The sequence below is a fragment of the Bacteroides sp. An322 genome (genome assembly GCF_002161765.1).
GTDB lineage: Bacteria > Bacteroidota > Bacteroidia > Bacteroidales > Bacteroidaceae > Phocaeicola > Phocaeicola merdavium.
Map to the genome: position 1 here is coordinate 1 of NZ_NFIN01000003.1, position 115,343 is coordinate 115,343.

At 43.9% G+C, this 115,343-nt stretch carries 115 protein-coding genes, 1 tRNA gene and 1 pseudogene; 45 read left to right on the top strand and 72 right to left on the bottom strand.

Going from position 1 to position 115,343, the window contains the following annotated elements; all coding sequences use genetic code 11:
* Positions 1 to 197 (top strand): PepSY-like domain-containing protein (locus tag B5F91_RS01995; RefSeq protein WP_204244654.1); only part of this gene is annotated, 197 nt, incomplete at its 5' end.
* Positions 198 to 306: 109 nt separating this feature from the next.
* Here the strand turns inward: B5F91_RS01995 and rfbC are convergent.
* Together rfbC and rfbA are read right to left on the bottom strand one after the other, a co-directional pair.
* Positions 307 to 879 carry a dTDP-4-dehydrorhamnose 3,5-epimerase gene (rfbC, locus tag B5F91_RS02000; RefSeq protein ID WP_087427447.1) on the bottom strand — a complete coding sequence of 191 codons (573 nt, stop codon included), beginning with the start codon at positions 877 to 879 and terminating at the stop codon, positions 307 to 309.
* 36 nt (positions 880 to 915) lie between these two features.
* Complete coding sequence (rfbA, locus tag B5F91_RS02005) at positions 916 to 1,821, bottom strand: glucose-1-phosphate thymidylyltransferase RfbA (protein WP_087427448.1); 906 nt, start codon at positions 1,819 to 1,821, stop codon at positions 916 to 918.
* A 117-nt stretch (positions 1,822 to 1,938) separates the two neighbouring features.
* On the opposite strand from rfbA, the gene B5F91_RS02010 reads away from it, so the two are divergent.
* On the top strand, positions 1,939 to 2,289 hold the full coding sequence (locus B5F91_RS02010; protein ID WP_087427639.1) for a hypothetical protein: 351 nt from the start codon (positions 1,939 to 1,941) through the stop codon (positions 2,287 to 2,289).
* An 81-nt stretch (positions 2,290 to 2,370) separates the two neighbouring features.
* The gene (locus tag B5F91_RS02015; RefSeq protein WP_087427449.1) at positions 2,371 to 3,495 is read left to right on the top strand and encodes a glutathionylspermidine synthase family protein; all 1,125 of its coding nucleotides are present in this window, start codon (positions 2,371 to 2,373) and stop codon (positions 3,493 to 3,495) included.
* A gap of 89 nt (positions 3,496 to 3,584) precedes the next feature.
* Here B5F91_RS02015 and B5F91_RS02020 read toward each other — a convergent pair whose 3' ends face one another.
* The 3 genes from B5F91_RS02020 to B5F91_RS02030 all read right to left on the bottom strand — a co-directional run bounded on the left by B5F91_RS02020 (position 3,585) and on the right by B5F91_RS02030 (position 6,768).
* Positions 3,585 to 4,364, bottom strand: coding sequence for a DnaJ domain-containing protein (locus tag B5F91_RS02020; protein ID WP_087427450.1), 780 nt, complete (start codon positions 4,362 to 4,364; stop codon positions 3,585 to 3,587).
* 97 nt (positions 4,365 to 4,461) lie between these two features.
* Positions 4,462 to 5,916 (bottom strand): DUF4270 domain-containing protein, encoded by a 1,455-nt coding sequence (locus B5F91_RS02025; protein WP_087427451.1) that lies wholly within the window; start codon positions 5,914 to 5,916, stop codon positions 4,462 to 4,464.
* A 30-nt stretch (positions 5,917 to 5,946) separates the two neighbouring features.
* Complete coding sequence (locus B5F91_RS02030; RefSeq protein WP_087427452.1) at positions 5,947 to 6,768, bottom strand: glycogen/starch synthase; 822 nt, start codon at positions 6,766 to 6,768, stop codon at positions 5,947 to 5,949.
* 202 nt (positions 6,769 to 6,970) lie between these two features.
* Between B5F91_RS02030 and panC the strand changes: the two genes are divergently transcribed.
* Complete coding sequence (panC, locus tag B5F91_RS02035; RefSeq protein ID WP_087427453.1) at positions 6,971 to 7,816, top strand: pantoate--beta-alanine ligase; 846 nt, start codon at positions 6,971 to 6,973, stop codon at positions 7,814 to 7,816.
* Between the two features lie 7 nt (positions 7,817 to 7,823).
* The gene (gene panD / locus B5F91_RS02040; protein WP_087427454.1) at positions 7,824 to 8,174 is read left to right on the top strand and encodes an aspartate 1-decarboxylase; all 351 of its coding nucleotides are present in this window, start codon (positions 7,824 to 7,826) and stop codon (positions 8,172 to 8,174) included.
* Positions 8,175 to 8,314: 140 nt separating this feature from the next.
* Here the strand turns inward: panD and B5F91_RS02045 are convergent, their stop codons facing one another.
* From B5F91_RS02045 to bla, 8 genes are all read right to left on the bottom strand, one after another.
* Positions 8,315 to 10,312: a fructose-1,6-bisphosphatase gene (locus B5F91_RS02045; RefSeq protein WP_087427640.1), complete on the bottom strand. Its 1,998-nt coding sequence runs from the start codon at positions 10,310 to 10,312 to the stop codon at positions 8,315 to 8,317.
* Between the two features lie 24 nt (positions 10,313 to 10,336).
* Complete coding sequence (locus tag B5F91_RS02050; RefSeq protein ID WP_087427455.1) at positions 10,337 to 11,998, bottom strand: putative transporter; 1,662 nt, start codon at positions 11,996 to 11,998, stop codon at positions 10,337 to 10,339.
* A gap of 103 nt (positions 11,999 to 12,101) precedes the next feature.
* On the bottom strand, positions 12,102 to 14,291 hold the full coding sequence (locus B5F91_RS02055; RefSeq protein ID WP_087427456.1) for a glutamine synthetase III: 2,190 nt from the start codon (positions 14,289 to 14,291) through the stop codon (positions 12,102 to 12,104).
* Positions 14,292 to 14,340: 49 nt separating this feature from the next.
* On the bottom strand, positions 14,341 to 15,570 hold the full coding sequence (locus B5F91_RS02060; RefSeq protein WP_087427457.1) for an LL-diaminopimelate aminotransferase: 1,230 nt from the start codon (positions 15,568 to 15,570) through the stop codon (positions 14,341 to 14,343).
* 199 nt (positions 15,571 to 15,769) lie between these two features.
* Positions 15,770 to 17,365 carry a hypothetical protein gene (locus tag B5F91_RS02065; protein WP_087427458.1) on the bottom strand — a complete coding sequence of 532 codons (1,596 nt, stop codon included), beginning with the start codon at positions 17,363 to 17,365 and terminating at the stop codon, positions 15,770 to 15,772.
* A 1-nt stretch (position 17,366) separates the two neighbouring features.
* Positions 17,367 to 18,401: an HlyD family secretion protein gene (locus B5F91_RS02070; protein WP_087427459.1), complete on the bottom strand. Its 1,035-nt coding sequence runs from the start codon at positions 18,399 to 18,401 to the stop codon at positions 17,367 to 17,369.
* 13 nt (positions 18,402 to 18,414) lie between these two features.
* Positions 18,415 to 19,728, bottom strand: coding sequence for a TolC family protein (locus B5F91_RS02075; RefSeq protein ID WP_087427460.1), 1,314 nt, complete (start codon positions 19,726 to 19,728; stop codon positions 18,415 to 18,417).
* Between the two features lie 261 nt (positions 19,729 to 19,989).
* Positions 19,990 to 20,937 carry a class A beta-lactamase, subclass A2 gene (gene bla / locus B5F91_RS02080; protein WP_087427641.1) on the bottom strand — a complete coding sequence of 316 codons (948 nt, stop codon included), beginning with the start codon at positions 20,935 to 20,937 and terminating at the stop codon, positions 19,990 to 19,992.
* A gap of 332 nt (positions 20,938 to 21,269) precedes the next feature.
* Here bla and B5F91_RS02085 point away from each other — a divergent pair, with 332 nt between their 5' ends.
* The 9 genes from B5F91_RS02085 to B5F91_RS02125 all read left to right on the top strand — a co-directional run bounded on the left by B5F91_RS02085 (position 21,270) and on the right by B5F91_RS02125 (position 31,791).
* Positions 21,270 to 22,154, top strand: a complete 885-nt coding sequence (locus tag B5F91_RS02085) for a YitT family protein (protein ID WP_087427461.1) — start codon at positions 21,270 to 21,272, stop codon at positions 22,152 to 22,154.
* Between the two features lie 29 nt (positions 22,155 to 22,183).
* Positions 22,184 to 22,774: a Crp/Fnr family transcriptional regulator gene (locus B5F91_RS02090; RefSeq protein ID WP_087427462.1), complete on the top strand. Its 591-nt coding sequence runs from the start codon at positions 22,184 to 22,186 to the stop codon at positions 22,772 to 22,774.
* 12 nt (positions 22,775 to 22,786) lie between these two features.
* Positions 22,787 to 23,701, top strand: coding sequence for a tRNA (adenosine(37)-N6)-dimethylallyltransferase MiaA (miaA, locus tag B5F91_RS02095; protein WP_087427463.1), 915 nt, complete (start codon positions 22,787 to 22,789; stop codon positions 23,699 to 23,701).
* Between the two features lie 112 nt (positions 23,702 to 23,813).
* Complete coding sequence (locus B5F91_RS02100) at positions 23,814 to 24,746, top strand: YegS/Rv2252/BmrU family lipid kinase (protein ID WP_087427464.1); 933 nt, start codon at positions 23,814 to 23,816, stop codon at positions 24,744 to 24,746.
* Between the two features lie 16 nt (positions 24,747 to 24,762).
* Complete coding sequence (kdsA, locus tag B5F91_RS02105; RefSeq protein WP_087427465.1) at positions 24,763 to 25,569, top strand: 3-deoxy-8-phosphooctulonate synthase; 807 nt, start codon at positions 24,763 to 24,765, stop codon at positions 25,567 to 25,569.
* 64 nt (positions 25,570 to 25,633) lie between these two features.
* Positions 25,634 to 26,908 (top strand): serine--tRNA ligase, encoded by a 1,275-nt coding sequence (gene serS, locus B5F91_RS02110; RefSeq protein WP_087427466.1) that lies wholly within the window; start codon positions 25,634 to 25,636, stop codon positions 26,906 to 26,908.
* A gap of 269 nt (positions 26,909 to 27,177) precedes the next feature.
* Positions 27,178 to 29,121 (top strand): glycogen debranching enzyme N-terminal domain-containing protein, encoded by a 1,944-nt coding sequence (locus B5F91_RS02115; protein WP_087427467.1) that lies wholly within the window; start codon positions 27,178 to 27,180, stop codon positions 29,119 to 29,121.
* 15 nt (positions 29,122 to 29,136) lie between these two features.
* Positions 29,137 to 30,411: a glycosyltransferase family 4 protein gene (locus B5F91_RS02120; protein ID WP_087427468.1), complete on the top strand. Its 1,275-nt coding sequence runs from the start codon at positions 29,137 to 29,139 to the stop codon at positions 30,409 to 30,411.
* A gap of 15 nt (positions 30,412 to 30,426) precedes the next feature.
* A complete protein-coding gene (locus B5F91_RS02125; RefSeq protein WP_087427469.1) occupies positions 30,427 to 31,791 on the top strand; it encodes a glycoside hydrolase family 57 protein in 1,365 nt (454 codons plus the stop codon).
* A gap of 127 nt (positions 31,792 to 31,918) precedes the next feature.
* Here the strand turns inward: B5F91_RS02125 and B5F91_RS02130 are convergent, their stop codons facing one another.
* Positions 31,919 to 34,177 carry a GH92 family glycosyl hydrolase gene (locus tag B5F91_RS02130; RefSeq protein ID WP_087427642.1) on the bottom strand — a complete coding sequence of 753 codons (2,259 nt, stop codon included), beginning with the start codon at positions 34,175 to 34,177 and terminating at the stop codon, positions 31,919 to 31,921.
* A gap of 65 nt (positions 34,178 to 34,242) precedes the next feature.
* Between B5F91_RS02130 and B5F91_RS02135 the strand changes: the two are divergent.
* The 8 genes and pseudogenes from B5F91_RS02135 to B5F91_RS02170 form a co-directional block, all read left to right on the top strand.
* Positions 34,243 to 34,776 (top strand): annotated as a pseudogene (locus B5F91_RS02135) (SusD/RagB family nutrient-binding outer membrane lipoprotein); the annotation flags it as partial.
* 27 nt (positions 34,777 to 34,803) lie between these two features.
* On the top strand, positions 34,804 to 35,826 hold the full coding sequence (locus tag B5F91_RS02140) for a glycoside hydrolase family 18 (RefSeq protein WP_087427470.1): 1,023 nt from the start codon (positions 34,804 to 34,806) through the stop codon (positions 35,824 to 35,826).
* A gap of 10 nt (positions 35,827 to 35,836) precedes the next feature.
* Complete coding sequence (locus B5F91_RS02145) at positions 35,837 to 37,039, top strand: DUF1735 and LamG domain-containing protein (protein ID WP_087427471.1); 1,203 nt, start codon at positions 35,837 to 35,839, stop codon at positions 37,037 to 37,039.
* Positions 37,040 to 37,075: 36 nt separating this feature from the next.
* Positions 37,076 to 39,001: a DUF1735 domain-containing protein gene (locus B5F91_RS02150; protein WP_087427472.1), complete on the top strand. Its 1,926-nt coding sequence runs from the start codon at positions 37,076 to 37,078 to the stop codon at positions 38,999 to 39,001.
* Positions 39,002 to 39,195: 194 nt separating this feature from the next.
* Positions 39,196 to 40,017 carry an aldo/keto reductase gene (locus B5F91_RS02155; RefSeq protein WP_087427473.1) on the top strand — a complete coding sequence of 274 codons (822 nt, stop codon included), beginning with the start codon at positions 39,196 to 39,198 and terminating at the stop codon, positions 40,015 to 40,017.
* Between the two features lie 156 nt (positions 40,018 to 40,173).
* A complete protein-coding gene (locus B5F91_RS02160) occupies positions 40,174 to 40,815 on the top strand; it encodes a PepSY-like domain-containing protein (RefSeq protein ID WP_087427474.1) in 642 nt (213 codons plus the stop codon).
* Between the two features lie 23 nt (positions 40,816 to 40,838).
* Positions 40,839 to 42,101 carry an MFS transporter gene (locus tag B5F91_RS02165; RefSeq protein WP_087427475.1) on the top strand — a complete coding sequence of 421 codons (1,263 nt, stop codon included), beginning with the start codon at positions 40,839 to 40,841 and terminating at the stop codon, positions 42,099 to 42,101.
* A 56-nt stretch (positions 42,102 to 42,157) separates the two neighbouring features.
* Positions 42,158 to 43,189 (top strand): alcohol dehydrogenase, encoded by a 1,032-nt coding sequence (locus B5F91_RS02170; protein ID WP_087427476.1) that lies wholly within the window; start codon positions 42,158 to 42,160, stop codon positions 43,187 to 43,189.
* Between the two features lie 103 nt (positions 43,190 to 43,292).
* Here the strand turns inward: B5F91_RS02170 and B5F91_RS02175 are convergent, their stop codons facing one another.
* From B5F91_RS02175 to B5F91_RS02185, 3 genes are all read right to left on the bottom strand, one after another.
* The gene (locus B5F91_RS02175) at positions 43,293 to 43,817 is read right to left on the bottom strand and encodes a nitroreductase (protein ID WP_087427477.1); all 525 of its coding nucleotides are present in this window, start codon (positions 43,815 to 43,817) and stop codon (positions 43,293 to 43,295) included.
* A 159-nt stretch (positions 43,818 to 43,976) separates the two neighbouring features.
* Complete coding sequence (locus tag B5F91_RS02180; RefSeq protein WP_087427478.1) at positions 43,977 to 45,287, bottom strand: SpoIID/LytB domain-containing protein; 1,311 nt, start codon at positions 45,285 to 45,287, stop codon at positions 43,977 to 43,979.
* A 94-nt stretch (positions 45,288 to 45,381) separates the two neighbouring features.
* Positions 45,382 to 47,724 (bottom strand): DUF4922 domain-containing protein, encoded by a 2,343-nt coding sequence (locus tag B5F91_RS02185; protein ID WP_087427479.1) that lies wholly within the window; start codon positions 47,722 to 47,724, stop codon positions 45,382 to 45,384.
* 368 nt (positions 47,725 to 48,092) lie between these two features.
* Between B5F91_RS02185 and rlmN the strand changes: the two genes are divergently transcribed.
* Genes rlmN through B5F91_RS02205 form a run of 3 tightly spaced genes read left to right on the top strand, consistent with a single transcriptional unit; the run spans position 48,093 to position 51,481 of the window.
* Complete coding sequence (rlmN, locus tag B5F91_RS02195; protein WP_087427481.1) at positions 48,093 to 49,148, top strand: 23S rRNA (adenine(2503)-C(2))-methyltransferase RlmN; 1,056 nt, start codon at positions 48,093 to 48,095, stop codon at positions 49,146 to 49,148.
* A gap of 37 nt (positions 49,149 to 49,185) precedes the next feature.
* The gene (gene pdxA / locus B5F91_RS02200) at positions 49,186 to 50,280 is read left to right on the top strand and encodes a 4-hydroxythreonine-4-phosphate dehydrogenase PdxA (protein ID WP_087427482.1); all 1,095 of its coding nucleotides are present in this window, start codon (positions 49,186 to 49,188) and stop codon (positions 50,278 to 50,280) included.
* Positions 50,270 to 51,481 (top strand): sugar MFS transporter, encoded by a 1,212-nt coding sequence (locus tag B5F91_RS02205; RefSeq protein ID WP_087427483.1) that lies wholly within the window; start codon positions 50,270 to 50,272, stop codon positions 51,479 to 51,481. The genes pdxA and B5F91_RS02205 overlap by 11 nt, the downstream gene beginning before the upstream one ends.
* Positions 51,482 to 51,488: 7 nt before the next feature.
* Here the strand turns inward: B5F91_RS02205 and B5F91_RS02210 are convergent, their stop codons facing one another.
* The 4 genes from B5F91_RS02210 to B5F91_RS02225 all read right to left on the bottom strand — a co-directional run bounded on the left by B5F91_RS02210 (position 51,489) and on the right by B5F91_RS02225 (position 53,837).
* Positions 51,489 to 51,779, bottom strand: coding sequence for a hypothetical protein (locus B5F91_RS02210; RefSeq protein WP_144025041.1), 291 nt, complete (start codon positions 51,777 to 51,779; stop codon positions 51,489 to 51,491).
* A 158-nt stretch (positions 51,780 to 51,937) separates the two neighbouring features.
* A complete protein-coding gene (gene ndk / locus B5F91_RS02215; protein WP_087427485.1) occupies positions 51,938 to 52,408 on the bottom strand; it encodes a nucleoside-diphosphate kinase in 471 nt (156 codons plus the stop codon).
* Between the two features lie 85 nt (positions 52,409 to 52,493).
* Positions 52,494 to 53,393 (bottom strand): PfkB family carbohydrate kinase, encoded by a 900-nt coding sequence (locus B5F91_RS02220; RefSeq protein WP_087427486.1) that lies wholly within the window; start codon positions 53,391 to 53,393, stop codon positions 52,494 to 52,496.
* A gap of 144 nt (positions 53,394 to 53,537) precedes the next feature.
* A complete protein-coding gene (locus B5F91_RS02225) occupies positions 53,538 to 53,837 on the bottom strand; it encodes a hypothetical protein (protein WP_087427487.1) in 300 nt (99 codons plus the stop codon).
* A 437-nt stretch (positions 53,838 to 54,274) separates the two neighbouring features.
* Between B5F91_RS02225 and B5F91_RS02230 the strand changes: the two genes are divergently transcribed.
* From B5F91_RS02230 to dapA, 10 genes are all read left to right on the top strand, one after another.
* Entirely contained in the window at positions 54,275 to 56,020 is a 1,746-nt protein-coding gene (locus tag B5F91_RS02230) for a sodium:solute symporter (protein WP_087427488.1), read from the top strand.
* Positions 56,021 to 56,094: 74 nt separating this feature from the next.
* Complete coding sequence (locus tag B5F91_RS02235; protein WP_087427489.1) at positions 56,095 to 57,246, top strand: aldose epimerase family protein; 1,152 nt, start codon at positions 56,095 to 56,097, stop codon at positions 57,244 to 57,246.
* 14 nt (positions 57,247 to 57,260) lie between these two features.
* Entirely contained in the window at positions 57,261 to 57,938 is a 678-nt protein-coding gene (locus B5F91_RS02240; protein ID WP_087427643.1) for an NUDIX domain-containing protein, read from the top strand.
* 5 nt (positions 57,939 to 57,943) lie between these two features.
* Positions 57,944 to 58,633 carry an L-ribulose-5-phosphate 4-epimerase gene (locus B5F91_RS02245; protein WP_087427490.1) on the top strand — a complete coding sequence of 230 codons (690 nt, stop codon included), beginning with the start codon at positions 57,944 to 57,946 and terminating at the stop codon, positions 58,631 to 58,633.
* Positions 58,634 to 58,672: 39 nt separating this feature from the next.
* Positions 58,673 to 60,196 carry an L-arabinose isomerase gene (gene araA, locus B5F91_RS02250; RefSeq protein WP_087427491.1) on the top strand — a complete coding sequence of 508 codons (1,524 nt, stop codon included), beginning with the start codon at positions 58,673 to 58,675 and terminating at the stop codon, positions 60,194 to 60,196.
* 107 nt (positions 60,197 to 60,303) lie between these two features.
* Positions 60,304 to 61,908: an FGGY-family carbohydrate kinase gene (locus B5F91_RS02255; protein ID WP_087427492.1), complete on the top strand. Its 1,605-nt coding sequence runs from the start codon at positions 60,304 to 60,306 to the stop codon at positions 61,906 to 61,908.
* Positions 61,909 to 61,939: 31 nt separating this feature from the next.
* The gene (locus tag B5F91_RS02260) at positions 61,940 to 63,484 is read left to right on the top strand and encodes an alpha-N-arabinofuranosidase (RefSeq protein WP_087427493.1); all 1,545 of its coding nucleotides are present in this window, start codon (positions 61,940 to 61,942) and stop codon (positions 63,482 to 63,484) included.
* 7 nt (positions 63,485 to 63,491) lie between these two features.
* Positions 63,492 to 65,465, top strand: a complete 1,974-nt coding sequence (locus B5F91_RS02265) for an alpha-L-arabinofuranosidase C-terminal domain-containing protein (RefSeq protein WP_087427494.1) — start codon at positions 63,492 to 63,494, stop codon at positions 65,463 to 65,465.
* A 201-nt stretch (positions 65,466 to 65,666) separates the two neighbouring features.
* Positions 65,667 to 67,670, top strand: a complete 2,004-nt coding sequence (gene ligA / locus B5F91_RS02270) for an NAD-dependent DNA ligase LigA (protein ID WP_087427495.1) — start codon at positions 65,667 to 65,669, stop codon at positions 67,668 to 67,670.
* Positions 67,671 to 67,898: 228 nt separating this feature from the next.
* On the top strand, positions 67,899 to 68,792 hold the full coding sequence (dapA, locus tag B5F91_RS02275; protein WP_087427496.1) for a 4-hydroxy-tetrahydrodipicolinate synthase: 894 nt from the start codon (positions 67,899 to 67,901) through the stop codon (positions 68,790 to 68,792).
* A gap of 92 nt (positions 68,793 to 68,884) precedes the next feature.
* Here the strand turns inward: dapA and B5F91_RS02280 are convergent, their stop codons facing one another.
* On the bottom strand, positions 68,885 to 69,691 hold the full coding sequence (locus B5F91_RS02280; RefSeq protein ID WP_087427497.1) for an MBL fold metallo-hydrolase: 807 nt from the start codon (positions 69,689 to 69,691) through the stop codon (positions 68,885 to 68,887).
* A gap of 103 nt (positions 69,692 to 69,794) precedes the next feature.
* Positions 69,795 to 71,201 (bottom strand): glucuronate isomerase, encoded by a 1,407-nt coding sequence (uxaC, locus tag B5F91_RS02285; RefSeq protein WP_087427498.1) that lies wholly within the window; start codon positions 71,199 to 71,201, stop codon positions 69,795 to 69,797.
* Between the two features lie 331 nt (positions 71,202 to 71,532).
* Between uxaC and B5F91_RS02290 the strand changes: the two genes are divergently transcribed.
* From B5F91_RS02290 to B5F91_RS02305, 4 genes are all read left to right on the top strand, one after another.
* On the top strand, positions 71,533 to 72,972 hold the full coding sequence (locus B5F91_RS02290; RefSeq protein WP_087427499.1) for a tagaturonate reductase: 1,440 nt from the start codon (positions 71,533 to 71,535) through the stop codon (positions 72,970 to 72,972).
* 130 nt (positions 72,973 to 73,102) lie between these two features.
* A complete protein-coding gene (locus B5F91_RS02295; RefSeq protein ID WP_087427500.1) occupies positions 73,103 to 74,431 on the top strand; it encodes a cobyrinate a,c-diamide synthase in 1,329 nt (442 codons plus the stop codon).
* 80 nt (positions 74,432 to 74,511) lie between these two features.
* Positions 74,512 to 74,584: transfer RNA gene (locus B5F91_RS02300), tRNA-Gly, on the top strand.
* Between the two features lie 165 nt (positions 74,585 to 74,749).
* A complete protein-coding gene (locus tag B5F91_RS02305) occupies positions 74,750 to 75,964 on the top strand; it encodes a phage integrase SAM-like domain-containing protein (RefSeq protein WP_087427501.1) in 1,215 nt (404 codons plus the stop codon).
* Positions 75,965 to 76,058: 94 nt separating this feature from the next.
* Here B5F91_RS02305 and B5F91_RS02310 read toward each other — a convergent pair whose 3' ends face one another.
* The 39 genes from B5F91_RS02310 to B5F91_RS02485 all read right to left on the bottom strand — a co-directional run bounded on the left by B5F91_RS02310 (position 76,059) and on the right by B5F91_RS02485 (position 107,658).
* Entirely contained in the window at positions 76,059 to 76,529 is a 471-nt protein-coding gene (locus B5F91_RS02310; protein ID WP_087427502.1) for a DUF6808 domain-containing protein, read from the bottom strand.
* On the bottom strand, positions 76,526 to 76,969 hold the full coding sequence (locus B5F91_RS02315) for an N-acetylmuramoyl-L-alanine amidase (RefSeq protein WP_087427503.1): 444 nt from the start codon (positions 76,967 to 76,969) through the stop codon (positions 76,526 to 76,528). Before B5F91_RS02315 ends, B5F91_RS02310 begins: the two co-directional genes overlap by 4 nt.
* Positions 76,966 to 77,133, bottom strand: coding sequence for a hypothetical protein (locus B5F91_RS15100; RefSeq protein ID WP_158099877.1), 168 nt, complete (start codon positions 77,131 to 77,133; stop codon positions 76,966 to 76,968). The genes B5F91_RS02315 and B5F91_RS15100 overlap by 4 nt, the downstream gene beginning before the upstream one ends.
* A 181-nt stretch (positions 77,134 to 77,314) precedes the next feature.
* Positions 77,315 to 79,564, bottom strand: a complete 2,250-nt coding sequence (locus tag B5F91_RS02320; RefSeq protein WP_087427504.1) for a hypothetical protein — start codon at positions 79,562 to 79,564, stop codon at positions 77,315 to 77,317.
* A gap of 14 nt (positions 79,565 to 79,578) precedes the next feature.
* Positions 79,579 to 79,935 carry a hypothetical protein gene (locus B5F91_RS02325; RefSeq protein WP_087427505.1) on the bottom strand — a complete coding sequence of 119 codons (357 nt, stop codon included), beginning with the start codon at positions 79,933 to 79,935 and terminating at the stop codon, positions 79,579 to 79,581.
* Positions 79,936 to 79,952: 17 nt separating this feature from the next.
* Positions 79,953 to 80,174: a hypothetical protein gene (locus B5F91_RS02330; protein ID WP_087427506.1), complete on the bottom strand. Its 222-nt coding sequence runs from the start codon at positions 80,172 to 80,174 to the stop codon at positions 79,953 to 79,955.
* Between the two features lies 1 nt (position 80,175).
* Positions 80,176 to 80,472: a hypothetical protein gene (locus B5F91_RS02335; protein ID WP_087427507.1), complete on the bottom strand. Its 297-nt coding sequence runs from the start codon at positions 80,470 to 80,472 to the stop codon at positions 80,176 to 80,178.
* 20 nt (positions 80,473 to 80,492) lie between these two features.
* On the bottom strand, positions 80,493 to 80,864 hold the full coding sequence (locus tag B5F91_RS02340) for a hypothetical protein (protein ID WP_087427508.1): 372 nt from the start codon (positions 80,862 to 80,864) through the stop codon (positions 80,493 to 80,495).
* Entirely contained in the window at positions 80,861 to 81,199 is a 339-nt protein-coding gene (locus B5F91_RS02345) for a hypothetical protein (RefSeq protein ID WP_087427509.1), read from the bottom strand. The genes B5F91_RS02340 and B5F91_RS02345 overlap by 4 nt, the downstream gene beginning before the upstream one ends.
* A 4-nt stretch (positions 81,200 to 81,203) precedes the next feature.
* Positions 81,204 to 81,509 (bottom strand): hypothetical protein, encoded by a 306-nt coding sequence (locus B5F91_RS02350; protein ID WP_087427510.1) that lies wholly within the window; start codon positions 81,507 to 81,509, stop codon positions 81,204 to 81,206.
* Between the two features lie 77 nt (positions 81,510 to 81,586).
* The gene (locus tag B5F91_RS02355) at positions 81,587 to 87,448 is read right to left on the bottom strand and encodes a collagen-like protein (protein ID WP_087427511.1); all 5,862 of its coding nucleotides are present in this window, start codon (positions 87,446 to 87,448) and stop codon (positions 81,587 to 81,589) included.
* Between the two features lie 159 nt (positions 87,449 to 87,607).
* Complete coding sequence (locus tag B5F91_RS02360) at positions 87,608 to 88,027, bottom strand: hypothetical protein (RefSeq protein WP_087427512.1); 420 nt, start codon at positions 88,025 to 88,027, stop codon at positions 87,608 to 87,610.
* Positions 88,024 to 92,565 (bottom strand): tape measure protein, encoded by a 4,542-nt coding sequence (locus tag B5F91_RS02365; RefSeq protein WP_087427513.1) that lies wholly within the window; start codon positions 92,563 to 92,565, stop codon positions 88,024 to 88,026. The genes B5F91_RS02360 and B5F91_RS02365 overlap by 4 nt, the downstream gene beginning before the upstream one ends.
* A 6-nt stretch (positions 92,566 to 92,571) precedes the next feature.
* Complete coding sequence (locus B5F91_RS15290; RefSeq protein ID WP_204244655.1) at positions 92,572 to 92,730, bottom strand: hypothetical protein; 159 nt, start codon at positions 92,728 to 92,730, stop codon at positions 92,572 to 92,574.
* A 35-nt stretch (positions 92,731 to 92,765) separates the two neighbouring features.
* A complete protein-coding gene (locus tag B5F91_RS02370; RefSeq protein ID WP_087427514.1) occupies positions 92,766 to 93,152 on the bottom strand; it encodes a hypothetical protein in 387 nt (128 codons plus the stop codon).
* A gap of 68 nt (positions 93,153 to 93,220) precedes the next feature.
* Positions 93,221 to 93,763 carry a hypothetical protein gene (locus B5F91_RS02375; RefSeq protein ID WP_087427515.1) on the bottom strand — a complete coding sequence of 181 codons (543 nt, stop codon included), beginning with the start codon at positions 93,761 to 93,763 and terminating at the stop codon, positions 93,221 to 93,223.
* A gap of 1 nt (position 93,764) precedes the next feature.
* Positions 93,765 to 94,193 (bottom strand): hypothetical protein, encoded by a 429-nt coding sequence (locus B5F91_RS02380; RefSeq protein WP_087427516.1) that lies wholly within the window; start codon positions 94,191 to 94,193, stop codon positions 93,765 to 93,767.
* Positions 94,190 to 94,507, bottom strand: coding sequence for a hypothetical protein (locus tag B5F91_RS02385; RefSeq protein ID WP_087427517.1), 318 nt, complete (start codon positions 94,505 to 94,507; stop codon positions 94,190 to 94,192). Before B5F91_RS02385 ends, B5F91_RS02380 begins: the two co-directional genes overlap by 4 nt.
* Positions 94,495 to 94,836, bottom strand: coding sequence for a hypothetical protein (locus B5F91_RS02390; RefSeq protein ID WP_087427518.1), 342 nt, complete (start codon positions 94,834 to 94,836; stop codon positions 94,495 to 94,497). The genes B5F91_RS02385 and B5F91_RS02390 overlap by 13 nt, the downstream gene beginning before the upstream one ends.
* Positions 94,836 to 95,165: a DUF6706 family protein gene (locus B5F91_RS02395; RefSeq protein ID WP_087427519.1), complete on the bottom strand. Its 330-nt coding sequence runs from the start codon at positions 95,163 to 95,165 to the stop codon at positions 94,836 to 94,838. Before B5F91_RS02395 ends, B5F91_RS02390 begins: the two co-directional genes overlap by 1 nt.
* Positions 95,162 to 96,244 (bottom strand): major capsid protein, encoded by a 1,083-nt coding sequence (locus B5F91_RS02400; RefSeq protein ID WP_087427520.1) that lies wholly within the window; start codon positions 96,242 to 96,244, stop codon positions 95,162 to 95,164. The genes B5F91_RS02395 and B5F91_RS02400 overlap by 4 nt, the downstream gene beginning before the upstream one ends.
* Before the next feature lie 14 nt (positions 96,245 to 96,258).
* The gene (locus B5F91_RS02405; RefSeq protein ID WP_087427521.1) at positions 96,259 to 96,849 is read right to left on the bottom strand and encodes a head fiber protein; all 591 of its coding nucleotides are present in this window, start codon (positions 96,847 to 96,849) and stop codon (positions 96,259 to 96,261) included.
* Between the two features lie 3 nt (positions 96,850 to 96,852).
* Positions 96,853 to 97,506 carry a hypothetical protein gene (locus B5F91_RS02410; protein ID WP_087427522.1) on the bottom strand — a complete coding sequence of 218 codons (654 nt, stop codon included), beginning with the start codon at positions 97,504 to 97,506 and terminating at the stop codon, positions 96,853 to 96,855.
* Between the two features lie 173 nt (positions 97,507 to 97,679).
* Positions 97,680 to 98,375, bottom strand: a complete 696-nt coding sequence (locus tag B5F91_RS02415; protein ID WP_144025042.1) for a hypothetical protein — start codon at positions 98,373 to 98,375, stop codon at positions 97,680 to 97,682.
* Positions 98,376 to 98,380: 5 nt separating this feature from the next.
* The gene (locus B5F91_RS02420; protein ID WP_087427524.1) at positions 98,381 to 98,743 is read right to left on the bottom strand and encodes a hypothetical protein; all 363 of its coding nucleotides are present in this window, start codon (positions 98,741 to 98,743) and stop codon (positions 98,381 to 98,383) included.
* A gap of 2 nt (positions 98,744 to 98,745) precedes the next feature.
* A complete protein-coding gene (locus tag B5F91_RS02425; protein WP_087427644.1) occupies positions 98,746 to 99,150 on the bottom strand; it encodes an antitoxin HicB in 405 nt (134 codons plus the stop codon).
* A gap of 13 nt (positions 99,151 to 99,163) precedes the next feature.
* Complete coding sequence (locus B5F91_RS15105; RefSeq protein ID WP_158099878.1) at positions 99,164 to 99,322, bottom strand: hypothetical protein; 159 nt, start codon at positions 99,320 to 99,322, stop codon at positions 99,164 to 99,166.
* 39 nt (positions 99,323 to 99,361) lie between these two features.
* A complete protein-coding gene (locus B5F91_RS02430) occupies positions 99,362 to 99,550 on the bottom strand; it encodes a type II toxin-antitoxin system HicA family toxin (protein ID WP_087427525.1) in 189 nt (62 codons plus the stop codon).
* Between the two features lie 143 nt (positions 99,551 to 99,693).
* Positions 99,694 to 101,202, bottom strand: coding sequence for a phage portal protein (locus B5F91_RS02435; RefSeq protein ID WP_087427526.1), 1,509 nt, complete (start codon positions 101,200 to 101,202; stop codon positions 99,694 to 99,696).
* Between the two features lie 12 nt (positions 101,203 to 101,214).
* Positions 101,215 to 102,483 (bottom strand): PBSX family phage terminase large subunit, encoded by a 1,269-nt coding sequence (locus tag B5F91_RS02440; protein ID WP_087427527.1) that lies wholly within the window; start codon positions 102,481 to 102,483, stop codon positions 101,215 to 101,217.
* Positions 102,476 to 103,018 carry a hypothetical protein gene (locus B5F91_RS02445; protein WP_087427528.1) on the bottom strand — a complete coding sequence of 181 codons (543 nt, stop codon included), beginning with the start codon at positions 103,016 to 103,018 and terminating at the stop codon, positions 102,476 to 102,478. Before B5F91_RS02445 ends, B5F91_RS02440 begins: the two co-directional genes overlap by 8 nt.
* A gap of 315 nt (positions 103,019 to 103,333) precedes the next feature.
* Positions 103,334 to 104,083 (bottom strand): ParB/RepB/Spo0J family partition protein, encoded by a 750-nt coding sequence (locus B5F91_RS02450; RefSeq protein ID WP_087427529.1) that lies wholly within the window; start codon positions 104,081 to 104,083, stop codon positions 103,334 to 103,336.
* A gap of 217 nt (positions 104,084 to 104,300) precedes the next feature.
* Positions 104,301 to 104,975, bottom strand: coding sequence for a phosphoadenosine phosphosulfate reductase family protein (locus B5F91_RS02455; protein ID WP_087427530.1), 675 nt, complete (start codon positions 104,973 to 104,975; stop codon positions 104,301 to 104,303).
* A 180-nt stretch (positions 104,976 to 105,155) separates the two neighbouring features.
* Positions 105,156 to 105,515: a hypothetical protein gene (locus B5F91_RS02460; protein WP_087427531.1), complete on the bottom strand. Its 360-nt coding sequence runs from the start codon at positions 105,513 to 105,515 to the stop codon at positions 105,156 to 105,158.
* Between the two features lie 202 nt (positions 105,516 to 105,717).
* Positions 105,718 to 105,936 (bottom strand): hypothetical protein, encoded by a 219-nt coding sequence (locus B5F91_RS02465; RefSeq protein ID WP_144025043.1) that lies wholly within the window; start codon positions 105,934 to 105,936, stop codon positions 105,718 to 105,720.
* Complete coding sequence (locus tag B5F91_RS02470) at positions 105,933 to 106,400, bottom strand: class II glutamine amidotransferase (RefSeq protein WP_158099879.1); 468 nt, start codon at positions 106,398 to 106,400, stop codon at positions 105,933 to 105,935. The genes B5F91_RS02465 and B5F91_RS02470 overlap by 4 nt, the downstream gene beginning before the upstream one ends.
* A gap of 38 nt (positions 106,401 to 106,438) precedes the next feature.
* A complete protein-coding gene (locus B5F91_RS02475) occupies positions 106,439 to 106,876 on the bottom strand; it encodes an amidoligase family protein (protein WP_087427534.1) in 438 nt (145 codons plus the stop codon).
* 20 nt (positions 106,877 to 106,896) lie between these two features.
* Positions 106,897 to 107,304, bottom strand: coding sequence for a hypothetical protein (locus B5F91_RS02480; protein WP_087427535.1), 408 nt, complete (start codon positions 107,302 to 107,304; stop codon positions 106,897 to 106,899).
* Positions 107,305 to 107,370: 66 nt separating this feature from the next.
* Positions 107,371 to 107,658 carry a hypothetical protein gene (locus tag B5F91_RS02485; protein ID WP_087427536.1) on the bottom strand — a complete coding sequence of 96 codons (288 nt, stop codon included), beginning with the start codon at positions 107,656 to 107,658 and terminating at the stop codon, positions 107,371 to 107,373.
* Between the two features lie 171 nt (positions 107,659 to 107,829).
* Between B5F91_RS02485 and B5F91_RS02490 the strand changes: the two genes are divergently transcribed.
* The 6 genes from B5F91_RS02490 (at position 107,830) to B5F91_RS02510 (ending at position 110,047) form a co-directional block, all read left to right on the top strand.
* A complete protein-coding gene (locus B5F91_RS02490) occupies positions 107,830 to 108,150 on the top strand; it encodes a helix-turn-helix transcriptional regulator (protein ID WP_087427537.1) in 321 nt (106 codons plus the stop codon).
* A gap of 15 nt (positions 108,151 to 108,165) precedes the next feature.
* A complete protein-coding gene (locus tag B5F91_RS02495) occupies positions 108,166 to 108,762 on the top strand; it encodes a hypothetical protein (RefSeq protein WP_087427538.1) in 597 nt (198 codons plus the stop codon).
* A gap of 84 nt (positions 108,763 to 108,846) precedes the next feature.
* A complete protein-coding gene (locus B5F91_RS02500; protein WP_087427539.1) occupies positions 108,847 to 109,179 on the top strand; it encodes a type II toxin-antitoxin system RelE/ParE family toxin in 333 nt (110 codons plus the stop codon).
* Complete coding sequence (locus B5F91_RS02505) at positions 109,157 to 109,462, top strand: helix-turn-helix transcriptional regulator (RefSeq protein WP_087427540.1); 306 nt, start codon at positions 109,157 to 109,159, stop codon at positions 109,460 to 109,462. The genes B5F91_RS02500 and B5F91_RS02505 overlap by 23 nt, the downstream gene beginning before the upstream one ends.
* Positions 109,463 to 109,580: 118 nt before the next feature.
* The gene (locus tag B5F91_RS14810) at positions 109,581 to 109,781 is read left to right on the top strand and encodes a hypothetical protein (RefSeq protein WP_144025045.1); all 201 of its coding nucleotides are present in this window, start codon (positions 109,581 to 109,583) and stop codon (positions 109,779 to 109,781) included.
* Positions 109,782 to 109,792: 11 nt separating this feature from the next.
* Complete coding sequence (locus B5F91_RS02510) at positions 109,793 to 110,047, top strand: hypothetical protein (protein ID WP_087427541.1); 255 nt, start codon at positions 109,793 to 109,795, stop codon at positions 110,045 to 110,047.
* 17 nt (positions 110,048 to 110,064) lie between these two features.
* Here B5F91_RS02510 and B5F91_RS02515 read toward each other — a convergent pair whose 3' ends face one another.
* The 10 genes from B5F91_RS02515 to B5F91_RS02560 all read right to left on the bottom strand — a co-directional run bounded on the left by B5F91_RS02515 (position 110,065) and on the right by B5F91_RS02560 (position 115,234).
* Complete coding sequence (locus B5F91_RS02515; RefSeq protein WP_087427645.1) at positions 110,065 to 111,129, bottom strand: XRE family transcriptional regulator; 1,065 nt, start codon at positions 111,127 to 111,129, stop codon at positions 110,065 to 110,067.
* An 89-nt stretch (positions 111,130 to 111,218) separates the two neighbouring features.
* Positions 111,219 to 111,833 (bottom strand): hypothetical protein, encoded by a 615-nt coding sequence (locus B5F91_RS02520; RefSeq protein ID WP_087427542.1) that lies wholly within the window; start codon positions 111,831 to 111,833, stop codon positions 111,219 to 111,221.
* A 161-nt stretch (positions 111,834 to 111,994) separates the two neighbouring features.
* On the bottom strand, positions 111,995 to 112,432 hold the full coding sequence (locus B5F91_RS02525; protein WP_087427543.1) for a hypothetical protein: 438 nt from the start codon (positions 112,430 to 112,432) through the stop codon (positions 111,995 to 111,997).
* Positions 112,433 to 112,519: 87 nt separating this feature from the next.
* Positions 112,520 to 112,816 (bottom strand): hypothetical protein, encoded by a 297-nt coding sequence (locus B5F91_RS02530; RefSeq protein WP_144025046.1) that lies wholly within the window; start codon positions 112,814 to 112,816, stop codon positions 112,520 to 112,522.
* A gap of 3 nt (positions 112,817 to 112,819) precedes the next feature.
* Positions 112,820 to 113,215, bottom strand: coding sequence for a hypothetical protein (locus B5F91_RS02535; protein WP_087427545.1), 396 nt, complete (start codon positions 113,213 to 113,215; stop codon positions 112,820 to 112,822).
* Between the two features lie 19 nt (positions 113,216 to 113,234).
* Positions 113,235 to 113,774 (bottom strand): hypothetical protein, encoded by a 540-nt coding sequence (locus B5F91_RS02540; RefSeq protein WP_087427546.1) that lies wholly within the window; start codon positions 113,772 to 113,774, stop codon positions 113,235 to 113,237.
* Positions 113,771 to 114,097 carry a hypothetical protein gene (locus B5F91_RS02545; protein WP_087427547.1) on the bottom strand — a complete coding sequence of 109 codons (327 nt, stop codon included), beginning with the start codon at positions 114,095 to 114,097 and terminating at the stop codon, positions 113,771 to 113,773. The genes B5F91_RS02540 and B5F91_RS02545 overlap by 4 nt, the downstream gene beginning before the upstream one ends.
* An 87-nt stretch (positions 114,098 to 114,184) precedes the next feature.
* A complete protein-coding gene (locus B5F91_RS02550; protein WP_239416176.1) occupies positions 114,185 to 114,610 on the bottom strand; it encodes a hypothetical protein in 426 nt (141 codons plus the stop codon).
* A gap of 16 nt (positions 114,611 to 114,626) precedes the next feature.
* Positions 114,627 to 114,854 (bottom strand): hypothetical protein, encoded by a 228-nt coding sequence (locus tag B5F91_RS02555; RefSeq protein ID WP_087427548.1) that lies wholly within the window; start codon positions 114,852 to 114,854, stop codon positions 114,627 to 114,629.
* A 5-nt stretch (positions 114,855 to 114,859) separates the two neighbouring features.
* The gene (locus B5F91_RS02560) at positions 114,860 to 115,234 is read right to left on the bottom strand and encodes a hypothetical protein (protein ID WP_087427549.1); all 375 of its coding nucleotides are present in this window, start codon (positions 115,232 to 115,234) and stop codon (positions 114,860 to 114,862) included.
* Positions 115,235 to 115,343: the final 109 nt, after the last annotated feature.

Below are 115,343 nucleotides of genomic sequence, written 5' to 3' on the forward strand. Positions count from 1 at the left end.
GTTGCCGCCGCATGACGGTGCCGCAAGCCGTAGTTCCCGTTAAGATTCAGGAGTTTGTAAAGAGCAATTATCCCGAAGCTAAGGTGCTGAAAATCGAGAAAGACCGCTACGAATACGAAGTAAAGCTCTCCAATTTTTGGGAATTGACTTTCGATCTGAACTTCAACCTCATTGATATGGATAATGACAACGATTAATAGAAGAATCTTTGAAATGAAGAATTAAGAATGAAGAATGCCGGAGGGGAATTCTTCATTCTTAATAATATTCGGCAGATAGCATAAAAACAATGCTTATTTTCAAATCTCAATCATACAGCTTTTCTGTGTAGTCGAACAAATCTGTGGCATCTTTCAGGAAAGGGTGATGTTTGTCTTTTTCCGAAAGAATTATTTTGTCTTTCGGTATGCGCCAGTCAATATGCAGGTCAGGATCGTTCCATGCGATAGCTCCTTCACTTTGAGGAGCGTAGAAGTTGTCACATTTGTACTGGAAGATGACTTCGGGAGTGAGTACGCTGAATCCGTGGGCGAAGCCTCGTGGAATGAAGAACTGGCGGTGATTGTCCTCGGTGAGTTCTACGGCTATGTGTTGTCCGAAGGTGGGCGAACCTTTACGGATGTCTACGGCTACATCGAGCACGGCACCTTTAATTACTCTCACTAGTTTACTTTGAGCGTAGGGGGGCTTTTGGAAATGCAGACCGCGTAATACACCGTAAGATGACTTACTCTCGTTGTCTTGTACGAAGTGTATGGTACGCACTTGGGTGTTGAAATCCCTTTCTGAAAATGATTCGAAGAAATATCCCCGTTCGTCTTTAAAGAGGCGTGGTTCAATGATAACTACGCCTTCTATTTCTGTTTTAATTATGTTCATCCTTTAATTAGTTGATAGTTCTTTAGTTGATAATGGTTAGTCTAAGTTCTTTTCTCCTGTTCGTTCTATTTCGTCAATGACTTTGAGCAAATATTGCCCGTAGGGGTTTTTGAGCATGGGTTGTGCCAACTGGCGCATCTTTTCAGGGGTAATCCAGCCTTGGCGGAGGGCAATTCCTTCGAGGCATGCCACTTTCAGCCCTTGTCGTTTTTCGATGACTTCGATGTAGGTAGAGGCTTCGGCAAGTGAATCATGCGTGCCGGTATCGAGCCATGCGAATCCACGTCCTAAGGTTTGCACTTTCAATTCACCTGAGGCGAGGAAAGTTTGGTTGACGGTGGTGATTTCCAGTTCACCGCGTGCTGAGGGCTTGATGTGCTTGGCTATGTCTACTACCTTATTAGGGTAGAAATAGAGTCCGGTGACGGCATAATTGGACTTAGGGTGCTCAGGCTTTTCTTCGATGCTTAGGCAGTTTCCTTCTTTATCGAATTCCGCTACACCATAACGTTCGGGGTCGCTCACCCAGTATCCGAATACAGTAGCTTTGCCTTCTTCTTCAGCGGTGCGCACAGCTTCTTGCAGAAGGTGTGTAAATCCGTTCCCGTGGAAAATGTTATCACCCAATACGAGACAGGCGCAATCGTTTCCGATGAACTTTTCTCCAATAATGAAGGCTTGTGCCAGTCCATCGGGCGAGGGTTGTTCAGCGTATGTGAATCGTACGCCGAAATCGCTTCCGTCTCCCAGCAGGCGGCGGAATCCCGGAAGATCATACGGTGTAGAGATTATCATTATATCACGTATACCCGCAAGCATCAAGGTTGAAATGGGGTAGTAAACCATTGGTTTGTCGAAAATGGGCAACAATTGTTTCGATACTCCTTTTGTAATAGGGTAGAGGCGTGTGCCCGAACCGCCGGCTAAAACTATACCTTTCATGTTGTGTATATTTTGATTAGATGTTGCAAAGTAAATCTTTTTTTGTATATCGGCAAAGATTTCTTTCAATTAAAAAGATTATATTTGTGGCGTAAACTTAAAATGAGAAGCAAGAATATGAAGAAAAGGCATTATCTGGTGGCTGCTATGTGTTTGATGACGCTTGCCAGTTGTACGCAAAAGACGGAATTGCCCGAAAATCCGAAAGATAAAGAAGAATATCGTGATAGTCAAGGGAATAGTTGGATTTATAACGCCATGCTGATGCGCTGGGCATTGATGCCTTCGGCGATGAACGGGCTTTCTACGACTCACTATTATTATCCGAATACAGGCTCATGGACGGATGCCAATGGTACGCGGGTAAATGCGCCTTCGGGAGTGAAGGTCAGCCCGTCGGGAACAAGTAAATCGAAATCGAGCGGACATGTGTTTGGTACAACGCGGCGGTCATCGGGTATTAGTTAATAATTAATAGTTAGTAATTAATAACGATTTAATGATTGTAGTATTATTCATTATTCTCTATTCACTATTAACTATTTTCGTATGGAAAGAAAACTTGTTTCCCCGCGTTGGGACTATAAAGATAAGATAGAGGCTTTAGGCTTTGATTTTCATGGAGATTATTGGCGTGAGGAAGCCTATTACCGCTTTACGGCGGAAGAAGTCGAGCGGCTGGAAAAAGCGACAGCAGAGGCTTACCGCATGTATTGTGAGGCAGCGGGGCATATCATCGAACGGAATCCGGAATGGATGGAACGCTTTTTGGGACTTCCATTTGAAGTTTGCCAGAGAATCCGGGAATCGTGGGATGCGGACGAACTGAGTTTATACGGGCGTTTCGATTTCATGTTAGACGAAAACGGTGTGCCTCGCATTTTGGAATTCAATGCCGATACGCCTACATCGTTGTTGGAAGCATCGGTAATCCAATGGCAATGGAAGGAAGATGTATTCCCGGAGCTTGACCAGTATAACGGTATCCATGAAGGTTTGGTTCAGTCGTGGAAGGACATGATTCCGGCAGGAAGTAATGTGCATTTTGCCGGTGTGTTGGAGAATCATGAAGATACGGGGACATTGCAATATTTGGCAAGTACGGCTATGGAAGCCGGATATTCGACCCGTGTGTTGGATATGAACGACATGAATTTGCAGGACGGATGTTTTTACGATCCGAGCGGTGAGCGGGTGGAACATTGCTTCAAGTTGTATCCTTGGGAATGGATGGTAGACGAAAGTCCGGACGGATGTTTGGCTTCGGTGGCTTGGATAGAGCCGATATGGAAGTTAGTGATGTCGAACAAAGCTATTTTAGCTACGTTGTTCGAGTTATATCCCGATTCTCCCTATGTGTTGCCTTGTTTCTTGTCGCGTCCCGAGTCAGGAGTGTATTGCAAGAAGCCGGTATTTGCCCGCGAAGGGCACAACGTAAGTGTGGTGGATATTCGTAATTGGGAAGAACGTCCGCTGATACGTGAGACGGAAGGTGATTATAATACAGGTGCATACGTCTATCAGAAGTATGTGAAGCCTACGGTATATGGTGGACGTTATCCGATTATCGGTTCGTGGATAGTAGGAGGGGAGCCTGCAGGTATCGGCATCCGTGAGAACCGTACTGAAATTACCGATAATCTATCAGAATTTGTGCCGCACGTGATTAGTTAATAGTTAAAAATTAATAGTTAATAACGGAAGCTAACCTCTAAAGGCAATACCTACGTTATTAACTATTAATTTTTAACTATTAACTATCGTCATTTCATTCCTCTTGCCTTGTAGATGCGTTCTTTTGCGTTGTTGATGTTTTGGAATTTCTCTTCGGCAGCTTTACGTATGTCTTCTCCTAATGTCGCTACCCGGTCGGGGTGATGCTTTAGGGCAAGACGGCGGTAAGCGGCACGCACTTCTTCGTCAGTGGCTGACGGGTCGATTTCCAGTACTTTATAGGCATCGGCAAGCGAATCTCCTCCGAGATTCAGCATGGATTCCACTTCTTTTTCGGAGAGCTGCATGGCTTGTGCCACTTCTTTCAGGGCTTCTATCTCTTGCTGACATACGTGCCCGTCGCTTTGAGAGATTTTGACCAGGAAATCCAAAAGTTGCAAGCGTTCGCCATACGAGAGGTTGGCAGCGATTTGTGCGCCGCATTCGTGGATGGTATTACGAAAAGCGTAAGGATTGGAAGCGTCCATGCGCTTTTGTTCTTCGAACAGATTTAATAAGATTTGTTGCCCTTCGTTTACTGCATCTTCTCCGAAATTCGCACGGAGGAAACGGCGTACGAATTCCATTTCGCTATGCATGATTCTTCCATCGGCGCGAATGATATACGAAGCCATGACGAGCATAGAGAAGAGGAAGCTATTGCGGTGTCCGGCATTGGTGTATGCCGTGTCTTGTCCTCCTTCCTCGAACTCCGCTTGTGCATCGTTTGCTTTATCAAATAAGGAACCTATAGCATAACCAGCCAAAGCTCCCAACGGTCCCATGGTCATAAAGCCCATTATTCCGCCAATCCATTTCCCTAGTTTCATAATCTTTTATTAATTGAAAAAAATGAGAATTGAAAGTTGAAAATAGCAATACCGTGTGGTTGATTTTCAACTTTCAATTCTCATTTTTAAATTTTACTTACTCTTGCTTGGGTTGTGTATAAATGACATCCATGTGTATCTTTCCGCTCTCGTCGGTAGATTCGTTGAGGTCTTGTCCTCCTACCAGCATAGCGGAGTTGACACTTAAGTCGTTTCCTACTCCGATAATATTTCCTTGCGAGTCCGTTTCGGTAGTTACCGGAACGAGCAGCACTTTATTCCAGTTCGGATGTTCTGCTTTCCATTGTTCCCATTCCGCTTCGCCTTTCTCTATTTCCGGACGGATTTCGCTGAATATAGCCGCAATCAAACGGTTAAGTCTTGAGAAAGCATACGAGTTGGTTGAACTATTGTATGACGAAAGGAATGAGGTGCGTTCATTGTATACTTCATTGTTTTCAAAAAAGCTTTTCATGTTGTCCGCCCGAACCATTAACAAGTTAGCTGGAGTTCCCATTTTATACGGGCTGGTGCTTGGGTCTCTCATCTTTTGGAACGAGAGTGAAATGGAGTTTAATGTATCTGTCCGGTGTTCTTCGTACATTTCTTCGATAGGAAGTGTCACTTTGGTGCAAAGCCCGGCAGGAGTTTTTAGATATGTACATGTACGGTCCTTCATCAGTTCTTTCAGACCTGCGTTTTGGAAGCGGGTAGACATGAAGACTTCTTTGGTTGCGGTCATGGGGATGACTGCACTAAGCAAAGAGTCGGCAGTATCCGCTTCATTGCGTCCCATATAAGATACGGTGAGGTGCAAGTAGATGTCTGAGAGATATAGGATAGAGCCTTCACCATTCGTTACATGTACATAAAATCCTTTCAGCACATTATTAATAAAAGCCTCAGAATCTTTGAAGTTCGGATGGATTGTTGTTCCGTTTTCTATAGCTGTCACATCGTATTTGCTCTTAAAGTTATTGCAGAAAGCTTCCCCCAATTCAATAGATACATGCGGGTAATAATCGCTTGTTTGGTGTATGGAGTCGCTTTCAGTCCGGTCGTATGCAGTATAATCTTTTGTAGCTAAAGGCGGATTTTGCGGGTTGTAATAGCGTGTTGGGTCTAAGTTTGTGTAATATAAGTTTTTGTCCGTCCCATTGTCTTGAATGGGAACGGTCAATGTATCGACCTGTACCCGTAGTGTTGCTAATGAATCGCCGAAATAGCTTGTGTAATATAATCCTAATGTCGCATTGTCAATGCTTTGCAAACGGTCGGGAAGTTGGAAACTTTCGGGACAATTGATTTGCACCAAGAAGTCGGAAGTGAAAGTCCCGTAGTCTTCATCTGTAAATTTGCCTAAATAGGCTGTGCTGGAACGTGAATATACCGAATCAAGCAGAAAAGACTCGGTTTCTACCGTGTACGAATCGGATTTAGCTTGAATAAAATCTTCATTCACGATAAATTGTCCGATACCCGTTGTTTCATCGTCACAGCTATAGAGTGTAGCGGCAATACATCCCAATGCCGCCAAGAACTTGAATTTCATTTTCGTTTGATTAATTGTTATATTTTCGTGTTATTCAGCCTCTTCCCATATTTTGTCGTAGAGAGTATTGCAAGCCTCCGCATATTCATTTTCATCAGCTTGATAGTCTACAACAGGAATGTTCAGGCTACGTGCGTAGTCCATAATTGCTGGATTTACTTTTTCGCTATTTTGGATAACTCCGTCTGAATAAGTGATTGCCAGTTTGCACAATTCTTCGTAGTTGACAGGATTCTGAATCATGCTTACATCGTCCGGAGTGATTTCTCTGTATATTAATTGTTTGGTGAAGTCTGGTGTCAGATTCGATTTAAATCCGTCTTCATATACAGAGAATATTACTTTTGAATCCCGGAAAGAAGGTTCGTCGTAATATGCTTTCTTTATAAAAAGAGGCACTACGGCACTCATCCAGCCATGGCAATGGATAATATCCGGACACCAACGAAGTTTCTTTACTGTTTCCAATACGCCTCGGGCATAGAAAATAGCACGTTCGCCATTATCTTCATACTCTTTTCCGTCTTCATCGGCTTCCATTAAGCGGTGTTGGAAATAATCATCGTTGTCGATAAAATAAACTTGCCGGCGTGCAGCCTGAATAGACGCTACCTTTATAATTAAAGGATGGTCTGTATCATCAATGATGATATTCATTCCCGATAAACGGATGACTTCATGCAACTGGTTACGCCGTTCATTTACATTTCCCCATTTGGGCATGAAAGTACGGATTTCCCGTCCTTTGTCCTGGATAGCCTGAGGCAGGTTTTGCCCAATTAACGATAGTTCACTTTCGGGTACGTAAGGAGTAATTTCTTGTGTAATGAATAAAACTTTCTTTGCGCTCATGTTTTTACTATTGCTCATATAAAGATGTGCAAAGATACAAAAAAAACAGACGTCACCTTTAATTTATAAGTGTTATTTACCTTATAGTTTGTTAATGTATGGGTTATACGTGCATTTTTTCGCAATCTGTTTCGTTATCTGCCAAAAATGTGGTTACTTTGCACCCGATTTTTGAAAAGCATTGCGTTTAATTATCAAAAAAATGGAATTAATTCAAACTATTCGGGAACTTCGTTCGAAGCTGGATTTGCTTCGCAAAGAAGGGAAAACCATTGGGCTGGTTCCCACTATGGGGGCTTTGCATGCCGGTCACGCTTCGTTGGTGAAACGCGCCGTCGCTGAGAATGATGTAGTGGTGGTAAGCGATTTTGTTAATCCCACCCAGTTTAATGATAAGAATGATTTGGCTAAATATCCGCGTACTTTGGATGCCGATTGCCAATTGTTGGAATCGTGTGGAGTGACATTCGTATTTGCTCCCTCGGTAGAAGAGATTTATCCGGAACCGGATATGCGTACATTCAGCTATGCACCGCTGGATACTGTAATGGAGGGTAAATACCGTCCGGGGCATTTCAATGGGGTATGTCAGATTGTGAGTAAATTGTTCTTGATTGTAGAACCTACGCGTGCTTATTTTGGAGAAAAAGATTTCCAGCAACTTGCTATTATCCGTGAAATGGTTCGGAAATATCCGTTCGACTTGCAGATTGTGGGTTGCCCCATTGTGCGTGAAGCCGATGGTTTGGCATTGAGCAGCCGGAATGCACGGCTTAGCCAAGAGCAACGGCAACAGGCTTTGCAAATATCCAAGACGTTATTTGCCAGTGTAGATTATGCTAAGACACATACATTGGCTGATACTAAGGCTTTTGTAGAAAAATGTATTGACGATGCGGAAGGCTTGCGCTTGGAATATTTTGAAATCGTGGACGGAAATACGTTACAGACCGTACATGCGTGGGAAGAAAGCGATTATATTGTAGGATGTATTACCGTATTTTGTGGAGAAGTCCGTTTGATTGATAACATTAAATATAAGGAGTGATAGCGGGATGATGATACAAGTGTTGAAATCAAAAATACATTGCGTGACGGTGACCGAAGCAAACTTGAATTATATGGGTAGCATTACGGTAGACGAGGATTTGTTGGATGCTGCCAATATGATAGCAGGAGAGAAAGTCCAGATTGTGGATAACAATAATGGCGAGCGTTTCGAAACCTATATAATAAAAGGAGAACGCGGTTCGGGATGTATTTGCTTGAACGGTGCTGCTGCACGCAAAGTGCAAGTAGGGGACGTGGTTATCATTATGTCGTATGCTTTGATGGATTTTGAAGAAGCCAAACAATTCAAGCCTTCGGTTATTTTCCCTGATACGCTTACGAACAAACTCGCGTGAGAAGTTAAATACAGATAAAAATGCATACGGGTTAGAAAGCTGATGAAGCTAGCTTCGTCAGCTTTCTAACCCGTATGCATTGGACAATGAAGCAGGGTTCGTTTAAAGACCAACTATAATTGCTTTCTGTTTCAATTGTTCTAGTCCGCTTTTTCCTTGATAAGTCCGGTGCGGTATCCTAGCAAAAGTTTCTTTAAATCTTCTATTTGGACTGCCAATTCCTTTCCTTTATCGGTGTCTTTCACCATCATGCGTTTGGCACTCATTTCTACGATTTGGGTGGTTGATTTAATGTCAAGTCCTTCTTCTATGGCACGTTGGGTTGATGTAAACGGTTCGTGTTGCACTAATTGGAATCCGCGTGAATGGTAAACCAATGTATAGCCCGCAATGCCTGTTTCGGGTTGGTAGGCTTTCGAGAAACCTCCGTCTATCACCATTAATTTCCCGTTTGCCTTAATCGGCTTTTCACCTTTTCCGGCTTTTACGGGTACATGTCCGTTGATGATATGCCGGTGTTCGCCTTCTACGCCGAATTCATCCAAAATCATGTCGCAGATATCTTCCCGGTCGCGGAGTTGGTAATAATATCCTTTTGTTTCTACATGTGTTTCTTTATCGCTTACAAAATAACGTTCGAAAGTCGCCATTTTGTTCTTATCGAAAGCAGGCGAGTCTTTTCCGCACCATAAATACCACATATAGTCTAAGGCAAATGCTTTTTCTTCGCTATTGCTGTCATCGAAATAGGCAGTACGAATCAACTGACCTACCCGTTTCAATAAGGATTGTCCTTTGTATTTCTTGCCTAAGATGTCTATCTCTTTCAACGTACCGTCTGCATTGAGCGGCATGGAAGCGTGGAACAACAGGTTCGAGTTGCATACATTGTACATGCATCCGTAGCGGAACAGGCATTTCATGTGTTTGCGCAATTTTTCGCTTCTGATGAATGAATTGTGCAGTTTTTGTATGATGTCTTCTTCTTCTTCGCTTAGGCGGTACGGGTCTTTCGGGTCTACAGTAGGGAAGAAACTGTCGCGTAACGGATATTCTTTTCCGTCTATCAGAACCGTATGTTTTTCGAAATCAATGCGGTGTAACAGCATCCGGTCTTCCATATTGAATTCAGGTCTGCGGCGGATGATTTCGGCTTCCAGCTTGAACTGAATGATGCTGATAGCTTTGTGCATTTGAGCAATGAGGCGGATGGTTTTCTGATTATCCGTATTTGTGGTTTCGTCGATACGTGGACCGAAGAGCGTGCAAGGGTCGTTGGCGTATGTCTCCATGGCAAACGTAGCGAGTGGCAAAAGATTGATGCCATATCCGTCTTCCAATACGGAAAGGTTTCCGTAACGCATTGCCAAGCGCAATACATTTGCTATGCTGCAATTGTTTCCCGAAGCCGCTCCCATCCAGAGAATGTCATGATTTCCCCATTGGATATCAAACTTATGATAATCGCATAAGGTATCCATAATGATGTGCGGGCCGGGGCCACGGTCGAAAATATCACCCAAGATATGGAGGGTGTCGATTGTCAGCCGTTGTATAAGATTGCATAAGGCTACAATGAAATCATCGGCACGGTGGGTTTCGATGATAGTACTGATAATCACATTGATGTATGCTTGCTTATTGGGGTCTATGCTGCTTTCATGAAGCAATTCTTGAATGATATACGAAAATTCTTCCGGCAAGGCTTTCCGTACTTTAGAACGGGTATATTTCGAAGAAACGTTTTGGCATACCTTTACCAATTGGTTCAGGGTAATGACATACCAGTCTTCCAGTTCGGTTTCTTTTTCCTTCACCAGTTGCAGCTTTTGTTCGGGATAGTAAATCAGGGTGCAAAGCTCTTTCTTTTCCGCTTCGCGCAAGGTATTGCCGAATATTTCGTTTACCTTCCGTTTTATGGCTCCCGAAGCGTTGCGCAATACGTGCTGGAAAGCTTCATACTCCCCATGGAGGTCTGCAAGGAAATGTTCGGTGCCTTTAGGCAGGTTCAAAATTGCTTTCAAGTTAATGATTTCGGTACTGGCTGCGGCTATGGTCGGAAAGTTATGCGAAAGCAATTCAAGGTAACGCATGTCTTCCTGAATTATTTCCGGAGTGATTTGGTTGTAAGGGTTCATGGTCATTATTAGGTTAAAATGGTTTTACAAAAACAACATCAGTATCAGTTGGGCAATAATTACGCGGGTAAACATGCCCAACGGATATACGGTAGCATAACTCACGGCTGGATTGTCATTCGGGATGATGTCATTGGCATAATTCAATGCCATTGGGTTCGCCATGCTTCCGCAAAGCATTCCGCAGGTATTGCCAAAGTCAAGGTGATAACATCTCAAAGCAACAAGTGCCATGATGACTACGGGTACAAAGGTAATAATAAATCCGATACCAATCCACAATGCACCCTCTGGACGCATCACAGTTTCGAAAAAATGTGCGCCTGCATCCAATCCCAGACAAGCCAAATATAAGGATAATCCAATGCCGCGAAGCATCAGGCTGGCGCTTCGGGTGGTATAAGTCAGCATGTGGAACCGGGGACCGTATGAGCCTATCAAGATTCCGGCAATGATAGGGCCTCCTGCCAATCCTAATTTGACGGGAGAGGAGATGCCCGGAATGGCGATAGGAATAGAGCCTACTATCAATCCTAATACGATGCCTATAAAGATAGATGCCAAGTTCGGGTCTTTCAATGTTTTTACCGTATTGCCTAATACTTTTTCTACATTTTTGATAGCGGCGGCTTCACCTACTACGGTCAGGCGGTCGCCTAATTGAAGTACTAATTCAGGGGTAGCCAATAGTTGTACTCCGCTTCGCAATACCCGGCTGATGTTGATGCCATAAATGTTGCGCAGGCGGAGCGAGCCTAATTTCTTCCCGTTTATTTCGGGGCGGGAGATAACGATGTGTTTCGAAATAAGCTGACTATCAATGGCATTCCAATCAATATCTTCCTTGTTCCAGTCTTTCTGTTCTTGTTCGCCGAACAGGATAGTAAGTGCAGCCACGTCTTTTTCGGTGGTTACTGCCAATAGCCGGTCGTTTTCTTTCAGCATCGTATCAGATGTAGGGATAGATACCTGTCCGTTTCTCCAAAGTCTGGATATCACGAATTTGCTATATCCCATGTGGACTAATTCGTGAATGGTTTTGCCGAAAATGGCAGGGTTATGTACTTGGAAAGTGGCTATATAGGTATGATTCGGGTCGTCATGCGGATGTTCTTCCATATCGCTGGGACGCACAAAAAGCTTTTTGACCACAATAATGGCTAAAATGACCCCTACAACGCCTAAAGGATAAGTGACGGCACAACTCAATGCGGCTCCGCTCGTCGGTTCTCCCAATTGTTTTAAGGTTTGTTGTGCGGCACCTAAAGCGGGAGTATTGGTTGTGGCTCCACAAAGAATCCCTACCATATCCGACATCGAGATAGGAGTGATAGTGGTTAAAGCAACCGCCATAACCGTTCCTAATGCAATGACACCCAGCCCTAACAAATTTAGCTGATATCCTCCTTGCCGGAGCGAACTGAAGAATCCGGGACCGACTTGCAATCCCAAGGCATAAACAAATAATACCAATCCGAAACTTTCGGCATAATTCAGCATTTGCGGGTCAATGGCAAAACCAAGATGTCCGGCAAAGATACCCATAAAGAATACGAATGTCACACCCAGCGAGATACCGCAGACATGTATTTTCCCCAATGCAAGTCCCGTAGAGATAATCAGGGAAATGATGATGACCGCCTGTAGGGCGGTTTGCTCAAAAAACAAATTATATAACCATTCCATTTGGTTTATTCTTTTATTGAACACAGAGACACAAAGCCTCAGAGTTTAATATTAGTACTAAAAGCTCTGTGTCTCCGTGTCTCTGTGTTCAATCGATAACTAATTATCTTACAAACAACAATTCGCGGTATTTCGGAAGTGTCCACATTTGGTCGTCCACAATCAGTTCCAGCTTATCAATGTGGTAGCGGATTTGTTCCAACATGGGGGCAATCGTGTCGTGGTAAGCAATGGCTTTCTCACGTTGGTCTTCGATTTTGTTTGCTACTTTACGGGCTTCCACCATGGCATCCACATGCTCTTTGATGTAGCCTGTGTGTTCGGCTATCTGCTTGATGATAGCGATGTTTTCGGCAGACAAAGTTTTGGCTTCATCGGCATCGAACAACGATTTCATCTTGTAGGCATTGTCTATCAGTTTGGTTTGGTATTCAATGGCTACCGGTACCACGTGGTTCATCACTAAGTCTCCCAATACACGTGCTTCAATCTGGATTTTCTTCGTGTACATTTCCCATTTCACTTCGTTGCGGGCTTCCAGTTCCTTGCGGTTCATGACACCGGTTGATTCAAACATACGGATTGTGTCCGGTTTCAGGTAATTATCGAAAATCAACGGGCAGCTGGTTTCACAATCCAGTCCACGGCGTGCGGCTTCTTCTTTCCATTCCTCGCTATAGCCGTTCCCGTCGAAGCGGATAGGCTTGCATTCTTTGATGTATCGGCGGACCACTTCAATGATAGCAGAGATTTTCGGCTCTCCTTGTTCTATCAAATTGTCTACATCTTTCTTGAATTGAATTAACTGCTCGGCTACAGCAGTATTCAGGGCTATCATCGCGCTTGCGCAATTGGCTTCAGAGCCTGGCGCACGGAATTCGAAACGGTTTCCGGTGAAAGCAAAAGGCGATGTGCGGTTCCGGTCGGTATTGTCTATCAGCAATTCAGGGATTTGAGGTATATCCAAGCGCATGCTTTGTTTGTCTCCCAACGCTATCAAATCGCTATTGGTGCTTTCTTCCAAGTGGTCGAGCACCTTGCTGAGTTGCGTACCCAAGAAAGAAGAAATAATGGCTGGAGGCGCTTCGTGTGCTCCTAGACGATGGGCGTTGGTTGCACTCATAATCGATGCTTTCAACAATCCGTTATGATGATATACAGCCATTAAAGTGTTGACGATAAATGTAATAAAGCGCAGGTTTTCTTCCGGAGTCTTTCCCGGTCCCATGAGCAGAATGCCGTTGTCTGTACCCAATGACCAGTTGTTGTGCTTGCCCGAACCGTTGATGCCCTTAAAAGGCTTTTCGTGGAGCAAGACGCGGAAACCATGATTGCGTGCCACTTTACGCATCAATGACATAATCAACATGTTATGGTCTACGGCAAGATTGCATTCTTCATAAATAGGCGCCAATTCAAATTGGTTGGGAGCCACTTCGTTATGGCGGGTCTTTACGGGAATGCCCAATTCCAATGCTTGAATTTCCAAGTCTTTCATGAAGGCGGCTACACGGGGAGGTATGGCTCCGAAGTAGTGGTCTTCTAATTGTTGGTTCTTAGAAGCCTCGTGTCCCATCAGGGTACGTCCCGTAAGCAAAAGGTCAGGACGGGCTGCATACAAGCCTTCGTCTACGAGGAAATATTCTTGTTCCCAACCTAAATATGCGATAACCTTTTTTACGGAAGGGTCGAAATAGTGTACAACGTCGAGTGCCGATTTAGTCACGGCTTGGATGGATTTCAATAGCGGAGCCTTATAGTCCAGCGATTCTCCGGTATAGGCGATGAATACTGTAGGGATGCACAACGTATCGTCTACGATGAATACCGGAGAAGAAGGGTCCCATGCACTGTATCCACGTGCTTCAAACGTGTTGCGTACCCCACCGTTCGGGAAAGAAGAACCGTCGGCTTCCTGTTGTACGAGCAATTTTCCAGAAAATTCTTCCAGCATTCCTCCTTTGCCGTCGTGTTCCACAAAAGCGTCGTGCTTCTCTGCTGTACCTTCAGTCAAGGGTTGGAACCAGTGGGTATAATGGGTTACGCCCATTTCTATTGCCCATTTTTTCATGCCCGCAGCCACTTCGTCGGCAATGCTCCGGTCGAGTGCCGCACCGTTATCAATGACATCTACCAGTTTGGCATATACCTTGCTGGGCAGGTATTTGAACATCTTTTCACGGTTGAATACATATTTCCCGAAGTATTCACTGGGACGTTCCGAAGGGGGGATTACCTCTACTGGCTTTTTATGAAAAGCTTTCTCTACTACTCTGAATCTTAACTTAGACATAATTACCTTTGTTGTTTCTTATTATAATAGGTTGCGTTTTTTTCTTTTGTTACAAGCATTGGCATAAGCGTTGCATAGCTTCTTGAATGCGTTCTTTTTTCCCGAAAGCCGTGAGACGCAGATAACCTTCTCCGTTCGGTCCAAAGCCTACACCGGGAGTGGTTACTACTTGAGCTTCGTATAATAGCTTCTCGAAAAACTTCCACGAGGAAAGTCCGTTTGGAGCTTTTACCCATAAATAAGGCGCATCTTCACCTCCTGTTGCATTTAGTCCGATGCTAGTGAGTGCCCGCTTCATAATCCGGGCGTTATTCATATAATATTGGATATGGGCTTTCACCTGTTCTTTGCCTTCCGGTGTATAAATGGCTTCCGCTCCGCGTTGGGTAATGTAGGAAGTGCCGTTGAACTTCGTTTCCTGATGCCTTTTCCATAGCGGGGTAAGCGGAATGCGTTTCCCTGCCAATGTGCCTCCGGTCAGTTCGTTAGGAATAACGGTATAGCCGCATCTTACTCCTGTAAATCCAGCCGTTTTCGAGAAACTCCGAAATTCAATTGCTACTTTTTTAGCTCCTTTTATTTCGTAAATCGAATGCGGAATGTCCGGATGTTGGATATAGGCTTCGTATGCTCCGTCAAAGATGAGAAGCGTATCGTTCTCTAAAGCATAGTTAACCCATTTGCGCAATTCTGTTTTGCTTAATACGGTGCCCGTAGGGTTGTTGGGATAGCATAAATAGATGATATCTACACGTTGTTGGGGAAGCTGCGGAATGAAATTATTCTCCGGCAAGCAAGGCATATAGACCACATTGCTCCATTTTCCGTTTGCCTGTAGTTCGCCGGCACGTCCACACGATACGTTCGAATCAATATAAACAGGATAAATCGGGTCGGTTACTCCGATGCTGTTGTCATGGCGTAAGATGTCTCCGATATTCCCCGTATCACTTTTGCTTCCGTCACTCACAAAGATTTCGCTTGGCTCCAGATGCACACCGCGCGGGTTATAATCGTTTTTGATAATGGCGTCAATAAGGAAGGGATACCCTTCTTCCGGTCCATATCCATGGAAAGTATTTTCATGAGCCATTTCATCTACTGCACGGTGCATGGCTTCGATGCAGGCTTGAGGAAGCGGGAGGGTAACGTCTCCTGTACCTAAGCGGATTAAATCAGCTTTCGGATGGGTGACCTTGAACGAATTGACTTTCTTTTCCAAATCGGAGAAAAAGTAATTGTTCGGCAATTTCAGGAAATGTTCGTTAACCAATGCCATGTTGCGATGTTAGTTTTATGCGTTAGCCTGTTTTCGTGTGCAAAGGTATATAAAATCCATGAAATAACCGTCGAAATTTAATAGAATTGCATGAAGGAAGTAATTATATGTCGTTATAATTGAAATTTATTTAGCCGAGACCACACTTTCTCGAAATTTCTTACGACAAAGTGTGGTCGTTTGTTTTTCTTCTCTATTGTCATTCTTTTTTCTTGACACTAAAGGATTCGGCAACCATTTTTCTGATTTTCTGCCAACTCGGTATCTGTTTGAGCTCTCGCCGTATCGGTGCATCATACAGCAGGAACAGCAAGAAGAGGAAAATACAGGCGTAAGCAGCCCATCCGTAGATTTGCTTGACGCTGATTTCAGTCATCTGCGACATGAATGTTTCCATATAATGTGGTATATCTACCGACATTCTGCTTGCCGAAACATTGTCTATGGTCGCTCCATAACGTGCCACATTGTCGGGAAGAAAATACTTCAAGCCACGAGTGTAAATGGCAGCCCCAATCACACCACCCATGACCATGTGGAGCATTTGGAACACGGCAAGGGACTGGAAGAAATGCTGGAAGCTCATGATTTCTTCCGCGCAAGTCAGGAAAGTCACGCTCAACACGGCATACCCGAACCCACGGCAAGCCATAGGCAGACACAACTGGGAGATATGTATGTCGCCTGAAACCGTGAAATAGAATCCGAGCAGATAACATATCACTCCTGCCAGTCCAATGATAATCAGCCGCAGGTAGTTGAACCGTTTGATGTGCATCCACCAATAGGAAAACAGGCATCCCGCCAGACATCCGGCAAGCACAGGCCAATCCAACTGCACGCCGGTCATCGTGCCGTAGTGCATCACTCCCTCAAGGAATGTTTCTTCCAATACATGCTCGGTGGCAAGCAACATTTCCACCAAGGCGACCAGCACAAGTATCGGAGCCAGATAACGGTATGTCCACATCTTGGGTTCAAGGTACGGATGACGGATGGAAAACATACGCCCCAAGCAAAACACAAATGTAACGGCTGCGGAAATACTGACCATGCGAATCACGGGACTGTTCCACCAGTCGTAATAATCGCCATAGTTGAAGACGAACGTGATTTCCAAGGCGAGTGCCGCCCAAAGCACCGCTCCCAGCCAATCGATGCCAAACAAAGGAAACTTCTTGAACATACGGAAATGGCGTGTGCAGAGGGTCAGTATCAGCAAGTCAATCATCATGATGCCGCAGATAAACAATTGCATGTAATCCCAATGGTAATAATACATCAGATAAGTGGCCAGCAAATCGGACAATTGCATACTTCCTAAGATGATGATATGCAGCACGGGGAAGAACACGGTAAAGTCGCGTGTCGGACTCATCCAAAGTTGGATGTTGGACATGCACTCGAACGTGCCTTGTATCTTGCACATGCCTTCGATGAAGCATACCAGCCACAGCAACGGTAGGAAAGTGATATGCGGTGCAACCAGATTGCAGAGCAATACCCCGGTAGCTGCCCCACACAACAAGGTCTTGTTGGTGAAGCGGAATTTCATACGGAACAGCAAAGGAAAATAGATAGCCATCCCTGCCAAGTTTGCGTAGAGGCACATCAGCAGGTCTTCCCGCATCAGGGTCGTTTCCCCCATCATCTGGTTCAGCGTGCCCAAATAAAGCCCTCCGGAAAATTGGAAAGTAAAGGCGATGAACACATATATCCAAGGCCGTATCCGCTCAGGGACAAAACTCCTGAACATTGGCATGGAGAAAGGTATAGGTTGTGCAGTTCCGCTCATATCAGTATTCCACTTTACATTCTACATTAAATCCGGCTCTTAGACGGCTCACTTTGTCCGCGCCATTGCCTTGCAGACGGATGCGGATGGGGACTCTTTGCTCCACTTTGACAAAGTTTCCTGTGGCATTGTCTTGCGGTATCAAGGAGAACGCTGCTCCGGTAGCATCGGATATGGATTCCACTACACCTTTATAGGTTATGCCCGGAACGGCATCGGCTGTAAAAGTGACCTCGGCTCCTTCCTTGATATTCGGAAGCTGGGTTTCCCGATAGTTGGCGATGACCCACAAGTCGCCATTGTCCACAATGTCCACCATTGTCTGGCCGGGCTGTACCAACTGCCCTTCGTGGATGTCTTTACGTCCGGTCACACCATCACAGGTAGCGACTATGACCGTATAGGACAGGTTCAGACGAGCCAAATCCACGGCAGCTTGCGCCAAACGGATGGCAGCCTCGTTTTGCCCCAACCGATGCGTCTGTTCTTCTTTGGTCAAGGATGTGGAATGTTTTATGCGAAGTACCCGCTCATACTGCGCATTGATGGCATCGTATGCCGTCTTAATGTTGTCGTATTGCTGACGGGTGACGGCATCTTCTTCCAGTAGTTTTTTATAACGTTGTAATTCACGTTCTGCGTTAGCCCGTTGCACACGGACTTCCTCAATGCTGGCATCGTTGACCGTTAGATTATTTTGCGTAGTGGCTATCCCTGCGCTTGTAACCTGCTGTCCTGCCAGTGCGTTTGCCAAGTCCGCTTCGGCTTGTGCCAAACGCAATCTAAACTCCGCATCTTCAATCACGAGCAACGTGTCGCCCTTGTGTATAGGCTTGTATTCATCGAAATAAATCTTCTTGATGAAACCCTGTACTCGCGTATTGACGGGGGTGATATGTTGTTTTACCTGCGCATTGTCCGTATACTCCACATTCCCTAAATGGATGAAACGTGAACACACGTATGCCATTCCGATAACCAGCAACGCAATAACAACTATGTTGTAAACCAATTTTTTAGTCTTTCTTGTAATCATAATGCTTTTGAGTTTATAAAGTATGTGTGATGTATTTCATCTTATAATAATTATACAGGATATTTATGCGGGCATCCACCAATCCCAAGTCGGCGGTGAGTTTCATGTTGCTGGCATCTAGCATGTCGGTCAGCAACGCCATTTCATTCTTGTAGCGGTTGTCGGTGACATGATAGTTCTCGTCAGCCAGCCTTACGCTGTTCTCCTGTGTCCGCAAGTCGGTAAAGGCGGTCAGGAAGTTCACATATCCTTCCTGCACGGCATTCTCTATTTGCTCTTGCGCCAACTGGCGTTGTTCTTGTGCCTGACGGACATTCAAGCGAGCCTGCTTCAGTTTTCGGTTGTTCTTGAATAAGGAAGAGAGATTGTATTTTACGCCTATCCCTATATACCAATAATTGAAATTGTTGTCCAGCACAGGCACTTCAATGGTGATGGGACCGTCCAAATGCTCTGCTGCCACAATGGATATATGCGGCAGGCGTTCCGCACGTTCCTGTTTTACTTTCTGTTCATTCATTCGGATGGTGGCTTGCGTCTGTTTCAAGACAATATGGTTGGCTTCCGCCAGTTCCTGCCAATCCTCTTCCGTCAAGGTTTGGATTTGTTCCCTTAATAATAAGGAGTCCGGATATATCTCCGTGCTTTCCGGTAGATGCAAGGTGGTCGCCAGTTGATGGTTGGCAATTCTCCGTGCATCCTTAACCCTTGTCAATTGCAGGTTCAGCTGCTCCTTTTGCAATTCATAACGTGTAATGTCGTTTTTCAGGACTGTGCCTTGTTCCCTGCGGGCTTTCATGTTGGCAATGACTTCATCGGTCAGTTCCATGTTCTTTTGCAGTACCTTGATTTGATTGTCCAGTTTGTAGAGGTTCAGGTAATGCCCTACTAACAGGAAACGTATTTCCTGTACATTCTTTTGCAAGTCAAGTTCTGCCAACAGTTTGCCAAGTTCCGCTTGCCTGATGCCACTGCTGATGGCTCCGCCTGCATAGACGACCTGCTGCGCCTCCAATGCGAAGTTGTTGCCAAAATGAGGCATATCGATCGTCATGGCGTTGCCGAAATCCCTGTCCCATAGTTTGCCGTTGCCCCAATAGCTGGCGGAAAGAGACATGTTCACATCCGGTAGCCGTTGCGCCTTGGCCGCTTTAAGGGCTTCCTCGGCGGCTTCCTTTCCCGTCCGGTACGTTTGAATACTTTTGCTCTGCTCGTCGGCAAGACGGAACAGTTCCTCTATGCCCATTTGTCGAGTTTGGGCACACAAACCCTGACTGCATAGGACTGTAATGCACAACAGCCCTATGAGCCTTTTCTTTTTGCTCATAAGTTACTTGGATTATGTTATAATTATCGAATGAATATAGTAATAGGAAAGATGTCAACGGCTAAATCAAAGCCGCTGCACCCCATGCGTGAAAATCGTGAATTTTATTCTTGTAATGTACGATATGTACTTTCATTTTATGTTTGCTATATTCTTGTTTTCGGGTGCGAAATTAAGGAAAAAAGAAATCGAACGTAACCTTTATATATCGCATTTTTTAATTATATTAACTATTTAGTCCTTCTTGTCATTGCGGATGGCTTATCTTTTAAGGTTTTCGTTTCTCAATCGTATGTTTTTATTTATAACCGGATAAAATTGATTTGTGGTAAGATATGCCTGATAAATGAGCGTTGAGATGTCAGCTATGATTCTTTCGGTTTCTTCATAACTGAGTTTGGAATGCTTTACCAGCACGGCTACGGTATATCTTTTCCCGTCGGGAAGCAAGATGAAACCTACATCGTTTATGCCAATCCATTCGCCTTTCTCATTCTGGTCGGAGGTGCCGGTCTTGTGTCCGATGCGGGCATCTGTTCCTTGCAGAGGGGAGGGAAGGCGTGTCTTTCCGGTCTGGCAGGAGAGAAGGGTTTCTTGAATAAAGTGGGTGTATGCCGTATCTATGGGCAATGTCCCGGCAATGAGACTATCCATGAACCGGGCTGCGGAAAGGGGAGTGCTCCAATTCTCGTAGCATCTTTCAGGATTCTGATGCATATCATTTTCGGTTGCGGAAATCGAGAAGCCTTCGATGCCTAATGTTTGAAGGTACTGATTGGCTGATGCGGTTCCTCCGATGTATTCAAACAAGATATCACATGCATTGTTGTCGCTTAGCTGGAGGGTATAGGTGAGCAGTTCGCCTATTGAAAGACTGATGCCACCGTTCGGATATTTATCGCGCAGAGGGCTGTACGTATCGGGGCGCAAGTCTTGTTTTTCTATTCGTATGTGGGTAGAAAGCGGAAGGTCTCGTTGGTCTAGATAATGCGCTACGGCTAATGCCTGGTGGTATTTCATCACACTCATAAGCGGATAATGCGCTTCATTATTAAACGTAAGCGTATCTTTCCCGTTGATGATAACGGCTACGCCGATTTCGGCTTCTGCATTCCCGATAATGTGCTGTATCTGCTCGCGCAAAGCCGGATAGGCTTTTGCAGAGAAAGTGAAAAAAATGGATAGGAGGATAGTCAGATAAGTTTTCATAGGCTTTTTGCTTGTCAAGGATACAAAAATATCTAATTTTTTCGAATCGTAAGGTAGTGATGGCATGAAATTTTGTGTCATGCCATTTTGTCAGCCGGATGCTGACAAATATGCATACGGCTGCATTGCCCGATGAAGCCGTATGCGTTGCCCGATGAAGCCTGCTTCGTGAGCCGTCGAAGCCTGCTTCATATAAGTTTAGATACAGAAACGTAAAACATTGCATGGTTTTTTACAAGTTTTCTTATTTACCTTCCCGAATTTATTCGTTTATTTCACCGATTTTTCCTACTTTTGTAATTCGAAAATTAGAAATAAACTAAAAACGGAAAATGAATCGGATTATGAATTTAAGAACTCAATCCGTATGGAGGGAAGCTAAGGATTATGTGTTTATCGCTTTAGGCATGATGATGTACGGAATTGGGTGGACGGTGTTTTTATTACCGAATGACCTTCCTTCGGGAGCCGTTCCGGGTATCGCCTCTATTATCTATTGGGCGACAGGGTTCCCGGTGCAATACACATATTTGGGGATTAACGGTATGTTGTTGCTATTGGCTTTAAAGATTTTAGGACTCAAGTTCTGCGTGAAAACCATTTGGGCGGTAGCGGTGTTAACTATATTTTTGGAAGTAATCCAACGGATAGCCGGTGACGGACTGATACACGACCAGCCTTTCATGGCATGTGTTTTAGGCGCTTCGTTTTGCGGCGGAGGCATCGGGCTTGCCTTTTCGGCAAACGGAAGTACGGGAGGTACCGATATCATTGCAGCTATCGTAAACAAATACCGCGACATATCGCTGGGGCGGGTCATCCTGATGTGTGATGTGATTATCATTTCGTCCAGTTACCTGGTGCTTCACGATTGGGAACGGGTTGTCTACGGTTATGTAGTGTTGTTCATTACCAGTTTCGTTATCGACCAAGTGGTGAACAGCGCACGCCAATCGGTGCAGTTCTTCATCATTTCAAGTAAGTACGAGGAAATCGGACACCATATTAATAAAGACTTGCACCGGGGCGTGACCTTCATCGATGGCGTGGGATGCTATACGAACAAAGGAGTGAAAATGATGTTTGTACTGGCAAAGAAGCGCGAGTCGAACACGATTTTCCGCCTGATAAAAGACATCGACCCCCATGCGTTCGTATCGCAAAGCGCGGTTATCGGCGTATTCGGCGAAGGGTTCGACCGGATAAAAGTGAAATAAACAGAATAAGAACGTGTTAAAATCAATATATGACAACAACAAGCATTGACATCGCGAGACAAATGGTAAGTGATTATCACTTGCAGGCAGATAAGGAAAGCACGCATGCCCTTGCTGATATTTTGATTTGCAAGAAATATAAGAAGGGTGAAATGATATTGAATGAAGGCGAAGTGTGCAAATGCATGCGCTATGTAGAGAAAGGTATGCTCCGCCAGTATTATTTCAAGTACGAAAAAGACATGACTGAGCACATTTCATACGAAAAAGGTGTGGTGATTTGTCTGGAAAGTTATTTCCGCCAAGAACCTACCCGCCTGATGATAGAGGCATTGGAGCCAAGCGTGATTTGGGAAATTGATAAGGAACAGATAGACAAGCTTGCCGTAGAGCATAGCGTTATCGGCGTGTTGTACCGTAAGATTTTGGAAGATTCTTTAATCGAGTCGCAAATCAAAGCCGATACATTGCGCTTCGAACCAGCCCACGAGCGGTACAATAAGTTGCTTCAGATGCATCCGGAGATATTGAAACGCGCTCCGCTGGTGTACATCGCCTCCTTGCTCCAGATGACGCCGGAGACATTGAGCCGTGTACGTGCGGCAAGCCTGACCAATTAAAGGGAGACTCGAATGGCTTACGACTTGATTACCATATTGGGACCGACCGCATCGGGAAAGACTCCCTTAGCCGCGGAACTGGCATACCGTTTGCATACGGAAATCATCAGCGGGGATAGCCGTCAGGTGTACCGCCGCATGGATTTGGGTACAGGAAAGGACTTAGCGGACTATACAGTTCGTGGCGAGCAGATTCCCTATCACCTGATTGACATCGCGGAACCGGGAACCAAATACAACGTATTCGAGTTCCAGCACGATTTCCTTCGGGCATACGAAGACATCCGAGGGCGAGGCATGATTCCCATACTTTGCGGAGGAACGGGCATGTATCTGGAATCGGTCTTGAAAGGATACAAGCTGCTTCCCGTGCCGGAGAATCCTGAATTGCGCGAAAAGCTTGCAGGAAAGTCTTTGGCAGAGTTGACCGGAATATTGGCTTCCTATAAGACGTTGCATAATTCTACGGATGTGGACACGGCAAAACGTGCGATACGCGCCATTGAAATTGAGGAATATTATCGCACCCAACCCGTTGACGCAAGGGATTTCCCTGAAATCCAAAGCTTGATTATCGGGGTGGACATCGACCGGGAATTGAGACGTGAGAAAATATCGCGCCGGTTAAAGCAACGTTTGGACGAGGGCATGGTGGACGAAGTGCGCAAGCTGATAGAGGAAGGCATTGCGCCCGAAGACCTGATTTATTACGGTTTGGAATATAAATTCCTTACCTTATATATAATAGGAGAACTGAGCTACGAAGAAATGTTCCGCCAACTGGAAATAGCCATCCATCAATTTGCCAAAAGGCAGATGACCTGGTTCAGAGGCATGGAAAGACGCGGATTTACCATTCATTGGATTGACGCGACCTTGCCCATGGAAGAAAAAATAGAGAGAATAATGGAATGGATAAATTGTTAAATTGAACACAGAGACACAAAGACACAAAGGGAAAATCTTTTAATTCTTAATTTTAAATAGAAAAACTCTGTGCCTCGGTGTCTCTGTGTTCCCATAAAAAACGGAAAAGCTTATGGCAATAGAACCTACCCGCTGGGGTGTGATATACAATCCGAAAGCCGGAAGCCGGAAGGCACAAAAGCGTTGGAAAGAAATCCGGGACTACATGGAAAGCCGTGAAGTCCAGTTCGACTATGTGCAATCGGAAGGTTTCGGTTCGGTGGAACGCTTGTCGCGCACCATGGCGAATAATGGCTATCGGACCATCGTAGTGGTAGGAGGAGACGGGGCTTTGAATGATGCCGTAAACGGCATTATGTTTTCGGATGCCGAGAATAAGCAAGACATAGCCTTGGGGATTATTCCGAATGGCATCGGAAACGACTTTGCCAAATATTGGGGACTGGATTCCGATGATTATAAAGGAGCGGTGGATGTACTCATCAACCGCCGCCTGCGGAAAGTGGATGTAGGCGTGTTCGGTTATTTCGACGGGAAAGCTCACGTAAAACGGTATTTCTTAAATGCCGTTTACATTGGCTTGGGTGCCCGTATCGTGATTATCACAAACGAAACCAAGCGTTTTTGGGGTATCCCTCTTTTCTCTTACTTGTCTTCACTTTTCTTGGTGGCATTCGAACGGAAATTATACCGGATGCACTTAAAAGTGAACGATGAACATATCCGGGGACGCCTGATGGCGGTAGCTATCGGAAGTGCGCGCGGATACGGGCTTACCCCCAGTGCGGTGCCTTATAACGGCTGGCTTGATGTTTCCTTGATTTACCGTCCGGAACTTCGCCAGTTGATTCAAGGTTTGTGGATGATGCAACAAGGACGTTTGTTGAACCATAAGACCGTTAAGCCTTACCGCACCCGTATGGTCAAAATCTTGCGGGCACAAAATGCCGAGATAAGCCTGGACGGACGTATTTGGTTCGACCGCCATTTCCCTATAGAGGTGACCATTGCTCCCGAAGCGTTGACATTGATAATACCAAGATAGTATAATTCAAGAAATTATGATACAGACAATAGAAGACCTGACCCGTTCGGACAATTTTTTCTTGTTGGCTGGACCGTGTGTGATAGAAGGCGAAGACATGGCATTGCGTATTGCAGAGCGTGTAGTGAAAATAACCGACCGTTTGCATATACCTTATGTATTTAAAGGTTCGTACCGGAAGGCAAACCGTTCTCGGCTGGATTCGTTTACGGGAATCGGGGATGAGAAGGCTTTGAAGGTGTTGGAAAAAGTGCGCAAGACGTTTGGCGTGCCGGTCGTGACCGATATTCATGCTGCGGCTGAAGCGGATATGGCTGCGGCGTATGTCGATGTGTTGCAAATTCCGGCTTTCTTATGCCGTCAGACCGATTTATTGGTAGCAGCCGCACGGACTGGGAAAATCGTCAATATCAAGAAAGGGCAATTCCTTTCTCCGGCGGCTATGCGTTTTGCGGCAGATAAAGTGGTAGAAGCAGGGAATAGCCAGGTGATGCTTACCGAACGAGGAGTGACTTTCGGTTATCATGACTTGATAGTCGATTACCGGGGCATACCAGAGATGCAATCATTCGGTCATCCGGTAATCCTTGATGTGACCCATTCTTTGCAACAGCCCAATCAGGCTTCTGGAGTGACCGGAGGAATGCCGCAGTTAATTGAAACCATAGCTAAGGCTGGTGTTGCCGTAGGAGTAGACGGCTTGTTTATGGAAACGCACGAGAATCCGGCAGAGGCAAAAAGCGATGGCGCCAATATGCTGAAACTTGACTTGTTGGAAAATTTGCTGGAAAAACTGGTGCGTATCCGCCAAAGTATCTTGTAAGATTCATTGTTTATGTTTCAATAAAAGAATATCTTTGCAGCACGAAATTTAAATAAAGAAAGATATGCTTACAATCAAACAAATTACAGAGGATACCGACAAGGTAATCCGTGGACTGGAGAAAAAGCATTTCGCCAATGCGAAAGAAACAATTGCGAAAGTAATTGAATTGAACAACAAACGCCGCACAGCACAAGGGCAATTAGATACTAACTTGGCAGAAGTCAATGCCACTTCGAAAACAATCGGTCAGTTAATGAAAGAGGGCAAGAAGGAAGAGGCAGAAGCAGCCAAGGCTCGTGTGGCAGAAATCAAGGAAGCTTGCAAAGGGCTTCAGGCTGAAATGGACCAAGCGGCTGAAGATTTGCAGAACTTGCTGTACACCATTCCGAATGTGCCATACGAGGAAGTTCCAGAAGGTGTCAGTGCCGAAGATAACCTTGTAGTAAAAATGGGAGGTATGGAGACTGAACTTCCCAAAGATGCCCTGCCTCATTGGGAACTGGCTAAGAAATACAACCTGATTGATTTCGACTTGGGTGTGAAGATTACCGGTGCCGGTTTTCCGGTTTATCGCGGACAAGGTGCCCGTTTACAACGTGCATTAATCAATTTCTTCCTTGATGAAGCCCGTGCAGCCGGTTATGAGGAAATCATGCCTCCTACGGTAGTGAACGCTGCTTCGGGATACGGTACAGGACAGTTGCCTGATAAGGAAGGACAGATGTATCATTGCAATTTGGACGACCTTTACCTGATTCCGACCGCCGAAGTGCCTGTTACAAATATCTATCGTGATGTGATTCTTGATGAGAAGCAATTGCCTATCAAGAATTGTGCTTATACCGAATGTTTCCGCCGGGAAGCCGGTTCGTATGGGAAAGACGTGCGCGGCTTGAACCGTTTGCATGAATTCTCGAAAGTGGAAATCGTGCGCATTGATACTCCTGAACATTCACGCCAATCTCATCAGGAAATGTTGGATCATGTAGAAGGCCTGTTGAAGAAACTGGAACTTCCGTACCGCATTCTCCGTTTGTGTGGAGGTGATATCAGTTTTACCGCTGCTATCTGTTATGATTTTGAAGTGTATTCGGAAGCACAAAAACGCTGGTTGGAAGTAAGCTCGGTATCTAATTTTGACACTTACCAAGCCAACCGCTTGAAATGCCGTTATCGTACAGCAAATAAGAAAACCGAACTTTGCCATACATTAAACGGTTCGGCACTGGCTTTGCCCCGCATCGTAGCAGCATTGCTTGAAAACAACCAAACACCTGAAGGCATCCGCATTCCGAAAGCGTTGGTTCCGTATTGCGGTTTCGATATGATAAAATAAGGATATATATAATAAGGAGAAAAAGACCGTCCTGCAACTTGAAGCAAAGAGATGCCGGGCGGTCTTTTTATTCGTTTTAGATTAGGAGAACGATTAAAATTGTGATGATTTTGTAAAAACGATGCCCTCAAACGGGCATAAATGTCTTTTTTTATATGAAAATAAAAAAAAAAGAGCAATTTCATTTTGTGTTGTTTATTTAATTATTAATTTTGAGGTGCTAATGAAATAACATATTTTAGAGAATTAATAACCTTAATATAACAGCTATGAGTTATTTACGATTTGACAAAACGCTGATGACGAATCTGGAAGAATCGCTGACTCGTGAAATTCTCCGGACGAATCGTTCTGGTGCGTATCATTGCTCTACGATAGTAGACTGTAACACTCGCAAATACCATGGTCTTTTAGTCATTCCGGTTCCGGAATTGGATGATGAGAACCATGTGTTGCTATCTTCGCTCGATGAAACGGTAATCCAGCATGGAGCAGAGTTTAATTTGGGACTCCATAAATATCATGGAGATAATTTTAGTCCCCGCGGACATAAATACATCCGTGAATTTGAATGCGAGAAAGTGCCTACGACTATTTATCGTGTAGGAGGAGTGGTATTGAAGAAAGAAAAACTGTTCGTTCACCACGAGAACCGGATTTTGATTCGTTATACTTTGCTGGAAGCTCATTCCAGAACCACACTCCGCTTGCGTCCGTATTTAGCTTTCCGTAGCGTACGTCAGTACACTCATGAAAACGCACAGGCAAGCCGTCATTATGATGTTGTGAAAAACGGAATCAAGACTTGTATGTATCCGGGATATCCCGAACTGTTCATGCAGACCAATTGTCCGAATGAATTCCATTTCCAGCCGGATTGGTACAGAGGCATTGAGTATCCGAAAGAACAAGAACGTGGATACGATTTCAATGAAGATTTGTACGTACCGGGCTATTTCGAAATAGAAATCACCAAAGACCAGCCGGTTGTGTTCTCTGGAGGTATTTCTGAAATTGAAACGGCAAATCTGGATCAGCTCTTCTCGGAAGAGGCAGACCGCCGTACTCCACGTGACAATTTCAAGCACTGCTTGATTAATGCCGCTCATCAGTTCTTGAACAAGCAAGGCGATGAATCGTACGTCTTGGCTGGTTATCCGTGGTTTAAATGCCGTGCGCGTGATATGTTTATTTCATTGCCGGGATTGATGCTTGCCGTTAATGAGGTTGATAAGTTTGAAATGGTGATGAATACGGCATCCAAGGCTATCTATGAATTCATGAAAGGGGAGCCTGCTACGTTGAAAGTCTATGAAATGGAACATCCGGATGTGTTGCTATGGGCTGTATGGACTATCCAGCAATATGCGAAAATGGTGTCACGTGATGCGGCACGAAGCAAATATGGAACATTGCTGAAAGACATCATGGCTTATCTGTCTGAAGGGAAACATCCGAACTTGAAAGTTTGTGACAATGGATTGGTATATGCTCAAGGTAGAGATAAAGCCATTACGTGGATGAATGCCACTTCAAATGGACGTCCGGTTACTCCACGTACAGGATACATTGTTGAATTTAATACCTTGTGGTATAACGCATTGATGTTTGTCGGAGAATTGTTGGGTGAAGGAGGCGATACTGAATTTGCAGGAACCCTGACCCAATTGGCAGAAAAGGCTAGTAAGGCATTTGTTGATACATTCTTGAACGAATACGGTTATCTGCTTGATTACGTAGATGGAGACATGATGGATTGGAGCGTGCGCCCGAATATGATATTTGCAGCAGCTTTTGATTATTCTCCGTTGAATGCAAAGCAAAAGAAAGGTGTCGTTGATATTGTAACCAAAGAATTGCTTACCCCGAAAGGTTTACGTTCGTTAAGTCCGAAGAGCGGTGGATATAATCCGAATTATGTAGGTCCTCAGGTTCAACGTGATTATGCTTATCATCAAGGTACTGCCTGGCCGTGGCTGGAAGGATTCTATTTGGAAGCTTATTTGCGCATCTACAAGCGTAGTGCTATTTCCTTCGTAGAACGCCAGATGATTAGTTTCGAAGATGAATTATCACTCCATTGCGTAGGTTCTATTCCTGAATTATTCGATGGAAACCCGCCGTTTAGAGGCAGAGGAGCCATTTCGTTTGCTATGAATGTGGCACAAATATTGAGAACTTTAAATCTGTTAGAAAAATATGATAATCAGTAAAAGGGAGGAAATACTATGAAAGTTTTAATGTTTGGATGGGAATTTCCTCCCCATATCTTGGGAGGTTTAGGTACAGCCAGTTACGGACTTACCAAAGGATTGGCACAACAAGAGGACATGCAGATTACGTTCTGCATCCCTAAGCCATGGGGAGACGAAGACCAAAGCTTCTTGAAAATCATCGGTATGAACAGTGTGCCTATCGTATGGCGTGATGTACAATGGGATTATGTAAAGAATCGTGTGGGCAATTATATGGACCCGCAACTTTATTATGATTTGCGTGACCACATCTATGCTGATTTCAATTATATGCACACCAATGACTTGGGCTGTATGGAATTTTCAGGACGTTATCCGGATAACCTGCATGAGGAAATCAACAATTATTCGATTGTGGCAGGAGTTGTTGCACGCCAACAGGATTTCGACATTATCCATTCACACGACTGGCTGACTTATCCTGCAGGCATCCATGCAAAACAAGTTTCGGGCAAACCATTGGTTATCCACGTGCATGCAACCGATTTCGACCGTAGCCGTGGTAATGTAAATCCGACTGTATATTCGATTGAAAAGAACGGTATGGATCATGCAGATTGCATCATGTGTGTAAGTGAATTGACACGCCAGACGGTTATCAACAAATACTACCAAGACCCGCGTAAGGTATTTACCGTACATAATGCGGTATCTCCGTTGTCGCAGGAAATTCAGGATATTGTGCCTCATAAGAATCCGAAAGAGAAAATCGTTACTTTCTTAGGACGTATCACCATGCAAAAAGGTCCTGAGTACTTTGTTGAAGCAGCGGCTATGGTTCTGAAACGTGCGCATCATGTACGTTTTGTAATGGCTGGTAGCGGCGATATGATGGATGCCATGATTCGTCTGGCTGCAGAAAGAGGCATTGCCGACCGTTTCCACTTCCCCGGCTTCATGAGAGGAAAACAAGTGTACGAGGTGCTGAAAGCCAGTGATGTTTACATCATGCCTTCGGTTTCCGAACCGTTCGGTATTTCTCCGCTGGAAGCAATGCAGTGCAGCGTGCCTACGATTATCTCGAAACAATCGGGTTGTGCGGAAATCTTAAGCAAATGTATTAAAACCGATTATTGGGATATCCATGCTATGGCAGATGCTATCCATGCCATCTGTACTTATCCGGCATTATACGAATACCTCCGCGATGAAGGAAAGAAGGAAGTGGACGGTATTGTATGGGAAAAAGTAGGCGTGAAAATCCGTGGCTTATACGAACAGACTTTAAAAAATTGTGGACAACTATAATTATACAAAATCGATATGAAAACAATCTGTCTTTACTTTGAGATACACCAGATTATACATTTAAAACGTTATCGTTTTTTTGAAATCGGTACAGACCATTATTATTATGATGATTATGCCAATGAGCAGGGTATCAACGATGTTGCCGAACGTTCTTACATTCCGGCATTGACCACCCTGATTGAAATGGCTAAAAATAACGAAGGAGCTTTCAAGGTTGCTTTGTCTATTTCAGGAGTAGCACTCGAGCAATTGGAAATTCATGCGCCTGCCGTTATCGAACTCTTGCAAGAACTGAATGCTACAGGTTGCTGCGAATTTATTTGCGAACCCTATTCTCATGGCTTGTCCGCATTGGCAAATGAAGAGTGCTTCCGCGAAGAAGTAGAAGTGATGCGCAAGAAAATCAAGGATTACTTTGGCCAAGACCCGAAGGTATTCCGCAACTCCAGCTTGATTTACGACAATGAAATTGGAGGCATCGTTGCCAGCATGGGCTTCAAGGGACAATTGATAGAAGGTGCTAAGCACGTTTTGGGATGGAAGAGCCCGCATTACCTCTACCACTGCACCGAGAATCCGAATCTGAAGCTCTTGATGCGCGACTTCAAACTTTCGGACGATATCAGTTTGCGTTTCTCTAATTCAGAATGGAGCGAATACCCGTTGTTTGCCGATACCTATATTGATTGGATTGCATCGCTGCCCGAAAACGAACAAGTCATCAATATTTTCATGGAACTTTCTGCTTTGGGTGTTGCCCAGCCGCTTTCATCCAATATCCTTGAATTCTTGAAGGCATTACCGGGATGTGCAAAACAGAAAGGCATTACATTCTCTACTCCGACTGAAATTGTGACTAAGTTGAAATCAGTTGACATGATGGATGTACCTTATCCGATGTCATGGTCAGATGAAGAAAGAGACATCAGCCCGTGGTTGGGTAATGTGATGCAACGTGAAGCATTCAATAAATTGTATAGTGTAGCAGAACGTGTACATCTTTGTGATGACCGTCGTATCAAGCAAGACTGGTATTATTTGCAAGCAAGTAATAATTTCCGTTTTATGACTACCAAAGATACAGGTGTAGGTCTGAACCGCGGCATTTATGATTCGCCTTACGATGCATTTACGAATTATATGAACATCTTAGGTGATTTCTTGGCACGTGTCAATGCATTGTATCCTGTAGATATGGATAACGAAGAATTAGGCTCTCTGCTTACTACTATCAAGAATCAAGGTGAAGAGCTTGTTCAACTGAATGAGGAAGTTGCTAAGCTTCAAGCCGAATTGAAGAAGGCAGAAGCAAAGAAACCGGCTGCAAAGAAAACTACAACAACTAAGAAAACGACAACTAAGAAGGAAAAAGAATAATTTTCTGTATTAGACGTTGTACGAGGCTATTTCAAAAATGAAGTTGATATTCATATTGAAATAGCCTCGTATTTTTTGTTTCTTCAATGAATAGATAGGGTAGTCTTCATTGTTTGCCTATCTGCTGTCACTTCGTTGGTACAGCGGGCTTTACTTTGAAGGTTAGTGTACCGGCTTTCACCAAGTCGTTGTGGTTGATGCGGTATCCGCATTTCTTGTCTCCCATACGGATGTAGTCGATGAAGCCCCAGTCGGAATTACCTTGTTCGTTCACACGTTCGATGACTAACTTATCTCGTCCGTAGTATTTCGGGTCAAGCTTAATCGTGATCTTGTCGAATGTGGGAGTGGTTAGCGTATATTCGGGTACACCCGGACAGTCGGGATAGAAGCCCATCATGCTGAAGATTGCCCACGATGACATCGTGCCTGTGTCTTCATTGCCCGGCAGACCGTCGGGCTTCGTGGTGAAGTATTTGGCAAGCAGGTCTCTAACCAAAAGCTGCGTGCGGTGTTCTTCGCCCTTGAAGTAACTGAACAGGTAAGGATAGGCGATGTCGGGTTCGTTGGCAGGGTCGTACAGGCCGTTGTCGAACACCATTTGCAGTTTGTCGACAAACTTCTTCTTTCCGCCCATCAGTTTGGCAAGCCCCATTACATCGTGAGGTACGTAGAACGTATAGTTCCAGGCACATCCTTCGTGGAAACCGGGATTCGGTTCGAAGTTAGCCCCTTGTTTGGGGTCGAATGGCGAATAGAAGGTGCCGTCGGGCAGGATAGGACGGAAAGTGCCGAACTCCTTGCAGTAGTAATGCTTGTATCCCATTGAGCGGTCGTAGAACAGCTTGGCGTCGTCTTTCTTGCCAAGCGCTTTGGCAAGGGTGGAAAGCGAATAGTCGGCAATGTAATATTCCAATGCATGCGATACGGAGTTGTCGAATTGTTCGCGCAAGGGGACATAGCCCAGTGAAATGTAATCGTCGTTGTCGGGGCGGAGCAAGTTGTCTTTTCCCGGCGTGTCAGCTCCTTTGCGCATGGCTTCGTAAGCCACATCCATATCGAAGTCGCGCAATCCTTTCATCCATGTGTCTACAATAACGGGAATGGCAGGGTCGCCTTCCATGGTCAAGGTCTCACGTCTGTACAGTTCCCATTTGGGCAGCCAGCCGTGTTCCTTGTACATATCGATCATAGTGTTTATCATGTCCATTTGGCGTTCTGGATAGACTAAGGTCATCAACTGGTGCAAGTTGCGGTAGGTGTCCCATAATGAGAATACGGTGTAACGGTTTCCTTTTGTGGTAAGGATTTGGTCTCCTTCCATTTGCGGATATTCGCCGTTCACGTCTTGCAACAAGTTGGGATGAATCAACGCATGATAGAGTGCGGTGTAGAATACGGTCTTTTGGTCTTTGGTCCCGCCTTCTACCAAGATGCGTCCCAAGTCTTCATTCCAGCGGGTACGGGCTTCGTTGCGGATAGCGTCGAAATGTTGTCCGTGTTGCTCTTTCTCCAAGTTTTCGCGCGCATTCTCAATGCTGACGAATGAAACTCCCATGGCGACTTCAATTTGTTCACCCGCTTCGGTATCGAAAGTGAACCATGCACCGATGTCGTCGCCGGCTATGTCCTTATTGTATTTGGTATAGAGCTTGTATTTGCCTTGGTCGGGATCCCATTCGGCTTCCACGCCTTGCATGGGGCGTTGCTTTTTCCAATAGCCGGCAGCTTTCGGGGTTTGGCTGACGCGCATCACGAAGTAAATGGGGAATACAGCCTGCGGATTGTAACAGAATGTACCCAAGACCTTCATGCCTTCTATCTCTTGGTCGTTGACTCGTCGCATATAGGCACCCGACTCATTGGTCAGTCCTTCGCCTAAGTTGAGCAGGATGTGGCTTTCGCCTTTCGGGAAAGTAAAACGGGTCAGTCCGGTGCGTGGCGTAGCGGTAGCTTCAGCCTGTATGCCATATTTGGTGAGCGAGATGGTGTAATAACCCGGTGTGGCGTTCTCTTTCTCGTATTTGCTTCCGTAGTTGTGATAATCTACATCTAATTTGCCTGTAGTAGGCATCAACAGGAGTGAGCCTAATTCGGGACATCCCACGCCGCTCAGGTTGACGTGCGAAAAACCGGTGAAGAAACTGTTAGTGTATTCGTAGGGGGTAGACCACCAGCGCGCATCCTTGTCGTAGGTATTGTCGGGCGAACCCATTACATTGAATGGTACGACCGACATCATGCCGTTGGGGCAAATGGCTCCGGGATTGCAAGTGCCGAAGTTGGTAGTGCCGATGAACGGGTTCACGTAGTCGGCGGGGGCTTCTTGTGCTGCCAGCGGTGTCAACAGGAATAGGCTGGCTATGCAAGTGAGCAGATGTTTCATGTCTTTCAGGTTTAAGGGTGAGTAAATAGGATAATAATGGAACACAAAGACACAAAGGCACAGAGATAGGTGGTGGTACAGCACAAAGTTATTATGAAGATGGTATCCGTTTGTCATTCGAACAATGGGGCGTAAGTGGCGCTGATACATATATGAGTAATTCCACCTCAACTCCGACAGCATACAATGACCCGACTGGAACGAATAGTTTTGCTACTCCGTTGTCAACTATTACCATTGCATGGGATGAGAATGCTACTACTGAGGTGAAACTTGAACGCATCATTACACAGAAATGGATTGCCAACTGGATGCTTGGAAATGAAGCTTGGGCAGATCATCGTCGTACAGGTTATCCGCGTTTGATGCCGGCTACTGCAAGTGGAAACAAAAGTGGTGGAGCTGTTAACTCGAACGTAGGTGCCAACCGTATCCCGTATCCGACCAATGAGTTTGTCAGCAATAAAGTAAACGCTGATGCTGCTGTAGTTACATTGAACAGTGAATCTTCGCAAGGTTCGGGCAACAATTACACCACTCACGTATGGTGGGATAAGAAGCCGGGAAGAGAAAACATCTATGCCGGTAGTGCCAATTAAAACAATTAACCTAAAATTCAAAGCGATATGAAAAATAAATTGAAAACAGCTTTGGGCTTGTTCGCTATGGGAAGCCTGGCGATGGTTTCTTGTACGGATGTGGAAAGCGTGGAGATTGTACAACCTACGGTGGAAGAAACCTACCCGGAATCTTACGCGGCTTACGTACAAGCCTTGAATGAATATAAAGCATCTGACCATAAGATTGTATATGCATGGTTTGATAATAGTGAAAAAGTGCCTCAAAGCGCAGGGCAACATATCACGAGTATACCCGATAGCGTGGATGTCATTTCAATGATGTATCCTGAATCGTTAGCAGAGTTTGAATTGAACGATATGGAAGAAGTGCGTGGAAAAGGAACAAAGGTGGTTTACACTGTTAGTGTTCCTGATATTGAGCAGGCATGGGTTGATCAGCAGTTTGCCAATGGTGGTGACCAATCTACCATGACATCTGAATTTAATGCTTATTTGCAGACTCAATTGGATGCGTTATTTGCTTGTTCCGCTTCATTTGACGGTGTGATTGTAGAATTTGTCGGGCAAGATCCGACATTCATGACGGAGACCACTCTTGCTGCATACGAGGCTAAACAAAACATCGTATTGAATGCGGTAAGTACATGGAAAAATGCAAATGCCGATAAAATCTTGACTTGGCAAGGCAAGCCGCAAAACTTGACTGATAAAAGTATTTTGACTTCGTGTGATTGCATTATTTTGGATATCGATGATGTAGAAGACACCAATCGTTTGATGCTTACAGTGCAACAGGCATTGACCGAAGGTGTGCCTACTGACAATATTCTGATTGCCGTATCAACTACACCTGAAAGTTCTTCGGATACTTCGTATGGTTATTGGGGTAGCACACGTGCATTGGGTGAAGTAGCTAATTGGGTGTCTGCAGGTTATCCGGCAACCGATGGCTTTACTCGTGCAGGCATTGCTATTTACAATGTGCAGAATGATTACTATGCTACTGGTGGTCTGTACACATACGTGAAAGAGGCTATTAATACTTTGAATCCAGCTCCAACTAAATAAAGATTGACTTATGAAACTGAAACATATTTATTTCGCTTCTTTGATGGCAGTGGCTGGTGGTATATTTACTGGCTGCTCGGATGACATCGAGAATTTCGATAATCAGATGTTTGTGACCGATACAACACCCGCAGTGGTGTTGATGATGGCTACGGCTGAGGACGAAACGCAAGAATTTACATTCTCTATTCCGAAACCGCAAGATTCGGATGTAACGTTTACCATTGCTGCTGACGCAAATAAGGTTCAGACGTATAAAGATATTTATACGGACGGCACGAAAGAGATAGAAATGGTTCCGAGTGAAAATTATGAACTGGCTACTACACAAGGTGTGATAAGAGCTGGAAGTTTGAACTCTGATCCGATTGCTATTAATTTCATGGGATTGAGCACAATGGATGACACGAAAACTTACGTGTTGCCAGTTACAGTGACTAGTTGTAGTATTGGCGTGTTGGGTTCACAGAATACTCGTTACTATGTATTCCAAAAAGGTGCATTGATTAATGTAGTAGCAAATGTGGATGACAACGCTCTTCGTCCAGGTAATGCATGGGCTACTCCCGATAAGTTTAAGAATTTGACCAAACTGACTTGTGAAGCGTTGATTTATCCGTATTCATTAAGCGGTGAAGGTCACGAATCGGGTATCAGTACATTGATGGGTATTGAAGGCAACTTCCTGTTCCGTTTTGGTGATGCAGGATTGGCTTCTAATATCCTGCAAATTGCTACTTCGGCAGGCAATTATGCTGTAAGCCGTGCGGTAGAAGAGAATGTTTGGACACACGTTGCCATTACTTATGATAGCGATGTGCAGGAAATTAAGGTTTACTTTAACGGTAACTTAGTAGATACATTTACCGGGGTTACAAAAGGTGCAGTAGACTGGAGCCCGGAATATTCAAATGATAACGACGGTAAGGCACGCAGTTTCTGGGTAGGACACTCGTACAGTGCTTCACGTTGGTTTGAAGGTGAAATGTCGGAAGTCCGCATTTGGGATAAAGTGTTGACTCAAGAAGAAATCAATGCTGAGAATCATTTCTATGCAGTTTTGGAACCCGAAAATGAACCAAATCTGTTAATGTATTGGAAACTGAACGATGGTGTTGACGAGATTAAAGACTACAGTCAATATGGCAATAATGGCGTGGCTGAAGTTGCAGGATTGAAATGGGTTTCTGTCAGCTTGCCTTCAGAAGAATAATAAAAGGAGTAACAACCTTAAAAATTAGAATGAATTATGAAACATATAACTTTTAAATCAGCTTTCATGGCAATGGCTCTCGTATGTTCGGGAGTGGCTTTTACAGCCTGTGAAGATGATATCGAAGTGCCTAACAATACGCCGAATCCTTGGGAGAACGTTGGTGAGGCATTTGGTGCGGTACGTTCGGCTGCCGGAGCAAGAATGGGTACAACTTTGACTGTACGTAATGGTGAGGCGGCTACAGGTTATGTATATTTTGAATTAAGCAAAACATCGGATACCGACACGCAGGTGACCTTTACGGTAAACAATGACTCGTTGCAATCGTATAACAAAAAAAATGGCACAAGCTATACCGCTTATAATGGCGTGACTTTGGAAAATGGTGGTACGGTAACTATTCCGGCAGGACAGCGTAAGTCAGATTACGTAGCTGTCAACATTCCGGCTGGTGGAAACGGTGATGCGGTTGCTATCACGGCTACAGCCAATGATGGCGTGACGGTTTCGCAAAACAATACAATGTACGTATATCAGGTTGCTGAAGTGACCATCCCGCAACACAATAAAGCTATCAAGAATTTATGCTACATTGAAGTAAATAATGAAAATCCGTTGAACGCAGGTGAATACACCTTATCGGGTGGTGAACCGTTCTTCGATATCGTGAGCATATTTGCTGCTAACATGAACTTGAGTGCAGACGGTAAGCCTTATATCTATTGCAATGACCAAGTGACTTTTGTATTGCAACATGCAGATGAAATCATCCGTCCGTTGCAGGAAAAAGGTATCAAGGTTCACCTTTCTATTTTGGGTAATCATGATGATGCCGGTATGCGTAGTTTGAGTGAAGAAGGTGCAAAAGCTTTCGCACAAGAACTGAAGATGTATGCCGATATTTATGGATTTGACGGTTTTGATTTCGATGATGAATATTCTTCTTATGCTGAAGGTTCCTTTAAAGGAAGTGCTCAATCGGGTTCGGGTGTTGTAGCTTCGGTAGACGAATGTACAGGTGCAAACTACACCCGTATGTTGGAAGTGTGTCGTGAAGTATTGCCGAAGAGCGAATGTGCATTTGGTATCTATTGGTATCGTAGTGATGACCATCCGGTGGGCGATAATTTGGAAGATTTGATTGACTATACTGTATATGGTACGTATGGTGCTTTCCGTGATTATTACAGCCAAGACATTAACAATGAAATGGAAGCTCCGTATGCGATTACTTTGGTAGGTGAAGATAGCGGCGATCCGATTATGGTTCCGGTAAATGAGGAATATTTGAATACGGTGAAAGAAAATTATGGCTATTTCGCATTCTACAACTTGAAATCGAATCGTTTTTACACTCCAACTTTTGATGAGGTTGCTAAGGTTCTGTATAATGGACAAACTGTAGATTGGACAGGAAATGTATATGCTCGTACCGAAATGACTCCAGTTCAGTTCTCTACTCCGTCTTATGAATCGTATATTGGTACTTGGAATGTATCTTCTAATACGTCTTTATTTGATTCAGGTCCATGGTGGCAATGGGGTGGTGGTCATAACTTTACTATCCGCATCGAAGCTAAAGGTGAAAATACCTACAATGTATATGGTTGGGATAGCGATATGGAAGACGTGGCTGCAATAACTGAAGAACTTCCATTTGAAATGGTTTATGATCCGACATACGGTACTGCTACTGTAACCAATGGTGCCATTGGTGAATTGAACGGTCAGCAATATGCGATGTCTGCTGCCACGTATGGAGGAAATTATCAACCTTGGGTAGCAGAGCCTGATTATACCTTTAGACTTGAAACTAATCCGGGTGGTGTTGTACGTATGATTAGTGGATATCATCAATTAGGTATTAGTCTATTCTCTATTGGCGAAGACGGAACATATACTTCTCCGTTGGATGACACAGAAGAACATTCAGCAGGATCATATACATTATCTCGTTAAATACTCTCTACCTGTTGTTTAATAGATAAATAAATGAAGAAGCCGGAATCTGTGTGTGATGCATAGGTTCCGGTTCTTTTTTATATAAAAGGTAAGGATAGAATCTTTGACCTTTTCAACAATGCTTTTTGAGCCTCACAGCAATTCTGTTGTGGGGCTTTTCTCGTAATTTTGTATTTATAAAATAGGAGAAGATGGAAAAGAGACTGATTACTTTTCCTGACGGGCGGCAAGTTTGTCCGCTCGGACAGGGCACTTATCAAATGGGACATCGGCGAGGTGAGGAAATAAAAGCCTTGCAGCGGGGCATTGATTTGGGATTGACACTGATAGATACAGCTGAAATGTATGGTACGGAAGATTTGGTGGGCGAAGCTGTCCGTCCCTGCCGTGATAAAGCGTTTATTGTGAGTAAGGTTTTGCCAAGCAATGCCAGTTACGAAGGAACGAAACGTGCTTGCGAACGGAGTTTGCAACGGCTCGGAACGGATTATATCGACCTTTATCTGCTGCACTGGATTGGGCGGTATCCTTTTGCAGAGACCGTCCGTGCATTAGTGGAATTACAACAAGAAGGGAAGATTCTGCAATGGGGAATGAGCAACTTGGATGTAGCGGATATGGAGCATATTCTTTCGCTTCCGCACGGGACGGATTGTGCAGCCAATCAGGTGCTTTATAACTTGAAAGGCCGTGGAATCGAGTATGACCTTATTCCATGGAGCGAGGCGCACCGTATCCCCGTGATGGCTTATACGCCGCTCGGAGAAGGGCGTTTGAGGAATCATAAGACGTTGATTGAAATCGCTCGTAAGCATCATACCACTCCCACGCAAATCATATTGGCTTGGGTGATGCGTACTTCGAATGTTATCGCTATACCGAAGGCGGGCAGCGTTGTTCATGTAGAAGAAAACGCGCAAAGCCTTGATATTATCTTGACGGAAGAAGATTTACGTGAGATAGATGCAGCATTTCCTCCTCCCACGCGGAAAATACGTTTGGCAGGTTGGTAGTTTTTAATGAAGGATTAAGAATGAGAGATAAGGAATTTCCTTTTGTAAATTCTGTGATGATTAGGCGATGGGCTTTTGGCTTTCTTAACACAGCAATCCCTTCATCAATAAGAAAAGCTTTGTACATTTGCTGTAAACCATAAAAACAGACGATTTATGAAAATGCGTGTATTTTTAGGAATGCTGGTAATGTGCTTTGTATTAGGTGTATATGCCGAAAGTGACCCTACTTCGTTTGTTCGGAACCGCTATCCGGATGCCCGTATCTTGGATAAGGATTACGATGACGGATTTATCGAAGTGAAGATGAAACATCGGGGAACGGAGAAAATCGCTATCTTCAATCCCGAGGGCAGATGGTTGCGTACGATGTGGGAAGTGCATCGAAGCCGTCTTCCGCATGCGGTTATTAATGTATTGAAGCGTTCGGGATTTGTTTACGAGGAGATTGATGATAACGACAATAAGGCGATGGAGAACCGCAGGGGGATGTATTACATCGTGCAGGCAGACCGAAACGACCGAAGTTATGTGTTGGTGGTATCGGAAAGAGGCAACATTATTGAGCGTTTTTATGATGACGAGTGGGACGATGAATGGGATGAAGGACGCTGGGAAGGCGAGTTTTGGGATGACGGGGAAGACCATTTCGATGAAGGAGACGATGAATGGGACGACCGCCGTCATCATGTCCGCCGTCCGCACCGTAATCATTGGCATCACGGATGTTGTGGAGAAGACGATGGTGAGGACCATTTCGATGAAGGAGATGATGAATGGGATGACGGTGAAGATTGAAAATGGTTTGATTTGAGAAGGATATGAAGAAAGATTCCCCGTGGGCATGGGTGCCTACACTCTATTTTGCTGAAGGTTTGCCTTATATTGCGGTGATGACCCTTTCGTTAGTGATGTACAAGCGCATGGGCATTTCGAATACAGAGGTGGCTTTGTACACGGGCTGGCTGAACTTACCTTGGGTCATCAAGCCTTTGTGGAGTCCGTTCATCGACTTGATGCGTACCAAGCGTTGGTGGATTGTCACGATGCAGTTGCTGATAGGCGCGGCATTGGCAGGCATCGCTTTTCTGATACCTGCCGATCATTTCTTTCAGTCTACATTGGCATTGTTTTGGCTGATGGCGTTTGCGTCTGCCACACACGATATTGCCGCCGACGGATTCTATATGTTAGGGCTTACTCCTCATCAGCAAGCCTTGTTTGTAGGTATCCGAAGTACGTTTTACCGCTTGGCTACTATAGCCGGACAAGGTTTGCTCATCATGTTTGCGGGATATTTAGAGAAATCGGCGCGTGGCATTCCTTTTGCGTGGAGCATGACGTTCCTTCTTTTATCAGGACTGTTTTTGGCTGTGTTTGTTTATCATACGTTCGTCCTTCCGCATCCGAAGTCAGACCGGAGGGCTGCAACCTTGTCGGCAAGTAGTTTGTGGCGTGAGTTCTTGCTTACTTTCCGTTCGTTTTTCCAGAAAGAAGGCATCGGGGTGGCTTTGCTGTTTATGTTGTTTTACCGTTTCCCCGAAGCACAGTTGGCAAAGATGGGTATTCCGTTTTTGCTCGACCCTGTGTCTGAAGGCGGATTAGGGATGACTACCGAACAAATTGGTTTCACCCAAGGAACGGTAGGTATTATCGGGCTGACGATAGGAGGAATCTTGGGTGGAATTGCCGTGTCCCGTCATGGGCTGAAGCATTGGTTATGGCCGATGGTTTGGGCGATTTCCTTGCCCGATTTGGTGTATGTCTATTTAAGTTATTTCCCCGAAACGAGTTTGTTGTGGGTTAATGTCTGTATCTTTGTCGAACAGTTCGGATACGGATTTGGCTTTACCGCCTATATGATGTATCTCATTTATTTTTCGCGTGGGACGCACAGTACGGCACATTATGCCATCTGTACGGCGTTTATGGCGTTAGGCATGATGCTTCCGGGTATGGCGGCGGGCTGGCTTCAGGAGCAGTTGGGCTATCAGCTGTTCTTCATTTGGATTATGGTATGTTGTGTGGCAACCTTTGCCGTCACGGCATTGTTGAAGATAGACCCGGAGTTTGGGAAGAAATGAATTTAATTAAGAGTGAAGAATGAATTATTTTAATCAGTGTAATCTGTGGTGAGGAAATGTTAGCATATACGTATATAGAACAAGGAAAGTTTGAGTTGAGAGAAAAGCCGAGACCTCGGCTGGAGAATGAACGTGACGCTATTGTGCGGGTCACGTTAGGAAGTATCTGTACCAGCGATTTGCATATTAAGCACGGAAGTGTGCCGCGTGCTGTGCCGGGCATTACCGTAGGGCATGAAATGGTGGGCATTGTGGAAGAAGTAGGCGATGCTGTACAGAATGTAAAGCCGGGTGACCGTGTGGCTGTTAATGTGGAGACTTTTTGCGGAGAATGTTTTTTCTGCAAGCATGGGTATGTGAATAACTGTACCGACCCTGACGGCGGTTGGGCATTAGGATGCCGGATTGACGGAGGACAGGCGGAATATGTGCGGGTCCCTCATGCTGACCAAGGATTGAGCCGCATACCTGATAGTGTGAGCGATGAGCAGGCTTTGTTTGTGGGCGATATTCTTGCTACCGGATTTTGGGCGGCTCGTATTTCCGAGATAACGCCCGAAGATACGGTATTGATTATCGGTGCCGGTCCCACGGGAATCTGTTCGCTTCTGTGTACAATGTTGAAATGTCCTCGCCGTATCATCGTATGCGAGAAATCGCCTGAACGCATCTATTTTGTACGTGACCATTATCCCGATGTATTAGTGACTACTCCCGATGAATGCCTCGACTTTGTGCGTACGCATAGCGACCATGGAGGAGCTGATGTAGTGTTGGAAGTGGCAGGTGCGCGTGATACGTTTCAGTTGGCATGGCAATGCGCCCGACCAAATGCGATTGTGACCGTGGTAGCTATGTACGATGAACCTCAAGTTTTGCCTTTGCCTGATATGTATGGCAAGAATTTGACTTTTAAAACGGGAGGAGTGGACGGATGCGATTGTGCGGAGATACTTCGTTTGATAGAGGCTGGTAAGATTGATACGACTCCGCTTATTACTCATCGTTTTCCGCTTAGCCGCATCGAAGAAGCCTATCGGCTTTTCGAAAATAGGGAGGACGGAGTGATTAAGGTTGCGATAGGATAATTGAAACGCAGATTTTCGCAGATTAACGCAGTTTAAATTAATTATTAAAATTATATTTGCGAAAATCTGCGTTAATCTGCGTTTCAAATTAAAGAAAACCCAATCACTTGATGATTCGATAATAATTTTCTTTGCGGGGTTTGGCTTGTGCCGGAGCTTCAGCTGGATAGCCTAAGGCAAGGGCACCGATGCCCATCAGTCCGTCGGGTAATCCCCATTCTTTCATTAATAGTTTCCCTTCTTCTGTTCCGAACATTTCGCGTTCGCGATGTATCCAGCAGCTTCCTAATCCGATAGCATGGGCTGCCAACATCATATTTTCTAAGATGCAGCTTCCGTCTTGTATCGGGTTGTGCGCATCGGCAGGAGCGAATACCAGTACATAGGTCGGCGCATCGTAATACGGATTAAAGGTTACGCCCATGATTTGCGCATTCATTTCTCCTAATTTCTTACGTAAGTCTTCGTTTTGTATGGCTACGATGTAGGGTGCTTGCAGTCCGCGCGAAGTGGGTGCATACGTGCCGGCTTCGAGCACGGCTTTCAGTTCTTCGTCCGTAATCTGTTGTGCTTGATATTTGCGGCAGCTACGGCGCGTTTGGATAAGTTCAAGAAAGTCAGTTCTCATAAATCTGATATTTTAGAATGTTTGTTATGTTCGCTTTGAAACGCAGATTAACGCGGATTCTCGCAGATGTAATTTTTTTGTTACGTCTGATTACAAATCCAGTGTGACACTTAGTTAATTCAATCTGCGGAAATCTGCGTTTCTTCATAATGTGGTAAATCAGTACAGTTTTCTTATTTCCGCATTTTTGTAATAATGCAGCAGGATGTCGTTGTAGCTGAATCCTTGTTCGCCCATGACGGCGGCTCCTATTTGGCACAAGCCTACACCGTGTCCCCATCCGGCTCCGGTCAGTTGAAACCATGTGGGTGCTCCGTCTACGATTTCACCTTTATCTACTACAAATGCCGAACTGAACAGGTGGGTGGGCGAGAGGGTGCGCCGTATCTCCAATTCCTTACCGATAATCAACGTCTTTTCCGAACCTACGATTTTCAGCTTGCTGATGCGTCCCGATTTTCCCCGCTCTATGGGGATGAGGTCGAGTATCTTTCCGTAATCGCTTTTGGTTTTAGCGCGGATAAGTTCGGCTATCTCGGCTTGGGTATAACGTATTTTCCAGCGGTAGAAATCGGTGGTTTCATAATCGTAGTTGTTCAGGATTTGGCGGATAATGGCTTTATCGTGTGTATAGCAGAAACTTTCGGGGGTGGAACGAATCCATTTCTCAGCTTCTTCTTCGCGGGTCAGGTCGGGAACGGATTGTTCTTCTTCCGTGTCGCGCACCGCGCTTAAATAAGGATAATGTTTGTCTTCCCAGCAGGTGCTGAACTCTTCGGTCACTCCTCCGCAACACTTCGAGAAACGTGCGTCGCAAATGCCGTTTTTATACATCAATACCTGTCCGCGGGTGGCTTTCACGGCTTCTTCTACCCGTTGGTTTGATGCCTTGGTGATGCCTTGGTAACGCTGGCAATGGTCATCGGCGCATACGTCAAAGATAGTATGGTCTTCGCGGTCGTACCAACGGATGTATTCGGTTTCGGTCTTGATGAAAGAGAAGAAACCGTTGTCTTTCTTGCTTAGGGCTTTCCGCCTTTCTATCTGTGCCAATAACCAGCTTCGGGAGATGACGGCATGTGCTTTCAGAAACTCCGGAGAGGAAGTGGCGTTCATTTCCGAAGAGATGACACTAATCAGGTAATCTTCGGCGGGCAGGATGTTGATAGCGGTAATCTTTCCCTCGTCTACTACCAATTTCAGCACACCGATGAAATGTTGGGTCTCCTGACGTTCCCAATGGAAATTAATGCCAATCGTTACATTGTGGATAGCAAAAGAAGCTTCGTTTTCCAATGGAGTGAAAGTCAGTTCCTGATACAAATTGCCGTTCCACAGGATGCCTCCTTCGCTGAATGACACGCGTTGTTCGCCTTCTACGCTTTCGCCTTTGGCAAGGAAACGTCCGTTCAGCTTAAATTCTATTTCTTGTGCGTTGAGTATGCCTACGCTTATTTCGGGTTCTTTCATTGTTATGTGTTTTTATTCACCACAGAGGACACAGAGTATCACAGAGGGAATGATTTCAATGTAAAAACTCTGTGTGCTCTGTGGGGAGTCTTGTTCATAAACTTACTTCTTGGTATATTTGTCGTATTTCTTCTTCTGTCAAGTTCTCAAAATCTTCGCGGCGTGGCGTTACAATCAAGCCAGCCATATCCAATGCACCGGGACTGACCAAGCGTTGCGTTTCGCCTTCTGCCGTGTAGCAGGAAGGGCGGTGCTTGTCTCTGGGGATGTATACAACGGTAAATCCTCGTTTTTCATCGGTCCAAGCGAAGAGGTTATAACGGGGTTCGTCTTCATTCGGATGTAAGGGCAAGGAGTGAAGATAATCTTCTATTAATCTGACATCAGAAGCCGAAGCCCTTTCGGTCATGAATGCTTGAACGGGGCAGGTATATCCTTCGATGCGATAGCTTCGGCATATATTCCCATCGGATAAGGATGCTTGTCCGACGAGTGTGGCGGTTTCCATCAATCGGTCCCATTGCAAGATAAGGGGAATATCCTGCATTCGTGCCGCTTGGAAATGGAAATGGTCGGGTGCCGATGCCCCACATTTGGCTCCGTTATAAAATACGGCATAACCCGGTGCGAAATGTTCGTTTAACCATTCCACTAATCTGCCCGGCAATTGACGTTCGGTTTTCCCCGCAAGTGTCTGAGGCTGATGCCGTTCGCTGGAGATAGTCAGGTGATTGGGCAAAATGGGGTAGGGGTTGATGCGCAGGTCGAACGGTTCGTCCAATTCGATGCGTAGAGAGTCTTGTTCAGCAGGTTTGTTTTCCAGACACAAGAAGCAGGGACGCTTTGCGATGCTGGCTTGGTCGAGCTTGGCGCAGGTAGAGACGGCGCGGGCAGGATTGAACTGTATGAAAACCACATTGTCCCCTAATTGGATGCGCCGGGTTTGAATATGGTCTAAAGCCTCGTGATTCGTGCGAGCCAATTCCCAATGCGCCAATTGCTGTTTAAAGAAACAGTTGCCCGGAAGGTCTTTCCCTTGAGCGATAAGCGCACGGCGTTGGGCGAGTTCCAAGGTACGTAAACTGTCTTTATAGGCATTGTTGCGGTTCACTTTCTCGATGCTCAAGGCAGCATCGGAGTTCCCTTCCCAACGGCGGCACAGATAGACTACATCGTATATGCGCCCGATGCGGTACCGGCGGGAGAATGCCAAGCCGAGGGCATAGTCTTCGCCATAGCTCACGTTAGGCACACCGATTTCGCGCAATAAGGGAGTAAAGAAGGCACGTGGCGCTCCCAGTCCGTTGATGCGCAGGGCATTGTTATGCCCGTTCTCGCTGGTCCATTCGCGGTGGTCGATTATGCCGGGAGGCAAAGTCTCCAGGCTAAAGTTGGTCATGCGGTACGAGCCGATGACCATGGCGCATTGCTCTTTATGGAATGTATCCATGATTCGTTGCAAGGTATCTGGACCGCTATACAGGTCATCGCTATCCAATTGCACGGCAAACCGTCCGCATCGGGCATCGCGTATGGCAAGGTCCCAGCATCCGCCTATGCCCAAGTCGGTGCGTTCGGGGATGAGGTGGACAATTTTCTTTTCTCCGGCATAGCGGCGGATGGCTTCGGTAGTTCCGTCGGTAGAGTGATTGTCAACGATAATCAGGTTATAATGGAATGTCGTTTCTTGTTCCAATACGGAACGGATAGCATCGTCAATGGTCCGTACCCGGTTCCGGACAGGGATAATAACCGAGGCTTCGCAAGGGAAATCGCCTTCGTTTAAGTCGATGCGATGTTCAACCGGAGGCAGATAAGCACCGGTTTTTTTCAAGTATCGGGTAAAGACGGTCTCCCGTTCTATTTGTACTGAGCGGTTGCGCGGGTCTACGTAGTCGAATTGTTTTTCTCCCGAACGTCGGGTGTCCGTTTCGGTCTCTGTATAAAGAAATTCGCGGATGTGGGTCAAGCTATACCGGCGGGATAAGGCGAGCCTTACGGCATAACTTGCCGAATAGGTATAATCGCTTTCCGTGCTAATTTCGAATACGGCTTGTTTCAGGGCTTCGGTGCGGTAGAGGATGAGTGACCCGAAATCGAAATCATCGCGCACACTTCCCGCCTGATAGTCGATAACCGGATGCGGGCGCAATTCTCCTTCGGTTTCTTCGTATCGGTCGGCATACACCATGCCGCACGAAGGGACGGATAAGTAATCTGTCATACGCTCCAAAGCCTGGCTTCCCAACCGGACGTGTTGCTTGGTGCGGCATACTAAGGTATAAGGGGTATGGCTCTCTGCCGCAATGTAGCGGTATGTCTCGGTATTGTCGGCACAGGGGATTTTCACCGTCCTGCATTCGGGCAATCCTTTTATAATGTCGTTCAGGTTTGTTTCTTCGCTACAAGCAATGAAACAAGTTATGTTTTTCTCCATAATCGTACTTCGTTTTTATATAGCAGGACAAATGTACGAAAATATTTAGTTCCTGCATCAGAGTAAGGTAAAAAATGCGTTCTTCTTAAGGTAGAGGATAAACCAAGCCAATTGCCTTTGTAAACGAAGCCTGCTTCGTTGGCTGATGCACCCTGCTTCGTCGGCTGATGCACCCTGCTTCGTTGGCTGATGCACCCTGCTTCGTTGGCTGATGCACCCTGCTTCGTTGGCTGATGAAGCCGTATGCATTTCTGGCAGCAGAAAACTGCCATTCTGGCAGGTGCCTGAAAAGTCGGATATTTCGTCCGTTTTATAACGGATATGTCATCAAAAAGCATTATCTTTGTCATCAAAATAACCGAAAGCGAATGAGTGAAATGAAGATAGCCTTATTGGGCAAGACACAGAGTGAACTGGTTGAAATCGTAAACAGATTGGGTATGCCTAAGTTTACGGCTGGACAAATTGCCCAGTGGTTATATAGCAAGAAAGTCGGCTCGATAGACGAAATGACCAATTTGTCTTTCAAGAACCGTGAGCGGCTGAAAGAAGATTACGAAGTAGGGGCTACGGCTCCGGTGCACGCCATGCGTTCGGTTGACGGGACTGTAAAATACCTTTTCCGTACGCCGGAAGGCAATTTTGTCGAGTCGGTTTATATTCCCGATGGCGAGCGCGCTACCTTGTGTGTCTCTTCTCAAGTGGGGTGCAAAATGAATTGCAAGTTCTGTATGACCGGCAAGCAAGGATATTCAGGCAGTTTGACCACAGCACAAATCATCAATCAGATTTATTCGATTCCAGAGCGGGATACGTTGACCAATATTGTATTTATGGGAATGGGTGAACCGCTTGATAATCTGGATGCTGTGTTACGCTCATTGGAGATTCTGACAGCGAAATATGGTTATGGCTGGAGTCCGAAACGGATTACGGTTTCAACCGTAGGCTTGCGCCGGGGATTGGAGCGTTTCCTGAATGAAAGTGATTGCCATTTGGCGGTCAGCCTGCATTCTCCTTTTCCGGCACAACGGGCAGAACTGATGCCTGCCGAAAAAGCTTTCCCGATAACCAAAATTGTGGAATTATTGCGGAAGTATGATTTCAGCAAACAACGCCGTTTATCTTTCGAATACATTGTATTCGGAGGAGTGAATGATAAGTTGATTTATGCGAAGGAACTGGTCAAATTGTTGCGCGGACTGGATTGCCGTATCAACCTGATTCGTTTTCATGCTATCCCGGATGTGGATTTGCAGGGGGCTGATATGCATACGATGCTTGCTTTTCGTGATTACCTGACCCAGCATGGCATTTTTGCGACGATTCGCGCATCGCGTGGCGAAGACATATTTGCAGCATGCGGCATGCTTTCAACGGCAGAACAACAGGCTGAAAAAAAGAGGAATTCCATAGACGTGTAAGAGAAAACGAAATATAAACGATTAATAATTGAGAAAAATGGAAGGAAATAAAATAAAGGTGGGAATCACCCATGGAGATATTAATGGGGTAGGTTACGAGGTTATTCTGAAAACATTTTCAGACCCGTTGATGCTGGAATTATGTACACCGGTCGTATATGGTTCGCCTAAAGTGGCGGCTTATCATCGGAAAGCAATGGATATATCAACCAATTTCAGTATTGTCAATTCTGCATCCGAAGCCCAAGAAGGCAGGTTGAGTGTGGTCAATTGTACGGAAGATGAATTGAAGGTAGAATTGTCTAAACCGACACAGGAAGGCGGACGGGCAGCAATGGATGCTTTGGAAAAAGCATTGAATGAATATCAGGAAGGCTTATTCGATGTTTTAATCACAGCCCCGTTAAATAGCAGTATGCTTCAGGCGGATGATTTACATGTCTCAAGTCATACTGAATACATAGAAAGAGAAATCGGGAAAAACCGGAAAGCATTGACAATGATGCTGAAAGGAGACCTAAGAATCGCTTTGGTAACCGGTCATATACCGGTAGGCGAAATAACCGAAACGTTGAGCAAAGAACTGATTATGGAGAAAATAGACATCTTCAACCGCTCTTTGAAGAAAGATTTCGGTATAGGTAGCCCACGCATTGCCGTTTTTGCCTTGAATCCTCATGCTGGCAATAATGGCTTGGCAGGTTCGGAAGAAGAGCAAATCATCATTCCGGCGATAGAGGCTATGATGCAGCGTGGGGTTTTGTGTTATGGTCCTTATCCTGCAGACAGTTTTATGGGTTCCGGCAATTACCGGCATTTCGATGGCATATTGGCTATGTATCACGACCAAGGTGCAGTGCCCTTTAAAGCATTGGCAATGAATGACGGCATTGTTTATACAGCCGGATTGCCTATCGTACGTACCTCTCCTGCACACGGAACAGCATACGACATTGCGGGAAAGGGTATTGCTTCGGAAGATTCGTTCCGACAAGCTGTCTATGCAGCGATTGATATATTCCGTCATCGTCGGATGGAAGAAGAAATCAGTGCGCATCCGTTGCGGAAACAATATTATGAGAAACGGGATGATAGCGATAAATTAAAATTGGATTCGACAGATGAAGAATAAACAACACATAGCTTTGGTGGGGAAGCAATACCGTTTTACATTTATATTGGTAACTTCCCTTTTCTTTCTTTGGGGGTTTGCACATGCTATCTTAGATGTATTGAATAAGCATTTTCAGGAATTGCTGGACATTTCGAAAACGCATTCTGCCTTTATTCAGGTCACGATGTATATGGGATATTTCGTTATGGCAATCCCTGCCGGATTATTCATTAACCGTTTTGGGTATCGGAGCGGAGTCGTTTTCGGGCTGTTGTTGTATGGGATAGGGGCATTGCTTTTTATTCCGGGACAGTATTTCGTTTCGTTTAATGCTTTTTTATTCGCTCTTTTTGTCATCGGATGCGGATTGACTTTCCTAGAGACAGCTGCCAATCCTTATGTCACCGAATTAGGAGCTAAAGAGACAGCAGCCAGCCGGTTGAACTTTGCCCAGTCGTTTAATGGATTAGGTTGTATTTGTGCTCCCTTATTGGTAGGTTTGTTCTTGTTCTCGGAGAATAAGGAACATCCTAATAGTGTCGCTTTCCCTTATGTATGTATGGGAGTGTTGGTTTTATTGGTTGCCTGTATTTTCTTGCGGGTAAAATTACCCGAAATTACGCATCAGGCGGAAGTGGACGATCAAGGAAAGCGTGTCAGCCTATGGTCGCATCGGCTTTTCATATTCGGATTGTTTGCCTTGTTTGCATACGAAGTGGCTGAGATATCCATTAACAGTTTCTTTATTAACTATGTGGTGGAGCAAAATTGGATGGATGCCCGCTATGCCTCGTTGATATTATCTTTCGGTGGTTTGGGCTTGTTTATGCTGGGGCGTTTTGCGGGAAGTTGGATTATGCAACGGGTCTGTGCCGAACGGATGTTGCTTTGGTGTGCAACAGGTACGGTTCTTACTACAACAGTCGTTTTGCTTGATGTAGGCATCGTCTCTTTGATAGCCTTGCTTTTAGGCTATGCATTCGAAGCTATTATGTTTCCTACCATATTTGCTCTTTCGTTAAAAGGGTTGGGCAGCCATACTAAACGGGCGTCTTCTTTTTTGATGATGTCGCCTGTAGGAGGTGTAGTCGGTCCCTTATTGATGGGGTTTGTTGCCGACCATACCGATTCCATGGTCTGGGCGTTTACCGTACCTTGGGTAGCGTATGCGATAGTATGGCTGTATGCCCGGAAAATGTATGCTATAGCAGCTCGTTGACTTCCGGTTATGCAGTAAGCAAAGGAATGTCGTGTACAATTACAGCCGAAAGGTAAGTAAGTGCATAAGTCAGACAAGCTATCAGAAAACACCAACGTGAAATGGTATGCCAAGGGCTTTGTTTCCCGTCTTTTACCTTCGGACGGCTTATCAAAGCAATGATGCTGGTGATGAACAATAATAAATGGATAATGCGGTAGCTTAAGTCTCCTGTCCATACAGTATTGGTTTGTGCCACATTGACTATAGCTCCAATATAAATAGCTGCAAAAATGAAAAGTTTAATAATTGTCTGCATGATTTTATAAGGTTTTATTTTTGCAAAGGTAGGTGTTTTCTTGGAAAAGAAGAAAATTGTAGGTCTGAAAAATAAGAGGGTGTACCGAAAATAGAAATTGATTTTCATTTCGGCACACCCTCTTATTTTTGTGTTAAAAACAAAGTTTCTTAAAAGAATCATTTGTATTCCTCTTCATAGTGCAGGAAAGGAAGTGTATTGAGCTTGTATTCGAAAAGCTCTTCCGGTTTGAAGAAGCGGTTTACCTCTACAATGGCGTTTTCAGGAGAATCTGAAGTATGGACAATGTTTTCCTGATTGCTTACACAATAATCGCCGCGGATTGTTCCGGGAGTAGCTGCACGGCCATTGGTGGCACCGGTCATAGAACGGACAACTTGCACGGCATCGACTCCTTCATAGCAACAAGCGATAACGGGTGAAGCCATCATAGACTTCTTGACACGTGCAAAGAAAGGTTTGTCTGCCAAATGTGCATAATGCTCGTTTAAAAGCTCATCGGTAAGCTGCATCATTTTCATGCCCGCCAAGCGAAGTCCTTTTCGTTCAAAACGGGTTGTAATTTCTCCAATCAGTCCGCGTTGTACGGCACTGGGTTTTAAGATGACCAATGTTTTTTCAAAGCTCATAGTAGTAAATCTTTTTTTATAGGTTGATGATTCACAAAGCTATGATTTATTTGGCAAAAAAACAAAGAAAAACAACGGTTTCTTCTTATTTTATTTCTTCAGGCTTTAATTCGCTTTCTTTTATAATGGCTAATGCCATGTTTTCCGTTCCGCTAAAGGGCCCGGACTTTTCCAGCTTGATTGTAGATAATGCTGCGGCAAATGCGCCTGCCTCAGGATAAGATGCACCTTTGTTGCGCATATATAAATAGCCTAACATATAAGTGTCTCCACATCCGGTGGCATCTACGACTTCTTTCGGAGGATAGGCGGGAATACGATATAGTTTTTCTTCTACATAAATCAGCGAGCCTTCACTGCCTAATGTCAACAACACTTCCTTTACGCCCCATTCGTGTAGTAAAGAAACGGCTTCGCGATAATCAGTGGAACCGGTTAATACGGCGGCTTCGTGTTCATTTACTTTTAAGATGTCTACATAGTTCAGTGCTTCTTTCTTTTCAGCCCAGTCGACCGGATATACTTTTTCCCCACGCACTTCACGCAAATAGCCTTGGGCATCTACCGATAAGGTGCCTTTGGTAGACAAATATTTGATAACATCTAACGAAAAATCATCTGAAAGCAAACTGCCTAAATGGAAAAAGCGTGCCTCTAAGTGTTTGAGTTTGTCTACAGTGAATGGATCTGCTTTAGCCAACACACGTTGGGTACGGTTATTCTGATTCTCTTCGTATTTGTTTTCAAAATATACGGTATGACGGCTAGGGATTACTTCCACGTCAATGCCTTTGGCACGAAGTTCATCAACAGATTGGTATTCACTCGCAGCCAATGAGGTTACCAACTTGTAGTGTTTGTAGTCATTTAAATGGTAAATGCCATGTGAGAAATAATACGAAGTACCTCCCGGCATGTATGTTGTTTGTTTAGGCGTAATTATCTTATCAAGTGTAATATGCCCGATGCAGCAAATGTCATTCATGTAACACGTTTGTTATTTATATTAAAAAACGGATGCAAAGATAATACTTTTCTGAATGACAGAGAAACCTCTTGTCGGTTTTTGTAGGCAAATGTGCTTGAAGTATGGTTGTTTTTTCAGATTAGTGGCTTATTTTGAATAAACTTACAACGGGTTTGCATAAACGGGTATGAATAAATCTTCATTGGGCCAGTGTGGCAGATAAAAAAGCGGTACGGGATTTCCACTGATGCCAGACCAATCTATACGGCGTACTTGACTGAAATCTGGTGCGCCGAAGTCGAATGACCGACCGTAAAGTAGAATGGCTCTTCGACTTTCGTCTGCTTTCCACAATCCGCCACCGTAGGGACATTGTTCGCCAAAACTTAATAAGTCTTTGTGTAAATAAACGTGTCCGAACTTCAAAACCCCTTCTTGATTGATGATAAATTTCTGATACATGTTCTCCTTTAATATATATAAGTGATATTTTATAGGGCAAAGTTACAATTTTCTTGGTAATGTGGAATTGTTGTTTTAAGAATTTTGATTTGAAGCTTGTTTCTATTTTGTTGTGAGCTTTATTTGAAATGTCGGGCAGATTGCCCGTTTATTTTTTGGCAGATTGGTACAGTATTATTCATATTTTATTATCTTTGTAGGCGAATTTTGGATGATTAATAAGCCATTTGACAGGTAAAAATGAAGAAAATGGCTTGATAATTGAAAAACATGTTGTGAAACACATTAATTTATGTACAAAGTTCGCTACTTATTTGTAATATTGCAGTCGAATTAGTGTAGATAATACACTAATTAAAAATACCAGGGATTTCAGATGCCTGCGTGACCTTTGAGATCTAATTGAAAACATAATATTTAAAAAAAACAATGTAATTATGAATTGGAATTCAAGTGAATTTATTTGGCTCGATTGGGCTGTATTAGCCGTAGGAGTCATTCTGATTGCATGGGCAGTGTATCGTGCAATCCAAAAAGACAAAAAGCTACAACAAGGAGCCAACAGTGAAGATTACCTTTTTGGTAAGGGTGAACCCTGGTACATTATCGGAGCGGCTATTTTTGCTGCAAATATCGGTTCAGAACATCTTGTCGGTTTGGCAGGTACAGGTGCAAAAGACGGTGTCGGCATGGCACACTGGGAAATGCAAGGATGGATGATTCTTATTCTTGGATGGTTGTTTGTCCCGTTCTATCAATTATTGAATAACAAGTTAGGGAAAATCATTACGATGCCTGATTTCCTGAAGTTCCGTTATACTCAGCGCACCGGTTCGTGGCTTTCTATTATTACCTTAATCGCTTATATCTTGACTAAAGTTTCGGTTACAGCGTTTACGGGTGGTATTTTCTTTGAATACCTTTTAGGCTTACCATTCTGGTATGGAGCGATCGGATTGATTGCTATTACGGCAGTATTTACTGTATTTGGAGGTATGAAAGGCGTTATGACTTTGTCTGCAATTCAAACTCCTATTCTTATTATAGGTTCTTTCCTCGTGCTGTTCCTCGGCTTGAATATGTTGGGAGACGGTAGCATTGTGGAAGGTTGGAGACAGATGATGGCTGTATGTAATGCGGCGCACGACGGATTCGGAACTACACACATGTTCCATACTGACCCTGCCGACCCGATGTATCCGAAGTTCCCCGGATATGTAGTATTCTTGGGCGCATCTATTATCGGTTTCTGGTATTGGTGTACTGACCAACATATCGTACAGCGTGTTCTTGGCCAGACTAAAGGTGAAGACAATGCGACTGTAATGAAACGTGCTCGCCGTGGTACTATCGCAGCCGGTTATTTTAAATTGTTGCCGATTTTCATGTTCTTGATTCCGGGTATGGTTGCATACGCACTTTCATTGAAAGCAGGCAGTGGAGTTGTGATGGATATTACCAATACTCACGATACGGACGGTGCATTTGCCATGATGGTGAAGAATATTTTGCCCGCAGGTGTGAAAGGTATTGTAACAATCGGTTTCGTTTGTGCACTTGTTGCTTCTTTGGCTGCATTCTTCAATAGTTGCGCTACTTTGTTTACGGAAGACTTCTATAAACCGATGAAGAAGGGCATGAGCGAAAGCCATTATGTATTTGTAGGCCGTTTGGCAACAGTGGTTGTTGTGATTTTAGGTTTGGCATGGATGCCGATTATGATGAATATGGGTAACTTGTATTCTTATTTGCAAGACATCCAGTCTTTAATTGCTCCGGCTATGGTAGCTGTATTCGCTCTTGGTATCTTCTCGAAGAAAATTACTCCGAAAGCCGGTGAATGGGGACTTATCGGTGGTTTCTTGATTGGTATGGTACGTTTGTTGACCAATGTTCTCACCGAATCAGGTACGAAAGTGATGGACGGTGCATTTTGGGAATACACATCTTGGTTCTGGCAAACCAATTGGCTGATATTTGAAGTATGGTTGCTCGTCTTCATCATTATTCTGATGGTCGTAGTTTCTTGCTTTACTCCGGCTCCTTCTAAAGAGCAAGTGGAAGCTATTACATTTACAAGTGATTATAAAAAATCTATTAAGGAAAGCTGGAACAAGTGGGATGTTATCGCTACATTGGGCGTTGTAGCTTGTTGTGCTGCATTCTATTGGTATTTCTGGTAAGTAAAATATTGTAGAGACGTGGGTTGTGCCACGTCTCTATTATAGTATATACACAATCGTAAAAAATAGTGATTATGAAAAACATTAGAACATCTGTTTTAGGTATGGGCGCAGTATTGGCTGTATTGGCTGGTTGTGCTACGCAAGAAAAGGAACCTGTTCTGACCCTTTCGGGTTTGAATCCTGCTAATTTTGAAACAACTATTGACGGAACAAAGCAGACAAAATTATATACACTAAAGAACCATAAGGGTATGGAAGTGTGTATAACGAACTTTGGAGGACGAATCGTTTCGTTGATGGTTCCCGATAAAAATGGAACGATGACTGATGTCGTATTAGGCTTTGACAGTATTGCCGATTATCAAAATATCCCAAGTGATTTTGGCGCTTCAATCGGGCGGTATGCCAATCGCATTAATCAAGGAAAGATGAAGATTGAAGGTACATTATATCAATTGCCTACAAATAACTTCGGACATTGTTTGCATGGTGGTCCTACGGGTTGGCAGTACCAAGTGTACGAAGCTAACCAGACGAACGACAGTACTTTGGTGTTGACAATGAATTCAGCAGATGGCGACAACAATTTCCCTGGTAATGTGACTGCACATGTAACTTATTCATTGACTGCTGATAATGCCGTTGATATTAAGTACGATGCAACGACTGATAAGACTACAGTCATTAACATGACAAACCATTCATATTTTAATTTGAATGGCGATCCTTCTAAGCCTGGAACTGACCAGATTCTGTATGTTGCATCTGACAGTATTACACCTGTAGACAGTACTTATATGACCAATGGAAAGATGATGGCTGTAAAAGGGACTCCATTTGACTTTAATACTCCGAAAGCTATTGCTCCTGCGGTAACGGAATTTGATAACGAACAAGTGAAGTTCGGAAACGGATTTGACCATAACTGGGTATTGAAAACAAAAGGTGATATTAGTCAAGTTGCTGCAAAACTGACTAGCCCGACTACAGGAATCACATTGACGGTTTATACGGACGAACCAGGCATTCAAGTATATACCGGTAATTTCCTTGATGGGACAGTGAAGGGTAAGAAAGGCATAGTTTATCCGCAACGCGCATCGGTATGTTTAGAAACTCAGCATTATCCCGATAGCCCTAATAATCCGCAATGGCCTTCTGTTATTCTGAAACCGGGAGAAACTTATCAAAGTCATTGTATTTTCCAATTTGGTGTAGAATAAAAGACATAATGATTATGGCTTCATATTACAGTAATAATCCTAAATTCTATGTAGGCGTTGACTGCATCATATTCGGTTTCGAGAAAGGACAGTTAAGCTTGTTGTTACTTCAACGGGATTTTGAACCTGCGAAAGGACAATGGTCGTTGATGGGCGGTTTTGTTCAAGAAAACGAAAGTGCGGATGATGCGGCAAAGCGGGTGCTGTATGAATTGACTGGATTAAAAGATGTATATATGGAGCATATTGGGGCTTTTGGCGAAATTCATAGAGACCCAGGTGAACGGGTTATTTCATTGGCATATTATGCTTTGGTTAACATTAACGAATATGATCGCGAATTAGTCCAACGGCATAATGCGCATTGGGTCAATATTGAAGAGTTGCCTGACTTGATTTTTGACCATAACCAGATGGTGGAAAAAGCAAGGACTGCAATGAAAGAAAAAGCTTCAACGGCCCCTATCGGATTTAATTTGCTTCCTGAATTGTTTACGCTCACCCAACTGCAAAGTCTGTATGAGGCTATCTATGGGGAAACGATGGATAAGCGTAATTTCAGGAAACGCATTGCTGATATGGGGTTTATAGAAAAAACAGATAAAATAGATAAAACAGGGTCGAAAAGAGGAGCTTCGCTTTATAAATTTAATAGCAAAGCTTACCGGAAAGACCCGAAATTCAAATTATAAAGATTATGTTAGAAGAATTAAAAGAAAAAGTATTCCGTGCTAACCTCGACTTAGTGAAACACGGACTGGTTATTTTCACTTGGGGAAATGTTTCTGGCATTGACCGTGAAAAAGGGCTGGTGGTCATCAAACCTAGCGGAGTGTCATACGATGAAATGAAGGCTTCAGATATGGTAGTGGTAGATTTGGACGGAAACGTGGTAGAAGGCGATTTGCGTCCGTCAAGTGATACACCTACTCATTTGGTTCTTTATAAAGCATTCAAGGAAATCGGGGGAGTGGTACATACTCATTCTACATACGCTACAGCGTGGGCGCAAGCCGGATGTGATATTCCGAATATAGGAACTACACACGCTGATTATTTTCACGAAGCCATTCCTTGTACGGATGATATGACCGAAGAGGAGGTAAAAGGTGAATATGAGTTGGAAACCGGAAATGTGATTGTAAAACGTTTTGAAGGTATAAATCCGGTGCATACACCTGGTGTATTGGTAAAGAACCACGGTCCGTTCTCGTGGGGTAAAGATGCACATGATGCTGTACATAATGCGGTAGTTATGGAACAAGTAGCTAAAATGGCAAGCATTGCTTATGCTGTTAATCCGCATCTGACCATGAATCCGTTGTTAGTAGAGAAACATTTCAGCCGTAAGCATGGACCGAACGCTTATTACGGACAGAAAAAATAATAGAAATTTAAGAAACCCAATTTAAAACAATAAACAACTATGAACACATTTGATCAATTTGAAGTATGGTTCGTAACAGGAGCACAGCTTCTGTACGGAGGTGATGCAGTTATTGCAGTAGACGCACATAGCAACGAAATGGTAGCCGGACTGAATAATAGCGGAAAGTTGCCGGTGAAAGTAGTATATAAAGGTACAGCAAATTCTTCAAAAGAAGTAGAAGCTGTAATGAAGGCAGCCAACAACGATGAAAAATGTATCGGTGTTATCACATGGATGCATACATTCTCGCCTGCTAAAATGTGGATTCACGGTTTGCAACAATTGAAGAAACCGTTGCTTCACTTGCACACTCAATATAACAAGGAAATTCCTTGGGATACCATGGATATGGACTTCATGAACTTGAACCAGTCGGCTCATGGCGACCGTGAATTCGGACACATTTGTACCCGTATGCGTATCCGTCGTAAAGTGGTTGTAGGCTATTGGCAAGACGAAGAAACTCAACGCAAGATTGCTGTCTGGATGCGTGTTTGCGCTGCATGGGCAGATGCTCAGGATATGTTGATTATCCGTTTCGGCGATCAGATGAACAACGTAGCCGTAACTGACGGTGACAAAGTAGAAGCCGAAGTACGTATGGGTTATCATGTAGATTATTGTCCAGTGAGTGAATTGATGGAATATCATGCTCAGGTGAAGGATGAGGATGTCAAAGCTTTGGTAGACGAATATTTCCGCTTGTATGATACCGACATCAATAATGATGGTCGTACCGCTGAATATACTGTGCTTTGGAATGCAGCTAAGGCAGAACTTGCTTTGCGTGCTATCTTGAAGGCTAAAGGAGCGAAAGGTTTCACTACCAATTTCGATGATTTGGGTCAGACAGACGGAAGCCACTTCGACCAAATTCCGGGACTCGCTTCTCAACGTTTGATGGCAGAAGGTTATGGATTCGGTGCAGAAGGCGACTGGAAATCGGCTGCTCTTTACCGTACGTTGTGGGTGATGAACCAAGGTTTGCCTAACGGTTGCTCATTCTTGGAAGACTATACCTTGAACTTCGACGGTGAAAACAGTGCTATCTTGCAGGCTCACATGTTGGAAGTATGTCCGTTGATTGCAGCTAAGAAACCTCGTTTGGAAGTTCATTTCTTAGGTATTGGCGTTCGCAAGAGCCAGACTGCACGTTTGGTATTTACCAGCAAGACCGGTGCAGGTTGCACGGCTACAGTTGTAGACTTGGGCAATCGTTTCCGTCTGATTGTAAACGATGTAGAATGTATCGAACCGAAACCGCTGCCTAAGTTGCCGGTAGCTTCTGCTTTGTGGATTCCGCAGCCTAACTTTGAAGTCGGAGCCGGTGCATGGATTTTGGCAGGTGGTACACACCATTCTTGCTTCTCATACGACCTGACTGCTGAATATTGGGAAGATTATGCAGAAATTGCAGGAATCGAAATGGTACATATCAATAAAGATACCACTATCAGCGATTTCAAGAAAGAACTTCGCATGAATGAAGTTTATTATATGCTGAATAAGGCACTTTGCTGATTGTAAAAGGGAACACAGAGACACGGAGACACTGAGTCTTAAATGATGTTTATCCTCTGTGCCTTTGTGTCTCTGTGTTTATTTCTAACTTTTTTAATTCTTATATCATGGATACAAACACAAAATCGATTATCGAATCGGGTAAAGCTATTTTAGGTATTGAATTCGGTTCGACCCGTATTAAGGCAGTGTTGATTGACCCGGAAAACAAACCTATTGCCCAAGGAAGCCATACGTGGGAAAATCAATTGATTGATGGACTTTGGACATATAGTATTGATGCCATTTGGAGCGGGCTTCAAGACTGTTATGCAGACCTTCGTGCAGATGTGAAAAAGCAATATGATACTGAAATCGAATCATTAGCGGCTATTGGAATCAGTGCTATGATGCACGGTTATATGGCGTTCAATGATAAAGAAGACATTCTTGTTCCTTTCCGTACATGGCGTAATACCAATACGGGGATAGCTGCTGCTGCTTTGTCTGAAGCTTTTGTTTATAATATTCCACTCCGCTGGAGCATTTCCCATTTATATCAGGCTATTTTGAATGGCGAACCGCATGTAAAGGATATAGACTATCTGACTACATTGGCAGGATATGTTCATTGGCAATTGACGGGGAAAAAGGTTTTAGGCATTGGCGATGCATCAGGTATGCTTCCTATTGACCCGGAAACTAAGAATTATTCGGCTGCAATGGTAGAAAAATTCGATAAAATGATTGCTCCGAAAGGATTCTCTTGGAAATTGACAGACATTCTTCCTAAAGTGCTTTTGGCAGGTGAAAATGCCGGTTTCCTTACTCCTGAAGGTGCCAAGAAGCTTGATGTGTCAGGACATTTGAAAGCTGGAACCCCGCTTTGTCCTCCCGAAGGTGATGCAGGCACGGGTATGGTAGCCACCAATGCAGTAAAGCAACGTACCGGAAATGTATCTGCGGGTACTTCATCGTTCTCAATGATTGTATTGGAGAAAGATTTGTCGAAGCCATACGAAGTAATTGATATGGTGACCACACCTGATGGAAGTCTGGTAGCAATGGTACATTGTAACAACTGTACTTCCGACCTTAATGCATGGGTGAACCTCTTCAAGGAATATCAGGAATTGTTGGGAGTTCCGGTAGATATGAATGAAGTATTCGGGAAATTGTATAATCATGCTTTGGAAGGTGATGCTGATTGTGGCGGATTGATATCTTATAACTATATTTCAGGCGAACCGGTGACCAAATTGGCTGAAGGAAGACCTTTGGTTGTACGTTCTGCCAATGATAAATTCAATCTAGCCAACTTCATGCGCGCGAATCTTTATGCCTCTGTTGCTGTATTGAAGATTGGTAATGACATTCTTTTCAATGAAGAGAAAATCAAAGTAGACCGCATCACAGGTCATGGCGGATTATTCAAGACCAAAGGGGTAGGCCAGCGTATTTTGGCAGCTGCTCTTAATTCACCTATTTCAGTTATGGAAACAGCTGGTGAAGGCGGTGCTTGGGGTATTGCTTTGTTAGGCTCTTATCTTGTAAACAATACTAAGAAACAATCGCTTGCCGATTTCTTGGACGAACGGGTCTTTGCTGGAAATACGGGCGTAGAAATCAAGCCTGTACCTGAAGATGTAGCAGGATTCAATGCTTATATTGAAAGCTATAAGGCTGGATTGCCTATCGAAGAAGCTGCTGTAAAATGCAAAATCAGTGAATAATGTTGAATGTAGAAGAAATAAAACAATACTTATGAAAACCAAATTTTTTATTAGTGGGTTGATGTTGAGTGCGGCTATGACTCTTTCTGCTCAGCAACAAGCAATTGTTACAATCCACGCAGACCAAGGAGAACAAATTATCCCGAAAGAAATTTACGGACAGTTTGCCGAACATCTGGGAACGTGTATTTATGGTGGCTTATGGGTAGGCGAAGATTCTCCTATCCCTAATACAAATGGCTATCGGAACGATGTGCTTGAAGCTTTGAAGAAGCTGAAAGTACCCGTATTGCGCTGGCCCGGCGGATGTTTTGCCGATGAATACCATTGGATGGACGGAATTGGTCCAAAAGAAAATCGTCCCCGCATGGTAAACAATAACTGGGGAGGTACGGTTGAAGACAACAGTTTCGGTACTCATGAATTCTTGAATCTTTGCGAAATGTTGGGATGTGAGCCGTACATTAGTGGAAATGTAGGCAGTGGAAGTGTAGAAGAAATGGCAAAATGGGTGGAATATATGACATCCGAACAAGGCAGCCCGATGGCTAAATTGCGTAAAGAGAATGGACGCGAGAAACCTTGGAAAGTCAAATATTTTGGCGTAGGTAACGAAAGCTGGGGATGCGGCGGAAGTATGCGTCCGGAATATTATGCGGATTTGTATCGCCGTTATTCTACTTATTGCCGTAATTACAATGGCAATGTTTTGTTTAAGATTGCCAGCGGTGCCAGTGATTATGATTATAACTGGACAGAAGTGTTGATGCAGAACATCGGTCATCGTATGGATGGAGTATCTTTGCATTATTATACTGTTCCGGGTTGGACTGGAAGCAAAGGCTCTGCAACCAAATTCTCTACGGATGACTATTATTGGACAATGGGCAAATGCCGCGAGATAGAAGATGTGATGAAACGCCACATTGCTATTATGGATAAATACGACCCAAAGAAGCAAATCGCGTTGATTGTAGACGAGTGGGGTACTTGGTGGGATGAAGAACCCGGAACAGTGCCCGGACATTTGTATCAACAAAATACCATGCGTGATGCCTTTGTTGCTTCTTTGTCGTTGGATATTTTCCATAAATACACTGACCGTGTGAAGATGACGAATATCGCTCAAATTGCCAATGTACTCCAGTCTATGATTCTGACAAAAGAGGATAAGATGGTGTTGACTCCGACTTATCATGTCTTTGAGATGTATAATGTACATCAAGACGCGACATTCTTGCCGGCTGATTTGCAATGTGCTTATAAGAATGTGCGTGATGCGCGTAATGTGCCGATGATTAGTTCTACAGCTTCGCGTGACAAAGAAGGTCGTATTCATGTATCGCTTTCGAATATCAGTTTGACCGAATCAGCTGACGTAACCATTAATTTGGAAGGTATAAACGGCAAGCAAGTTTCAGGACGTATTCTAACTGCTGATAAGATTGATGATTATAATACGTTTGAAAATCCTGAAGTCATTGCACCGAAAGCATTTAAGGATGCAAAGATACAGAAAGGTGCATTGTTGGTGAAGATTCCTGCTAAATCAATTGTTGTATTGGAAATTAAATAATTGAACCATGAAAAAAACAACTGTTTTTAGTTTGATGCTGTCAGCTTGCTGTTTTGCAGGATTGTCTGCACAAGAAGCCAACCATTTTGTGGTAAAGGCTAATAAGTTGGGGGCGGAAATACAGCCAACTATGTATGGACACTTTTTTGAAGACATCAATTATGGTGCTGATGGAGGTCTGTATGCTGAGTTGATAAAAAACCGTTCGTTTGAGTTTCCGAATCGTTTGCAAGGTTGGAAAACTTTCGGCAAGGTAGCAGTGTTAGATAACGGGCCGTTCGACCGTAATCCTCACTATGTACGCCTTTCTAATCCGGGGCATGCACACAAGCGTACCGGACTGGAAAACGAAGGCTTCTTTGGTATCGGTTTGAAGGCGAATGAGAAATACCGTTTTAGCGTATGGGCAAAAGGAAACGGTCAGAAAATATTGGTTGAATTGATTGATCCGGCTTCGATGGGCGAGACTCAGGTAATGGTTTCGGGCGAAATCGAAATCAATTCTGCCGACTGGAAGAAGTACGAATTGGTGCTTACCGCTCCTCAAACCTTTGCTAAGGCGCATCTGCGCATCTTCTTGGCATCAGGCGGTGATGTGGACTTGGAGCACGTTTCTCTTTTCCCGGTTGATACATGGAAAGGGCGTGAGAACGGTTTGCGTAAAGACCTTGTGCAAGCATTGGTTGATACGAAACCCGGTGTGTTCCGTTTCCCGGGCGGCTGTATTGTAGAAGGAACGGAAATTGACGACCGTTACCAATGGAAAAATTCAGTTGGTCCGGTAGAAAACCGTCCGTTGAACTCAAACCGTTGGGAATATACCTTCCCGCACCGTTATTATCCTGATTATCATCAGACATACGGTATGGGATTCTACGAACTTTTCTTGCTTTCAGAAGATATGGGGGCAGAACCGCTTCCGATTGTCAATGTAGGTTTGGCTTGCCAGTATCAGAATGATGACCCGAAAGCGCATGTACCCGTAGACCAATTGGACAGCTATATCCAGGATGCGCTCGACCTTATTGAATTTGCTAATGGTGACGAATCGACTGAATGGGGAAAATTGCGTGCCGATATGGGACATCCGGCACCGTTTAATCTGAAGTTTATCGGTGTGGGCAACGAACAATGGGGACCTGAATATCCCGAACGCTTGAAATATTTTGTTGATGCTATCCGTAAGGCATATCCAGACATTCAGATTATCGGTTCATCTGGTCCTAACTCAGAAGGTAAGGATTTCGATTACTTGTGGCCGGAAATGAAGAAACTGAAAGTGGATTTGGTAGACGAACATTTCTACCGTCCGGAAGATTGGTTCTTGAAATCAGGAAACCGTTATGATAATTACGACCGTAAGGGACCGAAAGTATTTGCAGGCGAATATGCTTGTCACGGAAAGGGCAAGAAATGGAATCATTTCCATGCTTCTTTGCTCGAAGCCGCTTTCTTGACAGGGGTAGAACGCAATGCTGATGTGGTTTATATGGCTACTTACGCTCCGCTGTTGGCTCATGTAGAAGGCTGGCAATGGCGTCCGGACTTGATTTGGTTCGATAACTTGCGCAGTGTACGTTCTTGCAGTTGGCATGTACAATATTTGTATGGTCACAATAAGGGAACACAAGTAGTACCTTTGTTAATGGACGGAAAAGCAGTAAGCGGACAAGCAGACCAGAATGGTTTGTTTGCTAGTGCCGTTTGGGATGAACCGACAAAGAGCTATATAATTAAGGTAGTGAATGTATCGGATAAGGCACAGCCGGTCAGCATCGAGTTTGACGGATTGAAGAAGAAGAAATTGGCAGAACAAGCTACTTGTATTCTTTTCCATTCGGATGAACCTGATGCAGAAAATACATTGGATAACCCGAATTTGATTGTTCCGAAAGAAAGTAAAGTATCGGTAGAAGGAAAGAATTTGCAGGCAGAAATTGGTGCACAGACTTTTGCTATCTATCGGATTGCTGTACAATAAGTATAAAACTATACATTTAAACGAAGCAGGCTTCATCGGTCATCGAAGCCTGCTTCGTTGCTTATTACATACGGCTTCATCGGCAGATGAAGCCGTATGCGTATAAAAAGAAGCCCAAATGAATGAGAATTAATCCGCACTATCCGCAGTTTATTCCGTAGATTTTTTCTACTTTTGCGTGAAACATCATCCATGAGTACTATGACAGAAATAGAAAGAATCGACCAGTTGCGTGAAGAACTGCATCTTCACAATTATAAATATTATGTAGAAAATGCGCCCGTCATTTCCGATCAGGAGTTCGACCGGTTGATGCGTGAGTTGCAAGACCTTGAAGCACGGCACCCCGAACATTACGACCCTAATTCGCCTTCGGTGCGGGTGGGAAGCGACATCAACAAGAACTTCGTTCAGGTAGAACACCGCTATCCGATGCTTTCGTTGGGGAATACGTATTCGCAAGCTGAAGTGACAGAGTTTTATGAACGTATCGCAAAAGCGTTGAACGAGGAGTTCGAAATCTGTTGTGAACTGAAATACGACGGAACTTCCATTTCGTTGACTTACGAAGACGGGAAGTTGGTGCGTGCCGTAACACGCGGAGACGGTGTGCGAGGAGATGACGTAACAGACAATGTGAAGACCATTCGCGCCATTCCGTTGGTGTTGCACGGCGAAGGCTATCCCCGTCAGTTCGAAATGCGTGGCGAAGTACTGATGCCGTGGAAAGTGTTCGAAGAATTGAACCGTGAACGCGAACTGCGCGAAGAGCCTTTGTTCGCTAATCCGAGAAACGCGGCTTCGGGTACACTGAAATTGCAGAATTCTGCAGAAGTGGCTGCTCGTAAGCTCGACTCTTACCTTTATTATATGTTGGGTGAAGACCTGCCTTACGACGGGCATTACGAGAATCTGCAAGAGGCTGCCCGGTGGGGATTCAAAATCTCACATGTATCACGTAAGGTGAAGACTCTACAGGAGATATTCGACTTTATCAATTATTGGGACGTGGAACGGAAGAACTTGCCCGTGGCTACCGACGGCATCGTATTGAAGGTAAACTCTCAACGCCAGCAGCGCAATCTGGGCTATACCGCCAAGTCACCCCGCTGGGCAATTGCTTATAAGTTTCAGGCGGAACGTGCCTTGACCCGTTTGCTGAAAGTCACCTACCAAGTGGGACGCACGGGAGCCGTTACACCGGTTGCCAATCTAGAACCTGTACAGTTGGCTGGTACGATAGTTAAACGTGCCTCGCTGCACAATGCCGATATCATCGCTTCGCTTGATTTGCATATCGGCGACAATGTATATGTGGAAAAGGGAGGCGAAATTATCCCCAAAATAACGGGTGTGGATGTGACTTCTCGTCCCGAAGGGAGCGAAAAAGTGACCTTCATCACTCATTGCCCCGAATGTGGAAGCCCGCTGGTGCGCTATGAAGACGAAGCTGCTTATTACTGTACCAACGAAAGTTCTTGTCCGCCACAGATAAAGGGAAAAATCGAACACTTCATTAGCCGACGTGCGATGAACATCGAGGGTTTAGGACCTGAAACCGTTGACCAATTTTATCAAGAGGGATTGATACACGATGTAGCAGACCTTTATACGCTGAAGGCAGAAGACCTCGTGCGCTTGGAGCGTATGGGCGAAAAGTCGGCGGAGAATATCATCCAAGGCATTGCCCGTTCATGTGAAGTGCCTTACGAGCGGGTACTTTTCGCGTTGGGCATCCGCTTTGTAGGAGAGACAGTAGCCAAGAAAGTAGCGCGCGCCTTCCGTTCCATAGACATATTGGCGGCAGCTACGCTCGATGACTTGATTCATGTAGACGAAATTGGCGAAAAGATAGCGGGCAGTATCCTGCGCTATTTTGCCGATGAGAAAAACCGCAATATTATCGAACGGTTGCGCTTGGCTGGCTTGAATTTGGAAGCCGATGAGGAAGACCTTGCGGGGCATACCGACAAGCTGCAAGGCAAGTCAATCGTCATTAGCGGTGTCTTCGCCCGCCATTCGCGCGATGAATATAAAGCGATGATAGAGAAACATGGAGGTAAGAATGTGGGCAGTATCTCGAAAAAGACCAGCTTCATTTTAGCAGGCGACAATATGGGTCCCAGCAAGTTGGAGAAAGCCCAAGCTTTGAATATTCCGATAATGAACGAAGATGAATTCTTGGCGATGGTGGGAGAATCGTAATATATTATCAAACGCAGAGGCGCAAAAACGCAAAGTTTTCAATTTAGAGAAAGCAAAGGGCGCATAAAACTTTGTAAACTTTGTCTTCTCAAAAATAGTCCTCCGCGTCTTTGCGTCTCTGCGTTTGATAAAATGGCGCAATATATAAATAATTAATAGCATATTTGTCATTTGAAAAGAAAATATTCGTACTTTTGCGAAAAGAATGTAGCATTTATAGTTTGATTTATGATACGAAAGAGACTGAAAGGAATGGGAGTGGCATTGGTCACTCCTTTCAACGAAGACGGGAGCGTGGATTATAATTCACTGCTCAGACTGGTGGAATACCAAATACAGAATGGAATTGATTTTCTTTGTGTATTGGGAACGACCGCCGAAACACCGACATTGACTTCCGAAGAAAAACAAAAGATAAAACAAGTCGTTATCGAACGGGTAAACGGACGGGTGCCTATCCTGTTGGGAGTGGGCAGCAACTGCACGCAGACGGTAGTCGATACATTGAAGAATGACGATATGACGGGAGTGGATGCCGTATTGGTAGCCGTACCTTATTATAATAAGCCTTCGCAGGAAGGTCTTTACCAGCATTATAAAGCCATTGCTCAAGCTACGGACTTGCCTATTGTGCTTTACAATGTGCCTGGACGCACTGGAGTGAATATGACGGCAGAAACCACTTTGCGTTTGGCACGTGATTTTGAGAACATTGTGGCTATCAAGGAAGCATCGGGCAACATTACCCAAATGGACGACATTATCAAAAACAAACCTGCCAACTTCGATGTCATTTCGGGAGATGACGGCATTACGTTCCCGCTTATCACTCTTGGAGCTGTGGGTGTGATTTCGGTTATTGGAAATGCCTTTCCGCGTGAGTTTAGCCGAATGGTCCGTTTGGCATTGGCTGGCGATTATCCTAGTGCATTGGCGATTCATCACCAATTCACTGAACTCTTCAAATTGCTTTTCGTCGACGGCAATCCAGCGGGAGTAAAGGCGATGCTCAGTATGATGGGAATGATTAAGAACCGTTTGCGTCTTCCATTAGTTCCTACCCGCATTACTACGTTCGAAGAGATGCGTCGCATCCTGAACGAACTACAGATAAAGTGCTGAAAGGTTATTGTCAAAAAAGGGGCTGTATCAAAATAAAAATCCACTTTCATTTTGATACAGCCCCTTTTTGTATGCATTTTTATGTTATAGGATTATTCGAAACAATAGAGTTCGGAGGGTAATGTTCGTTTTAGTGGTATGATTTGCACATCTCGTCCAGCTATGATTTCGTGTTCGCGCAAAGCCAATTCTACTGTCTTGTAAGCCAATTCGGGGTGATTATTGTCTTTACTCAAGTGGCATAGCCAAACGTATTTTAGGTTAGGCGGGAAATGTTCAGCCAAGAATTGGGCTGTTTCCCGATTGCTCATGTGCCCGTTGGCACCGGCGATACGTACTTTTAAATGGGGTGGGTAAGGACCCATTTGCAACATGGCATCATCGTAATTCGCCTCTATAATGAGGTAGTCGGCTCGCGCTATATAAGCTGCAGCTGTAGGTGTAATATGCCCCATATCGGTGAGGAATGCGAATGTTTTGCCGTATACTTCAATGCAATAGCCTACATTGTCAGTACCGTCGTGGGGTACTTCGAAACATGTGATATTGAAATCTCCTAATTGTATGTCTTTTTCTTTCTGAATCAAGCACGTATGTTCTGCTGCGAGTTTTTCCGTCATACAATAGCTTCGTTGGATGCCTTTGTGTATTTCTTGTGTGGCATAAACGGGGATATTGTACTTTTTTGATAAGTTGCCTACCGCTTTGATGTGGTCTGCATGGTCGTGTGTGATTAAAATTGCTTTAATCGTTTCCAGTTCTAAGTTGTATTCTTTGAATATCTTTTTTATTGTGCGGATACCTATGCCGGCATCTATTAATATACTGTATGTTTCAGTAGCAAGATAATAGCAGTTTCCACTGCTTCCGCTACCTAAACTCATAAATTGTACCTTCATGCTTTTCTATCTTTATATTTAAAAGGAATGCAAAGATACGAAAAAGAAAGAAGTCCGCCAAGCAAGCGGACTTCTCTTATAGAATCTGATAATGAAAAAACGATTAGAAATTGAAGAATCTCTTTGCGTTGTTGTAGCAGATGTCTTCTACCATTTGTTGGATACGCGGCATTTCTGATTCTGGAAGTTCACCGTTTTCAACATCGTTTCCTAATAAGTTGCACAATGTGCGGCGGAAATATTCATGGCGCGGATAAGACAAGAAGGAGCGTGAATCAGTCAGCATACCAACGAACCGGCTCAACAAGCCCAGTAATGAAAGGGCGTTCATTTGTTTTTCCATACCGTCTTTTTGGTCAAGGAACCACCAGCCTGAACCGAACTGGATTTTTCCGGGGATTGAACCGTCTTGGAAGTTACCCAGCATTGTAGCGATTACTTCATTGGCGCATGGGTTCAGGTTATACAAGATCGTTTTGGTCAGCTTGCCTTCAGAATTCAAGCGGTCAAGATATTTAGACATAGCTTTGGCTGTATTGAATTCGCCGATTGAATCAAAACCGGTATCAGGACCTAATAGCTTGAACATCTTGCTGTTGTTGTCGCGGATAGCACCATAGTGGAATTGTTGTGTCCAGCCTGTTTCCCAATCCATTTCACCAAATACAACCAACATAGCCGACTTGAATTTCAGGATTTCTTCCTTAGTCAATTCTGTGCCGCCATATACTTTATTAAAGATGGCACGGATTTCGGCATCAGTATAGTCTTCTGCATAGAATTCTTCAATACCGTGGTCAGACAATTTACAGCCTTGTTCAGCAAAGAATGCATGGCGTTTACGCAGTGCTTCAACCATATCGTCAAATGAAGAGATATTCACACCGCTCACTTCAGAAAGTTTTTCGATGTAACTACGGTAGTTAGCCGGAACTTCTACAGCCATGGCTTTGTCGGGACGCCATGTCGGCAACATCTTGATTTCGAAACCGCTTTCGCGTGTTGCGATATGATATTCTAGTGAATCGACTGGGTCATCTGTCGTACATACGGTTTCTACGTGATAACGGCGCATCAAGTTACGTGCTGAATATTCGGGAGTAGCAAGTTTTGCGTTACATTCATCGAAGATTTCACGTGCTGTAGAAGGGTTCAGGATTTTGTTGATGCCGAAAGCGGTTTTCAGTTCCAAATGTGTCCAATGGTACAACGGATTACGGAATGTATAAGGAACTGTTTCTGCCCATTTTTCAAACTTTTCCCAGTCGGTAGTGTCTTTGCCTGTGCAGTAGCGTTCATCTATACCATTGCTACGCATTGCACGCCATTTATAGTGGTCACCGCCCAGCCAAATTTCTGTGATTGACTTGAATTGATAATCATCAGCTACCATTTTTGGAATCAAATGACAGTGATAGTCGATAATCGGCATTTTAGCTGCGTGGTTGTGGTACAATTCCTGTGCTGTTTCTGTTTTCAGCAGGAAATTTTCGTCCATAAATTTTTTCATAAAGCTTTGTTTTTGGTTTATGTTTTATGTTTTTTTGTTAGGTATTTTCATGTTAAATCGATAATCGAGTGATTTTTTATGTTGAAGAACACAAATATCGTTTTATTTATCGTTATCGAACACGAAAGTAGAAATTTTATTTGGAATAACAAAATATTTCGTATATTTGCAGCGAATATTTAGTAAAATTAATCACTTCAATAATTGAATTAGAAAATAAGTGTCAATATTTATTACTGCTTTCCTATAAGGGGTCGTATAAGTGTTGTTGCTGATATATGATTGCTAATTAAAGAATATCAAAATACAGAACTTTAAAAATATTATAAGTATGAAACCATTAAACAAAGAAACTGCGAACAAGCCTGTTCGTCCTGAAAGAATCATTCAATTTGGTGAAGGTAACTTCTTGCGTGCATTTGTAGATTGGATTATCTACAACATGAATCAAAAGACCGATTTCAACAGCAGTGTAGTTATCGTGCAGCCGTTGGGCAAGGGTATGATTGATACATTGAACAATCAAGACTGTTTGTATCACGTTAATTTGCAAGGACTTGATAAAGGTCAAGTGGTAAATAGCCTGACATTGATTGATGTAGTAAGCCGTGCCTTGAATCCATATTCTCAGAATGATGAATTTATGAAATTGGCTGAACAACCCGAAATGCGTTTCGTTATCTCAAATACGACAGAAGCCGGTATCGCTTTTGACCCCGCTTGCAAATTGGAAGACGCTCCTGCTTCTTCTTATCCGGGCAAACTGACCCAATTGTTGTATCATCGTTTCAAGACATTCAATGGCGATATGTCAAAAGGTTTGATTATTTTCCCATGTGAATTGATTTTCTTGAACGGGCATAAGTTGAAAGAAACTATTTATCAATACATCGATTTGTGGAACTTGGGCGAAGATTTCAAGAATTGGTTCGAAAATGCTTGCGGTGTTTATGCGACATTGGTAGACCGTATCGTTCCGGGATTCCCGCGCAAGGAAATCGATGCCATTAAGGAAAAGCTCCAATATGATGATAATATGGTAGTTCAGGGAGAAATCTTCCATTTGTGGGTAATCGAGGCTCCGCAGGAAGTTGCAAAAGAATTCCCGGCAGATAAAGCAGGCTTGAATGTATTGTTCGTTCCGTCTGAAGCTCCGTATCATGAAAGAAAAGTTACTTTGCTGAATGGTCCTCATACCGTATTGTCGCCGGTCGCTTACCTGTCAGGAGTTAATATCGTTCGCGATGCTTGCCAGCATCCGGTTATCGGTAAGTTCATCCACAAAGTGATGTTCGATGAATTGATGGAAACCTTGAATTTGCCGAAAGCCGAATTGGAACAATTCGCCCATGATGTATTGGAACGCTTCAACAATCCGTTCGTTGACCATCAGGTAACTTCTATTATGCTGAATTCATTCCCGAAATACCAGACTCGTGACCTGCCGGGCTTGAAAGTATATTTGGAACGTAAAGGTGAACTTCCGAAAGGTTTGGTACTGGGCTTGGCTGCTATCATTACTTATTATAAAGGTGGTGTACGTGAAGACGGTGCCGAAATCGTTCCGAACGATGCTCCGGAAATCATGGATTTGCTGAAACAATTGTGGGCTACAGGTGATACACAAAAGATTGCAGAAGGTGTATTAGGCGCTGAATTTATCTGGGGTGAAGATTTGAATCAGATTCCAGGATTAACCGCAGCTGTAAAGGCGGATTTGGATAGCATTCAAGAAAAAGGCATGTTGGAAACTGTAAAGTCTATTTTGTAATTAATTGTTAGAAATTCCATAAAGGAAGGAGAAGAAGCTGTTGGAGAATCCAATGCTTTTCTCCTTCTTTTTTTATGCCTGCCGTTTCAATATTTTGTATTAATTTTGCTGTCGAAAAAAGAATATTGATATGAAGCCACAATTTCTAATAGGATCACCTACTTCCGGATGCGGGAAAACAACTTTTATGTTAGGGATGTTGCGTGTATTGCAACGGAAAGGCGTAAAAGTACAGCCATTTAAGTGTGGTCCCGATTTTATTGCTCCACAGTATCACGCTATTGCTTGTGATTATGAATCGGTGAATTTGGATGCTTGGCTGGCTTCACGCACACATATACAGTCAGTCTACAATCATTATGCCGAACAAGCTGATGTATGTATAATAGAGGGAAACAGGGGATTGTATGATGGGTATAACCGAATGGAAAACAGTAGCGCGGCTTTATCGCGGATGCTGAATGTGCCTGTCGTATTGATTGTAAATGCACGTGCTGTTGGCTATGCTATTGCTCCGGTTTTGTTTGGGATGAAGCGGTTCAATCCTTCAGTTCGGATAGCTGGAGTGGTCTTTACCCAAGTTGCTTCTCAGTCACATGAAGTTTCTTTGCGTGAAGCTTGTGTAGATGCAGGAATGGAATGTTTAGGATGCTTGCCTGTGGCAGAGGATATCCGTTTGCCTCAACGGCATCAGGGATTGACTCTTTCGGTTAGGCGTTCGTTTAGCGAATTGATAGATAGAATTGCTGATTTGGTAGAAGTACATATTGATGTAGATAAACTTTTGAACTTGTGTACACGTATTTTCCCTTGTCCTTATACATTGCCTTACACGTCAGAAGTAGGTATTGAGATGATACATCGCTCTGATAAGCAGTTGCATATAGCCATAGCTCGTGATCCGGCATTTTCTTTCTTATATCGGGAAAATTTGGATAAATTAGCCAGCATTGGTAAAATCAGCTATTTTAGTCCTGTGTATGGAAGTGATTTGCCTGAAGCTGATTATGTTTATATTCCGGGAGGATGTCCGGAGTTGTTTGCTCGCCAGCTTCATCGAAGAAAACGTTTGATGGGGCAATTGCGTGAATATGTAGAAGCAGGCGGGTATTTATTGGCAGAAGGTGAGGGGATGACTTTGCTTTCGCGTTCTTTGACTGTACGTCAAGGGGGGACTGCATACGATATGGCTGGAATTTTGCCTTTCGATTGTACATTGGTAGATGCTAATCCAAGCAATGGTTATCGTTTCATTCAATGTGGAAATGATACATTCAAAGGATATGAAAACCATTATTCAGTGTTGGCAACGTCATCGGATATGCAGATTCCTTCGATTGCTTTATATGGGCTTAGAGGAACAGAAACCGCTACACAAATCTTCCGGTATAAGAATCTGATTGCCGGATACACTCATTTGTATTGGGGGGAAAATGATATTTTTTCGCTTTGGAACTGAAAAATCGAATATTTGATTCGATTTTATTTGATTATTTCATAAATAAGGCTTATTTTTGTGCCCCGAAAGGAAAATCAAATGCGGCAGTAGCTCAGTTGGTAGAGCATCAGCTTCCCAAGCTGAGGGTCACGGGTTCGAGTCCCGCTTGCCGCTCAAAGGAAAGGAGGAATTTCAGCAATGATCTTCCTCCTTTTTATTTTGTATCAGGCATTTATGGAAGGAACCAATAAAAAGTATTGCAAAATTGTATTTTTACAAGTAGTATTTTTAGTATACAAGTAACTGTAAAATGTTTTAGCATTGTTTTAACTTATCGATATGGCTACGTTTAAACCGACAATATTTAAAGACAGGCAGCGTGAAGATAAAACATGGAATGTAACGATAAGATTCACGCATGACAGAAAGACAAGGTATCTTTCCACAACAATGTATGTAACGAAAAAAGACCTTACCGCAAGTCTCAAGATAAAGAACCAACAGATTCTCGATAGGTGCGATATGCTTATAAGAGAATACAGAAAAAAGATAGACGGGCTTTTTCTTGAGGTGAACGATATGGACATAGATTCCATCATTGAGGTTATGAAATCTGATAAAGGGAATAAGTCTGAAATTGATTTTGTGGAGTTTTCGCATAAATGGTTTGACAAGCACAGCGAACTGAAAGGGTTGAAGAATTACCGCAGTGCATTGAACTCTTTCTGCCTATTTATGGGAAGAAGCATTATTTATTGTAGCGAGATAACGGCAAAGACGATGAAGTCCTATGAAGAGTTTCTGTCAGGGAAAGAGCGCGCTAAATCATTATATATATCGAAGATAGTCAAACTTTTTAATGAAGCGAGAGAGTATTACAATGATGAAGAAAATGACATTATCAGAATCAAGAACAGTCTTTCAAAATACAAACCTCCTAAAATGAACGTGGCGGAGAAACGTGCATTAACAGTTGATGACATACGCCGGATTTTTGCCTTGCCGTATTCGGGCATAAAGGTAAAGGGGAAACAATGCCGCCGTGATTTGGCTTTGGATTGTTTCAAATTGTCGTTCTGCCTTATGGGAATGAACTCTGCCGACTTGTACAATGCCACGGATTATGACGGTGAATACATCACTTATTGTCGTACAAAGACCAAAGACCGCCGGAATGATCATGCAAAAATGGTTGTCAGGGTACATCCTATGATTAAGGAGTTGGTTGATAAATACAAAGGAGAGGAGAGGGTTTTCAATTTCCATGAACGGTTTTCTTCTATGGCAGACCTTAACCGCTCAATCAATATAGGATTAAAAGAAATAGGGAAGGAACTTGGAATTGAAAACATTCAGTTTTATTCGGCCCGACATTCAATGGCCACGATAGCGATTAATGATGTCAGGATAGACAAATGGACGGTAAATGAAATGCTTTGCCATACGGACTTGTCTATGAAAGTTACTGATCTTTATATAAAAAAAGACTTCACTCCGATTAATGAGGCTAATTTTAGACTGTTAGAGTATATGTTCTCTTGTGAAAAGAAGTAAACGAATTTACAGAGAACCTCCTTCCGGAATGCCGTTCGGTTGGAGTTTCGTTCTGATAAAGCGATTTCTACAGACACAGAGATACTTGTCTTTCTCAAAAGTTCCACAAATTCCAGTTCACGGTCACGGACAGCACGGGAGTTAGCCCGCTCTTACCCACACCATATCCGGCACTCAGACCGATGCCGAACCGCTTGGGCTTCGGCTGATGGACGACATCACGGTAGATATATCTGTCAACATACTGCGTCTGTCGGTATGTCCGGATGCTGTCGAGCGAAGGGCGCACGCCGCTCACCCATGCCGTGTAGGTGGAATCATCGGTATACATCTTCGCCTCCTTCAGGTGCTTGCATCCGTCCACCTCTATCGTATCTCCCGGAAGCCAGGCGATGTAAGGCATTGGCGAAAGCATCAACAGCGTATCGACCTTTGTCTGTGTGACCACGATAGGCGGTGCCTGTATCGTATCGGTCTTTACCGCCGGTTGCCTGCCTGTCGGACGGACGAACCAGCCCAAGACGAAACAGGCTATACCTATAATTATATAAGGAAGTGCTTTCATAGGTCGGAGTATTCGGTTTTTGCATCAAAGCACGGGCACTCCTTTATCCGCTCCCAGCTGTCAACAACACCGTTGCCGTTCTTATCGGGCGAAAAGTCCCGGTGTCCCTGAATCACTGCTGCCGGGTATTTCTTCTTCAGGTTGCCAAGCAATTGGCGTAACGCCTTTTTCTGGGCCTCCGTGCGGTTATCCACGCCTTTCCCGTTGGAATCGATACCACCGATATAGGCTACGTTCACCGATACACTGTTGAAGCCTTTCACCCCGTTGCTCACCCTGTCTTCGTCGAGTAACTGTGTAATATTCCCGTCCGGAGCCACTACGTAATGGTAGCCCGGATTCTTCCAGCCTTTGCGGCGGAACTCCGCCTGAAGGTCGGCGATTGTCTGCGTCTGCCTTCCCGCCGTGCAATGGACGGCTATGTACTTAATATCTCTCATGCTGCACCTCCTTCCACCTTTTCCAGCAGCGACAGCAGTTCCGTCAGGTCAGCATCGTAACCTACGATAGAGTCGGTCACGCATTTGTATGTCACTCCGTATTGCGTATAGTATTTACCTTTCTCCAATTCCATATTGTTGTTGTACGGTATCGGGTCTTCCAATGTTCCGTCTTTGTGGCGAACTTTTCAGTTTTTACCTTCTTGTTTTCGCCTCCCTTTCCTTTTTTTGTTTAAACTTTCCGAGTTATTCTACAATCTCAATACTTTGTGTCTTTGGGAACTTTAATAGTATTAGTTCCACTTTTTATCTTTGATGTTTTCATTATAAAATTTGTTTGATATTCTACGAGTTAAAAGATTTGTATATTTGAACCAATTGCTTTAGAATTACTTTTAGCATCAACTTCCATCCTAATTGTTCAGGATGTGTACGGTCACACATTGTAGCATATTCACCGTCTGCTATCCAAATATTTTCGCTTGCTTCTATCACAGTGCCGTCTACATCTTCACTACCTGGATGTACTGACACTCTTATATATTTAGTGTCTTCTGTGAGTTGAGCAAGTGTAGGGTGAGAAACATAAGTGTTTGTGATGTCAATATGACTTTTAATGAAAGATTTATTAGCATTGTAAAGTGCTACATTCTTTGTAAAACTAGTACTCCTATAAGTCTTATTATTATCGACCTGAATAAAGTCCGTGTAGTATGCCCCTTCTTCTGCCACTTCAGAGCCATTTTCGTCTAAAACATATCCTTTAGTAATAGTATCTTTAACATAAAGGTTATTATATCCAGTCATATTTTGAGCGGATATACCACACCCAGTTATGTCAATGAAATGCACTCCAGTCACCATACACGCCTTTCGTGCACACTCATTAAAAGCACTGCGATAGAATGTTTTATCATAGCTAAGACCTCCATCTAAGAATAGGTCTCCTTCGGGAATACCAATAAGGCATATTATTTTGTTCGGGTATTTATACTGTAAAATTCTGCATAGATTAACATACCTTTGAATTATGGTTTCACTACCGACAGATGCACCCAATTCTCCGAAGTTGTTAATATCTTCCCAATCTCCCAATTTAGTTATAGAATAACCCTCATACTTTGGATTGTTTATTCTATAAAAATCATTAGAGCCAACCATCGCTGATACTATGTCATTATCTCTATTATAATCGTAAGAGCCTGGATTGTTTGGGAAATTACCATTATTCAGTATATCTGAAGCGATAGCATCAATTGTTCCGCCGCCATGCCCAAATGAATTTGTATCAAAATAATATCCGTCATATTGCAAGTCAATAGATTGGGAACCATCTTGTATTCCGCTTAGTATTCCATAATACAAGCTATTTGCTAACGAATCTCCGCAATGCTTCCATTTTATAATTTTATTGCCTGTAGGTATAGAATTTTCTATAAAATATAAAGCCTTAGACCCATCAATACTTGATTGTGCTGGTTTTTTACCCTCTAATATATCATTGTAAGCAGGTTGATAATTCTTCGTTTCTGCACTTAATACAATGTATGACAATACTTGTATCTCAGCATTTAATGCTGCTCCTGAAGTATTTATAATATCCAAAATGAAAACAATATTGCTCCCGTTTGGCGTTACTTCCTTTTCTACTGTAATAATACCAGTCTGATTAATTTCAGTATTTAGGCAAGTAAATGTTCCGCTTAATGACTTGACATTTAAACGTGCTATGATAACATATTTATTGTTGTTTTCAATATTTACATAATCTGTTAAGTTTATATAAGAAAATCCACCTGATGTTTGATTCGTGACAGTCAATGTACCTTGTACATATTTCAAGCTACTCATTGTAACCTGTCCAGATATATCTGTCTTCGTAACATCTTCACATAAATTTTCAAATTCAGTAACAGCGGATTGCTCTTCACTTTCTGTAGACTCTGGTATGGAATTTTCTATTTCTTCTATCTTTTTGCCTTTTGTATTAATACCATACCCTTTAAATATGTCATCATATATATTATCGTATATCAATTCTGCGGGAATTATATTCAAATATAATACTTCAAATACATCTCCAACATTATTGTTAAAGATTCCGAACTGAACTGTTTGTAGAGTATCTGATGCTTTAATAGAATAAGCAATATAAGCATAGCTATCACTCTTTTTAAAAATCGTTTGAGTTAAATCGCCAGAAAAAAGTAAATTCAGTCTACTTTTATCAGCAGAAACATTATTAAACCTCACTACAGACAGTATCACATACTCATCATCTACGTGGGAATTTTTAAAAGTTTCATCTATATAATCATTAAAACGGAAATAAATGCCTGAATTAGACTGAGTAGTAACAACTCCTTTTGCCAATGTATTGCTTGATTGAAAAGATTTTATATCTATCAGGCGAATATCCGACATCTTTTCATATTCAAGAATTTGTAATTCGTTGATATAATCTTCTAGCTTGGAAAGTTTATTGTCAAGATTTCCACTACCGTCAGACATACCGACTGCTGCGCTTGATGTTACTGGGTATTCTATTTCTCCAGTAGAGGGGTTTTTTCTATATACTATATTCTTTTTTGCCATATCTGATATTTTTTTTAAATTACTACTTCGTCTGTTTCTTTTACAATCTGTGTTGTATTATCCAACATTTCCTTTGTGGCGAAACTTTCTTTATCAGAGTTGTATGTTGAAATGTCTAATTTAGTACCTAATTCAGTCTTCGTGGCAAATGTAGCCTTGTCCGAATTGTACGTCTCGGTGCTTACCTTTTCGTTCACTTCGTTTTTGGTAGCATATCCCGACAACTCCGGCTGCACGAACGTTTTAAGCGTAGACGCCTTTACATGTTTCGTCCCTTCTGTGTCTTGCAACAATAACGCTTCCGTCCCATCCAACTGTGTTTTTTCGGGGCGCTGGTTTATCGTCTCTCCTTGTATCTTTATCTCTGCCATAATCAATCATTTTTTAATCAGTTATAAACTATCGGTGTCCCGTCCTCTGTCAGAAGAACGGTATCAGTCGTATCCAACAGGATGGCATTCTCCAATATATACACGTCTTCCGATGGGGAAGGGGTGATTACACCCGTGTCCCTCACCTCGATGGATGCATTGAGCATCGTGTAATTAAGCACCACGATGTTCAGCCTCGATGCGTTCAGGTCCTCCATGTTAAGTCCTTCCCGTGCCATGTCAAGCCCCCTCGTTTATCTCGGCCATTGTCACCTCACTACCGCTTTCGAAACGCAGGTGTATGCCTCCGCTCGGATATACACCGTGCCCGAAGGCGTAGTCAATCACCTGCCCCGCATCATACACTATTGAAGCAGGCAGAGGGGAGCACGCCTTGTACTGACCGCTGGAAGTGCTGCGCTGATAAATGGAGAAAGATCCTCCACTTGCCCTTTCTACGTGGAGGATATAGTCCTTGTTCACTGTGGATTCAGCTACCCATTTGTCCCCGTTCTTCGTAAAATTCAATGTTGCCATAATATTTCCCTCCTTTAAAATTAATAATCACTTGGCGGAACACGGCCTTTGCATCCTTTCACCTGACACTCCTTGATACGGAGTGAAGTGTTCTCAAGGGCAAGTGTCGTATTTTTCTCCTGCAGTTCGCGTATGCGTTGCCGGTCTTCCTCCTTCTCCTTATAGAGCTGGTCTATCTTGGCATTCAGCTCGTCCACCCGCTTGTCCCGCTGCTCGTAAAGAGCTTTCCATTCATCGGCATACCCCGTCAGATTTTCCATTTCCGCCCGGCGTGCCTCGGCATTCGCCTTGCGCTTCTTGGAGTCATAGAAAAGGAAAACTCCAAGAAGCGGAAGCGCTACGGAAGACACCAGCGAGCTGATGATGGTCACCACTGTTTGAAAATCATTCATTCAGCACCTCCTTTCAGGTACATGAACCAAGCGTAACGCCCTCTGACTTGCAGGTAGCTCATGCTCCCTTGGTTCATGTACGCCTCACGCTCGAACGATATGTTCCGGTATGCCGTGTGTGCGTTCCGGTACATCACCAGCCTTACAAGCCACTCGATGACGTACCATAGGTAGAAGAACACGTACAGCGTTTCCTTCATCTGCTCGGTGTGTATAGCCTCGTGGTTGATGTCTATACTGCTTATCACTGCGTCACCCCTTACGAACAGGATGCCGAAAATGTTAATTGCCTTGTACCCCTTGAAGGGGATGATGTTGTTCCTTACTATCTTCATACCCTCACTCCGATAAATAATTAAACAATGTGCCAATGGCAAAAGCCAGCCATACAGGGACAAAGCCCAGCACGGTAGCCAAAAGGTCCTTCTTGTCGACAGAAGAATCAAAAAACCGCTCCTTTACCCATGCCGCAAACAAGGCGACAATCAGCCCTGCCAAAGGAACAAGCAGCGTCCGCCAGCTTGTAATGCCCTCCTGAACGTCCATTACGATTGACACTACGGCACAAATCAATGCGCCGCCTAAGAAGTGCAGAACCTTGTCCGCACCGAACTTACTGATGATTTTGTCTGTAAATGCTCCCATATCAAATATCCACTACTGTTATGTTAAACTTTCCACTTGGTTTTATATAAATGTCTATATTCTCCATATATCTTTATTTACCAATTAAAATCATGCTCCGAGATTACAATTTGATTTGCACCCAAAGTGGAAGAAGCCACTGACGGCTCCACCCATGCTGATGGTATAGCCTGCACTATTATACTACCACCCCCTTGAACTGCCACAGCATGTCCATTTACATAAATGTATGATCCACTACTAGCACCGTCATTTGCATGAATGACAAATACCCGTTGCGTAGGACCAAGTTCAAGTTCATAATAGTATGAACCGCTGTTAGACAAGACTATCGTATCAACGGGCATACCTGCAATATTATCAGGTGTACCAACCGAGCCTCCGTAACACGGGATAGAGTAGTAACGTTGCCCGGAAGTGGATGTCTTCGCGGTCATATTATATATTGTACTCGCCTTGTCTGTACCGTTAGGATAGTAGTACACTGAGTTAGTCAATACACGCGCGGTTATCCGACTGTATGCTCCGAACTGATTACGGCACCATATTGAGCTTGAGTAGAATCTGAGGGGTCTTCCGTCTACTGTGCCCTGATTCTGTAGGTCAATGCCATTAAACCAAGCCTTATCGGCGTCTAAATCTATCTCACCGCCTGCTGTCTTTAATGATTCAAGCGTTCCGGCAATAACGCCTTCAAACCTTCCGTTTTGTGCAATAAGGTTTCCTTCTTCGTCTACACGGAAAGGCGCGCTGTCCGGCTCTTCTGCTCCAGCCCAAAAGCGTATCTTATCCCCGGATGTGCTTCCAGATATGCCGGCTGTAATCGTACCGTCATCTTTCTGTATCAACAACCGATTACCTTGCATGAACTGCAACTGCGCATTTTTCGCAATTATAAGGTCTGTAAGTATCGCCGTGACGTTCTGCGAGAACTCTAACCAGTAAGTAGTGTTGCTTACGCCTATGCTCGAAGATGAAGTATGAGTTCTTAAGCATAGGTATGCCCGCCATCCGGTCGAATAGCTGTTATTCCGAACCATTGCCACGTCAATATACCGGATTACAGAGTCATCGTTAATAGCACTATCATTCCGGTATTCTCGCCCGGTAGTCCAAATGGATGTGCGTATCACGCAACCCTGTATGCCCTGCTTTCCGTCCGCTCCGTCAGAACCCGGTCTGCCGTCAGAACCCGGTCTGCCGTCCTGCCCGTCTTGACCGTCCTTCACTACAGGCACCGTTTCCATATCTGCCAGAACATTGTCTTTGTATAGTTTAAATGTCATTTTAGATGACACGCTAGTTGTGCTTATGGAGTCTCCGGGACCTATCTGAGTTTCTGAACTACTGTTGTCCCTTTTGTATGCCATTGTCATGCCGGAAGGCAAAACAGTCACCGTCGAAACAGTACCTCCGTCATTCTTTGTCACGCCACAGGAAATGGAAGAATTGACATAAATGCCGTTCTTGTTCACTTTGATGACGTTCAGCGAAGGCATAAGCTGGTAGATGACGGCGTTTTCCCCGTCTTTCCCATTTTCCCCGGCTTGTATCTTCAATATCCTGAATACCGCCTTACGTTCGTACGTGTTCCCTTCATGCGTTCCTTTTACATTATATTCCAATTCGATAGTATCCGGTGCGGAACTGCTAATGCTTGTAATTGTAGACCTTGACCCCGATGCACTATTTGTAACACCCACTCCGGTTACATGGCTATTTGTAATCGAAGTAATCTCCATCTCCTCCGTACCGAAGTACATGGAGAAGTTCACTGTGATGGGCAGCCCGTTTACTACATTTCCTTCTGCATCACACGCAACGGAAGCCATTTCATTATCAAGGTCAAGCGTTACTGAGCCTAGCCCGTCTAGTCCGTCATGGACTACAGGAACGGTTTCTTCGTCCATAATTTCCGAGCCTTTTATAAGCTGGAAACCTACCGACTGCATCGCATTATTCACGCTTGTAGTTACAGGCAATTTGGTATATATGCCAATGGACTCACCGTCTATGTACATACGTATGGAATACCCTTCAGGCAGCGATTCAATCACAGACGAGCTATTACCGTCTGTCTTCTTTACGTTACAAGACACGGAAGATGCAGATAAATCTCCATTCTTATCCACCTTTATTGCGGACGGCTCCACAACAAGACTATATATTACCGCATTCTCTCCGTTAGCACCCGGCTTGACCTTGTTTATCTTTATGTAGGCTGTTCGTTCATAACTCTGTCCGTTATATGTGCCAGAACAAGTTACAGGTACGCTAATCACGTCTGGCGCATAACTAGCTATAGCTTTTATAGTAATCTGCCCAGTCCCTTTATTTACGCTTACCTGTGTCACTCCTGCGGGCGGGTCTACGTCCAATGAATCTAACACTAGTTTCTCTGTTCCATAATATAGGCTTGCAGTAGATACAATCGGAAGTCCTGCGGTTACTTTTCCTTCCGCATCACACGCCACGGACGCCATTTCGTTATCGAGGTCAAGTGTTATTGAGCCTAGCCCGTCTAGTCCGTCAGCCACGAAAGGGACGGTTTCCGCATCAATCAGGACATCGCCCTTTTTCAGCCGGAACTCGACCGACCGCACAATCCCGCCGGTCACGATGTCATCGTTCAGCGAATAGGCGGTTTCCGCCAGCCCGTCCTTGCGCACCGTCATCGTAAACCCTTCGGGAAGCGCGGACAGGGTTTCCATTTCCTTGCCGTTTATCCTGCTGGCAGAACAAGCCACGTAGGATTCGGAATAATTGCCTTCCTTGTCTATCTTGACGACATTCACGCTCGGAACCAGCCTGTACAGCGTGGCGTTCTCCCCGGCTTTCATCTTCAGTACGGTCATCACCGTGCTTCTCGTCACCGGCATGCCGTCATCGTCAGCCGTTACCGTCACCGTAATGCCGAAACTCTCCGCCACGTCCTTGCCGACGGCGGAGACCGACAGCACGTGCGTCTCTCCGTCCACGCTGCACGTTACCCCTTCGGGGGCATCCGTCACCACGCTGGAGATGGCAAGCGACTTCGTGCCCTTGTAGAACGCCACGCCCGAAGTTACCGGCAGTCCTGCGGTCACGTTGCCTTCGGTGTCGCAGGCTACGGAAGCCATTTCGTTGTCAAGGTCTATGGTATAGGCGTCCGCCCCGTCACGGATGATGGAAACCGAGAAACGCTTGTCGAAGACAACGTTCCCCTCACAATTCACTTCTATGTCAACGTAGCACCCGTTGTAGTCCGTAATTGAATCGATTATAACAGAACCGGCATCAATATGAGCCGTACATCCATGCGCATTCAGGGAAGCTATGTATTTGCCCGGCTCAACGCTCGTTGAGTATAGCAATTCCGTCTCGCCTTTAAACGCCTGTATGTGTGTTGAAATTGTAAACTCGGAAGTGACCAAATTCTCATCAACTTTCACGGTGCGTTCATAAGAGGACAGTGATACATTATAAGCGTCTTGTCCTTTCAACGCTTCTTCGGTGTCCGGAGTGAACTGGATGTTCACGCCCGTAAAGTAGCAGTTCTCTTGGAATGTGCCGTAGCCGTGCATCACCATGCCGCCAATAGTAAGCCCTTCGAGCAGCCCGTCCTGCATGGATATATTCTTTGTGGGGTCTATCACCCACGTGTTCACGTCCTTCAACCGACGCGTGTAATATCGTGTCTCGTAGGTTATCGACTGGCGTGTCTTGTCGGTGAAGTTGCCGTAGGCGAAGAAGTTCATGCCCTTCATCGGATGTACCGACGTGCCTGCCTGCAAGGCGTAACGGAACACCATTCTACCCGGCTCGTTCGTAATAATTTCAGTAGGCGTGAAGTAAGAAGTGGAGAATCCGGCATATCCGTAGAACCCGTTATCATCCTCCATATCATCCTGCTGGTTGCCTCCGTCAAGGTTATGGAACACGCCACGGCAGATGTCATCCACGTGCAATGTACCTGTCTGGTCTTCCAGCAAGTCCAGTTCAGCGGTCTTGTTATCTGTATCCACTGACTTGATTGTACCGAAAGCGAAGGTGTTCGCCTTATCGCCCGAAATGACATCAATGCAGTTGAACGTAATCTTCGGCACAACCAGTTCGTCACGCAGATAAGCCCCGTCCGCCTCCATATAGGTCTTACCAGCAGCATTCTTGTAGAAAGCCGCCCCGCTTCCGCCTATCATGCCCTGAACAAACGGGAAGAAATGCGCGCCACCCAGCATGCGGAGCAGGTAGTTGGTACTGTCTTCCTTGTCCTTTCGGAGGAATGTAGCCAATGAACGCAACGCAGAGAACACATTCGTGTCCGATGCCGGAGTTGAATCGTTGGTCTTGATAACATAAACTCCTGACCCTCCTCCCGTTCCCTGATAGGTCTGACCGTTGAACGTGAGCGAATCCACCTTGTCCTCAATCTCGTTCAGGCGCGAATATTGCGCACTCTCGCCAATGGTGTATACAGGGTTGTCATAAGGAATGTCAAGGCACATTTCCCAGCCTATCACACGTGATATGCGGCCTTCCTCCCCGAAGAAGCCGGGGTTTACAAGGTTTATTTTCTGACCTACATCGAACGTGCGGCTTATCATGTCCTCCTTTACCCAGCTCCATCGCAGAGTGACGGTGTATGTACCGTCATCCACCTTGGTCTTGTCAACGTACTTCTGTGCGTGCTCTTTTAACTCCTGTTGCGCTTCGGGGATATACAGGTCTGACACCATCTTGATATTGAATCCGTAGAGGATATACTTGTCTCCGTCCTCCGGCTTCATCACCTCATCGGGAAGTCTTCTGCCGTAGTCCTCGTTGGCTTCTATTTCCCATATCTGGCTTCCTTCCGCCGTACCTTCCGGCTCGAATATCACCCCGAAGTCCAGCCCGTTCAGCTTGCCCGACTGGAATACAATGCGAAGCTCCTTGCCTTCAAGTATGTACTTCTCATCGAACGTCAGTCCCGTGTCCTTATATTGATAAGCCTTGAATGTCCCGGTCTGTTCTCCGCCTTCACCCTCAATGGCTCTGTCTACGGGTTTAACGTCCGAAAGCGTGCCTATACGTTTAGGATAGACATCATCGAAGACAACCACGGCTTCTACCACCTCAAAGGGGTGCATGTCCGGGTAAGCGTCTATGTACGGGGTATCCTCCGGCATCATCAGCCGTTTCTGGACTATGCCGTTGACAGTAAGGTCAGGATTGTTGGTTTCCCTATAGTTCTCAGGTATGTTGCGGTCGGAGCCGAACGCATAGATACGGGTGGCGAACGTGCCTTTGCTCTCGTTCCGTGTCATGTCCGATGCTTCCACGCCGATTTCAATCTTCACCGCATCGCCGTGCTCGCAACGTCCGAAGTGAATCACGTTCTCCGTGACCCACACGTCGCAGTCCCATGCGTTCTCGCCGCCCATCGAAAACAGGGCGTCCAACAGGCGTGTGTTGTCGTACGTCATCGCCACCGCCTTGTTCTCTACTGTGGAATCTATGCTGTATTCGTAGGGGACGCCGTTGTACGTGAACCCCAGTTCGGAAAGGTTGCGGAGGAACACTCCAAGCTGCACGTCAAGCGGGGCGGTAAGGCTCCATGACGCTTCTCCGGCTGTCGATTCGGGAGTGTACTTGAAGATGAAGTTGTTCCACAGCCAGTAGTATGCGTTCAGCCTGAGCTGGTACTCGTACGCGCCGGTAGACGTGTTGTATGACGGGTTTTGAAGCTCCGTCACGTAATACATCTTCGCCAGCTTGCCGCCCAGCGCATCATCGAACACGCCCCGCAAGTCCACGTACGAGCCTATCTTGAAATCAATAGGCGTGCGCAGCTTGAACGGGAGCACGATGTAGTCGTGCTGCATCAGGCTGTAGTAGCCTTTGGCTCCCTCGTTGATTGAAGTGGAGAGCAGGGTGGTTCCGCCTGCGGATTTTATGTCGATTTTAGCCTGTGTTGCCATGCTTCGAAGTTATCTATAATCTTCATAGGGTTGTGGAGATTCCACATCCCCTGTTTTCACCACAGCCCGTTGGTGAAAAATCTTTCCCAAAGTTCGCCAAACGGATCCTTAAACGCGAGAATCTTCACTTCCGATACGAAACAATGGAGGGATTGTTCGTTATTCCCTGTCGGCAGGGTTCGGCTCCGTGCACTTCATCGTGAAATGTCCGAAGTCACGCCTCCTGCTGAGACCGTAGGATATGCTCTTTCCGGTATACACCATCTTGTACTTCTGCGTGCCGAGAGCCGGTATGCGTATGGTGAAAGCCCCCTTCTGCAGCTCCGTCTGGAACGCCGCCTTCTTGCTCCGGTATTCCGTCTCCGACGACCCCATGATGGTGAACCCGAGCGTTATCTCCCGTGAGTCCACTTTCGGGTTGCCCGTGTCTATCCTTATGCCGTCCTCCAGCCTGCTCTCGTCCTCCACATATTCTTTCATGGGAAGAGGCGCGTCTATCGCGTCAAGGAACCCTTCGCTCATGTTCACGCCCCATGTGGTGTATGCGTCCTTTTCGTTTATGAATAGTTCTCCTGTCATATTCTTGATGTATTCTGTTTGACAATGGAAATGTCCGCCTTTATGTCCTTCAGGTACTTTGCAGAATCCCCGGTATTTTCACTTATCTGTTGCAGTTCAATGTACGATTGGGCGATGATGTTACGCATATCGTCGGCAATATCGCTGATTCCCTGCTGGATTGCCTCCTGCCTGAGCGAGCTTTCGTTGAGTGCTGTAAATCTTCCGTTAAGCTCCGATGCCTGGTCTTGCGTCATGGTCTCGTATCCTCCGGAAGATGCGGACTGCCGTTCCTTGGCCTCTTCGCCTATCTTGTCATATCCCGTAGCCGCCGCAAGCTGGTCACGGAGGTTCAATGCCTCGTTGACATATTTCATGTATTCGTTCGCAAGGGCATTCCTTTCCGATTCCGAAAGCTCGTTGTCTTCCATTGATTCTCCGAACTTCTTCCACCATCCTTCCAGCTTGTCATAGTACATTTCGCCTATTTTGTTGGAAAGCATCGCGCGCATGAAGTACTCGGATATATCGTCTGCAGCCGCTTCCGCATCATACTTCATGTCCATGAGGCTGTCTATGAAGCTGCTGTACATAGAATCGAATGAAATCTGTGTAAGACCTTCATACAGGTCATTCGTGATGTCTTCCAGTTTGCCCGCCTGTTTTATGTAGGCATCCAGCTTTTCCGTTACACGTCCTCCATATCCTCCTTCACCGGCATTCTGCATTGCGGTCCATATTTCCACATTGCTTTTCAGCATCTGCATCTGTTCGGGAGTCCATGACCATAGGGAATCGGTGCCTGAAAACGTTTCGTCTATATTTTCACGGATCCAGTCTATCCAGTCCTGCGACCATCCCATGTAATACTGCCATGAATGGTGCGAGTTGTGGTACCCAGCCTGTGCCCGTGCCATGTCAAGATAGTTCCGGTTCTGTTCCTTCTGGTATTCGTATGCCTGTCTTGACGCTTCAACGGAAATTGTTCCGCGTCCCTGCTTGATGGTATCGTTCAACGCGTCGATACTTCCCTGCAACGCTTCGTTCCTTTCCGTGAGCCTGTTGATTGTGTCGTTCACCTCCTTGGCATTGCCGTCGGTCCATGAAGAGAAACCTCCGAAAGTGATTGCGTCCCAAAATCCTCCGATTCCGTCACGGAGAGAATCGAACAGGGACACGAATATATCGCCGGAAAATATGTCTGAAACAGTATTGTTCAGCACTCCGAACACATTCCCTATAACGTCTTCTACAATTGGGCTGATGCCTTCTTTCAAAGCGTCAAGCGCGGAGAATATTGCGCCAATAAACTCTACATCTCCCAATTTTTCAGCAGTTCCTCCGAATCCCTTGACGAGTTTCGTGATTCCCTGATAAAGGTTGGACAGCCCCCCGGAAGAAAGCTGCTGGAATCCCTGCGTCACGTTTTTCAGTTTTGCGTCAAGTGTCGTTACGGTACTGTTCAGCTGGTTGCTGCTGTTTCTGACAATGTTCTGCTGGTTTTCTACGTTCTTTGACGCGGCATCCGCCTTGTTCTGCGCATCGTCAAGGGCAAGCTTGGAAATGTCAATCTGTTCCTGCGTCCCGTCTTTCAGAGCCTTTTCATAATCTTCCTGAGCATTCTGCAGCTTCTCCACGGCTTCGGCTTCTTCCTCCTTGGCGGAATTGAGGTCAAGGACATTCTGTCGGAGCGTATCAACCTGCTTCCCAAGATCGCTGAACTTGACCTTTCCAAGACCTCCGACCGATTCTTCCATGCGTGATATGGCCTTGATTACGCTTTGCTGGTCGGAAGCGTCAAGTCTCCTGAACTCTTCGGTCTTGGCATACTCCTTTATCTTATCAAGAACCGGCTTTATGACTTCCGAGAAAGTTCCGTCCAACTCGCTGAAAGCAGTGGCCCAGTCTATGTCCATTTTCAGCGCATTGGTATTTACTTGAGCAATGGCTGCATCTCGTTGCTTCTCCAGTGTTATCCTTTCACCTTCGCTCTGGGCTTTCGCTATCTTTTCCGCATATTCTTCGGCTATGGCCAGTTTCTGCTGCTGGAACGTGCCGTATTCCTGCAAGTAGTTGCGCATGGCTTCGCGTTCTGCCTTGTATACCTTATCCGATTGCTTATTGCGGCTTTCATTGTTAAGTTTGTTCGCCCGGTCTATTTCGGCTTGCTGTTCTGCAGTCAGTCCGTTTGCATTTGTGCCTGATATTCCGGATTTTCTGTTCAGTTCGGCGAGTTCCCGCGCCTTTTTCTCTATCTCCGCTTTCTGCGATTCGTAGTCATCGTCTATCTGTTTCAGCTTTTTCGCCGTGCCTTCCTCCATGAGGGCAGTTTCCTGTTCTTGATTCTTCTGCCTAAGGCTGAGAAGCTCATCGGATACTTTCTGTTGGTTTTCTTTCTTTTTTTCGGCGTCCTTTTGTTGTTTGATTAGGGATGTTCCTGTAAGTCCTCCAAGGTTCTTGTATGCTTTTTCGGTGGTTTCTACCCGCTTCTTGGCATCTTCGTATTGCTTGCTGGTGAAATTGTCCTTGTCTGCTTCAATCTTTTCCAATTCTTTCTTTGCTTCCTCCCAGTCCTTGCGCGCTTGCTCATAATCCTCTGCATAGGTTTTCGGAGCTTCCTCTTTAACGGAAAGTTCTCTGTTTACATCTGTCAGTACCTCTTTGACCCATTTGGCACGTTCCTTCTGTAGTGATTCAAGCTGTTCACGATATTTCTTTACACTTCCCCAATCTGAATTGGCCTTTGCTGTATTAAGGTTGTTTTGCGTAACTGCTATTTGGGCGTCAATGTTTTCAACCATCCTTTGTTTGGATTCTCGGCTTGATACGGATGCTTGGTCGTTGTATTCCTTCCATAATTCTATCAGGTCGGTTATATGCCCTTTTTCGTCAACATATTTTTTGAAAATGTCAGGATATTCACTTTTCAGCTTATTTAAAGCATCCGCTCTCGCTACGGTTGCAGTAGTTTCGTCATTGATGGTGCTTATAAGGCTTTCAAGGCTCTTTTTGCGTTCTTCTTCCTTATTTTTCATTTCGGACGATTTTTGGCTGAACCTTTCCTGAGCCTTTTCAGCCGCTGTAGTACTGTCAGACAATGCCCACATGGTTGCCACCAGTCCGGTAATCACCGTAGCTACCGCCACATACGGATTGGTCAGCATAGCGGCGTTAAGCAATAATTGAGCCTTCCGGGCAATAACCCTCGCATTTGTCAAAGCTACTTCTGCGATGGTGTGTTTGCTTGTAGCAATAGTAGCCAACATGACAGCCGTTCGATATGCTCCGTAAGTGGCGACAAGTCCGACTAACACCTTCCCTACCGTTTCGTAATTTTGAATGAGCGTTGTAGTAAGCTGTATGCCTTCCATGATTACCCCCTCAGATGCTTGTCCCATTTCGTTGAAGGCGTTGTCCAAGGCATCCTGCATCATGGATAGTTGTCCGTTGATAGTCTTTGAGGCGTTTTCGGACATCTGGTAGAACTTACCTCCTGCGCTGGTGGCGTCAATAAATGCTTGCTGTACCATCTCGGCAGAAACGGCTCCTTTTGACATCTCGTCTTTGAGCGTTGCGATGGATTTTCCTGTCTTTTCAGCGATGATTTGCAGAGGATTGAATCCGGCGTTTATCATTTGATTCAAGTCCTGCCCCATGAGTTTTCCTGCGGCAGACATTTGTGAAAACGCAAGTGTAAGAGACTTGAATTTAACACTGTCTCCCATTGATATATCGCTCAATGCCTGAAGGTATCGTACCGTGTCTTCCGCTTGGATATTGAAGCCAAGCATCATCTTTTCGGCATTCACCATGTCTGTAAGTGTGAGCGGGGAAATCTTTGCCATCTCTTTCAGTTGAGTCATCAACCCAGAGGCTACATCCTTACCCACCATCGTTTCAATGGCCGTCTGCATAGACTGGAACTCTCCACGGACACGGACAATCTGTGAAGCCAATGATTTCAATGCCGTAGCTCCGCCGATTATACCAAGCATCTTTCCCAACGACAGAGAAAGCCCGTTGTTTGTTTTGATGGTTTCTCCCGCTTCCTGTTTGTAAAGAGAATACTCATCCCTAAGCTTTTTCACCGAAAGCCGAGCTTCAGCTTGTTGCTGCGTTAATCCAAACAATGCCGCTTTCTCTTCATCGAGTGCCTTGCGGGCAGCGTTGTATTCTGCCAGCTTGCCGGATGCTCCTATAGGATTATTCTTCAAAGCCGTGCGATAAGCGTCCCCAAGACGTTTCACATCAAACTCTATGTCCTTGATGACAGCCCGTTGGGCAATAATCTTTTCGGATAATCCGTTCACCGTCAGTGAGGCATCATATATTTTCTTCTTGAAGCCATTCTCAATCTCAGCTCCGGCCTTGGCTGCTTCGGTTACCAGCCCCATCATCTGTTGTTTAGTAGACGCAAGTTGCGTTTCAAGCGTTTTTGTAGCCGCTGGAGCACTCCTTGAGTCCATCTTCTTCAGTTGGGTTTCCAACTTCTCGCACTCTTGGCGGAGTTTTACAACTTGTTCCCAGTCACTCGATACCTTGAAATATAGTGTTGCCATATTTTACTATTCATCAAATTTTCTGTTCTTGAAAAACTCTGCGTCCGTCACTTCCTGCATGACATCCCCGTAAGCGGCACGCAGTTTATCTTTTTGCATGATTACCAGATTGCGATACGGAATTACATCCACTACTTCCATGTACGTCAGATGTAAATTTTCCATGAACGACGCAATCTGACCCAATAGGCAGTCGTTTCCTATTGCCGTTGCTTTGCTGTCAGGCTTGCTACGTTCTTCGCTAAAACTGACAGCCTCAAAAAATTTTTAGTAGACAGTAAGGAGTAAGCTGATTCAAGACCGTCTATAACTTCGTTCAGTGTCCCGTTTGACAGCTCTTCAAACAGGCTGTCATTACCTTGAATAAACCATGAAAGGGCGTGCGCCAATGGTTCTACATTGTTGATGGAGGCAAGCAGTTCCTTTATGTTCTTTCCATCTTTCACGTCTGACAGCCAATAAGCCGCTCCAGCTATCTTCTTGATGGTAGGCGGGGTTACTATGTATGATTTACCATTCACAATTACCACCTTGAAATCCATGCCAAGGATGGCACTGCTTACTATTTTTGCTGCGTTCTGTTCCATATCCTAAACCAAAAAGGCGGTGAGCAATCCACCCACCGCCGTCCTGAAAACAATCAAATTCACCAATTTTATCCCCCAACTCCGGCAGCATCCACTTTCGCCCCGTCAAAGAGGTAGTCGGATTTTACACCTTCATTCGGGTTACTCATGGCTACAGCCGTAACGCCTAAACCGATGTTCTTTTCCACTTGATTCCCTTTGCCTATAACAGCCGCATTGGTGAATACTACATAGTTGCCGGTTTTTGTCTTTCCAACAATACCCTTGTTAACAATACTCGGTGTATCGGAAGATTCCCAACCGTCATCCGTACCGACTTTCTTTCCTCCTTGCAGGGCAACCTTGTCATCAAATGACCATTCACCCATAGTGAAAGCGATGGTTTTCGCTCCCTTTTGGGTTACATCACGATAATAGATTTCTCCGTTCAACTCATTAATGTAGTCGGTATAGGTAGGGTCGTCTTCCGTGTACTGCCATGTGTCTTGATGGGAGTTCTTAACTTCGGTAGCAGTTCCCAGCCAAGTTTTCAATGAAGCTGCCGTGACAGCCGCATCAAAAACATCTCCATACCAAATTTGGCTGATTCCTATAAATGGTTTAAGTGCCATATCATTTTACATTTAATACTTGAAACAATAATCTTACATTCACATAGTGACACTTCAAAGCTGTGTCCGCTTCCGTTCCGATCTGGTCGATTTGATAGAGATAACTGCAACCTTCGTATTCTCCGGTTATGCCGTCAAGCAGCTCCAAAGCCTTATGTTCCAACTCTTGCATACGAATGCAGTTTGCCCTGTTCTGTATGCGTGGAACTTGGATATTGACCTCATTGAAGTTCTTTATCCAGTAGGTGCCAGGTTGCTGTCGTTTGACATAAACAACAATCCTTTCAGTCTGTAGTCCTTTCTTTGAATCAACAGCAGGAATTTCATCACTATTACCTTCGTCCCCCTCAAAGACTACATGGACTTCATCTATACCGAAAGCCTTGCAATCTCGATACAGAATGTTCCTTATGTCTTGCGGTGTTATCATTCTATTTCTTCTTTCAATCGTTTCTCCGCGAACAAAGCCGCGCCACTTAATACTTCATAACCCTTGCTTTCCACATTCGAGGCATAGTTATAACCTTCAGGACTTTTAGCGTCATTCTTCAGTTCCAAACCTTCGTCTGATACAGAGTATCTGTTTGACTTTCGGAGCGTCCCTGTTCGGTTCTGATAACTGCCATGCTGTACCGCATAATCAACAGCCTCTTTGCCGACCTTTCCCTCAACTTCCTTGACCTCGCTTTCGCCCTGTTCAAAGAAATTATCCACGTCCGAAAAGTCAAAATCTACTCCAGCCATATATCGCAACGTCCTTTCAGTTCCTCCGAATAACACTCTGCATTTTTGATTACTTTGCCTTCCCCGACAACTTCTTCCGTCACCTTGTCAATGCACCTAATCATCGTGTCCAATGCTATCTTTTCTCCCTCATATACTACATGGAAAGAATAAACCCACAGCTTGCCATTTACAGACACTTCCTTTTGCTGGGAGTTGTCGTGACAAAAACACTCTGTAAGGTCGTTCCATTGCTCTCCTCCGGAACCGGGTATCGGTCGCCCGTACTCGTCATTCTCCGGCGGCGTAATTGTTCTTACTTGCAATATATGAGGTGCTTCTTCTAACATTACAAAAACTTGATTTTAGGTTTGTCGGCGTTCAGTTCATCGTCCAGCCCGTATTTCCTGCATAAAAAAGCGTAATACTCCTTAATGCCCGAAATGTCCCAAGACTGGGATTTGGAATGTCCGTTCTCTGAAACAGATTTGGAAGTAGCACGGAGCAACAGGGATGGGATGAAACCAACCATGGAAACCGACACGAGGCCGATATTCTCACCCGTCAGTTCATCTTCCCCGTTAATCCCCGATGACAAGGACATTTCCAGAAGGTCAGCCTCCGACACCGTGATGCCGAAGGTCTGAAACTTGCCCCGTATGTAGTCCGCTACCGTCATGCGTTCATCGTCGAAAGGTCGAAGTTCACAATCAGGTTCGGGTTCGTTATCTGCGGAATCCACTCGGCGGTGTACTCCAGATAGCGTCCGTTGTCGTCTTTGTAGCCGCAAATCAGCATACCTCCGTCGGCACCGGAGTAGTTGCGCCCGGGCGTCGGGTCGGTAGCTTCATACGGAGTGTGCCAACGCATGTAGCCAATACGGTCTTGCGGCAAGAGGGTAATGCGGTCATCGGCATAGATGGCCACGTTCTTGCCCGTCTGGTCTTTCACGTAGTCTTCCTTGATTTCGATAGCCGGAAGCCCGATGCCGGTGAACACCTGCGATGCCAGTTGAGACGTAATCAGCCCAGTGGAGAGGTACATCTCATTGCCGGAAAGCTGCATCTTGAACTTGTCGCCGAACTCTGTCGAACCGATGATGTTCTTGACGAACGTGCCACGGGACATAATCATCTTCGGGAACGTACCGTAATCCACACGCAGCGCATTGATTTGCTGTTGCAGATAGGTGATGAAATTCGTCTTGTCACCAGAAGTCGGAGTGATGACTTTGAACGGGAGTTCGATGTTCAGCAATTCCACTCCGGCGGCATTGTCGTCCTTGTTCTTCACCGTAGCTTTTCCGGTCATCAGCAACGAGCCTACCACGATGTCCATGCGCTTGTGGGCGGCAAGGAGTGCCTGGCGATAGTCATCATAGATGAAGTCCACGATGTCACGCATTGCCTGTACCTGGTCGGCTGTCTTGGCTGCGTTATATTTGTCTACCAAGTCCTGAAGGTCAGAAAGACGGTCGATGGAGATTTGGTAGCGGTCGCCCAAGTAGGCGATTTCACCATACCCCGAACCGATTTCCCTACGCTCACGGATAGGCTTAGCACCATAGCGTGAGTTGATAGAACCGGCCATCACGCCTGTTACCGTACCGATGTAATCCTTGAATACACGGGTAGTTGTTCGGCGGAAGGCGAGATACTGTTGCCAGTAAATAGCATCCTTGCGGGTCTGAAGGACGCGCTGAATGACCGCGTTCACGATGTTCGGGTCATTAAAAAGAGTATGAATGGTTAGCATCATAATTCGTGTCCTCCTTATTCGTTAAATTGGAAATAAGGCATGTTGGCCTTGTCCTTCGCATGGAAGGGAATGGCCAATTTAGCCGGTTCAATCTCAAAGGCTCTCATCAGAAGAGCTACCAGCACAATGCCGTTTTCAATCTTCGCACGTTCGTAAAGTGCGGAGTTGGCAGTTACTTTAGGAGTCTTGCCGGTAGCTGCGGTCGCCTCAAAAAGAACTGTTCCAACTTCCAATGTCGCACCAAAGTCTGCTGCAAGAGTGAGCGTATCATAATTAGGGTCAGACTTATCAATGGAATTGACTGTCGCCCCGTTAGAACCGTTACCCAAGTGCATTCCTGCATAAGCGAACGATTTTTTCTTGATTTTAAGCGTTGTGTTACTTCCGGTCGTGAATTTTTCAGCCACTTCTACACGGATAGCTACTTGCGCTGTTTTCTTCTTCAAGTCAGCCGCAATGGGCGTGAATGAAGGCAAATACTCACCGACGGGAAGGTTTGCCGTGTCGAGCTTGTACGGGCCACGTCTGCGGCGTCCGGTCTCGACATCATAGCGTTCCTCCTTGACTTCTTCGGGAGTAAGGTTGTAAGTAAATCCTGCTGCCATAAATTACTTCTTTTGTTGTTCTACAATCTGTTTCGTGTCGTTCTCAATCATCTTTGCGAACTCACTTGTCTCTTTCTCCAGTTTCTGCTCGGCAGTTTCTGGGGATTTGTTGAACTGGAATCCCGCGTTGGTCATTTCCTGCTTCACGTCCTTCATGTAGGTGTCCAAGTCCGTGTTTTCGGGGATTGTGCGGTCTTTCAGCATGAAATCGGGAATACCGTACTTCTTGGCCACCGATGAGATTTGCGCCATGCGTTGTGCTTGTGCCTCTTTGGCTTCAAAAGCCGCCAGCTTGTCGGAGAAAGGCTTGATGCCTGCGGCGATGCCGTCGGCTATCAGCTTGGCGATGTCCGGCTTTTCGTCCGGCTTTGGTTCAGGTTTCGGTGGTTCGGGTTTCGGGTTCTCGATTGGCTTTCCGTCCTTCAGTCCATGCTTCTTCTCGTAGTTGGCTATCGAAGAAGTTTGCGCTTGTCCTGCGCGGAAATCGCCGTAGTTTTGCATCACGTCCTGAAAGCTGATACCCTCCACGATGGAGTTTACCTTCGTTTCATCCGTTACACCCTCCGCCTTTTTGGTGGCGATTCGGGTAAGTGTGGCAGTGTCCACCCCAGAAAACTTTTGTTGTAGTCCTGCCAAGATTTGTTCAAAGATTGTCATACCGTATGTTCTTGATTGATAAATTCATACGGTAAAGTTACGGATATGTATATGCGAGATGAAATTTTAGGGGATGCGATACGAAACAATTAGGGGAATGTTTGTTTTTATCAGATTTAAGGCAAAAAGAAAGCGCGAAACCGGGTGGAATCGCGCGTATTTATTAGAGAATATCACAAGAGTTTTTTCTTCTTTACTTCCTTTATAGACCCAACAGTCAAAGCTATTATTGGGATAAGATTTATTATTAATTGTAAAGTATAATTTATATAGGCTCTATTAAGTATAACAGGAATCAACCCCAATATCCACTGAGTTATCCATATAAAAAATACTAATATACCAAGTCCAATTATAGTTCCTAATATAGTAGCAATTTTATTCTTCTCAACAACAAATGGTGCAAAAATTAGGTATAATGACAATAAAGCTAAAAAAATAATCCATAAAAGAGATGAGGTTATCGTATGCCACATTTGATTCCTTTCAACTTCTGGAAACCATTTCTCCATTTTAGAGAATATATTCTCATTTAAATTTGTGTCATCGGGTTCTTTAGCATCTTCAAGTTTTGTATTTTTAAACAATGAAGCAAACCATTGAAATATATTTTGCCGATTTATAGCATTTGATATTTTTTCATCAAAATAAGCCACTAGTACAGAATCAGATTCGCAGATTTTTTTAGCTTCCTCAACTTTAACAATATAATCTGTTTCCATTTTATTTATCCAATAATACGATGTTCCAAAGATATTATCTAATAATAGAATGATCAATATTACTAATAATGGAATACCTATTTTTCGAGAGATGGAAATTCTGTCATTTTCCAGAAAGCCAATGAACTTTTTTATTATCTCCTCCATAAATATCACATCTTAACTTCTAACTCTTTCCCAGTTAAATCAAAATATAAATTCTGAAGCTGATGTAAATATTTTACTTCTATATTATAACCAACTACCTTTAAGTGAAAATTGGCATCAAGTTCCATTAATGGATTATAATAAATAACCGTATCACCAGATTCTTGTTTTACAAAGTTACATTTACTCAATATATCTTCGGTTATTTGAATAGGTTCAAGTAGATGATAATCGTATGGATTATTATTATCATTAACACTAACTAAATATCTATCAATTGCAAATATTGTTCCGATTTTAGACTCTCTTCCACTATCATTTTTAGGCCAAACATAATTACCTATTCTTAATTCCTTAATCTCTATCATAATTACAACAAATTTATAGCTGCCAGTTCCTCTGTCAGTGCGTTAATACCTTTCTGTATTTTCTCTAATTGTTGCTTGCGAGGCTTATGTACCCCAGCCGCATAGTGCCACAACTGGCGTTCATTGATTCCGGTTATACGACTCAAAGCTGCCTTTGTGAAGATGCTGCTGTAATAGTTGATAAAGGTTGCCGCATCTATCTTGAACTTCAAAGTAAATTCCCCCTGTAACATTTCTGCCGGGGCGATATTCATCTCCTTGCATGACTCCAGATAAAGTTCTACGGCTTCCTGCATATTCTTTTCGATTTCCTTCACATCGTTGCCGGTAGTTATTACCGGAACACCTTCAATGTAAGCACTGAGATTATTCCCGGCATGTTCTACAATCACTTCAACGGTTTTCATATAGCCCTCCTTTTTATTCATCTTCAACTTTGACAGATTCAATTCTTTCGTGAATAGGATTTATTCCTTTTAATAAATCTTGTTTGATTTTTTCCGCAATCTTCTGATTTATAAAGACATCCTTATTTTCGTAATCATACGATATAATTATAGTTATTTTCTTCTTTTTCATACTGACCTCCTTCTTTTAGTTAAACAAAAGAGGCGGGGGCTATTTTAGCCCCGCTTGCCTCAGAATGTTGTAATAAGTGCCTTTCTCAACGCCTTTCTTGCCGTGGTCGGGTACAACAACGATATGTGTACCGTCAGTATAAACCATGTGGCTACCTTTTTGCCTCACGAACCAAAAGCCATTTTCAGTAAGCAGCGTTACAACGTCTTTAACTGATTTGTAGCTCATAGCGTTTACGACTTTATTACGGTGCAAATATAGTAATTTTATGAATAATAACAAAGAAAGTATTCATGTTTTTACTATGAATATAAAAAATAGCGATACCCGAAAGAATATCGCTATACCTTGTATGAAAATGTCCCAGGAGACTATTTGTTCATATTCCTACTGTTGAACTTTGACAGTTGTTCCTGCTTGGAGATTTCATTTTGCTGTTTCTCGGCTTGCTCCTCCTTTATCTGCTCGACCTCCTCCAGCACATTATCTACATTTCCAACGGAAGTGATTGCGCGCTGCTGTGACCATAGTTCTCCGTTCTTGGCTTTCAGTGCTGTATCTATCTTTTCGGAGAGGTCCTCCAAACGGTAAGGTTGCATCTGTACATCAATGTCTATCGTCTCGGAGGCTTCTTCAAGGTTAGAATTGAGCGATCCGAGGGCGGAAACAAGGAAGTTCACACGCCGCTGCATGAACTCACCGACAGTTTCATTCAAGTTCTCCACGTTAAGGTGGGTGGACATGAAGACGTAATCGAATGCCACGCCACTGACAGCGTTCCCCGTTCCCTTCAGGCTATCAAAAGAGATGCGCGGCGTGTTGGTCAGACCGTAGATTTGGGAAAGCAAAGTTTCTACCTCGAATTTAACTGTCTCTGGTACCTGATTCCAGGTAAGATATTGTGCGTTAGCACTCATACCGGTAAGCTGCACAATACGGTTCTTCAGTTCACCGCTCAGTTGCTGCACATCACCAAACAACATCAGGATGGGAAAGAAATGATAGTCAATGCAATCGGCATAATTGGATAAGAGTTTCTCCAGCCGGATGCGGAGCGTCTTAATCTTCTCGCAATAGGCTTCGGAGCGGTACATATAGATGACTGGCATTTTCTTGAACCCATGACGGAACGAGGCGGTTTCCTGCCAGCCGTTCGTCTGCTCCCACTGATAGACCATATCTTTCGTAATGGTCATAAAGCAGGTAATCTCCATGTCATTTAAATCTTTCTTCTTATACTCACGCGAGAGAGCCACTAAATCACCGTTATCATTGAAAAACGGGTAGAGTTTATCCCCTCGAAACGGAGACCATAGTACGCTTTTCAATCGGTATTCGGGCATAGATTTTCCAAATATATCCGCCACCTTGCGTTTCAGTTTCGCCCAGAAACCATCATCTTTCACCACATACCAATACTCGGCCACCTCCTGCTCGGCCAGCCACGAGCGCACGGCTTTTTTGTTCTGGTACTTGATTTTGTTCTTCTTGAACACCTGCTTCAGCGCTGACAGCAAGCCTTCTTCCGACTGTTCAGGTTTGCAATCAAGTATAGGCTCAGTTCCTACGGTGAAAGCCGTCTGAATATTCACGATGTCCTGCTCAATAGGTAGGGCGATGCGGTTTGGGTCTACCAGCTTCTTCTGCTCCGGCTCCACATGTTCCTTTCCCGTGGTGGGGTCGGTGAATCGTTGCTTCGGCTTTAATGTGACCTTGATTTTCGGATATTTCTCTTCATCGGTGATAATCTCATGGCGGTTGGGATTCCAGTCGTTGTAGAGCTTCACCGCGTCGGGAAGGTCTGTCTTGCGAGCCTTCTTCAAGTAGTATATCTTTTGGTCTGTGTCTTGCAGGGCAAGAACTTTTGCTAATGTTCTCATATCTCAATATCTTTAATGTCCGAATATTCCTGAATAATCTCTCGGTTTCAATATACGCCCAAGCAGGACTGATAAGACATAATACCGTGCCGCGTCGATGGCGTGATTATCTTTGTCCACAGGCTGGTTGATATAGTTCCCGTTCTTGTCCTTATCCCATACATAGTTACGCAGTTCTTTCTGCAAGTTGTATGACCTCCGAGTAACGAATATCTCCATGTCTTTCATCTTATCAATACCCGCCAAGATAGAGCCTTGTCCTTTCTCGGTGGCGTATATGTTCACCCCTCCGTTGTGTATCTCCTGAATGAGGCGAGGGTCTGCACTGTCTGCATAGACATTCAATCCCCACGGGCGGAGCGACTTTACTATATCTGATGAAAGCAGGTTGGTACGGTAGTCTATCTCGTCTAAATAAAGAGCGTTATCTATTATTCCACAACGGACTGCGGCGGTACTATCGACACTATAGCCGAAGTCCAGCCCGATACCCACTTTCTTGCACCACTGGGGGAATTCATCCACAATGCCCCACTTCTTGAACACAGCACCCTCCGCCACGTCCGCCCAGCGACCTATCACCGTGTGGGCGTACTTTTCGGGATTGTCCTTTTTCATCTGCTCCACCTCTTTCAGGAACTCCGACGAAAGGTGGTCTAAGTTGTCGAAGTAGGTCGTATGGATATGCAGCACGTTGGGATGCGTGGATATTTGCACGGGAACGCCGTCAATCTCCACCAGCTTGTGCGTGTTCTCGATATACTTCTTGTAGATGAAGTGGTTACTATCCGTTGGGTTCATTATGATAATGATGCGGTTCTGAATACCCTTTTGACGGATGGAGAGCATGATTTTGTCAAAGTCCTGCTCGTTTGTCCATTCCTCCGCTTCATCGCAGACAAAAGTCGTAATGCCGTGGATGGATTTCAGCTTTGCCGTTTGATTCCCTGATGAAGTTTTTATACCCCGGAACATAATACGCCCACCGCTTCTTCGATTGATGATGTCCGTCTTGGTGGCACGGAAGTATTTGCCAGTTCCGTCCATCTCTATCTTCTCCATCATTTCGGGGATAATACTCATGTGGGCGGAAACCATCGTATAACGGGAGTAAAGGATAGTGTGGGCAAACGACCTGTCAAGTGACTTCTCGAATGTTAGTCGCTCAATGAAGGCGGAAGCGTTGAAAGACTTTCCACTGCCACGACCTCCCGTGATAAGTATGATGAATTTCTCCTTATCCGTGTAGAGTGGGGTGTATATAGCCTGGGGTTTAATCATTGGTGTTGTCGTTTATCCATTTCTCGATGTCAATACTTCCATTGGAGGACACATCTTCATCGTCCTCTTGCTTCTTCTCAACCTTGCGCCATTCCTCATCATGGTGGTACAGCCAAGTGGAGAGAGCCTGCATATTCGGCGGCAGTTCGGTTTCACCCTCGGTGGTTTGTATCTCTTCATCTTCGGTATAAACGCCGTCTATTTTCAGCTTCCGGGTGGTTACGGTCTTGTTCTTGATTTTCTTGCCACCCAAAGCCGCTTTGAGATATGCACCACGCACGATGGAGTTGATTTTTCGGCGACCGCGCGCTAAGACTTTAGCTAATCTGGCAGACCTGCGTTCGTTTTCCTCATCCGACCACTTATCATAGTTGCCGTTCTTCATGCAATTAAACACTTCGGGAGACAGCGAAACGCCGAACTTATCATCCAGCGCATCCGCTATCTCCGCATCGGTCAATCCCTGCATGGAGAGTGCAAGGATTTCGTCGTAGAAATCATCACTGTCGTAGTCGAATTTCTTGGGTCTTGCCATAAATTGTTATCCGTTATTTAATCCCATGTATTGAGAGCGGGAAAATCTTATATTTGCGCTATTCTTTAAAAGAGTTTCCATCTCTTGTGTTCTCCCTTGTGCCCTTAAAGAAAGAGCCTGGCTTCTCGCGTCTCTTATTGTTCTGCTCGTCCTTATATTTTGAGCATATCTATTAAATGTATCATTAGCTCTATTCAAACGACTATAGGTGCCCTGCAATGTTGAAGCCTGAGCATTAATTCGATTGATTTGATTTACTAAATCATTATAAGATTTACTTCTTCTGACTCAGCATTCCTCCTAAATTTTAAGTTATTATTCAATTCTTTCTATTTGTTCGTCAAACAGTTCTCCTTTGATAAACTTCTGATAATGGTCATACCCGAACCGCTCACAGAAAGCCGCCTTAGCCTCCCATGTGTCAAAGGACAGCATCAGGTAAGCATCCATGTTGGCGGCTGTTTCCTGCGCCTGTTCCTTGACCTGCTGCTTCACGTCTTTCATGTGGGCAACCTTTTCGGCACGCTCCAACTGACGGGCTGCTTTCTCGGCTTCCTTCTGCTCTGTGACGGGCTGCATCATTTCTTCCAATGCCCCAGCTAAAGAGTTTTCTTCTTCGGTCTGCAAAAGGAAATCACAGCCTATCATGTTCAAGTCCGCATCGGTCAGACCTGCATCCTTGTAGTCAATATCAGGAACGAGACGAGCCAAAGCGTCGTAATCCCACTGACCGCCGATGTTCGGATTATTTAGGGCTATATTCAAAGACTTCTCGGTCTTTTCATCCACGTTGATAAGCTCCACACGAAGCGTGTAGTCATTCTCGTGCGTGACTTCATTGTATTTGTTCAGCTCATCCAATACAGAAACTTTTTGATGGCCTCCGACAATGGTGTAGCCCGTTGCTTGGTTTACGACTATGCCGCCGACAACGCCATACCGTTTTATGGAACGCTTCAACTGCTTGCGCCCCTCGTCCGATATGGTACGCGGATTGTAAGACGCTGGCTTTATCTGCGAGCGTCTTAGCTCCACCGACTTGCTGTTGAAATACTTATTATCCATTACTCAATCCCATATACTGCCGACGGGTGTATCTTGTACTGGCATTACCACCGTCATTAATTCTTGATATATTCAAAGAATAATTGGTATATGCTCTGTTAGCTACGCTGGCACGTCTTGAAGAAACCGAAGTATTTGCCATTATTCGGTTATATTGATTTCTCAAATCATTTTGACTTTTTGTTCTAACTCGTGTTCTAACTCGGCTTTCCTCCTATTAGTTTTGTTTGTTATGATACTCCCATAATATCCGCTCTGAAAGCGGAAACACTTTGTAAATACGTTGCAAGTCCTGCGGATAGTTCTTCTCCAGCCAAAGCATACAATCGAGGTTAAATCCGACGCCTGAACTGGCTTTGAGTGAGTAACGTACCGGTTCGGGAAGATTGTGCTGCTTCATGTATGATAGCACGTCTTTCTGGGTCCAGTCAGCCAAGGGGTAGCACATTCCGTTGTTCTCGTACCCATTGGCTTCATATCCTTTCAGCATCAAACGCCTGTTCATGCCATCGGCTTTCTTCATGCCCAAAAATGCGTAATGTATGCCGTATTTAAGCTGCATCGCATTGACCACATCCGCCAGCTTCAACAGCTTCACCTTTGAATTAGGCACGCAATACAAGCCACTGCGAAGAATGTAAGTCAGGTTCCAGTGCGGTACTTCGACAAACTCAATCTTCGGGTATCTGGCTTTCACCCATCCAATCCAGCGGTCTATGTGTTCAAGATGTTGAACAAAGAACATAAACACGCACACTATGCGTTCAAATTTCGGATAAAGCATATCAAGCAAGACCAAACTATCCTTACCAAGAGAGCAAAAGAGTATCGCGCTGTCAGACTTACACCTGATAGCGTCAATACTCTTGTATGTTCTTTCTTGCAGCGTCATGGTTAGCCACCCGATAAGCCTAAACCTGTACGAATGTTGCGATACTGCTGTTGTCGGGTGATGTAACGTCCACCCTGCGATAATCTGCCGGTAGTGGGGTCTGTCAAACCTTGGCGACCACCACGATAACCGCTGCTTGAATAAGTAGTCCTTCTTCTGACTCAGCCTTCAAATTAAAGATTAAACATGTTTATCTATCACTATGCCCAAGTCGTAAACGACCTGCGCTGCCAAATATGGTTCACCGTTATACTCGTACTCGATGAGGTTGTGATTTTCGTCCTCAAAGAGTTCTATGCGTGCATCTTTGACTTCTACCAGTGCGCTTGCCCTGTCTTTGTTGTATCCAACATAGAACCGGATAGCGTCATACTTGCGTGGTATCAAAATACCATCTTCTTCTTTGCAGTAGCCTTCTTCGTCCAGTTCGCAATACTTCTTCTGTGTATTTGGACGAATCTCACGAAACTCTTGTGTTTTCGTGCCTGCTAAGATTTCATCAAAATACTTCTGTTTGATGATGAGTGTCAAAATGTTCATAATCGTGTCAAATTAAAAATCTTGTTGCGGGGGCTGGCTCTGCCCCAGCGGTCTCTACCAAGTCAAAGTAGCGAGATGACTGACTTCTCTACCCCGCGATAATACATGCCTCAAAGTTACTTCTACGAACAAAGATAGCGAAATAAATCCAGCCTTTCGCTTTCACTAAGGCCGGATTGTGAAACATTCACCGGATTGTTTGTCATTTGCCACTTAATTGATTAAACAATCTTTCTGCTGCCTCATAGCTTTCTGTTGGCAGAGCAAAACAGTCACCATTATCTGTATAGAATCCAAGTTCTTCGTTATAGTCCATCTTCTCAACAACGATGCTCAATGAACGCAATATTGCATTTGCTTCATCTTCTGTCAAGTTGCAGATAGAAAAACGTTTTGTCTTATGGTTGTAATTCAGTTTCATAGCCATCTTAAATTAGAATAATAAATACCGTCTAAAATCCTATAATCGCCATATAATCTCACTTCACCCTTATACATCATTGCAAACCGAGAAAAGCCACATATCTGCCTTATCGCCCAGTCTGCTTGCGAAGATCCGTATCTGTATTTCAGTATGGTAGGGTAAATCTTTGCTCTAAAGGCCGTTTCGCTGTCAGTCATATCACCAACAGGACAGATTGGCAAAATGCCGTTGTGGGCAAAATAAATACCATCTAAGCTGAATGGGTGACAGTTTGCCCTACATATTGAGCCATGCGTGGCCAGCCTGAAATGAATGATGCAATCTTCATCGTCACTCACCTCTGATAAATGGCATAAGAAAGTACGATAATCCAAGCCCTTATGAAAATGATTTGTCGAAACAAAGCCATAACCGTTATGATTCAACCTTTTTATTTTTCCAAGAATATCCCGGCTTGGCATCGGGACATTCTTGGGTTTATAGATGATGCAGCACATAGTTATCGAAGTATTTCAGCACGCTGTTTGAAGAATGATTTTTCTTTCGTTGTCAAGAAAGGTATCTCATCTATCGAAGTGACTTCTGCCTGTAGTACATTCTTTTTAGACCACGCAACCAACTTAGCACAGAAGTTCACCCAATTAGAAATCTTCTCGAAGTCTGTGCTACCCTGGTGCTGTCTGAACTCTATCGTTCTGTGACGTGAGTAAGAACAAGCGTTTACTTTGTAATACCTGTTGCCACTCATTACGTCATAGACATCATTCTTGCTCGTGCAAAATGAAAAGTCTTTGCCTTGCAGACTTCTGCACCACTGACTGTTATTCTCGCGTCTTGAACGAGCCATGAACGTATCTATCACCTTCTCTAACTTCTGATAGTTCTTGAATACGTTCACATAGGCTTCATCTGACAAATTTTGCGCACCAATATGCACATGCAGGCCAGTTGATACGTTTACTTGCGCATTAGCCTCATCAATGCCTTACAGCAATTTTCAAGACTTTTCATACCCACCTTACCAGTCAGTACAGGCGATACGCATTCGATAGGATTTTCGCCTCTGATAGAACTGTCAGAGACAAATTTGTAATAGTGATTGTTGTCTTCGTGATTGTACCCCTCATACTGAAAAGGCATTGCGTTTCTCGTAGCACATTCACGCATCACGCTTGAAGCTACCAGGCATTCAATTTCAACGCCAAACGTGAACTTAAATCGTTCTGTAACTTGCTTAGGCAGGTCAGACAGAATGATGTCAATCTCATGCTTGCGCAGCCCCAGTTTTATAAGGGCTTCTTTCTTTGATGTCTTAGAACCTTTGCCAGTCTTGATGTCTTGAATTTCTTCGTTTAAACTCTTCATAATCGTGCTCTTTATAAAGTTAGTAATCGTGTAAATTATGCAGGGCTTTCGCCCTGCCGGTTAAACTTATTTGTGTGACTCTCTGAAATCAAGTTCTACAATCTTGTGATATTTGTGAATGTCGTACAGCCCACCTGCACACCCCATCGCTGATGCAAGTCTTACGATTTCTTCTACAGCATTCATAAGGTCTATGTTCGCATCTTTAGCCTCATTCTGTGCCTTCTCGTAGTCCCTGCAATTTCTTGCTGCACATTGCGTCTTTTCAGCTTCTTCAACACGCTTCATAGCTTCGTTGATAGACTTGATTTCAGCCCTAATCTCTTTGATGTAATCACTACTTGTTGTCTTCATAATCGTGTATCTTTAATCGTTATTACTTCTTGTTTGATGATGCAAAGTAAAAGTAAATACTTTAATAAAACAAGTATTAATAAAAGAATATACTTATATTTTACAAAGATTAACAAAGTGTATGCTTATATATAAATAAAAGTATTTACTTTTGTGCTAAAATTGATTTTTATGATAAATAGGACAAGAGAAATTATAGAGCAACTAAACCTTAAAAAGGTAGATATTGCAGAAAAATTGGGTATTACTCCTGTAGGACTCAATCAATTACTTAATACAGAGAAGCCCAAACTTGAAACGTTAGAAAAATTGTCAAAAGCTGTTGGTGTACCTGTATGGAAATTAATTCTTAGCGATGATGAAATTAAAGAGGTCAATATATTAGAAGAAAAAGATTTAAGCGAAGTAAACGGCTACGTGAAAGTAAAAGGAACTATTTATGAAATACACTCATTTGAGGATTTAAGGAGATTAATAGAAATGGATGTTTAACGTAATAAAAAAGTTATGAGAAAAGTTATTCCTATATTATTTTTGGTACTGTCTTTTTCTGTTGCTTGTTCCAATAAAAACAGTTCTAAGCAAGAGGTAGAAACTCCAAAAGAAAAATACACGCAGGAACAAGCATTGAAAGCATATAAAGATATGTATTTTGGTATGGATATAAAATCAATATTAGAACTTGGATATGTATCGGAAAAGGATACGTCCAAATGGGTAATAGACTTGAAATATAAAAATATTGGCCATGAGGAATTTGAAGATGCCAATATTATGACATACAAAAACAAACTCTTTATGGTTAATTTCCATAGCTACGTTGATGGATTAAATAACGCATTGGATTTATTGAATGGTACTAAAGAAGTTTTCTCTGCAAAATATGGAACTCCCGAAATAGAAAATAATATAAATAAAGATAGTATTGAAATAGATAAAGATTATATAGTCTATCTATGGAACATAAGGAATAAACAGATTAGCGGAAAATTGAATAAGTCTGGACAGGATGATATGTATTTTGTAGATGTGTTTATAGAAGATACAATAACTCGATATATTAAAGATTCTGTCGCATTATCTTATCAAAGCAAGGATATATAATATTTCATCCCCGTTCCTTCCGGTTCGGGGATTTTTTATGCTCAAAAAGTTGTATTATTGTATAACTTTCCGTATCTTTGCACCATGAGAAAGATAGTCGCATACAAGAATTATTTCAGTGACTTCATAAAGAAGCTGTCAGCAGACGAGATAAACAAGATTCGCCGTGCGTTGGACTTGTTCAAAGTGGAGGATAGGATGCCGAGACATTTCATAAAGTTCATACGTGACGGCGTTTATGAATTTCGTGTGAATTATGGAAATAATGAATTTCGTATCTTTTTCATATATGATGGAGATGCCGTCGTTGTTCTTTTTAACGCTTTTAAGAAGAAAACGCAGAAAACACCTGACAATGAAATAAAAAAAGCTATAAAGTTAAAGGAGGAATATTATGAAGCTAAAAGAAATCAGTAAAGACATCTACGATTTGGACGCATGGCTGGATGAAGGGCTTGGAGCGGAAGGAACTCCTGAACGTGAAAAGAACCGCGAAAAGGCATGGGAGGAATACAATGCCCAAATCTTATTGGAAGCGCGAAAAAACGCACACCTCACGCAAGCAGAACTCGCAAAACGCATCGGTGCGGACAAAGGGTATATATCAAGGGTGGAGCGTGGGTTAACCGTTCCTACAGTCGCCACACTTTATAAAATAGCCTCTGCAATGGGATTGACGGTAGAATTGCGCCCCATTTAAGCAAATCGCCACCATAAACAGAACTCTTTGGTAAGCCCAAAGAGGGGGTGATACATTGCCCCCATTGCGGGAAAGAGATAAAGTTGAATCCGGAAGTTTAATTAAAAAAAATAATATTATGAAGACGATTTATTTTCATCCTAACGGATATACACAAGTTCCTGTAACTTCATTAAATGACATCATTCAATACTGTGCAAGAATAGGACATAGATTGTCAAATGTGGAAATTGATTATAGAAATGGTAAATATTTAGTGCTTACATCTTTTCAAGGTTCTTATGTTTGTATTGGATATGTTGATGATATGATAGATTAAAATATATTGATATGGAAAAGCATTTTATAACAGAAGATGAATTATTAAAGCGAGGGTATAAGAAAAGTGCTGATGGAACTAAATATAGAAAAAGATTAGGTAACAAAGATTTTGATTTTATTCCTAATGGAAGAGGGCTTTTACCTAAATCGGAGCTAGATGACCCTCAAAAGACAAGACATTTTGAACAAATAGATACTTTGGAAGAATTGGAGAATTTTGAAAAGTTTGCACGTGAAGGATTCAAACAAAAGCCGGAAGCATAACGCTTCCGGCTTTGTTATTATCTTACAATTTTTAATCGAAACTTTTTCTTATCTTTTTCACAGAAATCTTGAATTATATCAATAGGAAGTTTAAAAGCTTTAGACAAATCATTCATTGTATATCCAAGTTCTGTTTTAAATAAAGAATAGGCCTCATAAAAAACAGATGGTTCATCTATCTCTACATTTATAGGTTCATGCTTAGTATAACCTCTCCTGCTAAGTTCTATATAGAAATACTTATATTTATTTTCATCTATACATGCTAATTCTTTGGCCCTTCTAATAATTGAAGCCATTGATGTAAGCCAATATTCTTTCAATGGAGCCAAATAGTTCAAACGTAAATTTCTAAGAGACGGCTTGATTGATTCGGAAGGCATTAAAAATTCTGCAGCAAATCTAAAAGCCTCATTCTCTTTGTCTCTATAATCTGGAATTGGATAGTTAGGAGACAAATGCATGATAATATGTCCTAATTCATGTGCTATTGTCAATCTTTTATGGTCATTGCTAAAATTCTTATTTAATACTAATACAAATGCTCCTTTATCAGTTGTGAATGACACTCCATCAAAAATATCTTCGTCATAGTCTTTTTCTACTATAATAACGCCATATTTTTCCAATAAAGTACAGATGTCCTTTACCGGTTCTGAATCCGGAATTCCCATATATCTGCGTGTAAATTTCGCTGCAGACTCAGGAGTATAACCTTCTTCAAGGTCAATAAATCTTAGATTCATTTCAGGAAATTCAATAGAATCAGACATTTCATCTACTAAATATCCAATAATTTTATTTGAGTAATCGATGTGACAACGATCCTTTTTACTGATTCCGCTTTTTCTTCTATAGTGGGCATTATCGACATTATTACCTATCTTTACATTGTAAAATTCTTCAGGAAAGCCCAAAAAGTCAATAATCCGTTTCACAACATCAGCAGATAATATTCCCAATCCTTTTTCAAATTTAGACAAATTGGATTGCGATAAGCCCGGAATTTTTGATGCTAATTCTGTTTGTGAATAGCCACGATATTCCCTGACAAATGTTAGCTGCTTATAATTGAAATTCATAATCGTATGTTTAATTTCCAATTTAAGACTATGGTCTTAAATATTATTACTATAAAAACATCCAGTGGCAGACGGGTTAATAATTTATGTTATTTATTCTCGGCTGTTTTGGCTTTATTAGCACCTTTCAGTGATACAGATGCTGCAGGAACAGACGGTTTCAAAACAACTGTCGGTCTCAAACCTTCTGTAGCAGGTTTGTTTATAGCCCATTTAACCTTGTTTTCATCTATATAAACCAGCTTTGGGTCAACTAATTCACCAAATTGATTCTTTTTGTAACCAAAAAACAAAATAGGAGCTGTTGGGTCCTCGTCGTCCTGAAACAATCTCCCTTGCAATTGGTTCTCTATCGAATCAGTCATTTTTGTACGTATGTTCATCGGCATATCATTCTTATCCAATTTCTTGAACAGAATTATATATCCCTTCACATAAAGCATGAATCTACCATACTTTCCAGTTTTCCAATCTCTACAAAAATACTTCTGTATTGATTGTACTATTTTGACATTCAACAAGTGTGCTTCAAATCCTCTCATACGAGCTTCTGGAGGAGTTAGCACTATCTCTTTATTATACTGTTTTACTGCATCTTCGTATGCTTCAAACAGTTTTGTGAGAATTGAACCTAGTTCAATTTCACATTCTTTTGCGCTAATTATACGCTTCCTCTTTTGTTTTTCTGTAAATTTGCAATTCATTAATTAATAAAAAAATTATGTCCACCACTGGACTTGAAGAAATCTCTGTTGCAGCAGAGATTTTTTCTCCAGCAAAGATATATAATTTTTCTTGAAAGTTGTATATAATTATCTCGAAAAATTGTATTTTACATCTTGGCGGTAGTAATATCATTCCACTTCTACTTGATTAGTCCTTTGACCTTCAACCTTTCTACAATCTGATTGTAAAAATACTCTATATCCTGACGAAAATCCTTATACTGCTGGTAGATAAAGGAAACATCGGATATATTGTTTGAAATAACGCAAGGAGAAACATCTGGGAATATTTTCGATAGTTCCGCACGTATTCCATTAGGTAAACGACCCCCAGCTAAGACACTTGGAGCGAACAAAAATAAAGATATAAATAAAAACTTTTTTCGTTGGTATACGCTATCAATTTTAGGAGCACAGTCCCTTTCCTCCAAAGCGTCACAGAATAGAGAGTAAATTTCAGGAAGTAAATAAATGTCAGATAGGATAGGAGAAGATAGCTCGTTTTCTCGTTCTGACAATCTTGATTTCTGTTCACGGATTGTTCTTAGCTCAATTATTGAAGAAAATTCTTTTCCCATAGCACAATAATAAAAAATATTTTAGTATATTTGCGGCATAATCGTGTATGGGGAATTGGCTTGATCGTGCGGGCTGGTTCCCTGTTTTTATGAATAATCCTTGTCTTTCATAAACCTTTCAATTTCTTTCAATTCTTCATCTATGACTTTCTTCATCCTTTCCGCATCCTCGTACATTTCATTTTTGACAAAATACTGCTGTATAGAATAGAGCATTGATATGTATGTGGTGTCATGCCTTGCTTTCACCCATTTCATAAAGCCCATGTTTCTGTCCAGCTTGGTTTCCAGTTTTTTTATCATCGCCACTACAATGCAGGAAACTGCAAAAAATGAAGCGGTACTGATAAGGCATATAATTTCAAGCATATTGGTTTCTTCCATATATCATTTGCTGATTAAGTCGCACCATTTGTATGATTCATTCTCGTAGAACCACTGCCAGCCGTTCTTTGGCTGCCTGATTCTGCCTTTCAGATACCGCCTTGCGGTGGCGTAATTGATGCCAAGCGACATTGACGCGTCTATGACGGAATCGAACCTTCCCAGCAGCTTCCCTTGGTGAATCACCACGCAGGACTTTGCGGCAGCCCTCCGGTTTGACCAGTACGGATGCCCTTTCAATGCCTCGCTGTGTCTTTTCCTTATCTCCTTGGCGCGTTCCTCGCCGTAGTATTCTTCGTAGGTCTTTCCGCGAAGTCCGTGGCGGTATCCCTTGTTGAACACGTTGTGCCCGTTGACCACACGTGTCACCGGTATGATGGGGTCTAAATGTAGTTCCATGGATTCAGTTTTTTAATGATTAGTATCTTTTGCCTCCGTGGTGGTAGCCACGCAGGCGGTTATAGTTCATTTTAGTGTGGATGAAGAAATCAATGTCAATGGCTGTCAATTCACAGTATTTGAGCACAACCGCAATGATTGCAATTACCTTTTCTTCGGTGGAATCATCGCAGGTGGATATTCCGGAGAGGGCATAGCATAAATCAATGAAGCCCTTTCCTTCCTTTATGCTTTCAGCCATTTCCATAAGGGCTTCCACTTCTTCAAGGTCAAATCTCCGTAGTCCGGCTAAATCCAAGCACCGTATCACCACATCGCAAAGCTCATCTTCCACCGTGTTCTTGATTTGCCGCTCGAAGTTTTCCTTGAAGTCTATGATTTCTTCGTATTTCTTGAAGGCTTCCACGTGGGCGTGCAGGTTCTTACGGCCTGCTTGTACGGCTTCTGCTATCTCGGTTATGATTAACATCAGCCAATGGCTATCACTGTGTTCTTCTTCGTGCCATCCGTTTGCCTTGGCGATAGAGTAGGCTTCGTCTCGTAGTTCGTTGAGGTTCATTGTTCGTTGTCTTGTTCAATTAGGTATTCTTTGTTGAAATGTCCGTTTCTGATTAGCCACCAGATACACTCAATAGCATTGTCGAAAATGTCCGTCCGATTAAACATCACATAGCTTTCTTCTTCACTGAAGCACCAATACTGGATAACCGGAGGGGTGATTTGAAAGACTGCGGAGCAATAGTCGTTCTCAATTTCAGTAGGCATCATCTCCAGCAGGCGTGCGAGGCTCCATGAAGGAATGAATTTTTTATCTTTAAATAAGTTCGCTCCGCGATGGTTTACATCAAGTGGGATGCTTACAAAATAGCAGTTATAACACATGTCCGCCGTTTCGGGCTTCAGTCCCAGTGCAAGCAGCCTTTCCGACTGCTCACGGGTGGTTGAGATTTTGGTTTTGAGTTCATAATCCTATTCACAATTTAGTTTTTCCATCATAGAAAGCGTTTCTTCGGTTACCGCTTTCCTGTCCCAATCATATTTGTTGTCGCCCCAATGCGCGGTGTCAAAACCGAAAATCCACCAATCATCGCCTATCTCTGTATTTTCTGTGATAAATTCGGCTTTTTCCAAAAGTTTGTTTCTTTTACCAACGTACTCTTTCATGATTTCCATTCCGTTCATTTTATCAGGATATGTTGCTGGCTCTGAAAGAGTAATTCCACCATGCACTTCAAAATCTTCCATATCTTCAATGCTTCGACCATGATATTTATTTTGAGGAGGAACAGCAACATATCCGTTGTGCGTTCCGTGTTCAAATTCATATCCGGATAAATCAAAGTCTACATCCAAAAACGATGTCGGTGTTATAAATGCTACTAATTTGTTTTCCATAATCCTATCATTTTATCTATTCTAAATTGTTAATCGAGTAATTCCACTCTAAACCGTCTTCTTCTCTTACGTACGTTGAAAGCCAATCCAAAGCAGTTGCTTCTTCGCTTTCTGAACTGAAACAATCTTGAGTGCTAATCTCGTCGTTATTCTCCAATGCTTCATATACCTCATCGGAGACCTCTATATCGCATAATGTAACCTCGTAAGTCACGCTTACATTTAGTTCTTTTATCTTCTTCATAATCCTTACTTTTTAATCAGTTTAATTGCTTCACGTAAGCCGTCCTCAATAGCTTGTTCGTAACTATCAAATCCTATTTCAAAGTTCTTGCAATATTCATAGTTAGAACTCTGAATATAATACCCCCAACTAAACTTATCTAAGGCATATTCGTAAGTTCTCTTCGCGAATACATGTAATTTATACACCTCGCGTAGCCACCTAGCCGCTAAAGCCTGAGTGGGGCGGGAAAATAAGGATTTGCAGGAGTTATAGTTTACTCGACTTAAGTTATCCCATCCAAATCCGTTATCAGTATATTGTGACGTACATGGTACATCAAACCCTGCCTCTTTCAGCATCTTCGCGGTTTCGAACGAAACATAACTTTCTTTTATCATAGCTATTCCTCCTTTAATTCAACAGGTTCATCTTGCCATGTGAGGTCTCTACCTATAAGTTTCTTAATTGAGCCTTTAGGTAAAGCCATACACATACTATATTCATACA

Coding starts and splice junctions, on each gene's coding strand:
- B5F91_RS02555 (WP_087427548.1), bottom strand. CDS start 114,854: ATGAAGAAGATAAAAGAACTAAATGTAAGCGTGACTTACGAGGTTACA.
- B5F91_RS02505 (WP_087427540.1), top strand. CDS start 109,157: ATGAAGCTAAAAGAAATCAGTAAAGACATCTACGATTTGGACGCATGG.
- B5F91_RS02225 (WP_087427487.1), bottom strand. CDS start 53,837: ATGTATCAGAAATTTATCATCAATCAAGAAGGGGTTTTGAAGTTCGGA.
- B5F91_RS02395 (WP_087427519.1), bottom strand. CDS start 95,165: ATGACGGTAGCGGACTACATACGGGGCAAGTTTCAGACCTTCGGCATC.
- B5F91_RS02025 (WP_087427451.1), bottom strand. CDS start 5,916: ATGAAATTCAAGTTCTTGGCGGCATTGGGATGTATTGCCGCTACACTC.
- B5F91_RS02375 (WP_087427515.1), bottom strand. CDS start 93,763: ATGGCACTTAAACCATTTATAGGAATCAGCCAAATTTGGTATGGAGAT.
- B5F91_RS02320 (WP_087427504.1), bottom strand. CDS start 79,564: ATGGCAAAAAAGAATATAGTATATAGAAAAAACCCCTCTACTGGAGAA.
- B5F91_RS02085 (WP_087427461.1), top strand. CDS start 21,270: ATGAATCGGATTATGAATTTAAGAACTCAATCCGTATGGAGGGAAGCT.
- rlmN (WP_087427481.1), top strand. CDS start 48,093: ATGAGTGAAATGAAGATAGCCTTATTGGGCAAGACACAGAGTGAACTG.
- B5F91_RS02405 (WP_087427521.1), bottom strand. CDS start 96,849: ATGGCAGCAGGATTTACTTACAACCTTACTCCCGAAGAAGTCAAGGAG.
- B5F91_RS02170 (WP_087427476.1), top strand. CDS start 42,158: ATGTTAGCATATACGTATATAGAACAAGGAAAGTTTGAGTTGAGAGAA.
- B5F91_RS02455 (WP_087427530.1), bottom strand. CDS start 104,975: ATGACGCTGCAAGAAAGAACATACAAGAGTATTGACGCTATCAGGTGT.
- B5F91_RS02090 (WP_087427462.1), top strand. CDS start 22,184: ATGACAACAACAAGCATTGACATCGCGAGACAAATGGTAAGTGATTAT.
- B5F91_RS02490 (WP_087427537.1), top strand. CDS start 107,830: ATGATAAATAGGACAAGAGAAATTATAGAGCAACTAAACCTTAAAAAG.
- kdsA (WP_087427465.1), top strand. CDS start 24,763: ATGATACAGACAATAGAAGACCTGACCCGTTCGGACAATTTTTTCTTG.
- B5F91_RS02235 (WP_087427489.1), top strand. CDS start 56,095: ATGAAAAACATTAGAACATCTGTTTTAGGTATGGGCGCAGTATTGGCT.
- B5F91_RS02015 (WP_087427449.1), top strand. CDS start 2,371: ATGGAAAGAAAACTTGTTTCCCCGCGTTGGGACTATAAAGATAAGATA.
- B5F91_RS02175 (WP_087427477.1), bottom strand. CDS start 43,817: ATGAGAACTGACTTTCTTGAACTTATCCAAACGCGCCGTAGCTGCCGC.
- rfbA (WP_087427448.1), bottom strand. CDS start 1,821: ATGAAAGGTATAGTTTTAGCCGGCGGTTCGGGCACACGCCTCTACCCT.
- panD (WP_087427454.1), top strand. CDS start 7,824: ATGATGATACAAGTGTTGAAATCAAAAATACATTGCGTGACGGTGACC.
- B5F91_RS02460 (WP_087427531.1), bottom strand. CDS start 105,515: ATGAACATTTTGACACTCATCATCAAACAGAAGTATTTTGATGAAATC.
- araA (WP_087427491.1), top strand. CDS start 58,673: ATGAACACATTTGATCAATTTGAAGTATGGTTCGTAACAGGAGCACAG.
- B5F91_RS02045 (WP_087427640.1), bottom strand. CDS start 10,312: ATGAACCCTTACAACCAAATCACTCCGGAAATAATTCAGGAAGACATG.
- B5F91_RS02495 (WP_087427538.1), top strand. CDS start 108,166: ATGAGAAAAGTTATTCCTATATTATTTTTGGTACTGTCTTTTTCTGTT.
- B5F91_RS02260 (WP_087427493.1), top strand. CDS start 61,940: ATGAAAACCAAATTTTTTATTAGTGGGTTGATGTTGAGTGCGGCTATG.
- B5F91_RS02280 (WP_087427497.1), bottom strand. CDS start 69,691: ATGAAGGTACAATTTATGAGTTTAGGTAGCGGAAGCAGTGGAAACTGC.
- B5F91_RS02180 (WP_087427478.1), bottom strand. CDS start 45,287: ATGAAAGAACCCGAAATAAGCGTAGGCATACTCAACGCACAAGAAATA.
- B5F91_RS02205 (WP_087427483.1), top strand. CDS start 50,270: ATGAAGAATAAACAACACATAGCTTTGGTGGGGAAGCAATACCGTTTT.
- B5F91_RS02305 (WP_087427501.1), top strand. CDS start 74,750: ATGGCTACGTTTAAACCGACAATATTTAAAGACAGGCAGCGTGAAGAT.
- B5F91_RS14810 (WP_144025045.1), top strand. CDS start 109,581: ATGAAGACGATTTATTTTCATCCTAACGGATATACACAAGTTCCTGTA.
- B5F91_RS02160 (WP_087427474.1), top strand. CDS start 40,174: ATGAAAATGCGTGTATTTTTAGGAATGCTGGTAATGTGCTTTGTATTA.
- serS (WP_087427466.1), top strand. CDS start 25,634: ATGCTTACAATCAAACAAATTACAGAGGATACCGACAAGGTAATCCGT.
- B5F91_RS02255 (WP_087427492.1), top strand. CDS start 60,304: ATGGATACAAACACAAAATCGATTATCGAATCGGGTAAAGCTATTTTA.
- B5F91_RS02230 (WP_087427488.1), top strand. CDS start 54,275: ATGAATTGGAATTCAAGTGAATTTATTTGGCTCGATTGGGCTGTATTA.
- B5F91_RS02465 (WP_144025043.1), bottom strand. CDS start 105,936: ATGAAACTGAATTACAACCATAAGACAAAACGTTTTTCTATCTGCAAC.
- B5F91_RS02390 (WP_087427518.1), bottom strand. CDS start 94,836: ATGTTAGAAGAAGCACCTCATATATTGCAAGTAAGAACAATTACGCCG.
- B5F91_RS02165 (WP_087427475.1), top strand. CDS start 40,839: ATGAAGAAAGATTCCCCGTGGGCATGGGTGCCTACACTCTATTTTGCT.
- B5F91_RS02060 (WP_087427457.1), bottom strand. CDS start 15,570: ATGGCATTGGTTAACGAACATTTCCTGAAATTGCCGAACAATTACTTT.
- B5F91_RS02410 (WP_087427522.1), bottom strand. CDS start 97,506: ATGACAATCTTTGAACAAATCTTGGCAGGACTACAACAAAAGTTTTCT.
- pdxA (WP_087427482.1), top strand. CDS start 49,186: ATGGAAGGAAATAAAATAAAGGTGGGAATCACCCATGGAGATATTAAT.
- B5F91_RS02420 (WP_087427524.1), bottom strand. CDS start 98,743: ATGATAGAGATTAAGGAATTAAGAATAGGTAATTATGTTTGGCCTAAA.
- B5F91_RS02145 (WP_087427471.1), top strand. CDS start 35,837: ATGAAACTGAAACATATTTATTTCGCTTCTTTGATGGCAGTGGCTGGT.
- B5F91_RS02415 (WP_144025042.1), bottom strand. CDS start 98,375: ATGGAGGAGATAATAAAAAAGTTCATTGGCTTTCTGGAAAATGACAGA.
- B5F91_RS02290 (WP_087427499.1), top strand. CDS start 71,533: ATGAAACCATTAAACAAAGAAACTGCGAACAAGCCTGTTCGTCCTGAA.
- B5F91_RS02070 (WP_087427459.1), bottom strand. CDS start 18,401: ATGATTACAAGAAAGACTAAAAAATTGGTTTACAACATAGTTGTTATT.
- B5F91_RS02335 (WP_087427507.1), bottom strand. CDS start 80,472: ATGGCAACATTGAATTTTACGAAGAACGGGGACAAATGGGTAGCTGAA.
- B5F91_RS02245 (WP_087427490.1), top strand. CDS start 57,944: ATGTTAGAAGAATTAAAAGAAAAAGTATTCCGTGCTAACCTCGACTTA.
- B5F91_RS02385 (WP_087427517.1), bottom strand. CDS start 94,507: ATGGCTGGAGTAGATTTTGACTTTTCGGACGTGGATAATTTCTTTGAA.
- B5F91_RS02350 (WP_087427510.1), bottom strand. CDS start 81,509: ATGGGAGCATTTACAGACAAAATCATCAGTAAGTTCGGTGCGGACAAG.
- B5F91_RS02500 (WP_087427539.1), top strand. CDS start 108,847: ATGAGAAAGATAGTCGCATACAAGAATTATTTCAGTGACTTCATAAAG.
- B5F91_RS02315 (WP_087427503.1), bottom strand. CDS start 76,969: ATGAGAGATATTAAGTACATAGCCGTCCATTGCACGGCGGGAAGGCAG.
- B5F91_RS02545 (WP_087427547.1), bottom strand. CDS start 114,097: ATGTGTTATAACTGCTATTTTGTAAGCATCCCACTTGATGTAAACCAT.
- B5F91_RS02400 (WP_087427520.1), bottom strand. CDS start 96,244: ATGATGCTAACCATTCATACTCTTTTTAATGACCCGAACATCGTGAAC.
- B5F91_RS02220 (WP_087427486.1), bottom strand. CDS start 53,393: ATGAATGACATTTGCTGCATCGGGCATATTACACTTGATAAGATAATT.
- B5F91_RS02380 (WP_087427516.1), bottom strand. CDS start 94,193: ATGATAACACCGCAAGACATAAGGAACATTCTGTATCGAGATTGCAAG.
- B5F91_RS02330 (WP_087427506.1), bottom strand. CDS start 80,174: ATGGCACGGGAAGGACTTAACATGGAGGACCTGAACGCATCGAGGCTG.
- B5F91_RS02470 (WP_158099879.1), bottom strand. CDS start 106,400: ATGCCAAGCCGGGATATTCTTGGAAAAATAAAAAGGTTGAATCATAAC.
- B5F91_RS02325 (WP_087427505.1), bottom strand. CDS start 79,935: ATGGCAGAGATAAAGATACAAGGAGAGACGATAAACCAGCGCCCCGAA.
- B5F91_RS02150 (WP_087427472.1), top strand. CDS start 37,076: ATGAAACATATAACTTTTAAATCAGCTTTCATGGCAATGGCTCTCGTA.
- B5F91_RS02485 (WP_087427536.1), bottom strand. CDS start 107,658: ATGAAGACAACAAGTAGTGATTACATCAAAGAGATTAGGGCTGAAATC.
- B5F91_RS02510 (WP_087427541.1), top strand. CDS start 109,793: ATGGAAAAGCATTTTATAACAGAAGATGAATTATTAAAGCGAGGGTAT.
- B5F91_RS02340 (WP_087427508.1), bottom strand. CDS start 80,864: ATGAATGATTTTCAAACAGTGGTGACCATCATCAGCTCGCTGGTGTCT.
- B5F91_RS02155 (WP_087427473.1), top strand. CDS start 39,196: ATGGAAAAGAGACTGATTACTTTTCCTGACGGGCGGCAAGTTTGTCCG.
- bla (WP_087427641.1), bottom strand. CDS start 20,937: ATGAAAACTTATCTGACTATCCTCCTATCCATTTTTTTCACTTTCTCT.
- B5F91_RS02020 (WP_087427450.1), bottom strand. CDS start 4,364: ATGAAACTAGGGAAATGGATTGGCGGAATAATGGGCTTTATGACCATG.
- ligA (WP_087427495.1), top strand. CDS start 65,667: ATGACAGAAATAGAAAGAATCGACCAGTTGCGTGAAGAACTGCATCTT.
- B5F91_RS02050 (WP_087427455.1), bottom strand. CDS start 11,998: ATGGAATGGTTATATAATTTGTTTTTTGAGCAAACCGCCCTACAGGCG.
- B5F91_RS02295 (WP_087427500.1), top strand. CDS start 73,103: ATGAAGCCACAATTTCTAATAGGATCACCTACTTCCGGATGCGGGAAA.
- B5F91_RS02310 (WP_087427502.1), bottom strand. CDS start 76,529: ATGAAAGCACTTCCTTATATAATTATAGGTATAGCCTGTTTCGTCTTG.
- B5F91_RS02360 (WP_087427512.1), bottom strand. CDS start 88,027: ATGACAGGAGAACTATTCATAAACGAAAAGGACGCATACACCACATGG.
- B5F91_RS02240 (WP_087427643.1), top strand. CDS start 57,261: ATGGCTTCATATTACAGTAATAATCCTAAATTCTATGTAGGCGTTGAC.
- B5F91_RS02535 (WP_087427545.1), bottom strand. CDS start 113,215: ATGGAACTACATTTAGACCCCATCATACCGGTGACACGTGTGGTCAAC.
- B5F91_RS02370 (WP_087427514.1), bottom strand. CDS start 93,152: ATGGAACAGAACGCAGCAAAAATAGTAAGCAGTGCCATCCTTGGCATG.
- B5F91_RS02345 (WP_087427509.1), bottom strand. CDS start 81,199: ATGAAGATAGTAAGGAACAACATCATCCCCTTCAAGGGGTACAAGGCA.
- uxaC (WP_087427498.1), bottom strand. CDS start 71,201: ATGAAAAAATTTATGGACGAAAATTTCCTGCTGAAAACAGAAACAGCA.
- B5F91_RS02120 (WP_087427468.1), top strand. CDS start 29,137: ATGAAAGTTTTAATGTTTGGATGGGAATTTCCTCCCCATATCTTGGGA.
- B5F91_RS02480 (WP_087427535.1), bottom strand. CDS start 107,304: ATGAAGAGTTTAAACGAAGAAATTCAAGACATCAAGACTGGCAAAGGT.
- B5F91_RS02100 (WP_087427464.1), top strand. CDS start 23,814: ATGGCAATAGAACCTACCCGCTGGGGTGTGATATACAATCCGAAAGCC.
- B5F91_RS02065 (WP_087427458.1), bottom strand. CDS start 17,365: ATGAGCGGAACTGCACAACCTATACCTTTCTCCATGCCAATGTTCAGG.
- ndk (WP_087427485.1), bottom strand. CDS start 52,408: ATGAGCTTTGAAAAAACATTGGTCATCTTAAAACCCAGTGCCGTACAA.
- B5F91_RS02075 (WP_087427460.1), bottom strand. CDS start 19,728: ATGAGCAAAAAGAAAAGGCTCATAGGGCTGTTGTGCATTACAGTCCTA.
- B5F91_RS02130 (WP_087427642.1), bottom strand. CDS start 34,177: ATGAAACATCTGCTCACTTGCATAGCCAGCCTATTCCTGTTGACACCG.
- B5F91_RS02430 (WP_087427525.1), bottom strand. CDS start 99,550: ATGAGCTACAAATCAGTTAAAGACGTTGTAACGCTGCTTACTGAAAAT.
- B5F91_RS02355 (WP_087427511.1), bottom strand. CDS start 87,448: ATGGCAACACAGGCTAAAATCGACATAAAATCCGCAGGCGGAACCACC.
- B5F91_RS02210 (WP_144025041.1), bottom strand. CDS start 51,779: ATGCAGACAATTATTAAACTTTTCATTTTTGCAGCTATTTATATTGGA.
- B5F91_RS02520 (WP_087427542.1), bottom strand. CDS start 111,833: ATGAATTGCAAATTTACAGAAAAACAAAAGAGGAAGCGTATAATTAGC.
- rfbC (WP_087427447.1), bottom strand. CDS start 879: ATGAACATAATTAAAACAGAAATAGAAGGCGTAGTTATCATTGAACCA.
- B5F91_RS02115 (WP_087427467.1), top strand. CDS start 27,178: ATGAGTTATTTACGATTTGACAAAACGCTGATGACGAATCTGGAAGAA.
- B5F91_RS02185 (WP_087427479.1), bottom strand. CDS start 47,724: ATGGAGAAAAACATAACTTGTTTCATTGCTTGTAGCGAAGAAACAAAC.
- B5F91_RS02445 (WP_087427528.1), bottom strand. CDS start 103,018: ATGGCAAGACCCAAGAAATTCGACTACGACAGTGATGATTTCTACGAC.
- B5F91_RS02530 (WP_144025046.1), bottom strand. CDS start 112,816: ATGGAAGAAACCAATATGCTTGAAATTATATGCCTTATCAGTACCGCT.
- B5F91_RS02055 (WP_087427456.1), bottom strand. CDS start 14,291: ATGTCTAAGTTAAGATTCAGAGTAGTAGAGAAAGCTTTTCATAAAAAG.
- B5F91_RS02550 (WP_239416176.1), bottom strand. CDS start 114,610: ATGGAAAACAAATTAGTAGCATTTATAACACCGACATCGTTTTTGGAT.
- miaA (WP_087427463.1), top strand. CDS start 22,787: ATGGCTTACGACTTGATTACCATATTGGGACCGACCGCATCGGGAAAG.
- B5F91_RS02010 (WP_087427639.1), top strand. CDS start 1,939: ATGAAGAAAAGGCATTATCTGGTGGCTGCTATGTGTTTGATGACGCTT.
- B5F91_RS02265 (WP_087427494.1), top strand. CDS start 63,492: ATGAAAAAAACAACTGTTTTTAGTTTGATGCTGTCAGCTTGCTGTTTT.
- B5F91_RS02560 (WP_087427549.1), bottom strand. CDS start 115,234: ATGATAAAAGAAAGTTATGTTTCGTTCGAAACCGCGAAGATGCTGAAA.
- B5F91_RS15105 (WP_158099878.1), bottom strand. CDS start 99,322: ATGAAAAAGAAGAAAATAACTATAATTATATCGTATGATTACGAAAAT.
- B5F91_RS02435 (WP_087427526.1), bottom strand. CDS start 101,202: ATGAGAACATTAGCAAAAGTTCTTGCCCTGCAAGACACAGACCAAAAG.
- B5F91_RS02030 (WP_087427452.1), bottom strand. CDS start 6,768: ATGAGCGCAAAGAAAGTTTTATTCATTACACAAGAAATTACTCCTTAC.
- B5F91_RS15290 (WP_204244655.1), bottom strand. CDS start 92,730: ATGGAAAATTTACATCTGACGTACATGGAAGTAGTGGATGTAATTCCG.
- B5F91_RS02515 (WP_087427645.1), bottom strand. CDS start 111,129: ATGAATTTCAATTATAAGCAGCTAACATTTGTCAGGGAATATCGTGGC.
- B5F91_RS02450 (WP_087427529.1), bottom strand. CDS start 104,083: ATGGATAATAAGTATTTCAACAGCAAGTCGGTGGAGCTAAGACGCTCG.
- B5F91_RS02365 (WP_087427513.1), bottom strand. CDS start 92,565: ATGGCAACACTATATTTCAAGGTATCGAGTGACTGGGAACAAGTTGTA.
- B5F91_RS02525 (WP_087427543.1), bottom strand. CDS start 112,432: ATGGGAAAAGAATTTTCTTCAATAATTGAGCTAAGAACAATCCGTGAA.
- B5F91_RS02540 (WP_087427546.1), bottom strand. CDS start 113,774: ATGAACCTCAACGAACTACGAGACGAAGCCTACTCTATCGCCAAGGCA.
- B5F91_RS02440 (WP_087427527.1), bottom strand. CDS start 102,483: ATGATTAAACCCCAGGCTATATACACCCCACTCTACACGGATAAGGAG.
- B5F91_RS02125 (WP_087427469.1), top strand. CDS start 30,427: ATGAAAACAATCTGTCTTTACTTTGAGATACACCAGATTATACATTTA.
- B5F91_RS02140 (WP_087427470.1), top strand. CDS start 34,804: ATGAAAAATAAATTGAAAACAGCTTTGGGCTTGTTCGCTATGGGAAGC.
- B5F91_RS02425 (WP_087427644.1), bottom strand. CDS start 99,150: ATGAAAACCGTTGAAGTGATTGTAGAACATGCCGGGAATAATCTCAGT.
- panC (WP_087427453.1), top strand. CDS start 6,971: ATGGAATTAATTCAAACTATTCGGGAACTTCGTTCGAAGCTGGATTTG.
- dapA (WP_087427496.1), top strand. CDS start 67,899: ATGATACGAAAGAGACTGAAAGGAATGGGAGTGGCATTGGTCACTCCT.